This window comes from Anaerostipes sp., assembly GCF_018381315.1.
In the GTDB taxonomy this organism is placed as follows: domain Bacteria; phylum Bacillota; class Clostridia; order Lachnospirales; family Lachnospiraceae; genus Anaerostipes.
In genome coordinates, this window is the sequence record NZ_JAGZSD010000013.1 from 1 (window position 1) to 87,497 (window position 87,497).

84 protein-coding genes, 1 pseudogene and 1 riboswitch are annotated in these 87,497 nt (G+C 43.7%); of the genes and pseudogenes, 74 read left to right on the forward strand and 11 right to left on the reverse strand.

What is annotated here, in order from left to right; translation table 11 throughout:
- Positions 1-211: 211 nt before the first annotated feature.
- The 4 genes from ileS (at position 212) to KH180_RS10735 (ending at position 5,552) form a co-directional block, all read left to right on the forward strand.
- Entirely contained in the window at positions 212-3,322 is a 3,111-nt protein-coding gene (ileS, locus tag KH180_RS10720; RefSeq protein ID WP_290760117.1) for an isoleucine--tRNA ligase, read from the forward strand.
- Between the two features lie 131 nt (positions 3,323-3,453).
- A complete protein-coding gene (locus KH180_RS10725) occupies positions 3,454-4,392 on the forward strand; it encodes a SpoIID/LytB domain-containing protein (protein WP_290760119.1) in 939 nt (312 codons plus the stop codon).
- A 44-nt stretch (positions 4,393-4,436) separates the two neighbouring features.
- Positions 4,437-5,123, forward strand: a complete 687-nt coding sequence (locus tag KH180_RS10730; protein ID WP_290760121.1) for a M23 family metallopeptidase — start codon at positions 4,437-4,439, stop codon at positions 5,121-5,123.
- A gap of 180 nt (positions 5,124-5,303) precedes the next feature.
- Positions 5,304-5,552: a GIY-YIG nuclease family protein gene (locus KH180_RS10735; protein WP_290760123.1), complete on the forward strand. Its 249-nt coding sequence runs from the start codon at positions 5,304-5,306 to the stop codon at positions 5,550-5,552.
- 1 nt (position 5,553) lies between these two features.
- Here the strand turns inward: KH180_RS10735 and KH180_RS10740 are convergent, their stop codons facing one another.
- The 3 genes from KH180_RS10740 to trhA form a co-directional block, all read right to left on the reverse strand.
- Positions 5,554-6,423 (reverse strand): hypothetical protein, encoded by an 870-nt coding sequence (locus tag KH180_RS10740; protein ID WP_290760125.1) that lies wholly within the window; start codon positions 6,421-6,423, stop codon positions 5,554-5,556.
- A 176-nt stretch (positions 6,424-6,599) separates the two neighbouring features.
- The gene (locus KH180_RS10745) at positions 6,600-7,436 is read right to left on the reverse strand and encodes a hypothetical protein (RefSeq protein WP_290760126.1); all 837 of its coding nucleotides are present in this window, start codon (positions 7,434-7,436) and stop codon (positions 6,600-6,602) included.
- A 165-nt stretch (positions 7,437-7,601) separates the two neighbouring features.
- A complete protein-coding gene (gene trhA / locus KH180_RS10750; protein ID WP_290760128.1) occupies positions 7,602-8,246 on the reverse strand; it encodes a PAQR family membrane homeostasis protein TrhA in 645 nt (214 codons plus the stop codon).
- 211 nt (positions 8,247-8,457) lie between these two features.
- Here trhA and KH180_RS10755 point away from each other — a divergent pair, with 211 nt between their 5' ends.
- The 6 genes from KH180_RS10755 (at position 8,458) to KH180_RS10780 (ending at position 13,969) form a co-directional block, all read left to right on the forward strand.
- Positions 8,458-8,832 carry a DUF134 domain-containing protein gene (locus KH180_RS10755; protein ID WP_290760130.1) on the forward strand — a complete coding sequence of 125 codons (375 nt, stop codon included), beginning with the start codon at positions 8,458-8,460 and terminating at the stop codon, positions 8,830-8,832.
- Positions 8,810-9,199: a NifB/NifX family molybdenum-iron cluster-binding protein gene (locus KH180_RS10760; RefSeq protein ID WP_290760132.1), complete on the forward strand. Its 390-nt coding sequence runs from the start codon at positions 8,810-8,812 to the stop codon at positions 9,197-9,199. Before KH180_RS10755 ends, KH180_RS10760 begins: the two co-directional genes overlap by 23 nt.
- 143 nt (positions 9,200-9,342) lie before the next feature.
- Positions 9,343-10,926 (forward strand): DEAD/DEAH box helicase, encoded by a 1,584-nt coding sequence (locus KH180_RS10765; RefSeq protein WP_290760134.1) that lies wholly within the window; start codon positions 9,343-9,345, stop codon positions 10,924-10,926.
- Positions 10,927-11,093: 167 nt separating this feature from the next.
- Positions 11,094-12,791 (forward strand): sensor domain-containing diguanylate cyclase, encoded by a 1,698-nt coding sequence (locus tag KH180_RS10770; RefSeq protein ID WP_290760136.1) that lies wholly within the window; start codon positions 11,094-11,096, stop codon positions 12,789-12,791.
- 115 nt (positions 12,792-12,906) lie between these two features.
- Positions 12,907-13,314: a Fur family transcriptional regulator gene (locus KH180_RS10775; protein WP_290760138.1), complete on the forward strand. Its 408-nt coding sequence runs from the start codon at positions 12,907-12,909 to the stop codon at positions 13,312-13,314.
- A 112-nt stretch (positions 13,315-13,426) separates the two neighbouring features.
- Positions 13,427-13,969 carry an NADH peroxidase gene (locus KH180_RS10780; RefSeq protein WP_290760140.1) on the forward strand — a complete coding sequence of 181 codons (543 nt, stop codon included), beginning with the start codon at positions 13,427-13,429 and terminating at the stop codon, positions 13,967-13,969.
- 91 nt (positions 13,970-14,060) lie between these two features.
- Here the strand turns inward: KH180_RS10780 and KH180_RS10785 are convergent, their stop codons facing one another.
- The 4 genes from KH180_RS10785 to KH180_RS10800 are packed head-to-tail and all read right to left on the reverse strand — an operon-like array spanning position 14,061 to position 18,213.
- Entirely contained in the window at positions 14,061-14,948 is an 888-nt protein-coding gene (locus tag KH180_RS10785; protein WP_290760142.1) for a DUF4340 domain-containing protein, read from the reverse strand.
- A 13-nt stretch (positions 14,949-14,961) separates the two neighbouring features.
- Positions 14,962-16,374, reverse strand: coding sequence for a GldG family protein (locus KH180_RS10790; protein WP_290760144.1), 1,413 nt, complete (start codon positions 16,372-16,374; stop codon positions 14,962-14,964).
- An 11-nt stretch (positions 16,375-16,385) separates the two neighbouring features.
- Positions 16,386-17,252 carry an ABC transporter permease gene (locus KH180_RS10795; RefSeq protein ID WP_290760146.1) on the reverse strand — a complete coding sequence of 289 codons (867 nt, stop codon included), beginning with the start codon at positions 17,250-17,252 and terminating at the stop codon, positions 16,386-16,388.
- Positions 17,236-18,213, reverse strand: a complete 978-nt coding sequence (locus KH180_RS10800; protein WP_290760148.1) for an ABC transporter ATP-binding protein — start codon at positions 18,211-18,213, stop codon at positions 17,236-17,238. Before KH180_RS10800 ends, KH180_RS10795 begins: the two co-directional genes overlap by 17 nt.
- Before the next feature lie 193 nt (positions 18,214-18,406).
- On the opposite strand from KH180_RS10800, the gene KH180_RS10805 reads away from it, so the two are divergent.
- From KH180_RS10805 to KH180_RS10855, 11 genes and pseudogenes are all read left to right on the forward strand, one after another.
- On the forward strand, positions 18,407-19,666 hold the full coding sequence (locus tag KH180_RS10805) for a zinc-binding dehydrogenase (RefSeq protein WP_290760150.1): 1,260 nt from the start codon (positions 18,407-18,409) through the stop codon (positions 19,664-19,666).
- 155 nt (positions 19,667-19,821) lie between these two features.
- Positions 19,822-20,055 carry an acyl carrier protein gene (gene acpP / locus KH180_RS10810; RefSeq protein ID WP_006568462.1) on the forward strand — a complete coding sequence of 78 codons (234 nt, stop codon included), beginning with the start codon at positions 19,822-19,824 and terminating at the stop codon, positions 20,053-20,055.
- A 101-nt stretch (positions 20,056-20,156) separates the two neighbouring features.
- The gene (gene fabD / locus KH180_RS10815; protein ID WP_290760157.1) at positions 20,157-21,083 is read left to right on the forward strand and encodes an ACP S-malonyltransferase; all 927 of its coding nucleotides are present in this window, start codon (positions 20,157-20,159) and stop codon (positions 21,081-21,083) included.
- Positions 21,077-21,817, forward strand: a complete 741-nt coding sequence (fabG, locus tag KH180_RS10820) for a 3-oxoacyl-[acyl-carrier-protein] reductase (RefSeq protein ID WP_290760159.1) — start codon at positions 21,077-21,079, stop codon at positions 21,815-21,817. Before fabD ends, fabG begins: the two co-directional genes overlap by 7 nt.
- Positions 21,818-21,828: 11 nt before the next feature.
- Positions 21,829-23,073: a beta-ketoacyl-ACP synthase II gene (gene fabF, locus KH180_RS10825; RefSeq protein ID WP_290760160.1), complete on the forward strand. Its 1,245-nt coding sequence runs from the start codon at positions 21,829-21,831 to the stop codon at positions 23,071-23,073.
- Positions 23,074-23,085: 12 nt separating this feature from the next.
- A complete protein-coding gene (accB, locus tag KH180_RS10830; protein ID WP_290760162.1) occupies positions 23,086-23,532 on the forward strand; it encodes an acetyl-CoA carboxylase biotin carboxyl carrier protein in 447 nt (148 codons plus the stop codon).
- 14 nt (positions 23,533-23,546) lie between these two features.
- The gene (fabZ, locus tag KH180_RS10835) at positions 23,547-23,969 is read left to right on the forward strand and encodes a 3-hydroxyacyl-ACP dehydratase FabZ (RefSeq protein WP_290760164.1); all 423 of its coding nucleotides are present in this window, start codon (positions 23,547-23,549) and stop codon (positions 23,967-23,969) included.
- A gap of 13 nt (positions 23,970-23,982) precedes the next feature.
- Entirely contained in the window at positions 23,983-25,365 is a 1,383-nt protein-coding gene (locus KH180_RS10840; protein ID WP_290760166.1) for an acetyl-CoA carboxylase biotin carboxylase subunit, read from the forward strand.
- A pseudogene (locus tag KH180_RS16865) lies at positions 25,359-27,024 on the forward strand (acetyl-CoA carboxylase carboxyltransferase subunit alpha). Before KH180_RS10840 ends, KH180_RS16865 begins: the two are co-directional and overlap by 7 nt.
- A gap of 23 nt (positions 27,025-27,047) precedes the next feature.
- Positions 27,048-28,109 (forward strand): NAD(P)H-dependent flavin oxidoreductase, encoded by a 1,062-nt coding sequence (locus tag KH180_RS10850; RefSeq protein WP_290760168.1) that lies wholly within the window; start codon positions 27,048-27,050, stop codon positions 28,107-28,109.
- The gene (locus tag KH180_RS10855; RefSeq protein ID WP_290760170.1) at positions 28,106-29,416 is read left to right on the forward strand and encodes a DUF6056 family protein; all 1,311 of its coding nucleotides are present in this window, start codon (positions 28,106-28,108) and stop codon (positions 29,414-29,416) included. Before KH180_RS10850 ends, KH180_RS10855 begins: the two co-directional genes overlap by 4 nt.
- A 74-nt stretch (positions 29,417-29,490) precedes the next feature.
- Here KH180_RS10855 and KH180_RS10860 read toward each other — a convergent pair whose 3' ends face one another.
- Entirely contained in the window at positions 29,491-30,252 is a 762-nt protein-coding gene (locus tag KH180_RS10860; RefSeq protein ID WP_290760172.1) for a DeoR/GlpR family DNA-binding transcription regulator, read from the reverse strand.
- Between the two features lie 238 nt (positions 30,253-30,490).
- Between KH180_RS10860 and hxlB the strand changes: the two genes are divergently transcribed.
- The 6 genes from hxlB to KH180_RS10890 all read left to right on the forward strand — a co-directional run bounded on the left by hxlB (position 30,491) and on the right by KH180_RS10890 (position 35,704).
- Complete coding sequence (gene hxlB, locus KH180_RS10865; protein ID WP_290760174.1) at positions 30,491-31,054, forward strand: 6-phospho-3-hexuloisomerase; 564 nt, start codon at positions 30,491-30,493, stop codon at positions 31,052-31,054.
- Between the two features lie 23 nt (positions 31,055-31,077).
- On the forward strand, positions 31,078-32,073 hold the full coding sequence (locus KH180_RS10870) for a dihydroxyacetone kinase subunit DhaK (RefSeq protein WP_290760176.1): 996 nt from the start codon (positions 31,078-31,080) through the stop codon (positions 32,071-32,073).
- Positions 32,074-32,113: 40 nt separating this feature from the next.
- Positions 32,114-32,740, forward strand: coding sequence for a 3-hexulose-6-phosphate synthase (gene hxlA / locus KH180_RS10875; protein ID WP_290760178.1), 627 nt, complete (start codon positions 32,114-32,116; stop codon positions 32,738-32,740).
- A 26-nt stretch (positions 32,741-32,766) separates the two neighbouring features.
- Complete coding sequence (gene dhaL / locus KH180_RS10880) at positions 32,767-33,408, forward strand: dihydroxyacetone kinase subunit DhaL (RefSeq protein ID WP_290760180.1); 642 nt, start codon at positions 32,767-32,769, stop codon at positions 33,406-33,408.
- Between the two features lie 195 nt (positions 33,409-33,603).
- The gene (locus KH180_RS10885; protein WP_290760182.1) at positions 33,604-34,731 is read left to right on the forward strand and encodes a hypothetical protein; all 1,128 of its coding nucleotides are present in this window, start codon (positions 33,604-33,606) and stop codon (positions 34,729-34,731) included.
- 28 nt (positions 34,732-34,759) lie between these two features.
- A complete protein-coding gene (locus KH180_RS10890) occupies positions 34,760-35,704 on the forward strand; it encodes an aldo/keto reductase (protein WP_290760184.1) in 945 nt (314 codons plus the stop codon).
- 123 nt (positions 35,705-35,827) lie between these two features.
- Here KH180_RS10890 and KH180_RS10895 read toward each other — a convergent pair whose 3' ends face one another.
- On the reverse strand, positions 35,828-36,556 hold the full coding sequence (locus tag KH180_RS10895; protein WP_290760186.1) for a fibronectin type III domain-containing protein: 729 nt from the start codon (positions 36,554-36,556) through the stop codon (positions 35,828-35,830).
- A gap of 30 nt (positions 36,557-36,586) precedes the next feature.
- Positions 36,587-37,405: a DUF5050 domain-containing protein gene (locus KH180_RS10900; protein ID WP_290760188.1), complete on the reverse strand. Its 819-nt coding sequence runs from the start codon at positions 37,403-37,405 to the stop codon at positions 36,587-36,589.
- 242 nt (positions 37,406-37,647) lie between these two features.
- Here KH180_RS10900 and KH180_RS10905 point away from each other — a divergent pair, with 242 nt between their 5' ends.
- From KH180_RS10905 to KH180_RS11085, 37 genes are all read left to right on the forward strand, one after another.
- Positions 37,648-38,037, forward strand: coding sequence for an HI0074 family nucleotidyltransferase substrate-binding subunit (locus tag KH180_RS10905; protein ID WP_290760190.1), 390 nt, complete (start codon positions 37,648-37,650; stop codon positions 38,035-38,037).
- Between the two features lie 350 nt (positions 38,038-38,387).
- Positions 38,388-38,708, forward strand: a complete 321-nt coding sequence (gene rpsJ, locus KH180_RS10910) for a 30S ribosomal protein S10 (protein WP_009289945.1) — start codon at positions 38,388-38,390, stop codon at positions 38,706-38,708.
- Positions 38,709-38,826: 118 nt separating this feature from the next.
- Complete coding sequence (rplC, locus tag KH180_RS10915; RefSeq protein ID WP_290760193.1) at positions 38,827-39,456, forward strand: 50S ribosomal protein L3; 630 nt, start codon at positions 38,827-38,829, stop codon at positions 39,454-39,456.
- A gap of 23 nt (positions 39,457-39,479) precedes the next feature.
- Positions 39,480-40,100 (forward strand): 50S ribosomal protein L4, encoded by a 621-nt coding sequence (rplD, locus tag KH180_RS10920; protein WP_290760195.1) that lies wholly within the window; start codon positions 39,480-39,482, stop codon positions 40,098-40,100.
- Entirely contained in the window at positions 40,100-40,399 is a 300-nt protein-coding gene (gene rplW, locus KH180_RS10925) for a 50S ribosomal protein L23 (protein WP_137329862.1), read from the forward strand. Before rplD ends, rplW begins: the two co-directional genes overlap by 1 nt.
- Positions 40,400-40,581: 182 nt before the next feature.
- Positions 40,582-41,424, forward strand: a complete 843-nt coding sequence (rplB, locus tag KH180_RS10930) for a 50S ribosomal protein L2 (RefSeq protein ID WP_290760199.1) — start codon at positions 40,582-40,584, stop codon at positions 41,422-41,424.
- Between the two features lie 16 nt (positions 41,425-41,440).
- Positions 41,441-41,722 carry a 30S ribosomal protein S19 gene (gene rpsS, locus KH180_RS10935; protein ID WP_137329860.1) on the forward strand — a complete coding sequence of 94 codons (282 nt, stop codon included), beginning with the start codon at positions 41,441-41,443 and terminating at the stop codon, positions 41,720-41,722.
- 33 nt (positions 41,723-41,755) lie between these two features.
- A complete protein-coding gene (rplV, locus tag KH180_RS10940) occupies positions 41,756-42,145 on the forward strand; it encodes a 50S ribosomal protein L22 (protein ID WP_137329859.1) in 390 nt (129 codons plus the stop codon).
- Between the two features lie 12 nt (positions 42,146-42,157).
- Positions 42,158-42,814 carry a 30S ribosomal protein S3 gene (rpsC, locus tag KH180_RS10945; protein WP_137329858.1) on the forward strand — a complete coding sequence of 219 codons (657 nt, stop codon included), beginning with the start codon at positions 42,158-42,160 and terminating at the stop codon, positions 42,812-42,814.
- On the forward strand, positions 42,814-43,251 hold the full coding sequence (rplP, locus tag KH180_RS10950) for a 50S ribosomal protein L16 (protein ID WP_006568492.1): 438 nt from the start codon (positions 42,814-42,816) through the stop codon (positions 43,249-43,251). Before rpsC ends, rplP begins: the two co-directional genes overlap by 1 nt.
- Positions 43,241-43,444, forward strand: a complete 204-nt coding sequence (gene rpmC / locus KH180_RS10955; protein ID WP_006568493.1) for a 50S ribosomal protein L29 — start codon at positions 43,241-43,243, stop codon at positions 43,442-43,444. The genes rplP and rpmC overlap by 11 nt, the downstream gene beginning before the upstream one ends.
- 20 nt (positions 43,445-43,464) lie before the next feature.
- The gene (rpsQ, locus tag KH180_RS10960; protein WP_290760205.1) at positions 43,465-43,719 is read left to right on the forward strand and encodes a 30S ribosomal protein S17; all 255 of its coding nucleotides are present in this window, start codon (positions 43,465-43,467) and stop codon (positions 43,717-43,719) included.
- A gap of 29 nt (positions 43,720-43,748) precedes the next feature.
- Entirely contained in the window at positions 43,749-44,117 is a 369-nt protein-coding gene (gene rplN, locus KH180_RS10965) for a 50S ribosomal protein L14 (RefSeq protein ID WP_137329857.1), read from the forward strand.
- A 12-nt stretch (positions 44,118-44,129) separates the two neighbouring features.
- The gene (rplX, locus tag KH180_RS10970; protein ID WP_290760207.1) at positions 44,130-44,441 is read left to right on the forward strand and encodes a 50S ribosomal protein L24; all 312 of its coding nucleotides are present in this window, start codon (positions 44,130-44,132) and stop codon (positions 44,439-44,441) included.
- A gap of 23 nt (positions 44,442-44,464) precedes the next feature.
- Positions 44,465-45,004 carry a 50S ribosomal protein L5 gene (rplE, locus tag KH180_RS10975; protein WP_290760209.1) on the forward strand — a complete coding sequence of 180 codons (540 nt, stop codon included), beginning with the start codon at positions 44,465-44,467 and terminating at the stop codon, positions 45,002-45,004.
- A gap of 14 nt (positions 45,005-45,018) precedes the next feature.
- Positions 45,019-45,204: a type Z 30S ribosomal protein S14 gene (locus KH180_RS10980; RefSeq protein WP_006568498.1), complete on the forward strand. Its 186-nt coding sequence runs from the start codon at positions 45,019-45,021 to the stop codon at positions 45,202-45,204.
- A 23-nt stretch (positions 45,205-45,227) separates the two neighbouring features.
- A complete protein-coding gene (rpsH, locus tag KH180_RS10985; protein ID WP_290760210.1) occupies positions 45,228-45,629 on the forward strand; it encodes a 30S ribosomal protein S8 in 402 nt (133 codons plus the stop codon).
- A 259-nt stretch (positions 45,630-45,888) separates the two neighbouring features.
- Positions 45,889-46,431 (forward strand): 50S ribosomal protein L6, encoded by a 543-nt coding sequence (gene rplF, locus KH180_RS10990; protein WP_290760211.1) that lies wholly within the window; start codon positions 45,889-45,891, stop codon positions 46,429-46,431.
- Positions 46,432-46,445: 14 nt separating this feature from the next.
- Positions 46,446-46,814 carry a 50S ribosomal protein L18 gene (rplR, locus tag KH180_RS10995; RefSeq protein ID WP_290760212.1) on the forward strand — a complete coding sequence of 123 codons (369 nt, stop codon included), beginning with the start codon at positions 46,446-46,448 and terminating at the stop codon, positions 46,812-46,814.
- A 14-nt stretch (positions 46,815-46,828) separates the two neighbouring features.
- Positions 46,829-47,338: a 30S ribosomal protein S5 gene (gene rpsE / locus KH180_RS11000; RefSeq protein WP_006568502.1), complete on the forward strand. Its 510-nt coding sequence runs from the start codon at positions 46,829-46,831 to the stop codon at positions 47,336-47,338.
- 13 nt (positions 47,339-47,351) lie between these two features.
- Complete coding sequence (gene rpmD, locus KH180_RS11005; RefSeq protein WP_009289941.1) at positions 47,352-47,534, forward strand: 50S ribosomal protein L30; 183 nt, start codon at positions 47,352-47,354, stop codon at positions 47,532-47,534.
- Between the two features lie 23 nt (positions 47,535-47,557).
- Positions 47,558-48,001, forward strand: a complete 444-nt coding sequence (gene rplO, locus KH180_RS11010) for a 50S ribosomal protein L15 (RefSeq protein WP_290760213.1) — start codon at positions 47,558-47,560, stop codon at positions 47,999-48,001.
- A gap of 1 nt (position 48,002) precedes the next feature.
- Entirely contained in the window at positions 48,003-49,319 is a 1,317-nt protein-coding gene (gene secY / locus KH180_RS11015) for a preprotein translocase subunit SecY (protein ID WP_290760214.1), read from the forward strand.
- A gap of 66 nt (positions 49,320-49,385) precedes the next feature.
- A complete protein-coding gene (locus KH180_RS11020) occupies positions 49,386-50,030 on the forward strand; it encodes an adenylate kinase (RefSeq protein WP_290760215.1) in 645 nt (214 codons plus the stop codon).
- A 7-nt stretch (positions 50,031-50,037) separates the two neighbouring features.
- Complete coding sequence (gene map / locus KH180_RS11025; protein ID WP_290760216.1) at positions 50,038-50,793, forward strand: type I methionyl aminopeptidase; 756 nt, start codon at positions 50,038-50,040, stop codon at positions 50,791-50,793.
- 18 nt (positions 50,794-50,811) lie between these two features.
- Positions 50,812-51,030, forward strand: coding sequence for a translation initiation factor IF-1 (infA, locus tag KH180_RS11030; protein WP_006568508.1), 219 nt, complete (start codon positions 50,812-50,814; stop codon positions 51,028-51,030).
- A gap of 71 nt (positions 51,031-51,101) precedes the next feature.
- A complete protein-coding gene (rpmJ, locus tag KH180_RS11035; RefSeq protein WP_024729360.1) occupies positions 51,102-51,215 on the forward strand; it encodes a 50S ribosomal protein L36 in 114 nt (37 codons plus the stop codon).
- Between the two features lie 247 nt (positions 51,216-51,462).
- A complete protein-coding gene (gene rpsM / locus KH180_RS11040; RefSeq protein ID WP_137329848.1) occupies positions 51,463-51,831 on the forward strand; it encodes a 30S ribosomal protein S13 in 369 nt (122 codons plus the stop codon).
- 134 nt (positions 51,832-51,965) lie between these two features.
- The gene (gene rpsK / locus KH180_RS11045; RefSeq protein ID WP_006568510.1) at positions 51,966-52,358 is read left to right on the forward strand and encodes a 30S ribosomal protein S11; all 393 of its coding nucleotides are present in this window, start codon (positions 51,966-51,968) and stop codon (positions 52,356-52,358) included.
- A gap of 18 nt (positions 52,359-52,376) precedes the next feature.
- The gene (rpsD, locus tag KH180_RS11050) at positions 52,377-52,970 is read left to right on the forward strand and encodes a 30S ribosomal protein S4 (protein ID WP_290760223.1); all 594 of its coding nucleotides are present in this window, start codon (positions 52,377-52,379) and stop codon (positions 52,968-52,970) included.
- A 45-nt stretch (positions 52,971-53,015) separates the two neighbouring features.
- Positions 53,016-53,972, forward strand: coding sequence for a DNA-directed RNA polymerase subunit alpha (locus tag KH180_RS11055; protein ID WP_137329845.1), 957 nt, complete (start codon positions 53,016-53,018; stop codon positions 53,970-53,972).
- Positions 53,973-54,046: 74 nt separating this feature from the next.
- Positions 54,047-54,583 (forward strand): bL17 family ribosomal protein, encoded by a 537-nt coding sequence (locus KH180_RS11060; RefSeq protein WP_290760226.1) that lies wholly within the window; start codon positions 54,047-54,049, stop codon positions 54,581-54,583.
- Positions 54,584-54,830: 247 nt separating this feature from the next.
- Positions 54,831-55,571 carry a response regulator transcription factor gene (locus KH180_RS11065; RefSeq protein ID WP_290760228.1) on the forward strand — a complete coding sequence of 247 codons (741 nt, stop codon included), beginning with the start codon at positions 54,831-54,833 and terminating at the stop codon, positions 55,569-55,571.
- Positions 55,572-55,575: 4 nt separating this feature from the next.
- Complete coding sequence (locus KH180_RS11070) at positions 55,576-56,946, forward strand: sensor histidine kinase (protein WP_290760230.1); 1,371 nt, start codon at positions 55,576-55,578, stop codon at positions 56,944-56,946.
- A 180-nt stretch (positions 56,947-57,126) separates the two neighbouring features.
- Positions 57,127-64,947 (forward strand): hypothetical protein, encoded by a 7,821-nt coding sequence (locus tag KH180_RS11075; protein ID WP_290760232.1) that lies wholly within the window; start codon positions 57,127-57,129, stop codon positions 64,945-64,947.
- Between the two features lie 3 nt (positions 64,948-64,950).
- Positions 64,951-72,987: an Ig-like domain repeat protein gene (locus KH180_RS11080; protein ID WP_290760234.1), complete on the forward strand. Its 8,037-nt coding sequence runs from the start codon at positions 64,951-64,953 to the stop codon at positions 72,985-72,987.
- 23 nt (positions 72,988-73,010) lie between these two features.
- Positions 73,011-73,220 (forward strand): hypothetical protein, encoded by a 210-nt coding sequence (locus tag KH180_RS11085; RefSeq protein WP_290760236.1) that lies wholly within the window; start codon positions 73,011-73,013, stop codon positions 73,218-73,220.
- 77 nt (positions 73,221-73,297) lie between these two features.
- Here the strand turns inward: KH180_RS11085 and KH180_RS11090 are convergent, their stop codons facing one another.
- Positions 73,298-75,988, reverse strand: a complete 2,691-nt coding sequence (locus tag KH180_RS11090) for a hypothetical protein (RefSeq protein WP_290760238.1) — start codon at positions 75,986-75,988, stop codon at positions 73,298-73,300.
- A gap of 210 nt (positions 75,989-76,198) precedes the next feature.
- A riboswitch (cyclic di-GMP riboswitch) is annotated at positions 76,199-76,285 on the reverse strand.
- 125 nt (positions 76,286-76,410) lie between these two features.
- Here KH180_RS11090 and KH180_RS11095 point away from each other — a divergent pair.
- The 10 genes from KH180_RS11095 (at position 76,411) to KH180_RS11140 (ending at position 87,043) form a co-directional block, all read left to right on the forward strand.
- Positions 76,411-77,262: an energy-coupling factor transporter ATPase gene (locus KH180_RS11095; RefSeq protein ID WP_290760240.1), complete on the forward strand. Its 852-nt coding sequence runs from the start codon at positions 76,411-76,413 to the stop codon at positions 77,260-77,262.
- Positions 77,247-78,110 (forward strand): energy-coupling factor transporter ATPase, encoded by an 864-nt coding sequence (locus KH180_RS11100; RefSeq protein ID WP_290760242.1) that lies wholly within the window; start codon positions 77,247-77,249, stop codon positions 78,108-78,110. Before KH180_RS11095 ends, KH180_RS11100 begins: the two co-directional genes overlap by 16 nt.
- On the forward strand, positions 78,103-78,915 hold the full coding sequence (locus KH180_RS11105; protein WP_290760244.1) for an energy-coupling factor transporter transmembrane component T family protein: 813 nt from the start codon (positions 78,103-78,105) through the stop codon (positions 78,913-78,915). The genes KH180_RS11100 and KH180_RS11105 overlap by 8 nt, the downstream gene beginning before the upstream one ends.
- A 14-nt stretch (positions 78,916-78,929) precedes the next feature.
- Positions 78,930-79,688, forward strand: coding sequence for a tRNA pseudouridine(38-40) synthase TruA (gene truA, locus KH180_RS11110; protein ID WP_290760246.1), 759 nt, complete (start codon positions 78,930-78,932; stop codon positions 79,686-79,688).
- A complete protein-coding gene (locus tag KH180_RS11115) occupies positions 79,689-80,381 on the forward strand; it encodes an anaerobic ribonucleoside-triphosphate reductase activating protein (RefSeq protein WP_290760248.1) in 693 nt (230 codons plus the stop codon).
- Positions 80,382-80,488: 107 nt separating this feature from the next.
- A complete protein-coding gene (locus tag KH180_RS11120) occupies positions 80,489-82,873 on the forward strand; it encodes a ribonucleoside triphosphate reductase (RefSeq protein ID WP_290760250.1) in 2,385 nt (794 codons plus the stop codon).
- Between the two features lie 177 nt (positions 82,874-83,050).
- A complete protein-coding gene (gene rplM, locus KH180_RS11125; RefSeq protein WP_006568523.1) occupies positions 83,051-83,485 on the forward strand; it encodes a 50S ribosomal protein L13 in 435 nt (144 codons plus the stop codon).
- 16 nt (positions 83,486-83,501) lie between these two features.
- Complete coding sequence (rpsI, locus tag KH180_RS11130; protein ID WP_006568524.1) at positions 83,502-83,894, forward strand: 30S ribosomal protein S9; 393 nt, start codon at positions 83,502-83,504, stop codon at positions 83,892-83,894.
- 159 nt (positions 83,895-84,053) lie between these two features.
- Positions 84,054-84,329, forward strand: coding sequence for a hypothetical protein (locus KH180_RS11135; protein WP_290760255.1), 276 nt, complete (start codon positions 84,054-84,056; stop codon positions 84,327-84,329).
- A 95-nt stretch (positions 84,330-84,424) separates the two neighbouring features.
- Positions 84,425-87,043, forward strand: a complete 2,619-nt coding sequence (locus tag KH180_RS11140; RefSeq protein WP_290760257.1) for an InlB B-repeat-containing protein — start codon at positions 84,425-84,427, stop codon at positions 87,041-87,043.
- Positions 87,044-87,497 lie beyond the last annotated feature (454 nt).

The following is an 87,497-nucleotide window of genomic DNA, read 5'->3' on the forward strand; positions in this document are numbered from 1 at the left end:
TGAAATAAAAAACGCTCCGCGAGGATCGCACTGCGGCGATAAGGAATCATGTCGCCAAAGCGACCCGCCGCAGGCGGAGAATCCCGCAAGCGGGATTCTTTCTTGTTCCATAGGAAAGTTCTCCGAACCTCCCTATGGAATAAAAAGCACTCCGTGCAGGATGCGCACAAATGTATATGGAAATCATTAATAATAAAAGGAGAAATAAGCGATGTACAAGAAAGTATCTTCTGACTTGAATTTTGTTGACCGCGAGAAACAGACCGTAGAGTTCTGGAAAGAACATAAGATTTTTGAAAAGAGTATTGAAGAGAGAAAAGGGGATGACACCTATACATTTTATGACGGACCTCCTACTGCAAACGGAAAGCCGCATATTGGCCATGTCCTGACACGTGTCATCAAAGATATGATTCCGCGCTATCAGACTATGAAAGGCCATAAGATCATCCGTAAGGCCGGGTGGGATACCCATGGCCTGCCGGTGGAGCTTGAAGTGGAGAAGAAGCTGGGTCTGGACGGAAAAGAACAGATTGAGGAGTACGGTCTGGCACCGTTTATCAAAGAGTGTAAGGAAAGTGTCTGGAAGTACAAGGGCATGTGGGAAGATTTCTCAGGTGTTGTAGGCTTCTGGGCTGATATGGATGATCCGTATGTAACTTACCACAACAACTATATCGAGTCTGTGTGGTGGGCATTAAAACAAATCTGGGATAAAGGACTTCTTTATAAAGGATATAAAATCGTTCCTTACTGCCCTCGCTGCGGAACGCCTCTTTCCTCCCATGAAGTAGCACAGGGATATAAAGATGTCAAAGAAAAATCAGCCATCGCAAGATTTAAAGTAAAAGGGGAAGATGCCTTTATTCTGGCATGGACCACAACACCGTGGACCCTTCCTTCCAACGTGGCACTTTGTGTGAACCCGAATGAGACCTATGTGAAAGTAGAAAACGACGGATATACGTATTATCTGGCAGAAGCACTTTGTGACAGCGTTCTTGAAGGTGAATACAAAGTACTGGAGACTTACAAGGGAACTGACCTGGAGCATAAGGAATATGAGCCGCTGTTCCCGTTTGTCACACCAAAAGAAAAAGCTTACTATGTTACCTGCGACACATATGTAACTCTCACAGACGGTACCGGAGTGGTACACATCGCCCCTGCATTCGGTGAGGACGATGCCCAGGTAGGAAGAAAATACGGCCTGCCGTTTGTACAGCTGGTAGATGAAAAAGGAGAGATGACAAAAGAAACTCCCTGGGCAGGAACCTTCTGCAAGGATGCAGACAAACTGATCCTGAAGGATCTTGAAGAAAGAGGACTTTTATTTGCCGCTCTTGATTTTGAGCACAGCTATCCTCACTGCTGGAGATGTGATACTCCGCTGATCTACTATGCAAGAGAATCCTGGTTTATCAAGATGACGGATGTGAAAGACCAGCTGATTAAAAACAACAATACCGTCAACTGGATTCCGGAGAGCATCGGAAAAGGACGTTTCGGAGACTGGCTGGAAAATGTCCAGGACTGGGGAATTTCTAGAAATCGTTACTGGGGAACACCGCTGAATGTGTGGGAATGTGAGTGCGGTCATCAGCATGCCATCGGTTCTATTGAAGAATTAAAGAGTATGTCTGACAACTGTCCGGATGATATTGAACTTCACCGCCCGTACATTGACGATGTGACTGTCAAGTGTCCGGAGTGCGGAAAGGAAATGCACCGGGTGGAAGAGGTTATTGACTGCTGGTTTGATTCAGGATCTATGCCGTTTGCACAGTGGCACTATCCGTTTGAAAACAAAGAGATCTTTGAGGAAAACTTCCCGGCAGACTTTATCTCCGAGGCGGTGGACCAGACAAGAGGCTGGTTCTATTCCCTCTTAGCGATCTCCACACTGCTGTTTGACAAGGCACCTTACAAAAATGTTATCGTGCTGGGCCATGTCCAGGATGAAAACGGACAAAAGATGTCCAAGTCCAAAGGTAATGCAGTAGACCCTATGGAGGCTTTAAAAGAACACGGGGCAGACGCAATCCGCTGGTATTTCTATACAAACAGTGCTCCGTGGCTTCCGAACAGATTCCATTCCAAGGCTGTGACAGAAGGTCAGAGAAAGTTTATGGGTACTCTTTGGAACACTTACGCATTCTATGTTTTATACGCAGAGATTGACCAGTTTGACCCGACAAAATACAGTCTGGATTATGGCAAGCTTCCGGTCATGGACCGCTGGCTTTTATCCAAATTAAATTCTCTGGTCAAGGATGTGGATGAAAATCTTGGTGCCTACAGAATCCCAGAAGCCGCAAGGGCTCTCCAGGATTTTGTCGATGAGATGAGCAACTGGTACGTGAGACGCTGCCGTGAAAGGTTCTGGGCAAAAGGGATGGAACAGGATAAGATCAATGCCTATATGACGCTTTATACAGCACTGACAACGGTCTGCAAGGCTGCAGCTCCGATGATCCCGTTCATGACAGAAGAAATTTACCAGAACCTTGTAAAAAGTGTGGACAGCGAAGCTCCTGAGAGCATCCATCTGTGTGACTTCCCAGCTGTGGATGAAAGTATGTATGACAAAGAGCTGGAAGAAAACATGGATGCTGTTCTGAAAATCGTTGTCCTGGGACGCGCATGCAGAAACAGTGCCGGTATCAAGAACCGCCAGCCGATCGGAAAGATGTATGTGAAAGCTCCGGCCGAACTCCCGGAATTTTATCAGGAAATTATCCGCGAAGAGCTGAATGTTAAGGTAATTGAGTTTACAGATGATGTTTCAAACTTTACCACCTATAACTTCAAGCCTCAGCTGAAGACGGTGGGACCGAAATATGGAAAGCTGTTAAACGGAATCCGTACACATCTGACAGAACTGGACGGAAATAAGGCTAAAGCAGAGCTGGATTCCAAAGGAATGCTTGCGTTTACTGTGGACGGTATGCCTGTAGAACTTTCAGAGGAAGACCTGCTCATCGAAATGGTGAAACAGGAAGGCTTTGTGACAGAGGCAGACAATGAATTTACGGCTGTACTAGACACAAATCTGACAGAAGAGCTTCTGGAAGAAGGGTTTATCCGCGAGATCATCAGCAAAGTACAGTCTATGAGAAAAGAAGCAGGATTTGAAGTTATGGATAAGATCACGATCTCTTATGAAGGAAATGAAAAAGTAAGCGGTCTGATTTCCAAAAATGAAGATGCCATCATGAACGATGTTCTGGCCACAGGCATTGTTTCAGGAAAAGCAGCAGGCTTCACGAAAGATTGGAATATCAACGGGGAAAAAGTAACTCTCGGAGTAGAGAAAAACTAAAGATTACCTGTCTTAAAAAAGGGAGATACGCAGTTTTTGTGTATCTCTCTTTCCGTTTATCATAAAATAATAAGGTATACTTCCTGCTTGTCCTGAATAAAATAATAAGACGGACAGGAAGGGGGATTTTGATGAGAAATAAATTGTCCTACCTTTTCTTTTTGCTGTTTCTGTTCTGCAGTGTCCCATATCTGCTGACAGTGGTGCTTTCAGGAAAAGAAGATGCAAAGCCTGTGGACTTTCAGACCCACAGCAGCGGCTACACAGTGACGGTGAACAAAAAGGCCATGGATTTAGAAACGTATCTGCTTGGTGTCCTGCCGACACAGATTTCTATGGATAATGAAAAGGAAACTTTAAAAGCTCAGGCTGTAATCCTGAGAACAGATATTATGCGGAGAATGGACGGCAAAAAAGATGTCAGCCAGGATTCTCTGCCATATAAATATGAAGAAGACAAGATTTTGAAAGAAAAGCTGGGAGAGCGAAAATATAAAATAACGGATCAGTCAAGAAAGCAGGCGGTGGGTGAGACAACCGGGGAAGTGATCACCTGTCAGGGAAAGTACATACAGCCGTATTTTCACGGCATCAGCGTTGGAACAACTCTGAGTGCCAAAGAGTGGTTCGGGAAAGATATTTCTTATCTTCAGGAAAAAGACAGCTTAAAGGATGTGGAATCTCCGGAGTATATGACCGGTATCCCAGTGACCTACAAACAGGTAGTTACGCAGCTTGAAAAAGAAAAAAAAATTAAGCTGACGGTGGAAGAAGCTAAAAAGTCCATCAGAGTCAAAGAAAAAACAGGAAACGGATATGTAAAGCAAGTGCAGATCGGAAAGTATGTCATGTCCGGGGAAGCTTGGGCCAAATGCTTTCAGCTGAACTCCACGAACTTTTACCTGGAACCGTATGACGGAAAACTGCGTATGGTAGCTCTGGGAAAAGGACTTGGACTTGGCATGTCCCAGTACGGTGCCAATGAGCTTGCAAAGGACGGAAAAAGCTATAAAAAAATATTAAAATATTATTACACAGGAATTCAGATAACAAAATTGTCCGATCAGTGAATAAAGCCTCAGAATTCGGTAAAACTATCCCTGAGGTGATGAAAATGAAAGGACATAACCGGGACGTCTCTTCCCCATTAAAGAAATACTATGCGGTGATGCTGGTAGGACTGGCCCTTTTTATCGGGATCATGACATATTACAGCATAGAATTTAAAAATAAAAGAGACTTAGCAAAACAGCAGGTAGACTTGAACAAGGATTCTGTCGGTGTCAACAACGGAGCTACCGAGGGAACAACAGAAGCAACTACAACAGAAGCGACAGAGGCAGAGACTGAGAAAACCACAGAGACTATGAGCCAGAATACGGTTTCATATGATGGTAAAACAAAACTTGCCTGGCCGTTGACAGGAAATGTTCTGATGCCTTACAGTGTGGATTCCACAATTTATTTTGAATCCCTGGATCAGTACCGGGTAAACAAAGGAATCATGATTGAGGCAAAAGAGGGAATGGCAGTCAAAGCTCCGAAAAATGCAAAAGTAGAAGAGATACGCAAGACAGAGGAATTCGGTCAGACAGTGCTCCTGGACTTAGGAGGCGGATATACAGCTCTTTACGGACAGCTGAAAAATCTGGCTGTGAAAGAAGGAGATACGGTCACAAAGAACCAAATTCTCGGCAAAGTAGCGGCTCCTACTGACTGTTTCACACTGGAAGGTGCAAATGTGTACCTGCAGATGGAAAAAGACAAGAAGACAATTAATCCAACCAGTTATTTAGAATAGTGGAACAAAGATCTGAAAATATCGTATACTATATAAGAAGCAAAAATAACAGTCAATGTTTTTTCTACTTTACTTTGCTTTTTAGAGTATCTTACTTTTCACATCTTTGGCTGCTGTAGAAGAAAGGCTGCCGTTTCGGCAGCTTTTTCTTCGAATAAAATACGAAGGGATAATATACAAATGAAGTGCTATACATATGTTTTAAAGTGCAGTGACGGAAGTCTCTACACAGGATGGACCAATGATTTGAACAAACGCCTTAAGGCCCACAATGAGGGGAAAGGCGCCAAGTACACAAGAGGCCGGACACCGGCAGATCTTGTGTACTTGGAGGAATTTGATACAAAAGAGGCGGCAATGAAAAGAGAAGCCGCCATTAAAAAAATGAGCCGGGCAGAAAAGCTGAAACTGCCCGGCATGAAAGTGTAAGTTATATACGGATATATAAACATCGGAAATATACATTAAAAGTGGTAGTTGAAGTTCCATTATGAAGCCAATAGTGTACGGTTGTACCATAACAATAATAGTTATAAACAGGAATTAATCTATTTCCAGCAGTAATTTGAACTACTGCAATCATTTTATAGCCTGAAACAGATGGCATTACATATGTTTTGTCTCCGGAGTAACCGTTTGTAGCAACCGTGATACTTGTATTTGCTTCTCTAATAATACAATAATCTTTTAAGCGGTTTGTATTCTCTGTGACTTTTGAATTTAACAAGTTAAAATCTGTTTGATTTGTTTTTTGTGAAACTTCTGTTTTAATATTATTTAAGTCAGTATTTAATATATTCATATTACTATTTATTTCACTGATAGCATCTGTGTGTTTCTGATAAGCCTCAATATTCACCAATCCGTTAGAATTTAGAACAACTTCAAACGGTACGGTATTTGATGTACTGAAATAAAAATCCAATGTAACTGAATAGCCCGGACTTTCAGCTTCCGAAGGAATATGTTTTGCCTGAGATGCCTGTGAAATACAAAACAAAATTTCCCCTTCATCCGGATCTTTTGCAAAAAAACCAACCTGCCATAAGTCATAACTTTCTTTTAAACCTATGTTCTCAAGAAGAACCGGAAGAACCGTTTTATCGTCTTCTGTTCTGGAGGGCTGAAGAGTAATATCGTATCCGCCCTCGGTAACGTCAGTCTGCTGGCGAAGATCTACAATTGGAACCTTTTTTGCTCCTGTTGTAACTCTTGTAATATTTAATGTCTGCCCCTGAAGCAGTTTTGCCTGCAAAGCTTTTCCCTGATCTGTCAATACTGTGTTTTCCCAAATATCCATACCTTTACCTCCTGGTTTTGTATACCGAATAAAAGTCAATGATAATATGTGACAAAAATAACAGTTACTTTAAAAATTATCAGATCATGATCTCTATAAAGAATATAACATAATGACCATGGGCAATGTGGGCAAGTTCTGTTCTGGGCGTTTGGTTAAATTCTGATTTTTGATTTTTACTCAACAATATATGTAAATGATCCATAAATCCAAGAGCCGGCAGAATATTTTCCAGACATCGGCTGGATTTTAACTGTTCCATCTATATCAATTACACAATAGAAACTTAGTCCACCTGAATAACCATTAAATACTCTACTTACTACTTTCGGACGAAACTCTTCTGGTATTGTACATATAGTTCCATTTGTGTATTGTTCAATATTTTGTGCAAATTCTGCTCTTAACACCAAAGATACTGTACAACCGCTTTTTTCTATAAATGCAGTACCAGTTAAAGACGTAGTGGTACATGATACTTTTTTATATTCTAAAGACGAATTTATCCCATCAATTTTGCCATTCACCTTATGAATTGCATCTGTATGCGCCTGATAAGCCTCAATATTTACCAGCCCGTTAGAATTTAAAACAACTTCAAACGGTACTGTATTAGATGTGCTGAAACAAAAATCCCATGTAACAGAATACCCGGGGCTTTCAGCTTCCGAAGGAATATGTTTTGCCTGAGATGCCTGTGAAATACAAAACAAAATTTCTTCTTCATCCGGATCTTCCGCAAAAAATCCGACCTGCCACAAGTCATGGCTTTCTTTTAAACCTGTGTTCTCAAGCAGAACCGGAAGAATTGTTTGCTCACCTTCTGTTCTGGAGGGCTGAAGAGTAATATCATATCCACCCTCAGTGATGTCAGTCTGCTGGCGAAGATCTACAACAGGGACCTTCTTAGTTCCCGTCGTAACTCTTGTGATTTTTAATGTCTGCCCCTGAAGCAGCTTTGCCTGAAGCGCTTTTCCCTGGTCTGTTAATACTGTGTTTTCCCAAATATTCATTTCTTTCTCCTTTGTAAAAATTGATTTGTTTCGTGCAGAAATGAATATAGCATGATGACCATGGGCAATGTGGGCAAGTTAGTTTTGGGAAGAACATAAAAAAGAAACACAAATTTCTTGTGTTTCTTTTTTATGTCTTAAGATATGCTGGATTCAAACAAAATGTTAAATAAAGAACATCATGATCAAGTGGCATGCGCTTCCGCCCATGACAAACAGATGGAAGATTTCGTGGAGTCCAAAATTTTTCCAATGGTTTTCAAACCAGGAAAGCTTCAGGGCATAGATAATGCCTCCTACAGTGTAAATAATACCGCCGGCAAGAAGCAGGCCGAAGCATAGAGCAGTCAGTTTGTGGAACAGCGGAGCGATGGCTACCACACAAAACCAGCCCATGGCAATGTACATAACGGATGATACCCATTTGGGACAAGTCACCCAGAACATTTTAAAAATAATTCCCAGGATGGCGATGATCCAGATAGCGGTAAGAAGCCCATATCCGATCCTGCCTCCTAATACAATGGTGCAGATCGGTGTGTAGGAGCCTGCAATCAGGATAAAGATCATGGCATGATCCAGTTTTTTTAATACTTTCATCACATGCTCCGAAGAAGTAATGGAGTGATAGGTTGTGCTGGCTGCATACAGCCCTGCCATACTCAGTACAAAAATTGTCAGAGAGACAATGCGCACACGGTCATGAGTGGGGATGCTGATGATGATCAAGGGAATCCCTGCAAGGATGGACAAAACCATTCCGATAAAATGTGTGATGGCGCTTCCGGGATCTTTAAGTCTAAACTTCATAATGTAAACCTCCGATATAAACTTGGGTCATAAATATATTATATGTAGTAATCAAAACTATATTCGATGTATTTATATACTACTACTACCCAGGACCCATTTCAAGGAAATTTTCCATATTTATAAAATGTTAAGATTTTATTTGACATATGTCATTAATGTGGTATCATTATAAATGACATATGTCAGAAAACAGTGAAGGAGAGAACAGATGCCAAGACCCAGAAAATGCAGGCGAATCTGCGCAATGCCGGAAAATCAGGGGTTTGAGCCGCTGGGAGGACGGGGAAACTGCTGCGGGAGCAGGATTGTAATGAGCATTGATGAATATGAAGCCATCCGTCTCATTGATTGGGAAAAACTTACGCAGGAGCAGTGTGCAGTGCAGATGGGGATAGCCAGGACAACAGTTACAGGCATTTATGAATCTGCCAGGACGAAACTTGCCGACGCTCTCGTTCATGGAAAAAGTTTAAAGATTCAGGGCGGAGACTATACCCTGTGTTCTGAAAATAGAAATGAATGCAGCAGACGCTGCTGTAAAAAAGAAAAGGAGAAAGAAAATGAAAATAGCAGTAACTTATGAAAATGGAGAAGTTTTTCAGCATTTTGGCCACACAGAGCAGTTTAAGATCTATGAAACTGCAGACGGAGAAGTAAAGAACAGTGAGGTTGTTTCTACTATGGGAAGCGGACATGGAGCGTTAGCCGGATTCTTAAAAGAACACGGCGCAGATACGCTGATCTGCGGAGGTATTGGACAAGGGGCACAGGATGCTCTGAAAGAAGCAGGGATCACATTTTTTGGAGGCGTTTGCGGAAGTGCAGACCAGGCAGTGGAAGATCTGCTGAAAGATCAGCTTTCCTATGACGCAAATGTTATGTGCAGCCATCACGATGAAGAAGACCATCATCATGGGAGCTGCGGGGAACACGGCTGCGGCCGTCATTAATTGTCGAGAGACTGACGCACAGTCTTCTTGACGCACAACAGGAAAATATGTTATAGTGGATAACGTTGTTGCTCTGGACTGTCAGCATGCCTGACAACCCAGAGCATTATTTTTGATTGAAAGAGAAAGATACAGAGGAATTTATGGACGCAGTAAGATTTGATGAATTGAACATTGACGATAAAATTTTAAAAGCAGTACAAGAGATGGGATTTGAAGCAGCCTCTCCGATTCAGGGAGCAGCGATCCCTGTAGTGCTGGAGGGAAGAGATATTGTAGGGCAGGCGCAGACCGGAACAGGAAAAACAGCCGCTTTCGGTATTCCGCTTTTAGAGAAGCTGGATCCGAAGCTGAAAAAGCCTCAGGCAATGATTTTATGCCCGACAAGGGAACTGGCGATTCAGGTGGCAGATGAGCTTCGGAGACTGGCGAAATTTATGCACGGAGCAAAGGTGCTTCCAATTTACGGTGGACAGAATATCACCAACCAGATCCGTTCGTTAAAAACAGGAGCAAATATTATAGTAGGAACTCCGGGCCGGATTATGGATCATATGCGCCGCCACACTTTGAAATTAGAAGATTTAAAGATGATCGTTCTGGACGAAGCGGATGAGATGCTCAACATGGGATTCAGGGAAGACATTGAAAGTATTTTGGTAGAAGTACCTGAAGAACGTCAGACATTGTTATTCTCTGCAACCATGCCGAAGGCGATCCTGGATATTACAAAAAAATACCAGAAGGATTCTAAACTTATCAAGGTTGTACGCAAAGAGCTGACAGTGCCGAACATCGAGCAGTTTTATTATGAAGTAAGACCAAAACAAAAAGTAGAAGTACTCTGCCGCCTGCTGGATATGCATTCTCCAAAACTCTCCGTAGTGTTCTGCAACACAAAACGTATGGTGGACGAAGTGGCCGGGGAACTGAAAGGCCGGGGATATTTTGCAGAAGGACTCCACGGAGACTTAAAGCAGAGCCAGAGAGACCGTGTCATGAAAAGCTTCAGAGGCGGCCGCGTGGATATTCTTGTGGCAACTGATGTGGCTGCAAGAGGGATTGATGTAGACGATGTAGATGCAGTCTTTAATTATGATCTCCCGCAGGACGATGAGTTTTATGTACACAGAATCGGACGGACAGGAAGAGCCGGAAGAGCAGGAAAAGCATTTACCTTTGTGGCAGGGAAAGAAATTTATAAGCTGAGAGATGTACAGCGTTACTGCAAGACAAAGATCAAGGCAAGACCGATTCCAAGCTTAAACGATGTCCAGGCGACCAGAGCCGAAAAGAGCCTGGAAGAGATTACAGGACTGATCGAAGAAAATAACCTTGATAAATATGTAGATATGCTGGATGAATTTATCAACGAGACCGATTACACTGCTTTGGAGATCGCTGCTGCATTTTTGAAAAAGCAGATTTCTGAAAATGAAGAGGAAGTCCGTCAGGGAGATGATTTTGGAGATACCGGAGCTGAAGAAGGAATGGTAAGATTATTCATCAACATTGGTAAGAAAAAAGGTGTCCGCCCGGGCGATATCCTTGGAGCCATTGCAGGAGAATCCAGCATTTCCGGAGATCTGGTGGGAGCTATTGATGTCCATGATCAGTATACATTTGTAGAAGTTCCGAAAGAAGTTGCAAAAGATGTACTGTACGGTATGAGCCATGCCAAGATTAAAGGGAAAAGTGTCAGCATGGAACCGGCTAACCGGAAGTAGATGTAAGAATAAAATAGAGATTTTAAAATGCGGCCGATCGACTGGCCGCATTTTTTTGCATAGGAAATGCTTTGCCTTAATTGTATCGTAAAAATATTAGTTGTATAATGATTTCAATAAATTAGGGGATTTTTGCTGGAAGGAACATTCGTATGGGGAGGTATACCATGTTATCTTTAGAAGAATATTGTTATATGTTTGAGTCAGCTGCCTGCGGTATCTGCCGTGTGCTGCTGGATGAAAATTTTACACTGTTATATGCAAATCCATTTTATTATCATATTTATGGTTATACTCCGGAAAATGCACATTCATTGGGGTTTGACAATGCAAGACACGTCATTGAAGATGATATTTTTGAGGAAATTCACACAATCATCATGGAACATATCAGAAAAAATGACAGGCACTTTGAGGTTGAATACCACGGTCTGCATCGGTCAGGAAGTTCTCTTTGGCTCCTTGTACGCTGTACATATGATCCTGCACAGCCAGACAGCATGATCTGTGTGGTCATGGATATTGCGGAGCATAAGCGCCTGGAGGATGAACTCCGCATGAGAATAGAAGAAAGCCGGCTGGCTTTTAAATTGACAGGCAGGATCACCTATTTTTTTGATATAAAAGAACGCCGTCTTGAAGTCCCGGAGGAGGCTGCCATTGAATTTGACATGCCCCGGACAGTCTGTGATATGCCGGACGGCCTTGCAGCCTGCGGCATAATAGAAGAAGACAGTCTGGACAGGTTCTATGAGTTTTACTCTTTGATGTTCCATGGGGTTCCAGAGGGATCCTCTGAAATAAAAAAAAGAAGAAAAGACGGAACTGTGGGCTGGTATGCAGCGAAATATATTATGATTTATGACAGTGACCATCAGCCCAAGCGTGCGATTATATCTTGTGAAGACATTACGGAGCAGAAAGAAAAAGAGCTGATTTATCATAAATGGGCTCAGTACTTCAAATCGCAGGAAGGAAAAACCATTGGATATTATGAATATGACTTAAGTCTTGACCGGCAGATTGAAGGGGTAGGGGATATCCCGCCTGATTATATGAAAGATTTAAAAAAGTATACGGAAACCGTGCTTTATATTGCAGAACACTTTGTCTATGAATATGACAGGGAACGTTTTTATCGTTTTTTTGACAGAAACCGGCTGCTGACTCTGTTTTATGATAATCAAAAGGAAGTTTCTATTGAGTATCGGAGAGTCGGACAAAATTCCGTCTATTGGGTACGGGCCAGCATCCAAATGATGAATGATCCTCAGACAGATCATGTAAAAATGTTTATGATGACAATCAATATTGATGAAGAAAAGAGAAAGAAGATTCGCCTGCAGAAGATGGTGGAGATCGACGAGATGACGGGGCTGCTGAAAAGAGAAACATTTGTCCGCAGGGTAAATGATATTTTAGGGATTAATGATTATATTATGCGCCATGCATTTATCCTGTTGGATATCGATGAGTTTAAACAGCATAATGATCAATGGGGGCATCAATATGGAGATCAAGTCATACGGGACACAGCTGCAATATTAAAATCATCCCTGAGGAAGAACGATCTCTGCGGAAGATTGGGCGGTGATGAGTTTATCATATTCCTGAATGGGATTCCGTCACAGAGAGAGGTTATGCCAAGGATTGCTGAAATATGTGAAAAGCTGTCAAGGGAGATTGAAGACAGGGGGAAGGTATCCTGCAGTCTTGGTGTAGCATTTTATCCGCAGGACGGCACAGATTTTCAGCAGCTTTACCAAAATGCAGACATAGCTTTATATAAGGCCAAGCAGTCAGGACGTTCAACCTATAAGATTTTTAAAGAAGACAGCAGCAGCAATTATGATTTAAAAGAGTAATACAAATCTGCGGTTTTGCTTTCTGTTCATTTTGTATAGGAATTCTCTTGACAATAGATATAGGGTATTTTATACTAAAAACAGTAACAATTATTATTATGAGAGGAGGACGCCTATGCAGCCTGCAACTAAAAAAAGCAAGCAGAGGGATGCCATTATAAGGTTTCTAATGAGCAGAAAAGATCATCCGACTGCGGATACAATTTATGTTAATATAAAAGAAGAGTTTCCGAACATCAGCTTAGGTACGGTTTACCGCAACCTGGCGCTGCTGTCAAGCCGCGGTGATATTTTAAAGCTCAGTTATGACGGCGGGGCAGACAGGTATGACGCCAACATCGATCCGCACTATCATTTTATATGTAAGGAGTGCGGGGAAGTGATTGATCTTGAGATGGACCCGATTGATCATGTGAATACGATCGCAAGTGCCCACTTTCAGGGTCGTGTAGACGAAAATGTCACTTACTTCCGCGGAATCTGTGAAAAATGTTTAAAAAAAGATATTGACAATACAAAATAGCGGTGTTATTATTAAAACAACAAGAAAACAGTAACAGTTACTATTATCTGATCTGGCTTTCTTGAATATAGTAGAAACAGTAAAATGAATAAATTAAAAGGAGATGTAAACTATGAAAAAATGGGTTTGTACAGTATGCGGTTATGTTCATGAAGGAGATACTCCACCAGAAAAATGTCCAACATGCGGAGTTCCTGCAGAGAAGTTTAAAGAGCAGACAGGAGACAGAGAATGGGCAGCAGAGCATGTAGTCGGAGTGGCACAGGGAGCCAGTGAAGACATCATGGCAGACTTAAGAGCAAACTTTGAGGGAGAATGCTCAGAAGTAGGTATGTACCTTGCAATGAGCCGTGTAGCACATAGAGAAGGATATCCGGAGATCGGATTATACTGGGAAAAAGCAGCATTAGAAGAGGCAGAGCATGCAGCAAAATTCGCTGAACTGCTTGGAGAAGTGCTGACAGACAGCACAAAGAAAAACCTTGAGATGAGAGTCGATGCAGAAAATGGAGCAACTGCAGGTAAGTTTGACCTTGCTAAGAGAGCAAAAGCAGCAAACCTGGACGCAATCCATGACACTGTACATGAAATGGCAAGAGACGAAGCACGCCATGGAAAAGCTTTCGAAGGCTTATTAAAAAGATATTTCGGTTAAGAATAAATTTAAAAGGAGACTGCAGATGTGCAGTCTCCTTTTTTAGATGCATAGAAAAAGCTTGCCGCATGTAATAAAAAGCCTTCCGGGGTCAGGGATTGAGGATATTTTTCACTACATCTGCATCACTTAAATAGACCATTTTTGATCCTTTCAGCTGTACATAGTAGTTTTCTTTATCTTTATCCCTGGAGCCAATATAGAGAGTGAGATGTTTTGTTTTCTTTGTATCCGTATTCTTATAGGTGATATCTACAGATATCCGGGATTTACTGTCAAGCCCGTATTTGGAAAGCTCATCGTCTTTGACCGAATAGTTCTGGCAGTCCCCAAAAGTGAACACTCCAAGGCCTCCGGCAATGCTGTCCATATCATTTTTAGATTTGGGTGTGTAAATCTTCTTCTTATCCTTGTCTGTCACCACGACTTTTTTCAGGTTTCCGCTGCTTAAAGAGGGAAAGGTGTCTGTCTTCATCATATCCTGCAGGGAGTAAGATAAGTTGGAGAGAAGATCAGCGGATACAGTATATATTTCTGATTTATCATCCAGAGTCAGATAGTAGTAATCTCCAGATGCATTTCCAATATAATAAGTCGTTTCTGTTCCGGATGTATCTTTGACCTTAACCGTATATACAGGGTTTTCCAGTCCATAGTCTTTCAGGCTGTCTCCATTTTCCAGTTTCCGGACTGCCTTTATCTTTTGAAATTGGGATGCCAGAGAGGCAATGTAACTCTGCTCTAATGGGTATTCCCTGTCTTTTTTATAATACCAGATCCCGTTTTTCTTAATAAAGGATAAATCCTGGCCATTGCTGTAGGAAATGGATGTAACAGACTTCATGTTTTTCACAATCAGCTGATCAGAGGAACTTTTTTCAGCAGACTGCCTTTTCTGGTACAAGGTGATGCCGGCATACAGGGCCAGAAGCCCTGTAAATACCAGAATCAGAATGATAAATGTTCTTTTCTGTCTCATATAAGTCCCTCCCTTACCTTCTTCTGCGCCGGAACCAGACAATAAAGCCTCCGGCAATGACAATGAAAGGAATCACAAAAATGATTAAGATACTGAAAATGCCTGGGTGAGCAATGGTATTGTAGGTTACCTGAAGGCTCTTAGGCGAGATGGAAATATTATCTGCGCTGTCCAGATTTGCTGTGACAGAATTCATAAATAGTGTCAGATTTTCAAGGGTGGAAAAGGACTCCGTAACTTGTTCGTCAACAAGCATGCTGCTGCCGAAGACAGTCAGCCGGCTTTCTTTCTTTTGTTTCTTGCCGCTGCTGTTTTTGACCGTGACCGGCTCCGTGGCAGAAGCACCCAGTATGTAGGTTCCCTGAGTCTGTTTCTTTTCTGTGACCGCACAGCCGCTGTCAGATGTGGTCATAAAGGACTCCAGGCTGATTGTGTCACGGGCCGGATCTGTCTGAGTCATTCCCTTTGAATTGATCATGAGCACAGAGTTGGAGGAAATACCGGAGGCCATATTATCACTTACGGATAAATTCGGTATGAGATAATAATAATTTCCCTGATAGCAGCGCTCAGCGTCTGCAATATACCCGCTGGCAACCTTCATTCCGTAGTCGTTCAGCAGCCCGTTAAGCTGGGACATCTTTTTATCTGTATAGGCAAGAAGAGTCATAACCTTACCGCCCTTTTTTAAATAAGAAGACAGTACTTTAACCTCATCTTTGGTAAGATCGCTGGTCGGTCCGTTGAGGATCAGAAGATCACAGTCTTCAGGGATGGAAGAGGCCGTCAGGAGATTCAGTTCTGCCGCAGAGATTCTGGATTTTTCCATCAGGCTGGTGACGGAAGCCGAAAGAGCAGTTTCACCGTGTCCGGCAGTATAATAAGCTTTGTATTCTTTTGTGCTGGTAACATAATTCACGGCACTGGTCAGCTGTCCGTCCCCGTCAAACTGGGCTGCTGAACCTAAAGTATTATAATAAGAAGATTCTGCAACTAAGATATCGTCGAAAGAGATTGAAGTCTGACGGCCGGTTTTTTTGCAGGATACGGCGATACTGTTTTTTTCCGTATCATATTTTGTCAGTGCAGAAGGATGCAGCACAGGATCGATCCACTCAACTTTGATATGGCCGGACAGAGAAGCATATTTGCTGATGAAAGTTTTAATGCGGTCATCTGTGCTGCTTTTTTCTGCAATCACATAAAAAGTTACGTCATAGTCCAGATTTTTTAAAAGCTTCTGGCTTTGTGATGAGATATCATAGATATTGGTATCGCTGATATCAATTTGTCTGATTTTCTGCGGCAGCTGGCCCACAAGAAGATTGAACAGGATGATAATACCGATGACAACCGCAGTAACGGCAATACTGTAGGAGCCCCTTCTGGAATCCTTTGTCTGAAATAATTTTTTTAGTTTTTCCACTTCATCTCCTCCTAACTCCATCGTCTCTTCTGAAATGTCTGTATGGTCAAGTAAATAAAAAGAATGATGATGGAGAGATAATACAAAAGTCCTCCGATATCAAAAATATAATTCTGGGCAAAATTATAGAAAACGTCAGTAAGAACCAAATGCTCCAGAATGTCGTGAATCAGATTTTCAAAGAGAGAAGGTTTTATGAAATATACTGCTATGGCAGTGATGACTCCTGCGGCCTCCACAGTTCCGGCAATCACCTGATTTTTTGTTATGTGATAAATCAGGCCTGCGGCCAGTGACAATACAATAATGAGGATAATGACACCGCTGAGTGCACCGGTCGGAACATAGTTCAGAAGATTATCCAGCATATACAGGAAAAATAAAACTCCGCATGTGCTGATGGCAGCAATGACCGGACTTTCTGTGAGAGAGGACAGAAACATCCCAATCCCGATGAAAACACATCCCAGAAGATAAAAAGCCAGGATTGATGAATAATCAACCAGAAGATGGGCATTTCCCTGAAATTTAATAATCAGGGGAAACAGGCAGTAGACCAGGCACGGAATGGCAAATACCGTAATCATGGCAAAATATTTGCCCAGAATAATCTTCAACAGAGGAACTGGTGAAGTCAGCAGCAGCTGATCTGTTTTATTTTTTCTTTCCTCTGCAAAGCATTTCATAGACAGAACCGGAATTGTAATCAGAACCGCAAAGATAACTCCTGAGAGAGAATAAGCGAAAAATGGGTACCCGCTGGATAAGTTATATACCATAAAATAGATGCCCCCGATGATAATAAGAAATGCTGCGAAGGCACATCCGATCATAGAGGTAAAATAGGCACGGAGTTCCCTTTTATAAACTGCTTTCATCTTCATTTTCTCCTTCCTTATCTTCACTGACATTATCGGTTAATTCCAGGAATATATCCTCCAAAGTTGTCTTGGAGATATAAATCCGTGTGACCGGGATCTGTTCTTTGGCAAAGGCCATAGAAATGTTCTGGCAGATCTCCTTGCTGTCCCCGGATATCTCCAGTGTCAAATCACAGGAGTCGTCCGAGTGGCCTTTCCAGGAAATGTTTTGTATGCCTGAGACAGTGTCCAGTACGGATTGTATACAGGACGGGTCTGACATAACTGTGAGTTCTACAGTATCTTTTCCGTGGGACATATGTTCCAGCTGGGCAGGGGTTCCCTCGGCGGCCAGCTGACCTTTTGAAATAATGAGTACATAATCACAGATTTCCTGTACTTCCGCCAGAATATGGGAACTTAAAATAACGGTATGGTCTTTGGATAATGTGCGGATCAGCTGCCGGATCTCAATGATCTGTTTTGGATCCAGACCCACGGTAGGTTCATCCAGAATAATGATATCAGGAAAACCAAGCACCGCAGCGGCAAGACCGGTTCTCTGGCGGTATCCTTTGGACAGGTTCCGGATCAGCCGGTGTGAGACTTCATCGAGACGGATCATGCTGCACACTTGATTTATTTCTGCCTCCCTGTCTTTTTTTGGTATGTTTTTTAATTCAGAGACAAAGCTTAAGTATTCCCGGACAGTCATATCCGGATAAAGAGGCGGTATTTCCGGAAGATATCCCACCGATTTTTTAGCCTTTTCCGGTTCCTCCAGAATGCCGCATCCGTTTATGAGAATCTCCCCGCTGTCGGCACCGATGTATCCGGTCATAATGTTCATCGTGGTCGATTTCCCGGCACCGTTCGGACCGAGAAAACCATAAATCTGACCTTTCTCAATGGTAAATGACAAATCATTTAATGCCAGATGACTGCCATATTTCTTTGTAAGATGTTTCACTTCTATCAATTTGTTACCTCCTTTTGTTTCGCTCTATATAGGATAAAGGAGAAACCTAAACAGAATGTGATGAAAGTTTGATTATTTTGTGTTTACTGTTTCTCTAAGGTCTTTCACAAGTCTTTTTTTTTATTTCTGTTTCTGGTATAATTCTAGGAAATAATTTCTATATGACCTGCATTGAGTAAAAGGGGCGATGACTATGAAAGTAAAAGGCGTCAGACTTTACGGGGTAAAGGACATCAGGATGGAAGAGTTTGAACTTCCTGCGATCAAAGAGGATGAGATTCTGCTGAAGATTTTGTGCAACGGAATTGCCATGTCCACATTGAAAGAGATCACACTTGCGCAGAGGCATCTGCGGGTACCAAAAAATATACGGAAGTATCCTATATTGATCGGACATGAGTTTGCCGGAGTCATTGAACAGGTGGGAGACAAGTGGAAGAATCAGTATCATCCGGGAGACAAGTATGTAGTCGTTCCCGAGATTCCGGGACAGATTGAGTCTCCGGGATATTCTTATGAGTATTTCGGAGGGGCAGCTACCTATTGTATTGTGCCGGGAAACGTAATTGAGAAGGAATGTCTTCTGAAATTTGAAGGGGAGAGCTTTTATGAGGCCACGGTGGCACAGGCGCTGTACAGTATTGTCGGGAGTTTTCATTCCAACTACCACAGCAAGCCGGGTTCCCATGAACATATTTCCGGTATAAAAGAGGGCGGCAATACGGTCATTCTGGGAGGCTGCGGACCTATGGGGCTGATGGCTGTCCGCTATGTTATGACGATGGAGAAGAAGCCGAAACGGCTGGTTGTGACAGATACAGACGAGGAGAGAATCGCCAGGGCAAGAAAGCTGATCCCGGTGCAGGAGGCACAGAGAAACGGCGTGGAGCTTTATTATATAAATCCGTCTATGATGGTGGACCCTGCCTCTGCACTTCTGGCACTGACCAATGAAAAGGGCTATGATGATGTGTTTGTCTATGCCCCGCCCAAAAATGTGGCGGAAACCGGAAACAGGATCATGGCGATGGACGGCTGCATGAACATTTACGCGGCTACAGCAGACAAAAAGTACCGGGCTGGGATGAATATTTACGGCAGCCATTATCTGAAAACCAAGCTGATCGGATCCTCCGGGGGACTTAAATCAGATATGGAAGAGGCACTGCAGCTGCTCCGTGACAAAAAGATCAATGCTGCCATGAATATTACACATATCGGCGGCCTTGACGCAGTGGTGGACACCACACTGTATTTAAAGAAGATGCCGGGGGAGAAAAAGATCATTTACACACATATCTCTATGCCGCTGACAGCGATTGAAGACTTCAGGAAGCTGGGCAGAGAGAATCCGCTGTTTGAACGTCTGGCGGATGCATGCGATGAAGCCGGGGGATTTTGGAATAAGAAAGCAGAAGATATCCTGCTTGGCTGCTGGCCGGCGAAGGATTAGAAAAACGGATTTTTTCACCGTTATTTCCTAATAACTTCCTTGCATATTTGTATGTGAGTTAGTATAATATAGGAGTGAATTTACTTGACAAGTTCGGGTATAAGTAGTTATACTTTGATAATCAAACTATTATGAGGTATGAAGGAGATTAAATTATGTTAGAGAAAATGAAGGAAATCATTGCAGAACAGTTAAGCGTTGATGAAAGTGAAATTGCGTTAGAGACATCTTTCAAAGATGATTTAGGAGCTGACTCCCTGGACTTATTTGAATTGGTTATGGCATTAGAAGAAGAGTACGATGTAGAGATTCCGTCTGACGACCTGACAGAGCTGAACACTGTTGAAGATGTAATCAACTACTTAAAGAATAAAGGCGTAGAAGACTAAGATTGACAAAATATTGGCTTATAACTGATTTTTTGAGGTTATAAGTCAATTTTTTAGAAACAGATATTTTGAAACTCAAAGTAATTGACGAGGTGATAACGATGGGTAAAATTGTTTTTATGTTTCCGGGGCAGGGAGCACAGTATGTCGGAATGGGACAAGAGTTCTATGACTCTTTTGAACACAGCAGAGAAGTATTTGAAAAAGCGAATGAAGTGTTGGACATTGATGTGAAAGCATTGTGCTTCGAGGAAAATGAAGACATCAATATTACAGAATATACACAGGCCGCTATGGTGACAGCCAGTGTTGCCATCCTGAGAGAGATCGAGGCTATGGGTATAAAGGCAGATATGACAGCAGGTTTAAGTCTCGGGGAATATTGTGCTCTTGTTGCAGGCAAAGTCATGAACTTTGAGGATGCAGTCAAAGTTGTGCGCCAGAGAGGAATTTTGATGCAGGATACCGTGCCTGCCGGAGAAGGAGCAATGGCGGCTGTTCTGGGCATGAAAAAAGAAGAGATCGAGGCTGTGCTTCCTCAGGTGGACGGAATTGTCTCCATTGCCAATTATAATTGTCCGGGCCAGATTGTGATCTCCGGAGAGGCAGAGGCGGTAGCTTCAGCAGCAGAAGCCCTGAAAGAAGCGGGTGCCAAAAGAGTGCTTCCGTTAAAGGTCAGCGGTCCGTTCCACTCTGCTATGCTGAAGCCGGCCGGAGAGAAGCTGCTGGAAGTTTTGAAGGATGTGGACGTTCAGGACCCGCAGATTCCTTACATATCAAACACAACTGCAGAATTTGTTACTTCCAGGGACCAGGTAAAGGACCTGCTGGGAAAACAGGTTTATTCTTCTGTACGATGGGAACAATCTATAGAGAAAATGATAGAAGCCGGAGCAGATACGTTTATTGAGATCGGTCCTGGAAAAACCTTATCCGGATTCATGAGAAAGATCAACCGGAAGATGAAGGTGATCAATATAGAGAAAAAAGAAGATTTGAAAAAGCTTGAGGAGGTCTTGTCATGTTAGAAGGAAAAGTAGCGGTTGTCACGGGTGCAAGCCGTGGAATCGGACGTGAAGTGGCGCTGACACTTGCGGGATATGGTGCAAAGGTTATTGTCAACTACTGCGGGTCGAAGGAAAAAGCCGAAGAAGTTGTGGCTCAGATCACTGCAGACGGAGGAGAAGCCAAGGCATATCAGGGTGATGTTTCAGATTTCGGCACAGCCAAGGAAATGATGGCTTCTGTGAAAAAGGAATTTGGATCCATAGATATTTTGGTAAACAATGCAGGCATCACAAAGGATAATCTCGCTATGAAAATGAGCGAGGAGGAGTTCGACCAGGTGATCAATGTGAATCTGAAAGGAACATTTAACTGTATGAAGCATGTGGCGAGGATCATGCTCAAACAGAAATCCGGGCATATCATCAACATGTCTTCAGTCTCAGGAGTGATCGGCAACGCAGGACAGATGAATTACTGTGCCTCAAAGGCAGGAGTGATCGGAATGACCAAATCTCTTGCCAGAGAGCTTGGATCCAGAGGGATTACGGTTAATGCAGTGGCACCTGGATACATAGATACAGAGATGACGGATGTGCTTCCGGAGGATGTAAAAAAAGGCATCATTGATACAATCCCATTAAAAAGAGTGGGAAGTACAAAGGACATTGCGGAGACGGTAGCATTTTTAGCATCTGACAAGGCGTCCTACATTACTGGACAGACAATCAGTGTAGACGGCGGAATGGGAATGTAAAGGAGAGCAGTATGAAAAATTTAAAGAGAGTTGTAGTAACCGGCATGGGCGCTATTACTCCGATCGGAAATAGCGTAGAAGAGTTCTGGGACGGCATTAAAAACCAAAAGATCGGATTTGGCCCGATTACCCATTTCGATGCCAGTGAATACAAAACTCATCTGGCAGCAGAAGTAAAAGACTTTAAAGCAAAAGACTACATGGATCCGCGCTCTGCAAGGAGAATGGAACTGTTCTCCCAGTACGCTGTAGCTGCGGCAAAGGAGGCTATCGAGGATTCCGGTCTTGATCTGGAAAAAGAGGATACCGCAAGGATTGGTGTTTCTGTGGGCTCCGGAACAGGAAGCCTGCAGATCGTAGAGAAAAGCACAGAAGTCATCCGTACAAAAGGACCGAACAGGGTGAAACCTCTGGTAGTTCCGATGATGATTTCCAATATGGCAGCCGGAAATGTATCTCTGGCCTTTGGTTTAAGAGGCAAGAGCATCAACGTGGTTACAGCATGTGCAACAGGAACCCAGTCCATAGGTGAAGCTTACCGGTCTATCCAGTGCGGAGAAGCAGATGTGATGGTGGCAGGAGGAACAGAGGCCTGCATTACACCCGTAGCGGTGGCAGGATTTGCTTCCCTGACAGCTCTGAGCGGATCAGAAGATCCGGAGCGTGCATCTATTCCGTTTGACAAGGAAAGAGACGGCTTCATCATCGGAGAAGGAGCCGGAGTCGTAGTGCTGGAGACATTGGAGCATGCAAAGGCAAGGGGTGCAAACATCCTTGCAGAGGTAGTCGGATACGGTGCGACAAGCGACGCATTCCATATCACATCCCCGGCAGAGGACGGTGAAGGAGCTGCGCGTGCGATGCAGTTTGCCATCGACGAAGCAGAGATCAGTCCCGAGGAAGTGGATTACATCAACGCTCACGGAACGAGCACACCGGCCAACGATAAATTTGAAACAAAAGCCATCAAGACAACCTTCGGCGGACACGCCGGGGACTTAAAGATCAGTTCCACGAAATCTATGATCGGACACGGACTTGGAGCAGCGGGTGCTATTGAATTTATTACCTGTGTGAAGTCTGTCATGGAAGACTATATCCATCCGACCGTCGGACTGAAAGTGCCGGATGAAGAATGTGATCTGGACTATACATTAGAACCTGTCACAGACCGTACAGTCAATTATGCTCTGAGCAATTCACTGGGATTCGGCGGGCATAATGCAACACTTCTGATCAAAAAGTTCGCAGAATAGGGAGGATAAGTTATGAAATTAGAGGAAATGAAAGAACTGATCCAGGCATTATCAGATTCAAATGTCGATAAATTTGAATATAAAGACGATGATTTCTCAGTGAAGCTGTCAAAGAATAAGGCAGAAGTGATAGCAGCACCAGCACCTGCCGCACCGCCGGCACCTGCAGCTGCCGTTTTAGGGCAGGCAGCCCCTGAGCCTGTTTCTTCAAATGATGAAGCGGAAGGAAATGCAGTGACCGCACCTTTGGTTGGAACTTTCTATTCAGCACCGTCAGAAGGAGCTGAGCCGTTTGTACAGGTAGGCGATACAGTGAAAAAGGGCCAGATCGTTGGAATCGTTGAAGCGATGAAGCTGATGAATGAGGTGGAGAGTGAGTTTGACGGAACTGTAGTCAGCATCCCGGTAAACAACGGGGATATTGTAGAATACGGAGAACCGCTGGTCATCATCCGGTAAGAAAGGGGTAGCATATGCTGAATATTAAAGAAATCATGGATATCATTCCGCACAGAAGTCCTTTTCTTCTGGTCGACCGCATAGAGGAAATGGAAGTCGGAAAGAGGGCAGTCGGGAAAAAATGTGTAACTTATAATGAACCTTTTTTTGCAGGACATTTTCCTCAGGAGCCGGTAATGCCGGGTGTGCTTATCATTGAAGCGCTTGCACAGGTTGGTGCAGTCTGCTGTCTTTCTGCGGAGGAGAACAAAGGCAAAATCGGGTTCCTGGGCGGAGTAAACAAAGCAAAATTCCGCGGCAAAGTTGTACCAGGAGATGTGCTTACCCTGGAAATTGAGATGATCAAGGTGAAAGGACCGGTAGGTGTCGGAAAAGGAACCGCAACGGTGGACGGTAAAGTAGTCGCGTCCGGAGAAATCACATTCATGATCGGCTAGGAGGAAGCGTCTTATGTTTAAGAAGATTTTAATTGCAAACAGAGGAGAAATTGCGGTACGCATTATCCGGGCCTTACGTGAGATGGATATATTATCTGTGGCGATCTGTTCCGAAGCGGATAAGGATGCCCTTCATGCACAGCTGGCAGATGAGACTGTGTGCATCGGCCCTGCGCCTGCAAAGGACAGCTATCTGGATATGGAGCGTGTTATCGGGGCTGCCATGGCAGTGGGAGCAGATGCGATTCATCCGGGGTTCGGATTTTTATCAGAAAACAGCAAGTTTGTGCGCATGTGTGAAAAATGCAATATTTCATTCATCGGACCTTCTGCTGATATTATTGACAAAATGGGAGATAAGTCCGCAGCCAGAAAGACGATGATGGAGGCGGATGTGCCTGTTGTGCCGGGTACTAAGGATGCGGTTTATGAGGCTTTGGAAGGCAGAAAGATCGCCGATGAGATGGGGTATCCTGTCATGATCAAGGCTTCCGCCGGTGGCGGTGGCAAGGGAATGAGAATCTGCGAAGCTTCCGAAGAGTTTGAACATACATTTGAAACAGCAAAGAGAGAAGCAGAAAATGCTTTCGGCGACGGTACTATGTATATTGAAAAATATATCCGGGACCCGAGACATATCGAATTTCAGATCTTGGCAGACAAATACGGCAACGTGATTCATCTGGGGGAGAGGGATTGTTCCATTCAGAGACGCCACCAGAAGCTGATTGAGGAATCACCGTCACCTGCGATCAGCAAAGAACTCAGAGAGAAGATGGGAGCCATTGCGGTAAAGGCCGCAAAAGCAGCCGGATACTACAGTGCCGGAACCATTGAATTTTTGAAGGATCAGGACGGAAACTTCTATTTTATCGAGATGAATACTAGAATTCAGGTAGAGCATCCGGTAACGGAGTGGGTAACCGGCATTGATCTGATACGGGAGCAGATCCGTATTGCAGCGGGAAGGCATCTGACTTATCAGCAGAAGGATATCCACATTACGGGACACGCCATTGAGGTGAGAGTCAATGCAGAGGATACAGAACATGATTTCCGCCCAAGTCCCGGAGTAGTCACGAACGTTCATTTTCCGGGAGGAAAAGGTGTGCGTATTGACTCTGCCCTGTTTACCGGATACGAGATCCCTCCGTTTTATGATTCCATGGTTGCCAAGCTGATTGTCTATGATAAAAACAGGAAGCTGGCCTTAAGGAAGCTCAGGAATGCTTTGGGTGAGCTGGTGCTGGAAGGTATTAAGACCAACATTGATTATCAGTATGATATTATCAACCACCAGGATTTCATTGACGGAAATGTGGATACTGGATTTATTGAGAGGTTCCAGAAGGAACGGGAAGAAGAGAAAGAAAGCCAAGGTGAAGCATCATGTTAAAAGAAATGTTTAAGAAAAGAACATTGACACCTCAGGAGAAAAAACAGGCGGAACGGGTAAAAAAAGCCAAAGATACCCTGCTTGAGTACCAGGCGCCGGAAGGACTGTTCCAAAAATGCAGTGACTGCGGAAAGCCGGTCTATAATGAAGATATTATTGAAAACTATTATATCTGCCCCCACTGCGGAAACTATTTCAGAATCCGCCCGAGAACCAGGGTTGCCATGGTTCTGGACCGCAATACCTTTGAGGAATGGGATACCGGGCTTACCACATCGGATCCTCTGGAGTTTCCCGGCTATTTAAAGAAGCTGGAGCACCAGAAGTCTGTGACAAATCTGGAAGAGGCAGTGATTACGGGAAAAGGAAAGATTGCCGGAATTGAAGTGGCAATCGCTGTCATGAGCGCTGATTTTATGATGGGCAGCATGGGCCAGGTTGTCGGTGAAAAGATAACAAGGGCTATTGAGAGAGCGACTGAGAAACGTATCCCGATCATCATTTTTACATGTTCCGGAGGAGCAAGAATGCAGGAGGGGATCATTTCCCTGATGCAGATGGAAAAGACGTCTGCAGCTTTAAGAAGGCATGATCAGGCAGGACTTTTGTACATCAGTGTATTGACGGATCCGACTACCGGCGGAGTGACTGCAAGCTTTGCGATGCTTGGTGACGTGATTCTGGCGGAACCCGGGGCACTGGTCGGATTTGCAGGACCGCGTGTCATTGAACAGACCATCGGACAGAAGCTTCCGGACGGTTTCCAGAGATCAGAATTTTTGCTGGAACATGGATTTGCAGACAAGATTGTAGAGCGGAAAAACCTGCGGAAAGTGCTTGCCACCATTATAAGGAGTTGTTGTTATGAGTCATAATAATTTAACACCATGGGAGAGAGTTGAGATCTCCAGGTCAGCGGAGCGGCCGACCAGCCTGGATTATATCACAACGATCTTTGACCGTTATATGTCTCTGCATGGGGACCGTCTGTTCGGTGATGACGGAGCGATTGTCGGAGGGCTGGCATCCATAGGCGGTATGCCGGTCACAGTGGTTGGCCAGCAGAAAGGCCGTTCTACAAAAGAAAATATTAAGAGGAATTTTGGAATGCCTTCTCCGGAAGGCTACAGAAAGGCTATGCGCCTTATGCGCCAGGCAGAAAAGTTTCACCGTCCTATCATCTGTTTTGTGGACACACCGGGAGCTTTTTGCGGAATTGAAGCTGAAGAGGGCGGAATCGGGGAGGCTATTGCCAGAAATCTCTATGAAATGTCATCCTTAAAAGTACCGATTCTCTCTATTATGATCGGGGAAGGCGGCAGCGGCGGTGCCATCGCCATGGCTGTCGGCAATGAAGTGTGGAGTATGGAAAATTCTACTTACTCTGTGCTTTCTCCCGAAGGGTTTGCCAGCATCCTGTGGAAGGATGGAAGCAGAGCATCTGAGGCCGCAAAGGTGATGAAGATTACGGCAGCGGATTTAAAAGAGCTGGGTGTCATAGAGAGAGTGATAAAAGAGCCGGAACCTGCCTGTATTGACAATATCATCGAACTGTCAGAGGAAATGAGGGAAATGATCACTGATTTCCTGAACCGATATAAGAAAAAAACACCGGATGAAATTGTGGAAGAGAGATACCAGCGCTTTAGAAAAATGTAATTGAAAGAAAGACCACGGAGGTAATGGAAGTGAAACCATTGAAAATCGGGGATTTAGTTGCAAAAATCCCTATTATACAGGGAGGAATGGGCGTAGGTGTCAGTTTGAGTTCCCTTGCAGGTGCAGTTGCAAAAGAGGGCGGCATCGGAGTGCTGTCAGCAGCTCAGATTGGATATGATGAGCCTGATTTTGAAAAGGATCCTGAGGGAGCCAATATGCGGGCCATGAAAAAACATATTAAAAAGGCGAGAGAGATCGCTCCCGACGGAATCATTGGCATTAACATTATGGTGGCTACCAGACTGTATGCCAACTATGTAAAGGAAGCCATAGCAAACGGTATTGATCTGATCATCTCAGGAGCAGGACTGCCTACAGAGCTGCCGGCTCTGGCAAAAGGGAGCAAGACAAAGCTTGTGCCGATTGTGTCCCCCAAAAAGTCAGCGAGGGTGATCCTGAAGATGTGGGATAAAAAGCACCAGACGGCACCGGATGCGCTGCTGATTGAAGGGCCGAAGGCCGGAGGACATCTTGGGTTTAAGTACGAAGAGCTGGTAAGCGATGAGACTTATGAAAATTATGACAGCACGATCCAGGAGATCATCGACATGGTAAAGCCTTATGAAGAGAAATATCAGAAGGAAATCCCCGTCATTGTAGCCGGAGGCATTTCTTCCAAAGAAGATATGGACCGCTGTCTCTCCCTGGGAGCTTCCGGAGTGCAGATTGCTACTCCTTTTGTCACTACCGAAGAATGTGACGCGGATATCAAGTTCAAAGAGGCGTATATCAACTGTAAAAAAGAAGATATCACAATCGTTAAAAGTCCCGTAGGAATGCCGGGACGGGCCATAAAAAATAAATTCATGGAGATTGTCCAGAAGGAAGGCAGAATCAAGCCCAACCACTGCTTTAACTGTATGTCTGCCTGCAATCCTGCGGAGACAGTTTATTGTATTACAGAACGGCTGATCGAAGCTGTAAAAGGAAACATTGACGACGGATTGATCTTCTGCGGCGCTGATGCATGGAAGTGCAGCAAGATCACCACTGTGAAAGACGTTATCGGAAGCTATTTAAGATGAGAAGAGAGAGAGAGAAAGAGAAACGGTATCTTTGGATCTTTATAGGCATTGCAGTCCTCATTCACCTGATTCTTCAGAGTGATTTCGGGGACGACCTGATTTTCGGGGCACAGCTGGAGCACAAGGCTGTTCTGCCATGGTTAATCCACAGATATCACAGTCTGTCTTCCAGATTCCTGGTGGAGATCTCCATGGCAGCGGCACTGAAGGTACCGGTTTTGCTCTGGAAGGCAGCGGATACTGTTATCTGCATCCTGCTCGGCGCAGGACTGAACTATCTGCTGGACAACAAGGGGAAAAATGCAGTCTTTACCGCGGCACTGTTATGTGTATATCCGTTTATGCATATGGGCTCTGCCGGATGGAGAGTTACTACAGCCAATTACCTCTGGCCTCTGGCAGCAGGGATCGGCTGTCTTGTGCTGTTCAAAAAATTTACAGAGAATGAAAAGCTGTCAGTGGCTGAATATATTCTTTATATAGCCGGCCTGCTCTATGCGGCCAATCTGGAACAGATGGCCATTGTGCTTGCAGGCTGCCTCTGCCTGCTGATCATATGTTACAGGGATCATAAAAAAGCGGCAGCTCTTTTGATTGCAGGGCTTTTATCGGTCATTGGAAATCTGGTATTCATTTTGAGCAATCCGGGGAATTCTGTCCGGGTGGCAAAAGAAATCCACGATAAAATGCCGGAATTTATACAGCTTACATTTGTTGATAAGCTGAGACTCGGGTTTGTGTCGATCTTTCAGCATTTCACCGTTGTCCCGAACTTTATCCTGTTTATTTTCTGTCTTTTACTGATCCTTCTGGCAGCGGACAGAAAGTTCCGGGGATGGAAGTTTGCTGCGGCATGGGTTCCTATGGGGCTGAATATTATCTACAGTTTATATTTTCTGGCAGATATCATCAGAAAACGGTCAGTGGAATATACAGAACCCAGGGTGCTTCCCGAAAATGCCGGACAGTGGGCGTTTCAGATTGCCATGGGAGCCGCCTTTTTGATATTTATCATCTGTGTGATCTTTGTCTGTGTAGAAGGGCTGAGGGACAGCAGGGACCGGCTGCTTGTGATCTCCGGATTTTTGATCGGAGGGGCAACCAGAATGGCCTTGGCATTCACTCCGACCATGTTTGCATCTAGTACAAGAACTTATCTGTTTTTATATATGGCATTTATAATCGGATCGGCTGTCATATATAAAAGAATCCAAAAAGTCCGTTTTCAGTGGATGCTGAATGCGGCAGTTGTATTTGGAATACTCATGAATCTGGGAGGCATTGTCATGCTCCAGATGAAATATTAAAATTTATCATCAAATAAAAAATGCCGCCGAAGGTCTTTTGTCAGACCTTCGGCGGTATTTTTGTGGATGTAATGTCATACCAGGACTACATCCGTCATTTCCTGTATATTGCGGAGTACATCCTCCGGGATTTCTTTGTCTATGATCAGATGGTCAATATCATGCCAGCTTGTGTACTGGATCAGAGAGGATGCCTGTGCCTTAGAGCTGTCTGCCAGCACTACATTGGTTCTGGCGTTTGGTATAATGGCCTGTTTGGTCTGGGCGTCCTGAAAATCTGATACAGCCGGCCCCTTGTGCTGTTCAAAACCGTTCGTGCCGAGAAATGCAATATCAACCTTCAGGGAGTTGATCAGGCTGGTGGCCTGGAATCCCTCTGCGGCCATGCTGTTCGGATTCAGCATGCCGCCGGTTAGAATCACTTTATTGTTGCTGTGGACCAGCGCATAGGCAGCCTCAAGTGAAGTAGTAACGATCGTATAGCCGGATTTCTTGCTCAGCATTCCTGCCAGACAGAAAATAGTGCTGCCGGAGTCCAGGAAGATTACATTGCCGTCCTCAATAAACTCCATGGCCCGTTCGCACAGCTTTTCTTTTAACGGAACTTTCTCCCTTACTCTGGACTCCCACGGCAGGGGCTTAAGCTCATAGACGGACGTGGCACCGCCATGACTCTTCTTTACCGCGCCTATTTCATTTAAATGAAGCAGATCCCGCCGGATGGTTTCTCTGGATACCTGGAACTGCTTGGCCAGCTGGCTGATCTTTACACTTCCATTGCTGTTCAGCAGCCGTATGATTTCTTTGTGGCGTTCTGCCGCGATTAATTTGCCCATGATGGTCTCCTTTGTAGATAAAACTATAAAAAGATTTCAATCTAAATTATTTTAGAAATAGTTTACATCATTTTGATGTTTAAGTCAAATATATACAGCACAAAAAACAGCAAAACTGCAAAAAAAGCAAAAAATGATGTTGACATTATTGGGTTATAAAACTATAATGAAAGCATAAAGCAACAAAACGCCACAATATAAAAACATATTGCCACATGTCAAGGAAAAGGAGATAATCATGGAAGCAGTCAATTTAAAGATAATCACGGATGAACTGTCAAAGTTTTCTGGAATGGTAAAAGAAGAAGAAATCCAGGGTTTGGCAGATGAAGTTAAGAAAGCGAATAAAATCTTCCTGGCAGGCGCAGGACGTTCAGGACTGGCAGCCAGAGGCTTTACCAACCGTTTATTACATATGGGATTTGACGTGCATTTTGTAGGTGAGATTTCCTGCCCGCCGATCAAAGAGGGCGATCTGATCATACTCGGATCTGGTTCAGGTACGACACAGAGCCTCATTGTTATGGGAGAAAAGGCTAAGAAGGTCGGAGCAAGAATCGCCACAGTTACCATGTTTCCGACACACACTATCGGACAGATGGCAGATGTTATCGTGACAGTACCCGGATCTACACCAAAGAAAGCAGAAGGGGAAAAGAACCTGGCAGAATCTAACCAGCCTATGGGAAATCTGTTTGAGCAGATGAGCTGGCTGACCTATGACAGTATCATCATGAACCTTATGAGTGATTTGGGGCAGACAAGCGAAGAAATGATAGAAAGACATACAAACTTAGAATAAGAAGCCAAACAGGAGGAAGAGAATTGCAGAGATTTGTAAATAATCCGGATTACGTTGTTGAAGATATGCTGAAAGGCTTTTTGAAAGCCCACGATGACCTGATTGTGAAAAATGATAAAAATGACAGGGTGGTTCAGTATAAAAACGCACCGGTAGAAGGTAAAGTAGGATTGGTTACCGGAGGAGGCAGCGGCCACGAGCCGGCATTCCTTGGATATGTGGGAGAAAATATGATGGATGCGGTGGCAGTAGGAGAAGTATTTTCCTCTCCTTCTGCACAGGCTTTCTATGATGCCTTTATGGCAGCAGATTCCGGAAAAGGCGTAGCCTGCCTGTTCGGAAATTATGCCGGTGACAATATGAATGTAAAAATGGCTGTCCGCAAGGCAAAGAAGCAGGGAGTCACTGTAAAATATGTAACGGCTACTGATGATGTGGCATCTTCACCAAAAGAAACAAAGGAAAAACGCCATGGAATCGCCGGAGGTGTTTTCATGTGGAAAACTGCCGGAGCAAAGGCAGCTATGGGAGCAGACCTGGATGAGGTGATAGCCATCGCTCAAAAAGCAGTCGATCACACGAGAAGTATCTGTGTGGGGCTGGGGCCATGTGCAATACCAGCAGTAGGACATCCGAATTTTGAAATCAAAGAAGGGGACATGGAATTCGGTATCGGTCATCATGGAGAGCCGGGGATTAATGTCCAGAAGTTAAAGCCAGCCAAAGAGATCGCCAGGGATATGGCTAAGGCTGTCATTGATGATCTGGAGCCTGAGAACAAAGATGAAGTGGCAGTACTCTTATCAGGACTTGGTGCCACGCCGATTATGGAACTGTATGTGCTTTATGATGAGATTGAAGCATATCTCAAAGAGCAGGGACTTTCCATTTATAAGGTGCTGATCGGAGATTATGTGACTTCACTGGACATGAACGGAGCCGCGCTTACAGTTATGAAACTGGACGAAGAATTAAAAGAACTGCTGGATTATGATGCGAAAGCGCCAGGTTTAAAATAAACTTAAAAATCAGGAATATATTTAGGAAAGGAATTTTGTTATGAAATTACAGTTAGCGTTAGATGAGATGCCGTTAGTAGATGCCTTAAGATTTGCAGATAAGGTTGCAGAGCATGTTGATATTATTGAAATCGGAACACCGTTTGTTATGGATGAAGGTATGCGCGGAGTCCGTGAATTCCACCGCTTCTTCCCGGATAAAGAAATCCTTGCGGATTTAAAGATTATGGACGGCGGATATTTAGAAGCAAGCTATGCTTATGAGGCGGGAGCAGCTTATGCAACCATCCTCGGAGTGTCTGATAACCTGACCATTGAAGGAGCTTTAAAGGCAGCCAGAGACTATGAAAGAAAGCTTGTTGTGGATATGATCTGTGTAGAAGATCTTCCGGCAAGAATTGCAAAGATGGAAGAGATCGGCGTGGATATTTTAGCAGTTCACACAGGAGCCGACCAGCAGGCTGCAGGAAGAGAGCCGATCCAGGATCTTCAGGTGATGACAGAGCATGCTAAAAAATCTCAGATCGCTGTTGCAGGCGGAATCAACAGTAAGACAATTGATAAATATGTTGCATTAAAGCCTGAAATTATTATTGTAGGATCTGCAATCGGCCATGCAGATGATCCGGTAGCAGAAGCAAAAGCAATCAAAGATGCAATGCTGTAAAATACTTAAATAGAGAGGTGAGAACAATGGCTAGTTTTAAAAATGCAGATGCAGGGATGATCGTAGACCAGCTGATTAAAGTCATTCAGGAGCAGAGAAATTATCTGAGTGAGATTGACGGACAGATTGGGGACGGAGACCACGGTATTAATATGAACAAAGGTTTTACCATGTGTGAGGAGAAGTTAAGCGGAAAGACTTATAATCTGAGTGAAGCTTTATCCATCCTTGGGGAGACTCTTCTAGATGATATCGGCGGTTCTATGGGACCTTTATATGGTATGCTGTTTGATGAAATGGCCATGGCCTGTGAAGATGCAGATGACATAGATGCAGAAGTATTTGGAGAGATGCTGACCAACGCAGTGGAAGGGATCCAGGAAATCAGTCCTGCCAAGGTTGGGGATAAATCTTTGATTGATACGCTGGTTCCTGCAAAGGAAGCCTTTGTTACAGCAAAAGAAGAAGGAAAAGAGTTTGTGCAGTGCCTGGAAGCAATGAATGAGGCTGCCGAAAAGGGATGGCAGTCCACAAAAGATCTTGTGGCCAAAATCGGGCGGGCAAGCCGCCTGGGTGAACGCTCCAGAGGAGTTTTGGATGCCGGAGCTACAAGCTGTTATTTCATTGTAACAGGTATCGGCAAAGCAGCCATTGGACTGCTGAAATAAATTAGTCTGAGATATACAATGTGAGAGATTGAGGGATTTCTTATTCAGGAAAGGCTGTCATGCCGGTGTGAAGCCGGCGGACAGCCTTTTTGCTGTAAAAGGAGTTGTTTTTTGAACTGGCAGAGAAAAAGTGAGGTGATCCATGATATAATAAAGAAAGAAGCTATGGGTTAGGATAAATTGGAGGTGCTGCATATGAAAAGTTGGAGAAAACGATGGGCAGCCTGCCTGTTAGCATGTTTAATAGCGGCAGGGGCAGCCGGCACAGTACAGACTGTGGCAGCAGATGACGAGATACAGTATAATCTTCCGGAGATTGACGTGGAAGGTTTTCCGGACTGGCAGATGGCCAATGCAGTGACAGATGAGTTCGCTCCTGTGTACCAGCCGTCCTATCAGACAAATGAAAGAATGGTAAAATTGACAGTGAAGGATAACGGGCTGCTGAACATAGAGCTGTCCTCATGGGATGAGGATGAGACGGTTCCTCAGGCATCTGTATATGACGGCAGCAAAAAATTACTGAGAAAAACGTGGAGCCAATATGGATCCCAATACTATAGGAAAACTTATGTGAAGGCCGGAGATGTTTTTTATGTAAAGGTACCCCAGAGTAAGAGATCTTTCCGGATTCAGGCGGCCGTCCTGAGAAATGCAGTTTCAGTTAAAAAAGGACCTGATCCGGTGACTGTTTTAGGTGAAGGAAAGAAATGTACCCGGACATTCCGGCTCAAAAAGAAAAGTGTTGTGACGTTTGAGTATGAAAGTCTGGTTAAGGGAGAAGGAACTGTCTCCGGATACATCCAAAAAAAATCAGGGAAGGCCTGGAAGAAAACCGGGGCATCTATGAAGGCTTCTGCAAAGACAAAAGAATTTACATATGGGCTCAGAAAAGGAACTTACCGCATTGTGTTTAAGATGCCGAAGACTCAGGCAGTTATGTTTGGATATGATACAGCAGTATCTTTTTATAATGGAAAGTACGGGCTGAAAAAGTCAAAGGCCAAAGATTTGAAAAAAATACTGGGAAATAAGGCATATACAGCAGATCAAATGTTTACGAAGGAAGCAAAAAAAAGCAGATGGTATCGGTTTAAAAAGAATACAAAACAAACAAAGAATTTAATTTTAGAAGTAAAAGGAAACAGCGGAAAAGTAAGATTTACTATTTACAAAGCGGGAAGAAAAAAGGCTTGGAAAAAAGTAAGCCTGATGAATGATGCTAAGAAATATAAGCTGCCAAAAGGAAAACAAACCTACTATATTAAGGTCAGCAAAAAGGGAAGCAAGACCAACGGCTGGTACGAAATAACTGCAGAGTAGGGGAATTTAAGAATAAGGAGGAAACCGGATGATACCTAAAAGGACATTGAGCAACGGAGTTGAGATGCCGTATCTCGGATTTGGGACATGGAAGCTTAAGGGAGAAGAGTGCTCCCGGATGGTGAAGTATGCACTGGATACAGGCTATACAGCGATTGACACGGCACAGGTTTATTTAAATGAAGAAGCGGTAGGAGAGGGGATACGCCGCTCCGGTAAGAAAAGAGAAGATTTTTTTGTTACTTCTAAGGTGAGAAACCGTTTTCAGGGCTATGACAACACCTTGTATGCGGTGGAAGCATCCCTGAAAAGGTTTGGACTGAACCAGCTGGATTTGTTTTTGGTCCACTGGCCCGGAGAGGATATGTATGTCCCTACATGGAAAGCACTGGTCCGTATGTATGAGGAAGGTTTGCTCCGTGCAGTGGGAGTCAGCAATTTTTATCCGGAACATCTGGAGGCCTGCGCTCAGGAGACCGGGGTTATGCCGATGGTGGACCAGATTGAAATGCATCCTTATTTTCAGCCGTATGAGATCGTTGAGTACTGCAGCAGCCATGACATCTTTCCAGTTGCATGGAGTCCGCTCATGGCAGGCGGGGAGAGCAGGAAGGATGCAAAAACAGCGAAACCGGGTGAGACAGAGATCCAGTTAAAAACCCCCATGGAAGATCCTGTAATTGTTCAGATTGCCCGGAATCATGAAAAGACGCCGGCACAGGTAATTCTGCACTGGCTTGTGCAGAATGGATTCGGAGTGATACCCAAATCCTCAAATGAGGGCCGGATTAAACAGAACATGGATATTTTTGATTTTGAGCTTTCAGGGGAAGAGATGGAGCAGATGCACACCCTTACAAAGAGGCAGATCCGGGTTGGGGACGATCCCAGGACCTACCGCTTTCCGCTGCTAAATGAGATGATTGCAGCAGGAAAAGAGCCGGAGAGAGACAGATTCGGAAATTACCTATGACATTTAACAGGAGGAGGCATCCAACGAGAGTTTTTCTTTTGTGCCTTTAGTAGTTCTTAGAATGTTTCGGTCTAATCAACAAGAAGGACAGGTTGTATCCTGTCCTTCTTGTTTTAAATAGTTCTATTTTATTATTTTTTTCTTTTTGACCCCGCTCCATTTTGAATAAACTTTTGTTTTGTCCAATGTAATTGTATATGTACGAACTCTGACATAGTACTTTTTTGATTTTTTTAATTTGCTGAATGTTTTGCTTGTTATTGTATTTTTTTTGGCTGTATATGATTTTTTGTTTTTTGAGAACTTTGAATTTGTGGCGATCTGAACCTGATAGCCGGACACTGCTGATTTTTTTGTCCATGTTACTTTTAATTTTTTCTTTGCTTTATTAGAAAGCTTTTTAACAGATGAAGCCGGGAATCCCTTATAGGAAGGTTTCAACTTAAATGTTGTAGTTTTATAAGTTCCCATCATTCCATCGGCAACTATATAGTACCTGCCCTTTTTCAGGTTCGCTGCAATTACAGAATGTGATTTATCAACTAGTTTTTTATAAAGGAGTTTTCCGGAGCTGTTGTAGACTTTTAAAATCAGAGAACGTATTTCGCTGTCCGGATTGCTGAGAGTGATATTAATTTTAACAGTGCCCGGTTTTTTTAATGTTACATTATACCGATACATATCTTCTGTTGTATTAATTGTTCCTGTATAAGTATGGCCAAATGTAACTTGCTGCGGCGGGGCGGAATAACTTTCGGCAGAGACATTTGCCGGAGAGATAAGGAAAAGGCTTCCTATGACAGCGGCCAGTGCAGCGATTGCTAAATTAATTTTCAGGCTTCTTTTTTTCATATATGATAACCTCGCTTTCGTTTTTGAAATTTATTTGAATTTATAATATTTTTCTTTATAATTTTGGTCCAGATAGTGCATACCTTTTGATGAAATATTCCAGCTGCATATTATTTTAATGTTTTTAGCGAGATATTTCTTTTTGGAACCATCTCGTTTACACTGCAGGACATCCACAAGAAATCCTTTTTTCAAAGTTTTTTTGTAATTAGAGTAATACAGAGTTTTTCCGCGGACTGTATAGTTTGCACATTTGGAAATAGTTTTAACTTTATCATTATTTACAGTAAGAACGCGTAAGGGCTGTCCGCCGTATGCATCTCCTGAATAAGGGTCCAGATAAAGATAGTTTCCAGAACGTGTAGTAGAGGTCACATTTGCTGCTAATTTTTTTGTCTTTTTTGTCTTAATATTTACAACTTTGAGAGTACCCGGATCCAATTCGGTAACAAAATATATTTTATTGCCATACCCGTATTCAAGATTTATGTAAGGAGCATCCTTTTTTAGTTTCCCTTTCACAATCTTTTTTTTCTTTGAACCGTTTATATTTGCGGAATATATATAATAATGATTTCCTTTGGTAACAGAATAGTATATTTTTTTCTTGTTGGACAGAATCACGGTGTTGCTGTTTTTGCCTGCGATCTTTACTTTCTTCTTTCCTTTTATACTGTAAAGCCCGGTTTTATAATGCCATCTTATTCTGTAGGCCCCGATCTTGGTTCCTTTTGACGTGTAAGTATTATATTGTTTATATGTCGATGCGGCAGCATAGGCCGGGACAGGGACAATTCCGATTAGAAGAACACATGTAAGCGTTATGAGCAGCATTTTTTTCGTTTTCATAATGACAGACCACCTTCCCTTATTTCTTATTATTATACAATATTTTATAAATTTAACCAAGATGTTTATCAGGCAGTATGATTGCTGGCTGTTATTGGAGACAAATTGCATTCCCCCACTATATATGCTACATTTATAAAAAAGAATGTAAATAGGAATAGAATGCATGGATATAATGAAAAGAAGTGATATTGATCTGGCGGTGTATGGCGGGGATACGATTGAGGAAGGGATCGTGATCTATGAAAAAGTTTGAAAACTTCTGTAAAGCAATGGACAATCTGGAAGACATCTATAAGTATGAAGAACCTTATGATAATGTTGTTCTTATTGGGCTGGTAGCGCTGTATGAAATATGCTTTGAGCAGTCGTGGAAAGCAATGAAAGAAGTTTTATATGAAAATGGAATAAAAGAAGCGGCTGCGGGCTCACCCCGAAGTATTATAAAACTGGCTTACAGTGTAAAACTGATAGAAGATCAAGAAGTCTGGCTGGACGCCCTGGTATCACGCAATAATGTTGCACATGCATACAACCAGGCCATTGCCATGGATATCGTAAAGAATACAAAAGAACGGTATGCTGGTATGTTCCGGGAGCTGAGAGATGAGATTCGGACAAACTGGATCTGACAAAGAATCGTGTTTCTTCTATATAATATACTGAATTTGTTGTTTTCCGAAAAAAACATAAAAATACCTTGCAATAGAGCAGAAGATAAGATATAATCAAATCGTTGTGACCTTGATAGCGGTGAAGCGAGAGGTTGCTGTACCGGCAAAAGCCGGCGCAGGTTTTCCGTGGAGCGAATGTCAAGTTGTTAAAACTGGCGACAAGTCACTGTACGAATATTACAATCTATTTTTATTATTTAAAGATAGAGACGCAGTGTGTAAATCTTACGATACACACGGAGGAGTGTACAGTCACCACTTGTCGTGCTACAAGAAATTTATAGTGCGAAAAGGAGGCGGCTTTTTTTATGGCAGCAAGTCAAGTAATGAGAATTACATTAAAAGCGTATGATCATCAATTAATCGATGCATCAGCAAAGAGTATCATCGAAACAGTTAAGAAAACAGGATCTAAGGTGAGCGGACCGGTTCCGATGCCGACGAAGAAGGAAGTAGTTACCATCATCCGTGCCGTACACAAGTACAAAGATTCCAGAGAGCAGTTCGAGCAGAGAACTCACAAGAGATTGATTGATATCATCACACCAACACAGAAGACAGTCGATGCGTTATCTAAATTAGAAGTACCGGCTGGTGTTTACATCGATATCAAGATGAAAACAAAATAGGAAGTTATCCCGCAGGGTTATGAACAAATAAGGAATCCCCTTAAGCTTTCATAGCGTCTAGGATGATTTTAACGTCAAGCGTTATAATCCGCTGTAGATTAAATAGGAGGAAATATCAATGAAAAAAGCGATTTTAACAACAAAAGTCGGAATGACTCAGATCTTTAATGAAGACGGAGTTTTAACGCCGGTTACTGTACTGCAGGCTGGGCCTTGTGTCGTTACTCAGGTAAAGACAGAAGAAAATGATGGCTACGAAGCAGTTCAGGTTGGATTTGCAGACAAGAAAGAAAAGGCTGCAAACAAACCGGAAAAGGGACACTTCGAAAAAGCAGGTGTTACACCGAAAAAATTCGTTAGAGAATTTAAATTTGAAAATGCTTCTGAATACACAGTAGGTCAGGAAATCAAAGCTGACATTTTTGAAGCAGGAGATAAAATCGATGCAACTGCAACATCCAAAGGTAAAGGATATGCAGGCGGTATCAAACGTCACGGTTTAAGTACTGGTCCTAAGACACATGGTTCTAAGTATCACCGTCATGCAGGTTCCAATGGTATGGCTTCTGACCCAAGCAAAGTTTTCAAAGGAAAGAAAATGCCTGGTCAGATGGGTGCTGAAAGAGTTACCATTCAGAATCTGGAAATTGTAAAGGTTGATGCAGAAAACAACATTATTTTGGTAAAAGGTGCTGTACCAGGGCCTAAGAAATCTTTAGTAATGTTAAAAGAATCAGTGAAGGCGTAGGCCTAGGGAAGGAGGACAAACAGATGGCAGAAGTATCTGTGTTAAACATGGAAGGAAATGAAGTTGAGAAATTAAATCTTAACGACAGCATCTTCGGTGTTGAAATAAATGAGCATTTAGTGCATTTGGCAGTTGTAAGCCAGTTAGCAAATAACCGTCAGGGTACACAGAGCGCGAAGACACGTTCAGAAGTACGCGGCGGCGGAAGAAAACCTTGGAGACAGAAAGGTACCGGTCATGCAAGACAGGGATCTATCAGAGCTCCGCAGTGGACAGGCGGAGGAGTTGTATTTGCTCCGAAACCAAGAGAATACTCTAAGAAGTTAAACAAGAAGGAAAGAAGACTGGCTCTGAAATCCGCTTTAACATCAAGAGTAAATGAAAATAAGTTCATCGTAGTAGATGAGTTCAAATTTGACGATGTAAAGACAAAGAATGTTGCAAACATGTTAAACAACTTAAATGTAAAAAAAGCATTGGTTGTCATGGGAGATAAGAACGATAACTTAATCTTATCCGCAAGAAACATTCCTGGAGTAAAAACTGCTCTTACAAGCACAATCAACGTGTATGATATCTTAAAGTATGATACAGTTGTTGTTTCTAAAGAAGCGGTAGCAAATATCGAGGAGGTGTACGCATAATGGCAGACATCAAATATTATGACGTTATTTTAAAGCCGATTGTAACTGAAAAAAGTATGAATGCAATGGCAGAGAAAAAATACACTTTCTTAGTTCATCCATCTGCAACAAAATCTCAGATTAAAGAAGCAGTGGAAAAAATGTTCGAAGGAACAAAGGTTGCAAAAGTCAACACAATGAACTACGACGGAAAGACAAAGAGACGTGGAATGACTTTTGGTAAGACCGCTAAGACAAAGAAAGCGATCGTACAGTTAACAGAAGAAAGCGCAGATATCGAGATCTTCGAGGGGTTATAGGCATTGAGCACTTAGAGAATGCAAGCAGAAGCGCAGCATGAACTTAGTGCGAAAGCCGTTACCGAGACTCAGCGAAACCGAGCTTGGGCGAAAGTTGAGCGCTAGTCGAGTGTAACTCCCTTATTACAGAAGCTATACGCAACAAAAGCGTGATATTAAATTGGAATTGAAAGGAGAAAGACATGGGAATCAAGACATATAACCCATATACACCTTCCAGAAGACATATGACCGGGTTAGATTTTACAGAAGTTACAAAGACTACTCCTGAAAAATCTCTGACAACTTCCTTAAAGAAGACAGCCGGCCGTAATAATCAGGGTAAAATTACAGTAAGACACCGCGGAGGCGGAGTCAGAAGAAAATATAGAATCATCGACTTCAAGAGAAGAAAAGATGGTATTCCGGCAACAGTAACAGCCATTGAATACGATCCGAACAGAACAGCCAACATCGCATTATTAACATATGCAGATGGTGAAAAAGCTTATATCATTGCTCCGAACAAATTAGCTGTAGGCGCTACAGTTATGAACGGTCCGGATGCTGAAATCAAAGTTGGAAACTGCTTACCTCTGGCAAACATTCCGGTTGGTACAGAAATCCACAATATTGAGATGTATCCTGGAAAAGGCGGACAGTTAGTTCGTTCTGCAGGTAACTCCGCTCAGCTTATGGCGAAAGAAGGAAAGTATGCAACCCTTCGTCTTCCGTCAGGCGAGATGAGAATGGTGCCTGTTGTGTGCAGAGCTACCATCGGCCAGGTTGGAAACATCGAACATGACCTCGTAAACATCGGTAAAGCGGGACGTAAACGCCATATGGGATTCCGTCCTACAGTCCGCGGTTCTGTTATGAACCCTAATGACCATCCTCACGGTGGTGGTGAAGGTAAGACTGGAATCGGCCGTCCGGGTCCATGTACACCTTGGGGTAAACCGGCACTTGGTTTGAAGACACGTAAGAAACATAAACAGTCTAACAAGATGATCATTAGAAGAAGAGACGGTAAAAACGTTAAATAGTTTAAGGAGGTAACTTATGGCTCGCTCACTGAAAAAAGGACCATTTGCGGATGCAAGCTTATTAAAAAAAGTTGATGCAATGAACGAAGCTGGAGACAAAAATGTTATTAAGACATGGTCCCGCCGTTCCACAATTTTCCCTTCCTTTGTAGGGCATACAATTGCTGTACATGACGGAAGAAAGCATGTGCCTGTATATGTAACAGAGGATATGGTCGGACACAAGCTCGGAGAGTTTGTTGCGACAAGAACATTCCGTGGTCATACAAAAGCAGAGAAAAAATCAGGAATTAGATAATCGATAGAGGAATGGAAGGAGGTTTCACAATCCATGGCTAAGAAATACAGCAGATCTCAGTACAAAAAAGAAAGAAATGCACAAAAAGATACGAGACCTAGCGCTACCTTATCCAACGCCAGAGTATCAGTTACAAAGGCATGTTTCGTATTGGATGCGATCAGAGGAAAGAGCGTTCAGGAAGCACTTGGTATCTTATTATATAACCCAAGATACGCATCAAGTTTAATTGAAAAATTATTAAAGTCTGCAATTGCCAATGCAGAAAATAATAATGGAATGAATCCGGAAGACCTTTATGTTGCAGAATGTTATGCAAACAAAGGACCAACAATGAAAAGAGTTAAACCTCGGGCACAGGGAAGGGCATACAGAATCGAACACCGTATGAGCCATATTACTGTTGTGCTTGACGAAAGATAGAAGGAGGCAATAATGGGACAGAAAGTTAATCCTCATGGTTTAAGAGTTGGTATTATCAAAGACTGGGATTCCAGATGGTATGCAGAAAGCGATTTTGCAGATAACCTGGTTGAAGATGATAAGATCAGAAAATATGTGAAGAAAAAATTATACAATGCCGGAATTTCCAGAATCGAAATCGAAAGAGCTTCCGACAGAGTAAAATTAATCGTCTATACAGCAAAACCTGGAGTAGTAATCGGAAAAGGCGGATCTGCCATTGAAGAGCTTAAGAAAGAACTTCAGAAGATGACAGACAAGAAGCTGCTGATCGACGTAAAAGAAGTAAAAAGACCGGACAAAGACGCACAGTTAGTTGCAGAAAATATCGCACAGCAGTTAGAGAACCGTATCTCTTTCAGAAGAGCTATGAAATCCTGCATGCAGAGAACGATGAGATCCGGAGCACAGGGAATCAAAACATCCGTATCCGGACGTTTAGGCGGAGCTGATATGGCCCGTACAGAATTCTACAGCGAGGGAACAATTCCTCTGCAGACACTCCGTGCAGACATCGATTATGGATTTGCTGAAGCAGACACAACTTATGGTAAAGTCGGAGTTAAGACTTGGATCTACCATGGTGAAGTTCTTCCGACGAAAGAAAAGCAGGAAGGGGGAAATAAATAATGTTAATGCCTAAGAGAGTAAAACGCCGTAAACAGTTCCGCGGAAGCATGCGCGGAAAAGCAACACGCGGTAATAAAATCACTTACGGAGAATTCGGTATTGTGGCAACAGAGCCGGCTTGGATCAGATCCAACCAGATCGAGGCAGCCCGTGTCGCTATGACCCGTTACATCAAACGTGGTGGTAAAGTATGGATTAAGATTTTCCCTGATAAGCCAGTGACAGCACAGCCTGCTGAAACTCGAATGGGTAAAGGTAAAGGTAACTTGGAATACTGGGTAGCAGTTGTAAAACCGGGACGTGTTATGTTTGAGATTTCTGGTGTAAGCGAAGAAGTCGCAAGAGAAGCTTTACGTCTTGCTGTTCATAAACTACCTGTTAAGTGTAAAATTGTTTCTCGTGAAGCTTTAGAAGGCGGTGACAACAGTGAAAACTAAAGAATTTGTAAAAGAGTTAAATAATAAATCTATCGATGAATTAAACAAAGAGCTAGTAGCTGCGAAAAAAGAATTATTCAACTTAAGATTCCAGAATGCAACAAATCAACTTGAGAACACAAGCAGAATCAAAGAAGTTAGAAGAAACATCGCTCGTATCCAGGGAGCGATTACAGCAAAGGCTAACGCTTAAATCGAAAGGAGGAATTTGTTGTGGAAAGAAATTTAAGAAAAACCCGTATGGGTAAAGTTGTAAGTGACAAAATGGATAAGACAATCGTAGTTGCAATCGAAGATAATGTAAAACATCCATTATATAAGAAAATCGTAAAGAGAACTTACAAGTTAAAAGCTCATGACGAAAATAATGAATGCCGTATCGGAGACAGAGTTAAAGTTATGGAAACAAGACCTCTTTCTAAGGATAAGAGATGGAGACTTGTGGAAGTAGTCGAAAAAGCGAAATAGGATTGTTCCATTAGGAAAGGAGAAACAGCATGATTCAACAGGAGTCAAGACTTAGAGTGGCTGACAACACTGGAGCAAAAGAAATCCTTTGCATCAGAGTGTTAGGTGGATCCACTAGAAGATATGCTAACATCGGCGATGTTATTGTAGCTACGGTCAAAGATGCAACACCAGGTGGCGTTGTAAAAAAAGGTGATGTAGTAAGAGCCGTTGTTGTTCGTACGAAAAAAGGTGCCCGCCGTAAAGACGGATCTTATATTAGATTTGATGAGAACGCTGCAGTTATTATCAAAGAGGATATGAACCCGAGAGGAACTCGTATCTTTGGACCAGTGGCAAGAGAGCTCAGAGACAAAAAATTCATGAAGATTGTTTCATTAGCACCAGAAGTATTATAAGGAGGAAACACTGTGTCAGGAATTAGAATTAAAAAAGGCGATCTTGTAAAAGTCATCGCTGGAAAAGATAAGGGTAAAGAAGGCAAAGTTGTTGCAATCGACCACAAGAAGAATACTGTTATCGTTGAAGGTGCTAATATGCTTACAAAACATACAAAACCTAGCGTACAGAACCAGCAGGGCGGAATTGTGACAGAGGAAGGCCCGATCCATGTTTCCAACGTGATGTTCGTGCATAACGGAAAAGCTACAAAGATCGGTTACAAAGTAGAAGATGGTAAAAAAGTCCGTGTTGCCAAGGCAAGCGGAGAAGTGATTGATTAATAAAGAGAGGAGGTTTCGGACAGTTGAGTAGATTAAAAGAACAGTATACCAATGAAGTCATGGATGCCATGATGAAGAAATTCGGATATAAAAATATTATGCAGGTACCAAAGCTCGAGAAAATCGTTATCAACATGGGCGTTGGTGAAGCAAAAGAAAACAAAAAGCTTTTAGATGCTGCTGTTGCAGATCTTGAAATGATCTCTGGACAGAAAGCAATCGTGACCAAAGCAAGAAAATCTGTTGCAAACTTTAAATTAAGAGAAGGAATGCCGATTGGATGTAAGGTTACATTAAGAGGCGAAAGAATGTATGAGTTTGCTGATCGTCTGATCAACCTGGCACTGCCTCGTGTACGTGACTTCAGAGGTGTAAGCCAGAACTCTTTTGATGGAAGAGGAAACTACGCATTAGGAATCAAAGAACAGTTAATTTTCCCGGAAATCGAATACGATAAAGTGGATAAAGTCAGAGGTATGGATGTTATTTTCGTTACAACAGCCAACACAGACGAAGAAGCTCGTGAATTATTAACCTTATTTGGTATGCCGTTTAAGAAATAGTTAGGAGGGTTCCCATGGCTAGAAAGTCAATGGTATTAAAGCAACAGAGAAAACAAAAGTTTTCAACAAGAGAATATAGCCGTTGTAGGATTTGTGGACGTCCACATGCTTACTTAAGAAAATACGGAATCTGCAGAATCTGCTTCCGTGAGTTAGCGTACAAAGGACAGATTCCAGGCGTGAAAAAGGCCAGCTGGTAAGAATAGGGAAGGAGGAACAAACAATGACAATGAGCGATCCGATTGCAGATATGCTTACAAGAATCCGTAATGCAAACACTGCGAAACATGATACCGTAGAAATTCCTGCTTCTAAGATGAAGGTTGCAATTGCTGAAATCCTTTTAAAAGAAGGTTTCATCAAATCTTTCGACATCAAAGAAGAAGGTGCATATAACAACATCGTCGTTACATTAAAGTACGGACAGGACAAAAATGAAAAGATCATCACAGGTCTTAAGAGAATCTCTAAGCCGGGACTTCGTGTATATGCAAACTCAGAAGAACTTCCTAAAGTATTAGGCGGACTTGGAGTAGCGATTATTTCAACAAACAAAGGTGTTCTTACAGACAAAGAAGCAAGAAAAGAACACGTAGGCGGAGAAGTACTTGCGTTTGTATGGTAGGCATTGAGCACTTAGCGAAGCCGAGTGCAAGCGAGAGCTGAGGTTAGTGCGAAAGCCGTTCGGAGGAACTTAATGAGGGCGAGCCGCAGGCGAAGGCCGAATTTAGTGAACCGAACTTCCTTACAAAAGGCTTGCGCTAGCTTCAAACAAATTTTTAACTTGAATTTAAATTATTTTAAATCTATATACTTTATAATAAAACGAATTCTGAAAACAGAAAGGACGCATAGTCCTTTCCGACAATTTAAGGAGGTAACCTATGTCTCGTATAGGTAGATTACCAATCGATGTCCCTCAGGGAGTTGAGGTTAAGATTGAAGAAGGAAACAAAGTGACTGTAAAAGGTCCTAAAGGAACACTGGAAAAGAATCTTCCGGTGGAAATGGAAATTAAATTAGAAGACAACCAGATCGTGGTATCCAGACCGAATGACTTAAAGAAGATGAAATCCTTACACGGATTGACAAGATCTTTGATCGCCAACATGGTGACTGGAGTGTCTCAGGGATATGAAAAGAAGCTTGAAATCAACGGTGTTGGTTACAGAGCTTCCAAAAAAGGAAAAGAGATCACTTTTAACCTTGGTTTTTCACATCCGGTAGCAATGACAGATCCAGAAGGAATCGAAACTGAAATGGATGGTCAGAATATCATTATCGTTAAAGGTATTGATAAAGAAAAAGTTGGACAATACGCTGCGGAAATCAGAGAATTAAGAAAACCTGAACCTTACAAAGGCAAAGGTATTAAGTATGCTGATGAAGTTATCAGACGTAAAGTCGGTAAGACTGGTGCGAAGTAAAGGAGTGAGATAGGATGATTAAAAAACAGTCAAGAAGCAAAGTTCGTGTGAAAAAACATTTAAAGCTTCGTAATCATATTAGCGGAACAGCGGAAAAACCGCGTTTAAGCGTATTCAGAAGCAATAATCATATGTACGCTCAGATCATTGATGACACCGTTGGAAATACTTTGGTATCAGCATCCACTTTACAGAAAGACGTAAAAGCTGAATTAGAGAAGACTGACGATGTGGCAGCGGCAGCTCACTTAGGAAAAGTGATTGCTGAGAGAGCAGCTGCAAAAGGCATCTCCACCGTTGTTTTTGACAGAGGCGGATTTATTTATCAGGGAAAAATTAAAGCATTAGCAGACGCAGCACGTGAAGCTGGTCTTAAATTCTAACAGGAGGAAATCAAATGAAGCGTACAATGATCGACCCTAGCCAGTTAGAGCTGGAAGAAAAAGTTGTATCTATCAAACGTGTTACCAAGGTAGTAAAAGGTGGACGTAATTTCAGATTCGCAGCATTAGTTGTCGTTGGAGACAAGAACGGACACGTTGGTGCAGGATTAGGAAAAGCAATGGAAATTCCAGAAGCGATCCGCAAAGGAAGAGAAGCGGCTGCTAAGAAATTAGTAGAAGTACCGATTGACGAAAAAGGAAGTACACCACATGATTTCACAGGTAAATTCGGAAGTGCATCTGTATTATTAAAGACATCTCCGGAAGGTACAGGAATCATCGCAGGAGGTCCTTCCCGTGACGTATTGGAGCTTGCAGGATACAAAAATATCCGTTCCAAGTCTTTAGGTTCCAACAACAAGCAGAATGTTGTTTTGGCAACGATCGAAGGCTTAAAGAATTTAAAAACTCCAGAAGAAGTAGCAAAGCTTCGCGGAAAATCTGTAGAAGAGCTCTTAGGTTAGGAGGAACATTAAAATGGCAGATAAATTAAAAATTACTTTAGTAAAATCTACAATCGGTGCCATTCCAAAGCATAGAAAGACAGTGGAAGCTTTAGGACTTAAAAAGTTAAACAAGACTGTCGAAATGCCGGATAACGCAAGTGTCAGAGGAATGATTCATCAGGTTCAGCATTTAGTAAAAGTAGAAGAAATTTAATTGTAGATTAGGAGGTGCGAAGGATGGAATTATCAAACTTACGCCCTGCAGACGGATCTAAGCACAGCGATAACTTCAGAAGAGGTCGCGGACATGGTTCAGGAAATGGAAAAACTGCAGGTAAAGGACATAAAGGACAGAAAGCCCGTTCCGGCGGCGGAGTAAGACCGGGATTTGAAGGCGGACAGATGCCTTTATACAGACGTATTCCAAAGAGAGGCTTCACTTGCATTAACTCAAAACAGATCATTGGAATCAACGTATCAGCATTAGAAAGATTTGAAGACGGAGCAGAGGTTTCTGTAGAAACTTTAATGGAAGCAGGAATCGTTTCTAATCCGAAAGATGGAGTTAAAATTTTAGGCAGTGGAGAACTGACAAAGAAACTTACAGTAAAAGCAAATGCTTTCAGTGCAGGGGCAAAAGAAAAGATCGAAGCTCTTGGAGGAAAAGCCGAGGTGATTTAGTATGGCGAATGCATTGACAAATGCGTTTAAAAACAAAGAACTAAGGAAAAAGCTTGCGTTCACGGTGCTCGTTCTGATCGTCGTGCGCTTCGGGTCACAACTGCCGATTCCAGGAATCGATACTGCCCAGGTGACTGCTTATTTGAAGAGTACTTTAGGAGATTCATTCAATCTCCTGAACTCTTTCACCGGCGGATCCTTTTTGCAGATGTCAGTATTTGCTTTGAGTGTTACGCCTTATATTACATCTTCCATCATCATGCAGCTGATGACAATCGCCATCCCTGCATTAGAAGAAATGCAGAAGGACGGCGAAGATGGAAGAAAGAAAATTGCTAAGATCACGAGATACGTGACGGTTGTGCTGGGGCTTATTGAGTCTGCGGGCATGACGATCGGATTCAGCCGCAGCGGTGCGCTGGGTCCTGAACACACCAACTTTACCATTGTGACGATGATTATTGCCCTGACAGCAGGTGCTATCCTTGTCATGTGGCTCGGTGAACGTATCACGGAAAATGGTATTGGAAACGGTATTTCAATCATCCTGTTAATCAACATTGTATCAGGAATGCCGAAAGATTTTTATGCACTCTATAATCAGTTCATGAAAGGAAAACAGATCGGGCCGGCACTTATTGCAGGCTGTGTGATTGCGGCTGTTATGCTGTTCACTGTTGTGTTTGTTATCATCCTTTCAGATGCTGAGCGTCATATTCCGGTGCAGTATTCTAAGAAAGTTCAGGGAAGGAAAATGGTCGGCGGCCAGTCAAGCCATATCCCGCTGAAGGTGAATACAGCCGGAGTTATCCCTATTATCTTTGCTTCATCCATCATGCAGTTCCCGCTGATCATTCAGCAGCTGTTTAAGTATGAGAGCAATGGATTCATGGGAAAAGTTCTGCACAGTTTAAGTTCATCTACATGGTTTGATGCAAATCATCCGAAGAGGTCCTTAGGACTGTTGGTTTACATTGTTCTTGTTGTTATTTTTGCTTATTTCTATACATCGATTACATTTAATCCGTTGGAAATTTCAAATAACATGAAGAAACAGGGAGGTTTCGTACCGGGAATCCGTCCGGGCAAACCGACAGTGGATTATTTGAACAAGATCTTAAAATATATTATTTTTATAGGTGCAGCTGGATTAACGATTGTAGCAGTCATTCCGTTTTTCTTTAACGGTGTATTTAGTGCACAGGTTTCTTTTGGAGGAACTTCCATCATTATCGTGGTTGGAGTTATATTAGAGACTATCAAGCAGATTAAATCTCAATTGTTAGTGCAAAACTATACTGGTTTTTTAAATGACTAAATGTGCGATAAGCTGTAGGAATTCTACAGCTTATTTGTGCATTACATAATGTAAGGAGGATTCATTATGAAGATTATTATGTTGGGGGCTCCAGGAGCAGGAAAAGGAACTCAGGCTAAGCAGATTGCTGAGCAGTACAGTATTCCGCATATCTCAACCGGAGATATTTTCAGGGCCAATATTAAAAACGGAACAGAACTCGGCAAAAAAGCCAAAGAATACATGGACCAGGGACTGCTGGTTCCGGATGAGCTTGTAGTCGATCTTGTGGTTGACAGGATTGAAAAGGATGACTGCGGGAAAGGCTTCATTTTAGATGGATTCCCGAGGACAATTCCTCAGGCAGAAGCATTGGATTCAGCCCTTGCTGCAAAAGATATGAAAATTGATTTTGCACTGGATATCGAGGTGCCGGATGAAAACATCATCGACCGGATGTCCGGAAGACGTTCCTGCAAGGAATGCGGTGCTATCTTCCACGTAAAATATAATCCTCCGAAAACAGAAGGAATTTGTGATTTATGCAGCGGTGAGCTGATCCTCCGAGATGATGACAAAGAAGAGACAGTAAAGAAAAGGCTCAATGTATACCATGAGCAGACTGCACCGCTTATTTCCCACTATAAGGAAGCAGGCAGCCTCCATGTGATTGACGGCACAAGACACATCGATGTAGTATTTGATGAGATTAAAAGTATTTTAGAGGCATAAGATTAAGATGGCAGTGACGATCAAATCAAAAAGAGAAATCGAATTAATGAGAGAAGCCGGAAAGATCTTAGAGGAGACTCATGACCGTCTGGCTGAGATTATCAGACCGGGAATTTCTACTTTAGAGATTGACCAGTTCGGGGAAAAGATCATAAGGGAATACGGGTGTATTCCTTCTTTTCTGAATTATAACGGTTATCCCGCATCCATCTGTGTATCCGTCAATGACGAGGTGGTCCATGGAATTCCCAGAAAGGACCGGATCTTACAGGACGGAGATATTGTCAGTCTGGATGCAGGGGTCATCCATCAGGGATACCACTCTGATGCCGCACGGACTTACGGTGTCGGAGAAATCTCGGATGAAGCAGCCCGCCTGATCCGGGTCACAAAGGAAAGCTTCTTTGAAGGTATGAAGTTTGCCAAAGAAGGGAATCATTTATTTGACATTTCCGAGGCAATCCAAAGACACATCGAGAGAAACGGCTATTCCGTGGTAAGAGATCTGGTGGGCCATGGGATCGGAACACATCTCCATGAGGACCCGCAGATCCCGAACTTTAAAGGCCGGAGAAAAGGCATGAAGCTCAGAGCCGGGATGACACTGGCGGTTGAGCCGATGGTCAATGCTGGGACCTGGGAAGTCGAATGGCTTTCTGATGACTGGACTGTAGTGACGGCAGACGGAAGCCTTGCCGCCCACTATGAAAACACAATTTTAATTACCGAAGATGGTTACGAATTATTATCATTATCAAAGTAGAAAAAGGAGTCGGAAAAAATGGCGAAGTCAGAAGCAATTGAAGTAGAAGGAATTGTATTGGAAAAACTGCCGAACGCAATGTTCAAGGTAGAGATCGAGGGAGGACATGTGATTTTAGCACATATCAGCGGAAAGCTCAGAATGAATTACATCAAAATCCTTCCTGGTGACAAGGTAACTCTTGCACTTTCTCCGTATGATCTGTCAAAAGGAAGAATTATTTGGAGAGATAAATAAGAAAAGCCTTGAAAATTAAATAACATGATGATATAATTGAATCCGAACGTTTTGGGAAAGGAGAATTACAAGTGAAAGTTAGAGCATCTGTAAAACCTATGTGTGAAAAATGCAAGGTAATTAGAAGAAAAGGATCTGTCAGAGTCATCTGTGAGAATCCGAAGCACAAACAGAGACAGGGATAATTACTATGTTAAGATAGCAAAGATTCCTATCTTTGTTCTTTGTGTGTGTTTATATTACTGTATCCAAGGTACCATACAGTAATACTTTTTTTAGGCGGCTGCAGTATGGAACGCAGTTTTCATACTGATATTTATATAGATAAAATCGTAGTCAGGCTAGAGACATATATATCATTTCACCGTACGCGGATATATGGATTGCCCCTGAATAACATTAGAATGAATAATTTTTGGAGGAAGAAAAAACATGGCTCGTATTTCAGGTGTTGATTTACCAAGAGAAAAACGTGTGGAGATTGGACTTACCTATATTTATGGAATCGGTCTTACAAGCTCTAAGCGTATTTTATCAGAAGCAAATGTAAACCCGGATACTCGTGTACGTGATTTGACAGATGATGAAGTTCGCAGAATCAGCGAAGTAGTCTCTGAGTCACAGACAGTAGAGGGAGATTTAAGAAGAGAAATCGCTCTTAATATTAAGCGGTTAAAAGAAATAGGATCTTACAGAGGAAAACGCCATAGACAGGGACTGCCTTGCCGTGGACAGAAGACAAAGACAAATGCCAGAACATGTAAAGGTCCTAAGAAAACTGTTGCAAACAAGAAGAAATAACAGCAGAGTTATTGAACATCAAGTGTTTGATGACATACTTTGGACAGGAACACATGACACGCCCCGTTGGGTTGTCAGGTTTTCTGGCTGTTTAGTGGATATGGTTTAGTTTAAAGAAAGGTAAAGAGTTAATTATGGCTAAAGTTACAAAAAAAGCGGCTAAAAAGCGTGTGAAAAAGAATGTTCAGCACGGACAGGCACACATTCAGTCATCTTTTAATAATACAATCGTTACATTAACTGATGCTCAGGGAAATGCTCTTTCTTGGGCCAGCGCAGGTGGATTAGGATTCAGAGGATCCAAGAAATCTACTCCTTATGCGGCACAGATGGCTGCTGAGACAGCAACAAAAGCAGCATTAGTACACGGTTTAAAAACAGTGGACGTTATGGTAAAAGGACCGGGATCAGGAAGAGAAGCAGCAATTCGTGCTTTATCAGCAGCTGGTCTGGAAGTTACAAGCATTAAAGATGTAACACCGGTACCTCACAACGGATGTCGCCCACCAAAACGCAGAAGAGTTTAATTAGGAGGAATTTGAAAGATGGCAATAGATAGAACTCCAGTCTTAAAAAGATGTAGATCCTTAGGCCTCGATCCTGTATTTTTAGGAATCGACAAAAAGTCTAACAGAACCTCAACAAGAGGAAACAGAAAAAAGAGTGAATACGGACTTCAGCTTCGTGAAAAACAGAAAGCAAAGTTCATCTACGGTGTTTTAGAGAAACCGTTTAGAAATTACTATGCAAAAGCTGAAAAAATGAAAGGTCAGACAGGTGTTAACCTTATGACACTTCTGGAGCTGAGACTTGACAATGTATTATTCCGTCTTGGATTCGGAAGAACAAGAAAAGAATGCAGACAGATCGTTGACCACAAGCATGTGCTTGTAAACGGCAAAACTGTCAACATTCCATCTTACAGAGTATCTGTAGGTGATGTGATCGAGATCAAAGAAAATCACAAGACTTCTCCTAGATACAAAGAAATTTTGGAAGTGACCGGCGGAAGAATGGTACCTTCTTGGTTAGAAGCAAACCAGGAAGCGTTAAGCGGAACTGTAAAAGAAATTCCTACAAGAGAAGAAATCGACGTTCCTGTAAATGAGACTCTGATCGTCGAGTTATATTCTAAGTAATCGTAATAACCCTCAACAAATTCCTAACCCAGAAGGAGGGCTTAAATGTTTGAATTTGAAAAGCCAAATATTGAGATTAGTGAGATTTCTGAAGATAACCGCTTTGGGCGTTTTGTAGTCGAGCCGTTAGTGCGCGGCTACGGAACGACGCTCGGGAACTCTTTGAGAAGAATCATGCTCTCATCCCTGCCCGGTGCTGCAGTCAGTGCTGTAAAGATCAAGGGTGTGCTGCATGAGTTCAGTTCTGTCCCGGGAGTGAAAGAGGATGTCCCTGAGATTATCATGAATATCAAATCCCTGGCGATTAAGAATAACAGTTCAACAGACGAACCAAAACAGGCCTTTATTGAATGCTCTGGAAGCGGTGTCGTAACTGCCGGTGACATCAAGGCTGACAGTGATATCGAGATCTTAAATCCTGATATGGTCATCGCTACATTAAGCGGAGATGATGCACATCTGGATATGGAACTTACGATCACAAAGGGCCGTGGTTATGTGGGTGCTGACAAAGCAGACAAGGACGGCAACTCTATTGATGAGATCGCAGTAGATGCGATTTATACTCCGGTAGAGCGTGTGAACTTAAAGGTTGAAAACACCCGTGTAGGACAGGTGACAGATTATGATAAGCTTACTTTGGATGTCTTTACAAACGGAACACTTTCACCGGATGAGGCGGTCAGCCTGGCTGCAAAAGTATTGTGCGAACACCTGAACCTCTTTGTAGATCTCTCCGAAAATGCCAAGACTGCAGAAGTTATGGTAGAGAAGGAAGATGATGAAAAAGAGAAGGTTCTGGAGATGAGCATTGACGAACTGGAACTGTCCGTTCGTTCTTATAACTGCCTGAAGAGAGCAGGTATCAATACAGTAGAAGAACTGACCAACAAGACTTCAGAAGATATGATGAAGGTCCGCAATCTTGGACGCAAGTCATTGGAAGAAGTTTTAGCAAAATTAAATGAACTTGGATTGGCATTAAATTCAGGTGACGAATAAAAAGATACGAAAAAGACCCGCCTAGGCTGAAGGTATGAAGTAGGCATGGCGAAAAATCACAGGAGGTCATTACAATGGCAAAGTATAGAAAATTAGGAAGAACATCTTCTCAGAGAAAAGCATTATTGCGTTCACAGGTAACAGATCTTTTATATAGAGGAAAAATCGTTACAACTGAGGCAAAAGCAAAAGAGATCCGCAAGATCGCTGAAAAGCTGATTGCTATGGCAGTCAGAGAAAAAGATAACTTTGAGACAGTTACTGTTGATGCTAAAGTGGCAAAGAAAGACAGCGACGGAAAACGTGTCAAAGAAGTTGTAGACGGAAAGAAAGTTACTGTATATGAGACAGTAAAGAAAGAAATCACAAAGGATATGCCTTCCCGTCTTCATGCTAGAAGACAGATGTTAAAGGTGTTATATCCGGTGAAGGAAGTTCCGACAGAGCTTGCCGGTAAGAAAGCCAATACAAAGAACATTGATCTTACAGAAAAATTATTCAATGAATATGCACCGAAGTATGCCGACAGAAATGGTGGGTATACAAGAATCGTCAAGATCGCACAGCGTAAAGGTGACGGTGCTTTAGAAGTACTGATCGAGTTAGTATAATAAGAGCCATTCAAACAATAGGCAATCATCAATTTACTGGTGATTGCCTATTGTTTTATACATTTGGCAGTCTGAAGGAGCAGGAGTTTATTCCTGCTCTTTTTTGTTCGAATACTGGCGATTGTACACAGCATATGCGACTGAGTGGTATATAAATTTAACTGAGTGGTTATTATATAGACTATCATTTCTTTTATAATTAAGACCTAAAAGAAGAAAAATTGACAGTACAAAGGGGTTGAATACATTGAACATATTGCCGCGTATCGCAGTATGTGAGGACGATAAAAGTGATATTTTACAGTTCAAGGACAGTTTTGATAAAGCAATTAACAAGTTTTTAATGAAATGCAGTGTTGAATATTTTTTTAACGGAGATAAGCTGCTGGCAGCTGTCAGGAATGGAAAAATATACGACCTGATTATTTTAGATATTATAATGGATGAATTGGATGGGATTGAGACGGCAAGGTGTATCCAAGAACTTTTGCCGGATGCAGAAATCGCATTCTTTTCTTCATGCCGTGATTTTGGGCCAGAGGCATTTTCCATGAATGCGCTCCACTATCAACTGAAACCTGTTACTGCCAGAAAAATAGAAGAACTGCTGCTTCGTTATTCTGAAAAGAAAAAAAATCCTATCAGCTTTTTGACGATACAGGCAGGAGAACGAATCTATAAATTTCCAATTCACAGGATCCAGAAGCTGCAGAGCAGCAACAAAGGGGTTGATGTGTACATAAGCGGACAGAAAGAACCTCAGTGGATCCCTGTTCCCTTAATAAAAGTGCAGGATCAGCTTAAGGATAAGAGACTTTTAAATATTTCACGGGGACTGATCGTGAACCTGGATTTTATTTTATGCATTGATAAAGAATTATGTAAGTTTAAAGACGGAACATCCTCGCTGATCAGCAGGAAGATCCGCCGGGAAGTGAGGAAAGCATATAATGATTATTTGTTTGGAGATATAGAAAAGGGGAACTGAACACATGATAATAATATATTTTATGATTCAGATTATAGGATTCCTTTTACAGGCGCTTCCTGCCGCCTTCTTATGTCTGTACGCCTTTTATGATTCGGAATGGCATCTGTCAAAGAAGAAAACATATATAGGAGGCTTTAGTATCTTTCTTGCAGGAGCCGTCATATTCGCAGGCATGGAGATGTTATCTTATATGAAAAGCGGCTGGGACATACAGTGGATTGGAAATATATCAATGAGTGTATGCATTGTTTTATTTGGAAGTTTCTTTTTTTGGAACATCTGTGAAGAAGGACATAAGCAATTCTTTATACTGATGCTTCTTACCCATTACAGTGCCATTGAATACTCTGTCTCGACTGTTTTGACCAGCAGTTTTAAATTTCCAGTACATCATTCCATTGCTGATCATATGGTATATTCCGAATATACGATTGCCATCTATGCCGTTTTGTTTTTGGTGACATTTCCAATCATGTGTTTTTTCATTAATTATATCCGGAAGCACATACTCTACAGGATGAACAGCAGAGAAGTGAAACGCGGCTGTTATTATGGAGGAACCGCGCTGGTTCTTTATTGTATCAGCATGATTGTACTGAGCACAAGAGTGTATTCCCAGTTCCGGCTTATGGAGATCATATGTTTTCTCCTCACCCTGATTTTTACTGACATAACAATCTATTTTATTTATTTTGAGGAGATCAGGCTGGCCAAAGAGAAATATCAGTTAGAAGAACAGCTCAGAACTTTTGATGGGAGTTATAAAAAAATCACTGCCGGGATCGAGGAAGCAAGAAGGGCAAGACATGATATCAGGCATCATTTAAATACAATCAGCATGTTGAACAGGGAGAGAAGATACGAGGAACTGGATGAGTATCTGAAAAGTTATACGGTCAGCTTTCATAAGCTTGAGGACAAGCAGATATGCGGCTACGCGACCGTTGACGGAATATTGAAATATTACATAGACAAGGCTGACAAGAAGGGGATCGCTGTAAAAACAGATTTATCAACGATCAAGGAAAGCTATAATTTTGACATTATGGATTTAACTGTTCTTTTGGGAAACCTGATGGAAAATGCTATTGAATCATGTGAGCACCTGGACAGTGGAGAATCTTATATCAGCATTACGATGAAAAAAGTAAATGTTTCTCTGCTGATACAGGTAGAAAACAGCTGTGATCAGAAAGCAGAAGAGATTTCTGATTTTATGGATGAAAGCTATTTCAGCTCCACAAAGCATACGAGACTGAAGGGGATCGGTCTGAAAAGTATGAGGCTGATTGCAGAAAAATACGGGGGAAGTGCAGAGTTCAAGAGAAAGGGAGGGGTATTTACATCAAGATTTGTGCTGAATATTCCGTAATATAAAAGCCTGCCTTCCCAATGGAGGGAAAATATGCCTGAGTGGCACGGCTTGAAGGATACTTTTGACTTAAAATTAAATATATACTCACAAAGGCACCCATAAAACAAAAGGTGCCTTTTGGCGATAGCTTTTGTACTAAAAAACAAGGATCAAAATTATGATAGGGGAGAGTTGGTCATGAAATTGAAAGGGGAAACTAAGTCTGTAAGCATAAAAAAGGCCGCAATGCGCTTTACCAGCTGGGTATTAACGGCTTCCATGCTGGGAGTCATGCTGCCGGGATCTATCTCAGAGAAAACTGTTTATGCGGATACAACGATCACAGAGGCCGGAAAAACCTACGGAACCGGAACTTATGTAATCAATGCCGGCACTTATACGGCACCGGCAGGTAAAAGCGGAATAGCAGTCAATCCCGGCGCCAGTGTTACGTTAAAGGTGAATGGAAATGTAACGATCAGAGGGGGCAATGCCAGCGGAAGAACCGGCGCCGGAGCCGGCATAGAAGTTCCCGGAGATGCGACTTTGATCATCCGCGGAAGCGGCAGTCTTACCCTGCAGGGAGGCAGTGCGGCAGGAGGAGCAGACGGAAGCAAAGGCAATGACGGGGACAAGAGCAATGAAACCCGCGGAGGTCTCGGAGCATTCGGCGGAGTCGGAGGCGGCGGAGCCGGAGCAGGCCTTGGAGGCAAGGGAGGAAATGGCGGAACAACAGGAGCAAATCCCGGAGATTCCGGTAATAAAGGAAGCGGAGGCGGATCAGGCGGCACGATATATGCACTGGGAGATGTCACAATCACCGCTTCCGGAGGAAGCGGAAGCAGCTACGGCGGAGCCGGAGGTGAGAGTGGAAATGCGGCACAAAAAGATGGTCCTACTGCCTTAAAAGACGACCTTGGCTGGGGCGGCGGAGGCGGCGGAGGCGGCGGTGGAGCCGGATATCCAGCAGCAGCAGTCGGCGGCGGAGGTGCCGGAGGAGGTGCCGGAGGCAATGGAGGTACCGGAGGATTTGACAAGAATGGAAATGCAGCCGATGTTCATGCAGGCGGAGGCGGAGGCGGCTGCGGCGGCCGGGGATACGCAAACGGAGCCGGGGGCCTCGGAGGAAAGAGACCACAGCACGGCGGAGAAGGGGAAGCAGGCGGGCCGGATGCAGACGGCAATTTTACCGGAGGTAACGGAGGTTCCGGAGACGGCAGCAGCGGGCCGGGTAAAAAGGGCGGAGACGGCGGAAGCGCTTCTTCCGGAGGCAACGCAGGTTATTATTATAAAAGTACCCACAATTCATACAGCGGAAACCTGGGAGGCGGCAGCGGATATGGGGGCGGAAGCGGAGGCACCTACCGCACAGCCTATGATGTAAGAGATGCCTCTGTCACGATGAGTCCAAGCTCTTTTACCTATGACGGTACTGCCAAAAATCCGGTTCCTGCTATTAAGCATGGGTCAACCACGATAGACAACAGTAAATACACAGTTAAAACAGAAAATAATGTAAATGCCGGCAATGGGCTGATGACGATTACGGGTGCGGAGAAGTTCGGGGAGACGTTCATTACAACGGGAGAGATTGAGAAAACTTTTGCCATAGCCCGGGCCAATTTTACACCTGGCATCACATTTAATAAAACATCTATTACATATGGAGAGAATTTTACGGCTTCCCTGACCAATAATCCGGGAAAAGGAGCTGTTACCTGGTCTGTGATTAGCGGTACAGCGAATATTGTAAAAAATGATGATGTGGGAATGTCGGTAACCGTCACTCCGACCAGTGCAAAACCAGTGCAGCTGAAAGCAGTCACTGCGCAGACGACAAACTATAATTCCTGTACGGAAAACAGTACATCCGTCACTGTGAATCCAAAGAATGTGTCAGATATAACGGTAGAAGCGATTGCAACCCAGACGTTTACAGGCGATGGGATCACACCTGAACCAGTGGTAAAAGACGGGAGCAAAACATTAGTAAAAGATACGGACTATACAGTCGGGTATGCCAATAATACTGACAGTACAAGCAAAAGCGGGAAGCGGGCAGAGGTAAAGATTACAGGGAAGGGAAATTACACAGGAAGCAGAACGGATTACTTTACGATCGCCAAGGCAAAGCTGAGCGATGCCGCGATCACAAAAAAAGCACCGGATCTGGTGTATAATGGGGCAGCTCAGTTATCTGATCCCACACTGGTATTTAACGGACATGAATTAAAAAAGGATGAGGATTATGAGATCAACAGCGGAACAAACAATATCAATGTGGCATCCGATGGTTCTTATGCCTCTGAGACTCTGACGGGTCTTGGGAATTTCCAGGGAGATGTGGCTGATATAAAGTTTAAGATAACACCGGATACAATCTCCGATGCTGATAATGATGTTCAGATCACAAAGCTTCCGGCCAATGTAGTATTTAATGGAAAAACGCAGGAAGACAGTGAACCGGAACTAAAATATAAAGGGAAGCTGCTGACAAAAGGAAAGGATTATAACCTTATATATGACCATGATACAACAAAAGAAGTGGGAACGGCGGATATCACAATTCAGGGTATTGGAAACTTTAAGGATACCAGACCTGCTTCCTATAAGATAACACCTGCAACTTTGACTGTAACAGCAGATTCCGGCCAGAAGAAGTACTACGGTACCACGGACCCGGACGTATATACTTACAGCTACAGCGGTGATTTTGAAGGATTTAAGCCTATATTTGCCGGGGCATTGGTACGGGATGAGGGAGAGATTCTGGGAGCTTATCCGATTCGTCAAGGCTCGCTGAAACTGGATGCCGATGAGTACGTCAATCACAACTATACATTAAAATACGTAGAAGATTCTTTTCAGATTGAGGTTTATGACGGATCTGATGCAGACGCCCATACGGAAGGTACAAAGACAGACCATGACTGGTATACTTCTGTAGCCAGGATTACAGCACCGGAAGGATATAAAGTCAGCTTAAATGACGGACTTCTGAATAATACATGGACAGAATTTGTAACCTATCCTGACGGGGACTATGCAAAAGACGGTGTGACTTATTATTTGAAGCGTGATATAGATGATGCGGTAAGTTCAGCAAAAAACATTAAATATAAACAAGATACAAAGATGCCGACCGGGTCTGTCATCATTGATACAGATGCATGGACGGAACTTTTAAATAATATTTCTTTTGGATTGTTTTTCAACAAACCTGTAGAGGCACACATTTATGGAGCTGACACACTGAGCGGTGTCCAAAGTGTAGCTTATATAGAAAGCGGGAAAGAACTGACCTTTGATGAACTTGAGGAGATTCCGGATAAAGAGGACAAAACTGAAGATACACAGGTGTGGTGGGAAGAAAGCAAGACTGCTACGGTAGAAAAAGACCACGGAATCATTTATACAAAAGTGAAAGATATGGCGGGAAATGTGTCTTACCGTTCCACAGAAGGTATCGTCTATGATACGGATAAACCGATTCTTACGGCCGGCTATGAGCTGGACGGGAAATGGACAAAAGAAGAAAATCCTGTTATTAAGGGAAATGTAAAAGATGAACTTTCCGGGCTGAAAGAAAGATATGTTACCTATACCATGGACGGACATGAACCGCAGGTTATCAACACAGATGCCGACGGCAACTTTATAATCGAGCATCTCCCGGACGGAAATTATAATCTGACAATCAGCGCCAGGGATAAAGCCGGCAATGATGCCGATCCGGTTGTTTTCCGGGTAATGAAAGACACAGTAAAACCTAAGCTGGAACTTCTGGGTGACACAGTCACGATCCGTCCCAAGCAGACGATTACATTTAAACCTGCTACAGGATGTTCCGGGGCTTCAAAAGTAGAGATCTATGTCCCTGGCAAAGACGGAGAAGACGGGACATGGAGGGAAGTTGAAGATGGCCTGGCGGACGGGTATACAGCTACAGAAAATGATGTGGCTTACAGGTTCCGTGTTCATGACGCAGCAGGAGGAATATCCGAACCTGAGGAAATGAAGTTTACAAATATTGATTCCGTGGCGCCTGAGATAAAAACATGGGCTTATGCAGATCAGGATGAAGAAAAACAATATGAAGAAAACTCTTGGACAAACCGGAATATTACGGCAGCGTTCCGCAACACAAAAAATAATATGGGAACGAGTCTTTATGAGTGGAAACTGGATGACGGAGTTTACCAGAAGATTTTGCCAAAGGATCAAATATGCCGGATTCCTGAGATGACCCTGGAAGGGGAGCATAAGATCACAATGAGAATTACAAGCGAAGGCGGTCTGAAGAGCGAAGAAGCCGTTTTAAGAATAAGAAAGGATGATACCTCTCCGAAAGCCCAGGTTCAGGTAAAGGACAGTATCAGCAATGAGATTCTTCACACAATCACCTTTGGTCAAATGTTCAGGGAACGCCAGAAAGCAGAAGTTTCTGCAGAAGATGTCATAAGCAGCGGTACATCCAGCGGAGTTAAAAAGGTAGAATATTTTATTCTGCAAAGTGAGAAAGACCAAAAGCTTGTCAGCTATCCTACAACGGCTGAAGAGCTGGAGGAGATGGCAGCAGGAAAATGGACGGAAGCTTCCAGCTGTATGATTGATCCGGACAGGACCTATGTCGTATATGCAAAAGCTACAGACCTGAGCGGAAACATCGGGTATGCCGGAAGCAACGGACTGATGCTTGATGCCTCCGGGCCGGCGGTAGATATCAACTATGATTATGATGGAAAATGGACCTATAATGCAGTGATCAGCGGAACCATAGATGATAACTTGTCCGGAACCGGGAATTTATCTTATCAGATTGATGACGGAGAAGCGAAATCCTTAGACTGTTCAGGAAACAGCTTCAGTATCGGGAATTTTCCGTTGGGAAAACATACCGTGAAGTTTCAAGCCGAAGATATGGCAGGCAATACAACGATGAGTGATGAAATCCGGGTATGGCAGGATGAAGATATGCCGGAAATCCAGGTTCAGGGAAAAGATGAAGTGAAACCATATAATATGGTGGACATTGATGCGGAACACTCCGGTGAATCCGGAATCGGAAAAATTCTGGTGAGATTGGAAGACGGAGAATGGGAAGATATTTCCGAGACATACCAGGACGGCTACAAAGCCAGACAGAACGGAACTTATACATTCCGTGTTGTGAGCGGGGCCGGGAAATATGCGGAAGCTAAGATCAGTTTCAGTCATATTTTTGTAGACGAACTCATACCGGTGATTGAGGCAGTGGATAAGGACGGCAGAAAAATTGAGAATAACGGCTGGACAAACAATGAAGTCAGCATCAAAATGCACAATGATCCGGCGAATGTAGAAGGTCTGAAATACTATTACCGGACAAGCAAAGATGGAGAATGGAAGCTGTCTGATGCAGCAGACAAGGGAGTTCTGACACTGACGGCAAAAGATCCCGGTGACTATTATTATGAATTTAAAGCGGCCCTCTCAGATGACTCAGAGGAATCAAAGCCGGCTGTTTTTCAGCTGCATATTGATCAAAAGAAGCCGGACGGAGAAATTCAAATAGAGAATCATTCTTCCGGCGGATGGAGAGAATTTCTGAATATGGTAACGTTCGGAAACTTCTTCAGGGAAGAAAAGCGTTTTGTTATCACAGCCAAGGATGAGGACAGCGGTGTTGATGAGAGCGGAATCAGCTATTTTGTCAGGGAGAGCAAAGAAAATGAAAGTATGGATGATACTCCTGTTCTGTCCAGTAATATCGAAGAGTTTGTAAAGGGCCGGTGGACCAATAAGACATCGGGAACCTTGTCTTTGGGGCACGCATATATTATTTATGCAAAGATTCAGGACAGAGCCGGAAACATCAAATATATTTCCAGCGACGGAATCATTGTTGATGATATCAAACCTGAAGTCAGCACTTCACATGACAGTGAAAAATGGATCACAGACAAAAATGAAAAAGTGAAGATTAATGTAAGGGATCCGCTGGCCGGATTTGATCTCAGCCAGACTGCTGTCAGCTATCAAATAGGTGAGGCAGACGCAAAAGCTGTGTCTTCTTTGGAAGACGGAGGATTTACGATCGCCGCAGATGAATTTAAAGAGGGAGAAAATATCGTAAAGATACAGGCAGAAGATCAGGCAGGCAACCGGGCTCAGGAACTTTCTTTTGTAGTGAAGAAGGATACAAAGAAGCCGGATCTGTCCGTAGAACCTGAAAACTTATCCGGAGTTGCTGCGCAGAACATACTGACAATAGAACCGGATGCAGGAACCTCGGGAGTGAAAAAGGTTGAGATTCTTTATCCTGAAGCCGATATGTGGCGCGATATTACCGATGAGTATCAGACAGGATTCCCGGTAAGGCTTAACGGAACCTATAAAGTGCGTTTTACAAACGGAGCAGGAAAGGAGACTTATCAGAATGTGGCAGTGTCTAATCTGGATTCCCTCCAGCCGGTTGTGTCTGTAAATGCAGTGGATGAAGAAGAAAATCCATATCTCTCCGATGTCTGGACAACAGAGGATATTGCGGTATCTTTCAGCAATAAGTCCAACAATGAAGGCGATACCAAATATGCATATAAGTTAGGCAAAGATGCAGCTTATCAGGAAATTAAGCCGGATAACAAAGGAATATGCACATTGAAAGTCGATCAGGAAGGAATAACAGAGATATATTTCAGGATCACCAGCCGAACCGGAGTAGAAAATGATGAGACAAAGTTCATTGTAAAAAAGGATACCAAAGGTCCTAAACTGGATGTCTCTATGCTTGAGGGATGGACAAACAGACAGACAGTGAGTATACAGGCAGAGGATGAAGGATGCGGATTAGCACCTGCAAATGCGTATTCCTTTGACGGCGGAAGTACATGGGTAAATTCACCGGACAAGGAATTTGTAAAGAGCACACAGCTTACAGTCATGGCAAAAGATGCGTTGGGAAATATCAGCAGTAAAAATGTATCAGTTAAGATGGATGATATGGAGCCGGTGATTGATCAGGCAAAACAAAATATTGACGACTGGGCAGAATCGAAAGCGGTAATAGCAGTGATTGACGATCCTGTGGACAGTGACGGCCTTTCTGTAGCCAGTGACATTAAAATGGCTTTTGTAACATCAAAGAATCCATATAAAAATGGAAAGATTGCCAAGACCTCTCCCGGACTTTCGGATTATACGATGTCCAAGGTGAAAGGAAATACATGGAAGACTGTGAATGATATTAAAGAAACGTTGGGGATTGAGAATGATGATAACTATTGGATCGTTGCCGCTGACAATGCAGGAAATATAAGTGCGACATCTCTTCTTGTGAACAAGATTCTCGAGGAGGAAGAAGACCCTAAGACAAATCAGGAAGGACCTTCAGGCAGCAATGGAGGAGAATCAGCGGGACAGGAAGGAGGAGGCAGCCAAAACGGCGGCTCCTCCGGCGCTAATCAATCCAATGGTAATCAATCAAACGGAAGTCAATCCGGCGGCAATCAATCCAATGGGCAGAACAGCGGTCATTCAAAAGACGATATGAAAAAGCCGGAGAATTCTTCAGCGAAGCAGAAAAATGACAAAATAAAAGAAACATCCTTGAAAAAAGAATTGGAAGAAAACTTAAAAAAAGCGAAAACAGAGAAGGAAAAGAAAAAAGCATATCTTAATTATCTGGAAAAGCTGATGAAGAGCGGGACTTTAAATGAGAAGGAACGCAAGGTTGTACAATCTGCTATTGACGAGCTGAAATCGCCTGAGAACGATAAGAAAAAGCTGAAAGAAATTCAGGAATTACTGGACAGCGGAGAACTCAGCAGTGAAGAAGGACTAAAACAGCTTCAGGATATGGATTCGCTTTTAAGCAAAGAAGAGGCTTCAGGAAAAGAGAAGGAACATTTCGGAGGCTTTATGACCGCTGTGGGTATCATAGCTTTGATTTCTGCAGCAGGAGCAGCAGGTTTTGCAGTCAGAACCAGAAAGAAATACAAAGAGGTTCAGAAGAAAACCTCAAAAAAAGGGAGTGAATAGGTTATGAGGGGAGCGAGAAGATTACAAAAAGGGAGCGTAAAAAGAACAGCGGCAGCCGTAATGGCTCTGATACTTCTTGCTGTACAGGCCCTGCCCGGAGAGCATTTGAGTGCAGCGGCAGACAGTAAGGACACGAAGGATCTTCCTGTTCAGGTACTTACAGGAGAAGGTCCTTATGAACTTACAAGGACAGATGTGTTATACAAAATTAACGGCAGCCGGACGGTAAACGGCAGCAATGATTCCGGGGCCATTGAAATTAAAGGATCAGGCAACTATTATCTGGAAGTGACCGGTACTGTGAATCTGAATGGGGCAAATGCTTCAGGAGCAATCGGAGCTACGGCCGGTATTCATCTTCCGAAAGGAGCGGTGCTGACTATCTCAGGGACGGGAACCGTCAACGCCGTCGGGGGCAATGCTACCAACGGTGAGGACGGAGAGAAGGGAGAGGCAGGAGGATTAATTGATTCACCACCTGGAGGAAGAGGAGGTTTCGGAGGCGGCGGAGCCGCTGCCGGAATCGGAGGTAACGGAGGCTTTGGAGGAAAAGGAGGCAACAGTGGGCAGCATGCGCCTGCTGCTGATCCCAAAAACAATGGGGAAAGCAGCGGAGCTTTATACTTAAAAGGAACGGTTAAGATCCATGCCAAAGGAGGTTCCGGAGGAAACGGAGGCTCCGGAGGCAGAGGGGGAGGAGGCTTAATAGTAATTTCGGGGATTATAAATGCCGGATGGTCAGGAGCCGGAGGCGGCGGAGGCGGCGGAGGCGGTTATCCTGCTGCCGGGATCGGCGGAGGCGGCGCTGGCGGAAGCGGAGGCGGTGGAGCCGGTGCTGGAGATTCAAACGCTGAGAGTATCTTTACCTGTACCCGTTTTGCTGTCTACGGTGGAAGCGGAGGCGGAGGCGGAGTTGGATACGGAAACGGCGGAGGCGGATCCGGAGGGAAAAATGCCTATGTTTATCAGTTACCTATGCCGTCCATATATGATCCGACTCAGTCTGGCCCGGGAGGCGCAGGTGCTACTGCCGGAAATAAAGCAGGCGACGGAGCAGAGACACATATCAAAGGGGATGTCATCTATGGGAATGATTTCAGCGGAGGAAAAGGATACGGCGCAGATGGAACAACCCCGGGAAAGGGAGGGGCAAAAGGCTCAAGTCGTCCCGGAGGAAATGGATCAGCTGCCGGAACCGCCGGAAATGGAGGAACGTTTATATACTATACGATGAACACCGTCTATTCCGGAGCACGGCAGCTGACCAATGGCGTATCAGCCAATGCAGAAAATATTGGTTCCGGAGGCGGAACCGAAGGCGGATACGGAACCAGCCAGGTGAAGATGTACACCATAGACGATGTGAATGCCACGGTGGATCCCAAAACCAGAGAATATGACGGAAATCCTTTGATACCGAAGGTGAAGGTGGTCGGAAAGGATGGCAAAGACATTGGGTCTGACGCATATAATCTGAAATGGCCATCGGATTTTCTGAACGTAGGAAAATATGAGGTTGGACTGGAGGGAAAAGGAAGTCCGAATTTCAGTAATTATCTGGAGGGAAGTACTACATTAAATTACGAAGTAACCAAGGGAAGTTTTAAACCGGTAATCTCCCTGTCAACTTCCAAGGTGAGCATAGGTTCTGAGATGACGGCAACACTGCTGAATAACGAAGGCCACGGGGAAGTTACATGGACTGTGGACGAAGGCAGTGACCGTGTAGAACTGAGCAGCACCCACGGAGACAGCATTCAGATCAAAGCAAAGGAAAAAGGAAAGTTTAAGATTCATGTAAGCGTCGCAGAAACTGCAAACTATAAGGCTGCTCTCAGTGATCCAAAAGAAGCGGAAGTGACGCCGGAGGGAGTGGATAATTTCCAGCTTTCCGGGATTAAAGACAAGCCTTATACGGGAAAAGAAATTATGCAGGACGATCTTGTGGTTAAGATGAAAGAAAAAACACTTACACTCGGCAAAGACTATAAAGTCGAATATGACAATAATGTCGAGCGGGGCGAGGCTGCGATGAAAATCATAGGGATTAATGACTATGACGGGGAGATTACGACCTGCTTCTACATTAACAGGGCGGACATTAAGGACGCGGCTGTCACAAAACCGGGCAACCTTACATTTACCGGAGAAGAACAGACGAGCAGGCCGTCAGTAACCTTCAACGGGAAGCTTTTGAAGGAGGATGTTGATTACACAGTAAATTATGATGAAATGATCAGCGGCCATGTGACAGTAACCATTGTCGGAAAAGGAAATTTCACTGGGACCAAAGAGACATCCTATGAAATTCTTCCGGCGGATATCAATACGCTGGATGAGTACAAGATTGAGCAAATCCCAAAAGTCATCTATACCGGAAAACAGCAGAAACCGGATGTGAGGGTTTCTTATAAGGGTAAGAATCTGACGGAGGGAACGGATTATAAGGTAGAATACCAGCAAAATGTAAATGCCGGTACTGCAGCAGCCAAAATAACAGGAACAGGAAATTACAAAGGAAGCAAATCCGCAGCCTTTGAGATAGAAAAGGCCGTTCTTACGGTCAATCCGGACAGCGGGCAGTGGAAATATGCAGGCGGCAGCGACGGTGAAATTACATTTACCTACAGTGGAAATCTCAATGGGGATCATCCGGAATTTGACCCGGATACCCGGCTTGAAAGGGCAGAGGGAGAAGATCTCGGAACTTATGAGATCACTCTTGGCACACTTTCATTAAAGAGCGGGGGAATCAACGATAACTATACACTGGCTATGGGGGACAGGACTACCTATGAGATCCGGGCGTTCAACACAGAGGCGGAAGCAGCTATTGACGGTCATATGGGACTGGACGGATGGTATAACAAAGAAAAGATCAAGATCAAGGCACCGGATGGTTATCTGATTTCTTTTAACAGTGATCCTGCCGGAGCATGGTCTGAATATGTCGTTCCCACTGACGGAGATTATTCTGACGGTATGCCGTATTATTTAAAGAAGGCAGATACCGGGTATGTATCACAGAGCAAAACGATCAAGTTTAAACAGGATACAGAAAACCCGGTATCCCGTATTGAAGTCAATCAGGCAAAATCATGGACAGGACTGTATGAATTCCCGAAGTTTAAAACCTATTTCAGTGCGAAAACCCCGGTACAGGTCAGTGTCTATGGAGATGATGATCTGAGCCAGATAGGAGAGGTACAGTGGTATGCATCCAGAGAAATCCTCGGCAGGGATGAACTTGAGGACCTTTCATCATCTGACTGGAATAACAATACAGATTTTGTTTTAGATCAGGATGAGAAGTACATCATCTATACAAAGGTTGTTGATAAGGCAGGGAATATTGATTTCGGGCGGAGTGATGGATTTGTCATTGACAGTATCGATCCGGTGATTACGTACCGTTATCCGAAAGAAGGAGTCTGGACAAGTGAAACACAGCCGGAGTTTCAGGTAAAAGCAGTGGATGACAATTCAGGTCTGAAGGACCGGTATGTGGATTATGACATTGAAGGGAAAATACAGCTCCTGGAATTAGATGAGAATGACAGTGCAGAAATCAAAAATATGCCCGACGGAGATTATTATGTAAAGCTGAATGCTCAGGATAATTCAGGAAATAAGGCTGAGGTTCCTGTCCATGTCATGAAAGATACGGTAAAGCCTTCTATAAAAGTAAGCGGAAATATTGAAGAGTATGCTACTGAGCAGGAGGTTAAAATTAATCCGGCGGTCGGAGCATCGGGAGTGGAAAAAGTTTATATGCAGTTTGCAGAAAAAACAGATGACTTTGATCCGGACGGCGAGTGGGAAGATATTACGGATGACTATAAGGATGACCAGATCTATGTGGCTCACAAAAATGGAACATATTATTTCAAAGTAAAGAGTGTGGTAGGCCTCAGCTCTGATACGACAAGCATTTCATTTACAAGGATCGACAAGACCAGACCGGTTGTATCCATAGAAAGTACAAAGGCGGATAAGTCACAGTTTAACGACAATGACTGGACAAACCGGCAGGTGAAAATAAAGGTCAGAAATCATGCGAAGAATCTTGGAACCAGCGTATATGAGTATCGTTTAAACGGACAGGAATGGAAAAAAGCTGAACCGGAAGATGATATTGTAAACTTGAGTATGGAAAAACAGGGACAGCATACCTATGAATTCAGAATCACAAGCAATGCCGGAGTAGTAAGTGATATACAGACATTTCATGTTAATATTGACAAAGTACTTCCGACCGGTTCAATTTCTATTGATGAGAACCGCTGGACAGAATTCTTAAATGCTGTGACGGGAAAACTGTTTTTTGGAAAGACGGTGGACGTTTCCGTCAGTGCATCTGACACGGAAAGTGGGGTAGAGAAAACAGAATATTTTGAGACAGAAGGTACCAAAACAGAATTATATGCTGCTCTTCCAAAAACACAGGAAGAACTGGAAGCTTATGTAAGCAGCCGGGGAGGCTGGAAGACGGGGGATTCTTTCTCGATTGCGGCAAATAATAAACATAATGTCATATACGCCAAAATAACGGACAAGGCCGGAAATACAGGCTATGTGAGCAGTGAAGGTTTTGCGCTGGATACAGAGAAGCCGGAGATTGCTGCAGATGTAAAAGGAGCCTTTGATTTTGGAAAATTGGGTCAGTGGATTACCGAGCAGGACGGGGCAGTAGAAATAGCAGTCAATGATTCTTTGTCCGGTGTCGGCAAAGTATCCTATAAGATCGGAGATCAAGAAGAGGTTACGGTCGATTCTAAAAATTCTTTTTTGATTGACGGCCTGAAGGAAGGCAGCTATGATCTTACGATCAGAGCCTCTGACAACGCCGGTAATGAGGCGTCAAAGACCATTGCACTCAATGTGGATCAGACAACGCCGGAGGTGAAGCTTGCAAAAGGAAATCCGGATGACTATGCGGCTTATCAGAATATCCTCATAGAACCGGTAACCGGACCTTCCGGAATCCGTAAAGTGGAAGTGCAGTTCGTGCCCGAAGAAGAGCAGTTCAGCCATAAGAATTGGCGGGATGTCACTGATTCCTATCGAAGCGGTGACCGGATCATAAGAAAAGGCACATATTACGCACAGGTGATGAATCAGCTTGGAGAATATTCAGATACACAAAAGTGGGTCTTTGACCGGATTGAATTTATAGAACCTAAGATTCATGCATGGACTGAAAACGGCGACGGGAAAAAGGTTTCAGAAGATACTTGGATCGGCGCAGACGGAAGCATTAAATTTGAAAATGATCCATCGAATGTGCAGAATTTTACCTATGAATATGCAGTGAACGGCGGCGGATGGGAAAATGCGTCTTCTGTGGAAAATGGCACTGCATCTGTGCAGGCATCCTCTCTTCCGGAAGGAAGCAGTGAGATCAAGATGCGGGTAGGAAATGAAGATGCAGACGGACAAAGGGTATACTCAGAAACAACCCTTCAGGTAAAAACTGACCGAACGAAACCATCAGCTTCACTGGTACTGGGAACAAAGGATGCAGATGATCAGCTGGAACAGGAGGACTTAAGATCAAACTCTTTTGTAGAGAACAATAAAATACAGGAATTTTACGGAACAGAAAAATCTGTTTTCTTAGATAAGGTTTCTGATGGAACATCTGCAAAGGACAGTGGTGTTGATACCATATCTTACTACATATTACGAAGCGGTTCCGGTGAATATCTGCAGGATTATCCTGGAACAGAGGCAGAGATAGAAGAGTTTGTGAACAAACGCTGGACTACCATGTCGGCTGAAGCATGGGAGGATATTCTGGGAAATGGGAAAGACACAGGATTCTTAAGAGAACTTGCGCTGAACCGGTCTTACATTATATATGCCAAGATCAAGGATAAAGCGGGAAATGTTTCCTACATTTCCACCAAAGGGTTTGCTCTGGACAATCAAAAACCAACGGTCATCACCGACTATAAAGAAGGAGTCTGGATCACTGATAATACTCATAAAGTAAAGATTCAGCTAAAAGACAGCCTGGGAGGAATGGGGGCCGGATGGTATAAAATTAACGGAAATAAATACGAAGTACAAAATGATCAGGTGAAGGATAAAATGTACTTCGAGATCCCTGCAGATAAACTGGAAGAGGGAGGTTCCAACGTCATCGAGATCGGCGCTTCCAATGTTATTGGTACAGAAGCAGACCCTGTCACACTGGAAGTCAAAAAGGATACAAAGAAGCCGGCAATTATACTCAAAGGAGATACGAAAACCTATGCTCTGGCACAGAATATTACAATCGAACCGGAAACAGGTGCTTCAGGACTGCTGAAAGTGGAAGCTAAAAAGGATGACGGTGCATGGCAGGATATTACCCAAGTGTATAAAAACGGGTATATGGCAGAAAAGAACGGAGTATATTCTTTCCGGGCGACAAATGGCGCAAAACAGGCATCAGCCGTGACAAGCATCATTTTTGACCGGATAGAGAGTGATCCTCCGGTAGTCCGATTAGATGCAGAGTCCAATTTTGAGGACAAGGATGCCATAAAATATGAAGAAGGCAGCTGGACCAACAAAGATGTAGAGATGAACGTACGCAACATGCAGCAGAACTATGGCTTATCCACGTTTGAATACAGTACGGACAGCCGAAGGACGTGGAATTACCTCGGAACAAGTGATGACAGTGACGCTGCCCTTACAATCAAAGAGACAAATCCAGGTATTCATTCTTACAACTTCCGGATCAAGAGCCAGTTGGGACTGGAATCCAATATCAGGGACATCAATGTAAAAATTGATAAACAGAAACCAGTGCCTTTAAAGGCAGAAGAAACCGGAGGCTGGACGAACCGTGAAAGCCAGCTGGTAATCAAAGCAGATGACGATCTTTCAGGCTTTGGCACCGCTTCCTACTCTTTTGACGGAGGAAAGACATTCAGCGATTCACCGAAAGCCGCTTTCGATAAGAATCAGGAAGTGAAAATTGTGATACGGGATCAGGCGGGCAATGAGACAGAAACTGAGGCAGAAATTGAATATGTAGACCGGCTGGAACCGGGGATCAGTAAAGCAGCTCAGGACAGCAGCGATTGGAAAAAGAGCAAGAAGGTAAGTGCAACAATCAAAGATGCTGCGGCAACACAGGAGGACGGAAGCAGCGGAGTCGCGTATGTTTTCCTCACATCGCACAATCCGTATAAAGGAAATAAACTGGCAAGGACGGAACCTTATTCTGATGACATTGTAATGAGGGCAGCAGCGGGATCAGATACATATGTGACTTCTAAGGGAATTACAGATTACATAGATAATACGGATAATGATAATTACTGGGTCGTTGCTAAGGATGAAGCGGGAAATGCTGCGGCTACCTCACTTTGTGTCAATAAGATTGACGGAGTAAAAAAACCGGAACAGGGAGGCAATCAAAAGCCAAGTACGCCGGATAAGCCAAATAAACCGGACGGATCACCGAATAAACCGGGGAATAAGCCAGGCGGCAGTGCAAACGGCGGAGATAAGCCTGACGGAGGAAACAGCGGCGGTTCAGCCGGCAGCCGGCCTAGTGCAAATGGAGGCCAGGGAAGCAACGGCGGAAAACCTTCTTACGAAAATGGAGGCCAGGCAGCAGAATCGAAGAACCCGGAAAAGCGGAAAAATGAACTGACAGATCTTCTGGATCAGGTAGATGAACTGCTGAAAGATAAAAAATTATCCTCAAAAGAAAAAGCGAAGCTGTTAAAGCAGAAAAAAGAATTGCTTTCAAAACTTTTGAAAACGATCACAGAGGAAGATGTACCGAATTCCAAAGAAAAGTTAAGAAAGAATATCCTTTTGATTGACAGCCTGCTTGCAAGAGATGACCTGACGGCAGAACAGAGAAAAGCATTGGAAAACAAGAAAGCAATCCTGGAGAGAAAATACAGCCAGCTGGGAGGGGCAGACCAGGAGTATCTTTATCTTGGATTTCTGATATTCAGTATCATGATTTTGGGAGGATCCATGTATTTCATCTGTTATTACAGGAAAAAAAGGAAGGAACTGTTGATTTGACCACAGAAGAAAGGAGATTATAATTGGAAAAAACAAAAATAGTAAATATCCTTTATTTCTCAGGAATTATCATTCTTCCCTATGGGTTCATTCTGCTGATGGGAATGCTTGAGAAAGCGGGAATCATATCTTCCAGATACAGTTTCATGATTGTGCTTTTGGCATTGGCAATCATGGCCGTGATGGGAATACTTGCAGTGAGAAACTATAAAAAAACAAAAAGAGAAGCGTAGAATCGGTTTTTAAAATTTAAACCCCCGGCTCAAACCATGAAACCATGTTTGAGCCAGGGGTTTTGTACATAGTGTTTCTATTTTATCTGTCTTTTTATTAAGAAGCCGGCACAGATCAGGCTTCCTGATAAAATCAGAAGGAGGGAAGGCATGCCGCGGTTTGCATCTGACGTGGAAGCAGGGCTTCCAAGAGAGCCTGGGCGGCTGCCTTTGGAACTGGATTTGTGGCTGTTGCTTTTAGCGGAAGCATTTCCCGTCACAGGTCTTTTCCTGACAGCAGTTTGTCTGCCGCCGGAAGTCCGGTCATCTGTGCTGGCGGGAGTGTTTTCGGATCCGGCTGCGGAAGAAGCAGCGGAGGAATTCAATGGATCTTTATATACAAGAGTATAGACAGAGAAACGGTCAGTTTCTATTGTTACTTTATCCGGTTCAGTGCTTAAATTGTTCAGGACTTCTGCTGTACTGCTTCCGTCATCCTCCTGATGAATACGGATCACCTGGAACTGCCTGCCTTCCTTCTGAAACTCCTCAGGTACCTGAAAGGTGATCTTTAATGGAGAATCCAGCACAGGAATTTTTTCAGGGGCGCCATCCGTTACTTTCAGAAGATTAATGTCAAGGATGGAGGCCTGATGTGTCTGAGTGCGGTCCATCTGTTCCTTCAGAAGCTTTTGAATGTCTGCAGGAGGAGCTGTTACCGGTTCAGATTTGAGCACAATCTCCACAGTGCTTCCGTCTGCAATTTTCTGTTTGTCGTCAGCTGTAAGAAACTTATCTGTATCCGTATTTTCCAATGTTATTGCAGGAGCCCTGGAAGGCTGTTCCACAGCAATGGAGCCGGAAGCTGTGCCGAAGGATGCAATACTCCAGGAAGATAAATCTGAGGACTGTTTGTATGCCAGTTTTCCGTTTTTCAGTTTAAACCAGTCTGCATCTGGATTGCTGCCCGTGTAAGTCACGATAGTATCCCCCACAGCTAATCCTGAGGTTTTGAGTGTTGTCGGAACAGTATCGGACTTAGGCTCAAAGGATGCAAGGGTGATAGGATGACTGATGGAAAGTGAGTCAAAGTGGGCGATTTCATCAAACGCAGATATGCTGTCTTTGAGTATAAGTTCGGAAACCGTTTCCGAAGAGAGTGCATGCCCTTTCAGCAGAAGTCCGCCCCATAGTAATTCAGTCTGGCTGTTGGAAACGGAGATTGTACTCTGTGAAGGTTCTGCCAGGCTTTTGGAGCTTTCATCATCAACTTCTCCGGCTGCAATATAATCACCATAGTACATAGTGTCTTTGTATTCACTCCCCTTTACATTATCCAGGGTAAGAGAAGTTTTTGCTGATTTGGCAGAACCCCCTCCTGCGGATTCTCCGCCGCCTACGATAGTGCCTACAATTTCACTGTCCCTGTAAACCGAAGAGCAGGAGCCTTTCACATCTGCGCTGGAGCCCTGTCCTGATGCTGATCCGCCGGTGTGGAAAGCAGCCGCTACAGGATTGCCCCATTGTTCTCCCACCGGAGATACAGAATTGATTACATTCAGGGAAACAGAACCGTTTACATCTGCAGAGCCTCCGCCGGATGCAGTGCCTCCGGCAGTTACATAGCCGTATATATTGGAACAGCCGGTCAGATTGGCAGTGACATTGCCGGAAACATCAGCACAGGCGCCGCCGCCTGCATCACCGGCACCGTGGAAGATCATCACTTCATTGCCGTTTCCGGCAAAGGAAGATGTTATGGAACCGCATTTTGCATGGGCGCCGGATCCGCTGGCATAGCCTCCGGAATACACTTCCCGGATGTCGACACTTCTCATGGTACAGGAAACAGAACCTGCCACATCTGCAGATGCTTTGCCGTCTCCGGATGATGTGGCAGAGCCGCCTCCCCGCAGAGAATAAGTCCTGCCCGTAACGCTGATACTGACAGATCCTGCATTTGCCGATGCATTATAGGAGCCGGTGGTATACGCATAACCGCCTCCGTATAAATTGCCGTGGTTGCCGGACGGAACAGACGCAATATCAACAGTGACGGCTCCGGATACATTGGCGCTGGCATTGCCCTTGGATGCACTGGCATAACCTCCGCCATAGACTTTGGACACATTTACAGTACCTGTAACTTTTATGGAGACATTTCCTGTCAGATCAGAAGCTCCGGTGCCGTCAGAATATCCTCCCCCGTATATTTGGGATACCTGTACATTCTGTATGTCAATATTTACATTACCTTTTGTGGGTTTGTTCTTTCCGCCGCCGTAGACTGTAAAACTGCCTGTAACTGGGGTATCGGACAGTCGGGTATTGCCGGAAGCGTCAAAAACATAAGCCTTGCCGTCAGAATCTTTTTTGATGACGATGGATGTACCCTGAGCATAAAGCGTGCTGCCTTCGATCAATATCCCGGGATCTTCAGATGCTGCCTTTTTTGTTTTCTGCACCTTGGCAGTCTCTGTCTTAGGGTCCGCTGCTGTCGGAGAAGTTGTATCCTTCTTAAGCTCTGTTGAAGTCTGTTTTTCAGGAATGTCAGAACTGTCCTGTTGGTCTTTTTCAGTCTGAGGTGCCAAAATCTCAGTCTGATCCTGAGAATCTGGCAGCTTTTCCTGCTCTGATGCTGTCACAGTCTCAGCTGAGGCTGTATCTTTTAGGACCTCCCCGTTTTCCGGTGTTTCATCAGCTGCATAGCTGATGTTTCCCAGTGTTGCCAGGCCAAATATAAGAAATGCTGCAGTGATCCAGGCAGCAGGCCGTTTTAAGCGTTTCATAATGATCTCCCCCCTTAAATACTTACGCGTTGGTTTCGTTGAAGTTTTGTTCCGAATCTTTGTAATGAAAAAACTCCGGCAGTAATCTGCCGGAGTCAATTTTATCCACATAATGTGCAACGTAAGCTAAACTGCACAAAAAAGAGTGCAGTAAAAAATCCATTGTCAGGACAGTACAATAACGTACAAAACAATGTCCTGCAGGTAAAATGGAGCAACCGGCTGCCATACCACAATACATGGTTTAGGCCCTTGGCTTTGCGTCACCGGATTTCCCCGGTTTTGCCCAATTATAAAGGCCGCATTCTGCGGTACTTGTTTATATATTCAGTATATGATTCAGGCACATGAATGTCAATGAATACCTATTGTTTCCAGTGCATTTTATTGATATAATGGAGCATATGTCAAAGGAGAAACCAATGTCAATATTACAGATCAAGGATTTAATTCATCAATATATAACATATGGGGAGAAGGAAGAAGAAAACCAGACAGTCAACGCTGTGGACGGAGTGGATCTGTCTGTAGAAAAGGGCGAATTCATTGCGATTCTGGGACACAACGGGTCCGGCAAATCTTCTCTTGCAAAGCATATCAACGGACTGCTTCAGCCTACATCCGGCACTGTGTATTTAAAAGGCATGGATACGAGAGATCCCAAGCAGATTCTGAAGATACGTCAAAGTGCAGGCATCGTATTCCAGAATCCGGATAACCAGATCGTCGGCTCTGTGGTGGAGGAGGACGTGGCCTTCGGTCCGGAAAATATCGGCGTGCCTACAAGAGATATATGGAAGCGTGTAGCCAGGGCACTGGAGGGTGTCGGGATGACAGCCTACAAAAGTGCCAGTCCCAATCATCTGTCAGGGGGACAGAAGCAGCGTGTGGCCATTGCCGGTATCATGGCTATGGAGCCGGAGTGTATTATTTTGGACGAGCCTACTGCAATGCTGGATCCGAAGGGTAGACGGGATGTACTTTCGCTGGCCCGGGAGCTGAATCAAGAAAAAGAAATCACGATTATTCTGATCACTCATGATATGGAGGAGGTCCTGATGGCGGACAAGGTCTTTGTCATGGATCAGGGAAAGATTGTTATGAGCGGAACACCAAAGGAAGTCTTTGCCCATGTAAAAGAGCTGAAAGAATGCGGACTGGAAGTTCCGTTTGCCTCAGAGCTTGCCTATGAGCTGAGAAAAGAAGGGATCAGGCTTTCTGATACGATAACGACAAGGGAAGAACTGGTGGAAGAGTTATGTCAATTAGTTTAGAAAAAGTAAGTTATATATACGAAGATAATTCTGATATAAAAAAGCCTGCGCTGATCGATGTGGATTTAGAGATCGGCGAGGGAGAGTTTATCGGTATTATCGGCCATACCGGATCCGGAAAGTCAACTCTGATCCAGCATCTGAACGGGCTGATGGAACCTACAAAGGGGCATGTTTATTTTGAGGGTAAGAATATCCATGACCAGAATTATGATCTTAAGAGCCTCCGGGGAAAAGTAGGTCTCTGTTTTCAGTATCCGGAACACCAGCTGTTTGAGACGACCATACTGGAGGATGTCTGCTTCGGGCCTGCAAACTTCGGCGCTTCCAAAGAAGAGGCATTAAAGGCTGCAAAAGAAGCCCTTACCGATGTGGGAGTGCCCGAGGAGCTGTTTGAGAAGTCTCCTTTTGAACTGTCGGGAGGACAGAAAAGGAGGGTTGCCATCGCCGGAATCCTCGCTATGAAGCCAAAGTATTTTATACTGGATGAGCCCACTGCAGGGCTGGACCCGGAAGGCAGGGTACATCTGTTAAACCTTCTGAAGCGTTTGAATCAGGAGCAGGGGATCACGATTATCCTTGTGTCTCACAGCATGGAAGACATCGCTTCCTATGTGGACCGGCTGATTGTCATGAACCGGGGCCGTCTGGAGTTTGACGGTGAGAGGGAAGAAGTTTTCTCTCATCAGAAGGACTTGGAGCAGATGGGGCTGTCCGTTCCGTTTTTCCGTTATCTGGCCAACGATCTGAAGGAAAAGGGATTTCCTTTGGAGGGAGAGGTTCTGACTCTGGATGATGCCAAAACGGCAATCTTAAAAACATTAAAGAAGGAACAAACATATGATTAAAGATATTACCATAGGACAATATTACAGATCAGATTCTATTCTTCACCGGCTGGACCCGCGGGTGAAGCTTCTGGGAACGTTAATATACGTCGTTACGCTGTTTTTTTCAAAATCTCCGTTGACCTATGCGGCTTCCATGCTGTTTCTGGCGTTAATGATCGGAATATCCACAGTGCCGGTTTCTTTTATTGTCAGAGGGCTGAAGGCAGTGGGTGTTATTCTGTTGTTTTCGGTGGTAATCAATATATTTTTTATCCCGGGAGAAGCTATTGTACATTTCGGTGTAATTAAGATCACAAAGGAAGGGGTTGTGACCGCGGTCTATCTCGGCACAAGGCTGGTGATGCTGGTGCTGGGCACGTCACTCATGACCTTCACTACCACGCCTAATGAGCTGACGGACGGTTTGGAAAAGTCTCTGGGCTTTTTAAATATAATCAAAGTTCCGGTACATGAGATTGCCATGATGATGTCCATTGCCCTGAGGTTTATACCGATCCTTACCGAGGAACTGGACAAGATCATGAAAGCTCAGACTGCCAGAGGAGTTGATTTTAAAAACGGAAGCTTTCTGCACCGGATGAAAAGCATGGTGCCTATCGTGGTACCTCTTTTTGTGGCGGCGGTGAGACGGGCAAATGACCTTGCCATGGCAATGGAATCCAGATGTTATCACGGCGGAGAAGGAAGGACAAAGATGAAGCCTTTAAAATACCGTTCAAGGGATTTGGCAGCATATCTGTTTCTGGCATTATTTTTGGCACTGATGATTTATCTGGGATTTTTCTGCCCTGTCGGCAGATAGGCGAGAGGTGACCGATGAAACGGATTAAATTAGTAGTGGCGTACGACGGAACCAATTACTGCGGCTGGCAGATACAGCCGAAGGATAAAACCATTGAGGGAGTTCTCAACGAAAAACTCAGCAGCCTTTTAAATGAGCAGATTACGGTGATCGGGGCAAGCCGCACGGATTCCGGTGTTCATGCGCTCGGCAACGTGGCAGTGTTTGACTCCGGGACAAAGATTGCGGGAGACCGGATTGCCAGAGCACTGAACCAAAGACTTCCCGATGACATTGTCATTCAGTCATCGGAGGAAGTACCCGATGATTTTCATCCCAGATATCAAGACACAAGAAAAACCTATGAGTATACGATTTACAATGCAGCATTTGACAACCCGGTCACTGCAAGGCATCATCACTTTGTCTATGTGCCTCTGGACTTTGGGCGCATGCGCGAGGCTTCACAGTATTTTTTGGGAGAACATGATTTTATCAGCTTTTCTACCACAGGAAGTCCTACCAAAACCACTGTGCGGACTATTTATGAGTGCGAAGTGAGACAGGATGGCCCATATATCACTATGAGGGTGACAGGGAACGGTTTTCTTTACAATATGGTGCGTATGATGGCAGGCACTCTGATCTCCATCGGACGGGGACGGAGAGGGACAGAGTGGATCACAGAATTATTCCGGAATCCTAAAAGAGGAAAGGCAGGCCCCAACGCTCCGGCCAAAGGACTTACTTTGATAAAGATACGTTATATGGATCAGGAGAGGGAAGTGGATTAAATGAAGATTATGGGACTGCAAAAGTCAACGCTGCTGGATTATCCAAGAAAAGTCGCCTGCACGGTATTTACCGGCGGGTGTAATTTTTTATGTCCGTTTTGCCACAATGCGGAACTGATCTGCCCTTCGGAAGATGAGAGCGGTATTTCGCGGGCCCAGCTTCATGCATTTCTTAAGAAGCGGAAAAATATCCTGGACGGAGTGTGTATCTCCGGCGGAGAACCGCTGATCCACAGTGAACTTGCAGAGCTGATCAGAGAGATCAAAGAACTTGGTTATCTGGTAAAGCTGGACACCAACGGAAGTTTTCCTGAGAAGCTGAAAGAGCTTGCAGGAGAAGGACTGTTGGATTATGTGGCTATGGATATTAAGAACTCTAAATATAAATATGCCCGGACAGCAGGCATGGAAGCGCTTGATATAAGACAAATAGAAGAAAGTGTCAGGTTCCTGATGGAAGGAAGTCTCCCTTTTGAATTCCGCACTACAGTGGTGAGACAGCTGCACACAAAGGAGGATATGCTGGAGATCGGAGCGTGGATAGCCGGAAAGGAACCATATTTTCTTCAGACATTTGAGCCTTCTCATACCGTGCCGGCACAGGGGTTTACGGCTTATGAAAGAGAAGAGATGGCAGAGCTGGCCGGCCTTTTAAGGGAGCAGCTTCCAAATGTAGAATTAAGGGGGATATAACAATATATTGTGTGTGAAGGCGGCGGATTGCACAATATATTGACTTTGTGTTATAAGGTGTTATAATTTTATGTATGAATAAATAGAAAGAATGGGGTGTAAGTGTCATGTATTATGTAATAAAGAGAGACGGAACGAAGGCAGAGTTTGACATCCAGAAGATATCAACTGCGGTCACAAGGGCATTTGAAGCCAAAGAAAAACAGTACCATCCCAGCGTGATTGATCTGCTGGCTTTAAAGGTCACTGCGGATTTTGAGCCAAAGGTAAAGAACGGCGTGATTGCGGTGGAGGATATTCAGGACAGCGTGGAATCCGTATTGATTCAGGCGGGCTATGCGGATGTTGCCAAGGGATATATTCTATACAGAAAACAGAGGGAAAAGATCAGAAACATGAAGTCCACGATCTTAGACTATAAAGAACTGGTGGACAGCTATGTGAAGGCAAGTGACTGGCGTGTCAAGGAAAATTCTACGGTAACTTACTCTGTGGGAGGCCTGATCCTGAGCAACAGCGGTGCAATCACAGCCAATTACTGGCTGTCTGAGATTTACGATGATGAGATTGCAGATGCCCACAGAAATGCTGACATTCATATCCATGATCTTTCTATGCTGACCGGATACTGTGCAGGCTGGTCTTTAAAACAGCTGATCCAGGAAGGGCTTGGAGGCGTCCGGGGCAAGATCACTTCCGCTCCGGCGAAGCATCTTTCAACGCTCTGTAATCAGATGGTGAACTTTCTTGGTATTATGCAGAATGAATGGGCCGGAGCCCAGGCATTTTCATCCTTTGATACCTATCTGGCACCGTTTGTTAAGGCAGACGGCTTATCCTACTATGAAGTAAAAAAATGTGTGCAGTCCTTTATTTTCGGCGTTAATATCCCCAGCCGCTGGGGAACCCAGGCACCGTTTTCTAACATTACCCTGGACTGGACCGTGCCGGATGATCTGGCTGAACTGCCGGCTATTGTGGGCGGAAAAGAGATGGATTTTAAGTATAAAGACTGCAAAAAAGAAATGGATATGGTCAACAAAGCATTTATCGAGGTTATGATCGAGGGGGATGCCGAAGGACGCGGCTTCCAATATCCCATTCCGACTTATTCCATCACAAGGGATTTTGACTGGTCTGACACAGAGAATAACCGTCTGCTGTTTGAAATGACGGCAAAATACGGCACTCCGTATTTCTCTAATTATATCAACAGTGAAATGCAGCCAAGCGATGTGCGCAGTATGTGCTGCCGTCTCCGGCTGGATCTGAGAGAGTTGAGAAAGAAGGCCGGAGGATTTTTCGGAAGCGGCGAGAGTACCGGTTCTGTGGGGGTAGTAACATTAAATCTTCCTAAAATCGCATATCTGTCTGCGGATAAGCAGGAATTTTATCACAGGCTGGACCATCTGATGGATGTGGCTGCCAGATCCTTAAAGATCAAGAGAACCATCATTACCAAATTATTTAATGAGGGACTCTATCCTTATACAAAACGTTATTTAGATTCCTTCGGCAATCATTTTTCTACTATTGGTCTGATCGGAATGAATGAAGCAGGACTCAATGCAAAATGGATAAAAGCAGATCTGACAGAAGAAAAAGCACAGGAATTTGCAAAAGAGGTATTAAATCATATGAGAAGCCGGCTGTCAGACTATCAGGAGGAATACGGCGACCTCTATAACCTGGAAGCAACTCCTGCCGAATCAACTACATACCGTCTGGCAAAGCATGACAAAGCAGCTTATCCTGATATCATTACAGCCTCCGAAGATGAAGAAACACCATATTATACCAACAGTTCTCATCTCCCGGTGGGATATACGGACGATGTCTTTGATGCTCTGGATATTCAGGATGAATTACAGACATTATATACATCAGGGACTGTATTCCATACATTCCTCGGAGAAAAGCTTCCGGATTGGAAAGCGGCAGCAGCTCTGGTGAAAAAGATTGCAGAAAACTATCGTCTTCCTTATTATACAATTTCACCGACCTATTCTGTGTGCAGGAATCATGGCTATCTGAACGGCGAAGTTTATGAATGTCCGGAATGCGGGGAAAAGACCGAGGTATACAGCAGGATCACCGGTTATTACCGTCCTGTACAGAATTGGAACGACGGAAAACAGCAGGAATATAAAGAGAGAAAGCTGTATGACGCAGAGCATTCCAGCCTGAAGGCATGCAGGACTCCAAAAAAGGATGTAAGTATTGCTTCAGAGAAAGAGAAGAAAATAGAGGAAGCAGAGAGGGCACTTTTGTTTACCACAAAGACCTGTCCTAACTGCCGGATGGCAGGAGAAGTGCTGAAAGATTCCCGGATTCCGTTTGAGATCGTGGATGCGGAGGAACACCAGGAGCTGGTGCAGGAATACGGTATTATGCAGGCTCCGTCCCTGGTCGTACTGCGGGGAGATGAGTTTGAGACACACTGCAATGTTTCCAATATTAAAAAATATGCAGAGCAGAATCACTGCGGCTGACCAGAGAACCGGCGTGTCTGATTTGTTTGATATTTTTTGGATAAAATTTATTGACACACCCCGGTCAGTGTTATATAATATGAAAATGTGACATAAAAGAAAATGCTTACCCCAATGCCCCGGAGGGAGTATTTTATATAGAAGACACATTGATTGAGAAATTTAGGAGGAAGAACCATGAAGAGCTTTATGGCAAGCCCATCAACAATTGAAAGAGAATGGTATGTAGTTGACGCCACAGGACATACATTAGGACGTTTAGCATCAGAGATCGCAAAAGTTTTAAGAGGTAAGAATAAGCCGACTTATACTCCTCATATTGATACAGGCGATAACGTGATCGTTGTGAATGCAGATAAGATCCAGGTAACTGGAAAGAAATTAGACCAGAAGATCTACTACAATCACTCTGATTATGTAGGCGGAATGAAAGAAACTACTTTAAAAGAAAAAATGGCGAAAAAACCTGAAGATGTTATTTATCTTGCAGTAAAAGGTATGCTTCCAAAAGGTCCTTTGGGAAGAGCAATGATTAAGAAACTTCACGTATATGCAGGTGCAGAGCACAACAACCAGGCTCAGCAGCCAAAAGCATTAGAGATCAAGTATTAAGAAGGAGGACGATTAAGTGGCTACAGCAAAATATTACGGAACTGGTAGAAGAAAAAGCAGTATCGCTAGAGTATATTTAGTACCAGGAACAGGAAAGATCACAATCAATAAAAGAGATATCGACGAATATTTAGGATTAGAGACATTAAAAGTAGTCGTACGCCAGCCATTGGTTGCTACAGACACTCTTGGAAAATATGATGTATTAGTTAATGTAATCGGCGGTGGATTTACAGGCCAGGCAGGAGCAATCCGCCATGGTATTTCCAGAGCTTTATTACAGGTTGACGGAGACTTCCGCCCGGTATTAAAGAAAGCAGGATACTTAACAAGAGATCCTCGTATGAAAGAAAGAAAGAAACCAGGTTTACGTTCTGCACGTCGTGCACCTCAGTTCTCCAAACGTTAATCGGAAAATATCAGAAATTACAAGGCACTTTTCAGTGGAAATCACTGGGAAGTGCCTTTTTTATGCTCTGACAGACTAACTATTTTTGAGACTGTTCCACCTGAATAATATAGCAATATATCAAAACTTTTAAGAAGTATAATATGGAGGGATCACAGGATGAAGAAGAGAAAAATATGGCTCGCTGTTATTCTGGCAGCGATGCTGGCTGTGGGACAAGGAATTATTTCGGCAGCACCTGCAGAAAGTGCGGAAACAGAAATACCTGAGGCTGCTGCAGAAACAGTGCAGGAAGAGACAGACGAGACAGAGGCAACAGCGGAGACCACAGAAACATCAGAGAGTAAAAAACAGACAAATACGGAAAAGGAAACTAAAATTCAGCCAGCAAAAGAATTGCTAAAAATTGGGGGGGGGATCGTAAAAAGAGCCTAACCCTCAAAAAAGCTGACAACGGTCAGAGCAGGCTGGATATCAGTAAGGGAGATATCAGGATTACTTCAGGAGGAGCCACTTTAAACGGAACTGCAGTGGAAGACTCTCTGAATGAGAAGGGATACTGGATTACCGGTACAACCAAGACTTATAATCTGGTGGTGGAACCGGGGGTTACAACGGCTATTACCCTGGATAATGTAGATATTACAGTTGATATTAAAAAACTGGATTGTATTAATGTATCTCACGCCAACGTTGTCCTTACATTGGTGGGAAAAAATCATTTGTATAGTCAGGCAGGAGGAGCCGGTATATATGAAAATGGGAATGCATTAACAAAAGACGGGATGGATGGTTCCCTGACTCTTCAGTGTGAAGAAGCAGATAACAAAGGCCACCGCTGTGATGAAAACTGCGGGACACTGCTTGCAAACGGAGATACTACGAAAAGGCATGCGGGAGCAATCGGAGGTACGTATAGGGTGGCTATTAATCCTGACACAAAGCCGATAGAAACAGGGTTTGTGAATTTTACGATTAAAGGAGGAAACATCGAAGCCTTTGGAGGGAGCCATTGTCCAGGAATAGGAGCAGCCTGCCGGGCACAGGAAAAAGGCGGGTACACAAAAAATATTGAGATATCCGGCGGAAATGTAAAAGCCATTGGGACAGAGTATGGATCTGGTATTGGATCCGGTATGGGTACTAAAGTAGACGGTATTAAGATCACGGGAGGAACCGTGACGGCAACAGGAGGTCAGTATGCACCGGGTATAGGTGCATCGGCCACTGGGGCAAGTTTTGTTTCTTTTCAGACACAGGAGACCCAAAATGTAGTTATTAGCGGAGGCGATACGGTAGTGACGGCCATCGGAGACTCCGGCACAAATATGCCGGGCATCGGATCCGGCGGAGGAAACAGCAAAGTCACCAATGTCACTGCGTCTCCGGATACTGGATATCAAGGCTATATTCAGGACGGAACCTCTCTTTCAGATTATACATTTATGGATGGAACTCCATTTTCAAAGGAGACAGATATCAAAGTCGGAAGATTTTATACAAAGGTTTATTTTGGACCGTTCCGGGATGCCAACGATATTGATAAGACAAGCAAAGAACAGATCGGTGCCAACCATCTGATCAGCAAAAGCGGAGGAGAACCGTTTACGGAGGAACAGCTGAAGCAGCTGACCAAAGTGACGGGAAAACAGGAGTCCGGTGAATATTTCCCGAGCAGTCAGCTGAGCATAGCAGACCAAAAGCAGCTGGATGCGATTAATGAGGCAAAGATGAAAGGACAGATCGGGGATTTTCCTCTCACCTATACAACGGAGAACGGAACAAAAGCAACAGTCACCATCTCCTTAAGAACTGACGGTACGGATGCAGCCAAGATGGATCCTGAGAAACCCACTTCAATGATCGGGGCAAATGATTTCCGTGAGGAGACAGGCGGTGATCCGTTTGGGGAAGAGGAAATAAAAAAGCTGGGAGAGTTAAAGGGAAAGGATCCCGACGGGAACAATATTCCTCTGGGAAATTATCTTTTAAATACAGAACAGTATCAGAAGATCAATGATGCAAAGACCGCAGGAAAAGTGGGAGTTTTTCCGCTGACCTACGAGACTGCGGACGGGAAAAAAGCAGTGATCAATGTAACTCTGGTCAAATATGACCAGGCAGCAGAAAACCCGGATAATGGGGAAATACTAAAAGGAAAAGATGTTATCAGCAAGACTGGAGGGTCAGCTTTTGAAGAAGAACAGCTCAAGGCGCTGACAAATCCACAGATTTTGGATGCCGATGGAAACAAGCTGCCAAAAGAGCAGATCAGTATTGCGGACAGCAGCCAGGTGCAGAAGATCAATGAAGCAAAGACGTCAGGCAGTACCGGAGAGTTTCCTCTGACTTTGAAAACAGACGGCGGAACAGAAGTGACAGTTACCGTATTCCTTAAAGATGAAGGAAGTGACGGCGCAAAGTACGATCCGCAGGATCCGGATCCCTCCATAGGAGCCGATGATGCGGAGCATGAAACTGGCGGAAATCCATTTTCGGAGGAAGAGATCATAAAACTGTGTAAAGCACTGGGTAAGAACAGCAATGGAGATACCATTGATATTTTTGCGGACAAAACTCAGCTGCAAAATCTGAATGCAGCCAAACAGGCAGCCAAGACCGGTGTATTTTCTATGACGTTTTCCATGGAAGACGGGACAAAGGTCCAGGTCAAAGTAACACTGACAGGAAAACATAAAGTGAACTTTGATCCAAACGGCGGAGATTATACACCGGAGATACAGACTCCGGAAGGAGGAAGCACTCTTGTCCGTCCAAAAGAACCTAAGAAAGATGGGTATGATTTTGTCGGATGGTTTTATACAGATGAAAATGGAAAAGAAAGAGAGTGGGATTTTAAAGATCCAGTCAACCAGAATATGACGCTGAAAGCAAAGTGGAAAAAAACGGACAATCATACATCCTCTGAGCAGAAAAATCAGGGAGGAGACAGCGGAAGGTCCGGTGACAAGGAATCAGGTACGAAGAATCTACCGGGTTGGGACTACAGCAAAAGAGGCGGCAGCAGTTCCGATGGAAAACTTGCCAAAACTTCAGATACAAAGCCTTTGTATGCCATGATGGGACTCTCTGCGGCGGCTCTTTTAGGTATTTTATTTGCTGCAAAGAAAAAAAGAATTCACAGGTGAATGAATGTGTAACCTCTGTTTTTGGCTGCTGCCGGTAAAAGATACTGACAGCAGCCAAAAAAATAGAACATCAGACTGTTGACAATATTAGAGGCAGAGAATATAATAAACAAAAATAAGTAAATGAAATGAGGTGTCTTTTTGTTACGGGTTTCTTTAGTGAGCATTGCGGAAAAATAAAATATTGATCAGGGATGGCAGGCATTAGGATGCCGGTCTGTCTTTTATCGGTCTGTTTTATACAGGCTGATCTGATGTATTCGCCTTACAAACCCGTTTCATACGCTTCTATATAGATTGAAAGAAATGTTGAGACATAGCTGTAATGCTGTGTTTTTTTATTTCATAGGAAAGAGCGTCCCATGAAATAAAAAACGCTCCGCGAGGATCGCACTGCGGCAATAAGGAATCATGTCGCCAAAGCGACCCGCCGCAGGCGGAGAATCCCGCAAGC

Excerpts from the sequence above, each read along its gene's own strand:
- KH180_RS11055 (WP_137329845.1), top strand. The coding sequence starts at position 53,016 with ATGTTTGAATTTGAAAAGCCAAATATTGAGATTAGTGAGATTTCTGAA.
- KH180_RS10730 (WP_290760121.1), top strand. The coding sequence starts at position 4,437 with ATGAAAGGACATAACCGGGACGTCTCTTCCCCATTAAAGAAATACTAT.
- KH180_RS10775 (WP_290760138.1), top strand. The coding sequence starts at position 12,907 with ATGCAGCCTGCAACTAAAAAAAGCAAGCAGAGGGATGCCATTATAAGG.
- KH180_RS11070 (WP_290760230.1), top strand. The coding sequence starts at position 55,576 with ATGATAATAATATATTTTATGATTCAGATTATAGGATTCCTTTTACAG.
- rplD (WP_290760195.1), top strand. The coding sequence starts at position 39,480 with ATGGCAGAAGTATCTGTGTTAAACATGGAAGGAAATGAAGTTGAGAAA.
- ileS (WP_290760117.1), top strand. The coding sequence starts at position 212 with ATGTACAAGAAAGTATCTTCTGACTTGAATTTTGTTGACCGCGAGAAA.
- KH180_RS10795 (WP_290760146.1), bottom strand. The coding sequence starts at position 17,252 with ATGAAAGCAGTTTATAAAAGGGAACTCCGTGCCTATTTTACCTCTATG.
- KH180_RS11020 (WP_290760215.1), top strand. The coding sequence starts at position 49,386 with ATGAAGATTATTATGTTGGGGGCTCCAGGAGCAGGAAAAGGAACTCAG.
- KH180_RS10755 (WP_290760130.1), top strand. The coding sequence starts at position 8,458 with ATGCCAAGACCCAGAAAATGCAGGCGAATCTGCGCAATGCCGGAAAAT.
- rplP (WP_006568492.1), top strand. The coding sequence starts at position 42,814 with ATGTTAATGCCTAAGAGAGTAAAACGCCGTAAACAGTTCCGCGGAAGC.
- KH180_RS11060 (WP_290760226.1), top strand. The coding sequence starts at position 54,047 with ATGGCAAAGTATAGAAAATTAGGAAGAACATCTTCTCAGAGAAAAGCA.
- rpsK (WP_006568510.1), top strand. The coding sequence starts at position 51,966 with ATGGCTAAAGTTACAAAAAAAGCGGCTAAAAAGCGTGTGAAAAAGAAT.
- rplV (WP_137329859.1), top strand. The coding sequence starts at position 41,756 with ATGGCTAAGAAATACAGCAGATCTCAGTACAAAAAAGAAAGAAATGCA.
- rplR (WP_290760212.1), top strand. The coding sequence starts at position 46,446 with ATGATTAAAAAACAGTCAAGAAGCAAAGTTCGTGTGAAAAAACATTTA.
- KH180_RS11100 (WP_290760242.1), top strand. The coding sequence starts at position 77,247 with ATGTCAATTAGTTTAGAAAAAGTAAGTTATATATACGAAGATAATTCT.
- KH180_RS10855 (WP_290760170.1), top strand. The coding sequence starts at position 28,106 with ATGAGAAGAGAGAGAGAGAAAGAGAAACGGTATCTTTGGATCTTTATA.
- KH180_RS10725 (WP_290760119.1), top strand. The coding sequence starts at position 3,454 with ATGAGAAATAAATTGTCCTACCTTTTCTTTTTGCTGTTTCTGTTCTGC.
- rplM (WP_006568523.1), top strand. The coding sequence starts at position 83,051 with ATGAAGAGCTTTATGGCAAGCCCATCAACAATTGAAAGAGAATGGTAT.
- KH180_RS11120 (WP_290760250.1), top strand. The coding sequence starts at position 80,489 with ATGTATTATGTAATAAAGAGAGACGGAACGAAGGCAGAGTTTGACATC.
- KH180_RS11135 (WP_290760255.1), top strand. The coding sequence starts at position 84,054 with ATGAAGAAGAGAAAAATATGGCTCGCTGTTATTCTGGCAGCGATGCTG.
- rpsC (WP_137329858.1), top strand. The coding sequence starts at position 42,158 with ATGGGACAGAAAGTTAATCCTCATGGTTTAAGAGTTGGTATTATCAAA.
- dhaL (WP_290760180.1), top strand. The coding sequence starts at position 32,767 with ATGGCTAGTTTTAAAAATGCAGATGCAGGGATGATCGTAGACCAGCTG.
- rpsS (WP_137329860.1), top strand. The coding sequence starts at position 41,441 with ATGGCTCGCTCACTGAAAAAAGGACCATTTGCGGATGCAAGCTTATTA.
- KH180_RS10735 (WP_290760123.1), top strand. The coding sequence starts at position 5,304 with ATGAAGTGCTATACATATGTTTTAAAGTGCAGTGACGGAAGTCTCTAC.
- KH180_RS10900 (WP_290760188.1), bottom strand. The coding sequence starts at position 37,405 with ATGAAAACGAAAAAAATGCTGCTCATAACGCTTACATGTGTTCTTCTA.
- rpsJ (WP_009289945.1), top strand. The coding sequence starts at position 38,388 with ATGGCAGCAAGTCAAGTAATGAGAATTACATTAAAAGCGTATGATCAT.
- truA (WP_290760246.1), top strand. The coding sequence starts at position 78,930 with ATGAAACGGATTAAATTAGTAGTGGCGTACGACGGAACCAATTACTGC.
- rpsH (WP_290760210.1), top strand. The coding sequence starts at position 45,228 with ATGACAATGAGCGATCCGATTGCAGATATGCTTACAAGAATCCGTAAT.
- KH180_RS10905 (WP_290760190.1), top strand. The coding sequence starts at position 37,648 with ATGAAAAAGTTTGAAAACTTCTGTAAAGCAATGGACAATCTGGAAGAC.
- infA (WP_006568508.1), top strand. The coding sequence starts at position 50,812 with ATGGCGAAGTCAGAAGCAATTGAAGTAGAAGGAATTGTATTGGAAAAA.
- KH180_RS10765 (WP_290760134.1), top strand. The coding sequence starts at position 9,343 with ATGGACGCAGTAAGATTTGATGAATTGAACATTGACGATAAAATTTTA.
- accB (WP_290760162.1), top strand. The coding sequence starts at position 23,086 with ATGAAATTAGAGGAAATGAAAGAACTGATCCAGGCATTATCAGATTCA.
- KH180_RS11080 (WP_290760234.1), top strand. The coding sequence starts at position 64,951 with ATGAGGGGAGCGAGAAGATTACAAAAAGGGAGCGTAAAAAGAACAGCG.
- KH180_RS10885 (WP_290760182.1), top strand. The coding sequence starts at position 33,604 with ATGAAAAGTTGGAGAAAACGATGGGCAGCCTGCCTGTTAGCATGTTTA.
- rpsM (WP_137329848.1), top strand. The coding sequence starts at position 51,463 with ATGGCTCGTATTTCAGGTGTTGATTTACCAAGAGAAAAACGTGTGGAG.
- KH180_RS11105 (WP_290760244.1), top strand. The coding sequence starts at position 78,103 with ATGATTAAAGATATTACCATAGGACAATATTACAGATCAGATTCTATT.
- KH180_RS10770 (WP_290760136.1), top strand. The coding sequence starts at position 11,094 with ATGTTATCTTTAGAAGAATATTGTTATATGTTTGAGTCAGCTGCCTGC.
- KH180_RS10860 (WP_290760172.1), bottom strand. The coding sequence starts at position 30,252 with ATGGGCAAATTAATCGCGGCAGAACGCCACAAAGAAATCATACGGCTG.
- fabG (WP_290760159.1), top strand. The coding sequence starts at position 21,077 with ATGTTAGAAGGAAAAGTAGCGGTTGTCACGGGTGCAAGCCGTGGAATC.
- hxlA (WP_290760178.1), top strand. The coding sequence starts at position 32,114 with ATGAAATTACAGTTAGCGTTAGATGAGATGCCGTTAGTAGATGCCTTA.
- KH180_RS10890 (WP_290760184.1), top strand. The coding sequence starts at position 34,760 with ATGATACCTAAAAGGACATTGAGCAACGGAGTTGAGATGCCGTATCTC.
- KH180_RS11095 (WP_290760240.1), top strand. The coding sequence starts at position 76,411 with ATGTCAATATTACAGATCAAGGATTTAATTCATCAATATATAACATAT.
- KH180_RS11075 (WP_290760232.1), top strand. The coding sequence starts at position 57,127 with ATGAAATTGAAAGGGGAAACTAAGTCTGTAAGCATAAAAAAGGCCGCA.
- trhA (WP_290760128.1), bottom strand. The coding sequence starts at position 8,246 with ATGAAGTTTAGACTTAAAGATCCCGGAAGCGCCATCACACATTTTATC.
- rpmD (WP_009289941.1), top strand. The coding sequence starts at position 47,352 with ATGGCAGATAAATTAAAAATTACTTTAGTAAAATCTACAATCGGTGCC.
- KH180_RS10840 (WP_290760166.1), top strand. The coding sequence starts at position 23,983 with ATGTTTAAGAAGATTTTAATTGCAAACAGAGGAGAAATTGCGGTACGC.
- rplC (WP_290760193.1), top strand. The coding sequence starts at position 38,827 with ATGAAAAAAGCGATTTTAACAACAAAAGTCGGAATGACTCAGATCTTT.
- KH180_RS11090 (WP_290760238.1), bottom strand. The coding sequence starts at position 75,988 with ATGAAACGCTTAAAACGGCCTGCTGCCTGGATCACTGCAGCATTTCTT.
- KH180_RS10850 (WP_290760168.1), top strand. The coding sequence starts at position 27,048 with ATGGAAGTGAAACCATTGAAAATCGGGGATTTAGTTGCAAAAATCCCT.
- fabZ (WP_290760164.1), top strand. The coding sequence starts at position 23,547 with ATGCTGAATATTAAAGAAATCATGGATATCATTCCGCACAGAAGTCCT.
- KH180_RS10780 (WP_290760140.1), top strand. The coding sequence starts at position 13,427 with ATGAAAAAATGGGTTTGTACAGTATGCGGTTATGTTCATGAAGGAGAT.
- rpsD (WP_290760223.1), top strand. The coding sequence starts at position 52,377 with ATGGCAATAGATAGAACTCCAGTCTTAAAAAGATGTAGATCCTTAGGC.
- acpP (WP_006568462.1), top strand. The coding sequence starts at position 19,822 with ATGTTAGAGAAAATGAAGGAAATCATTGCAGAACAGTTAAGCGTTGAT.
- rplW (WP_137329862.1), top strand. The coding sequence starts at position 40,100 with ATGGCAGACATCAAATATTATGACGTTATTTTAAAGCCGATTGTAACT.
- hxlB (WP_290760174.1), top strand. The coding sequence starts at position 30,491 with ATGGAAGCAGTCAATTTAAAGATAATCACGGATGAACTGTCAAAGTTT.
- rplF (WP_290760211.1), top strand. The coding sequence starts at position 45,889 with ATGTCTCGTATAGGTAGATTACCAATCGATGTCCCTCAGGGAGTTGAG.
- KH180_RS10980 (WP_006568498.1), top strand. The coding sequence starts at position 45,019 with ATGGCTAGAAAGTCAATGGTATTAAAGCAACAGAGAAAACAAAAGTTT.
- KH180_RS10745 (WP_290760126.1), bottom strand. The coding sequence starts at position 7,436 with ATGAATATTTGGGAAAACACAGTATTAACAGACCAGGGAAAAGCGCTT.
- KH180_RS10805 (WP_290760150.1), top strand. The coding sequence starts at position 18,407 with ATGAAAGTAAAAGGCGTCAGACTTTACGGGGTAAAGGACATCAGGATG.
- fabD (WP_290760157.1), top strand. The coding sequence starts at position 20,157 with ATGGGTAAAATTGTTTTTATGTTTCCGGGGCAGGGAGCACAGTATGTC.
- secY (WP_290760214.1), top strand. The coding sequence starts at position 48,003 with ATGGCGAATGCATTGACAAATGCGTTTAAAAACAAAGAACTAAGGAAA.
- KH180_RS10740 (WP_290760125.1), bottom strand. The coding sequence starts at position 6,423 with ATGGATATTTGGGAAAACACAGTATTGACAGATCAGGGAAAAGCTTTG.
- rpsE (WP_006568502.1), top strand. The coding sequence starts at position 46,829 with ATGAAGCGTACAATGATCGACCCTAGCCAGTTAGAGCTGGAAGAAAAA.
- rplN (WP_137329857.1), top strand. The coding sequence starts at position 43,749 with ATGATTCAACAGGAGTCAAGACTTAGAGTGGCTGACAACACTGGAGCA.
- KH180_RS10760 (WP_290760132.1), top strand. The coding sequence starts at position 8,810 with ATGAAAATAGCAGTAACTTATGAAAATGGAGAAGTTTTTCAGCATTTT.
- rplO (WP_290760213.1), top strand. The coding sequence starts at position 47,558 with ATGGAATTATCAAACTTACGCCCTGCAGACGGATCTAAGCACAGCGAT.
- rplB (WP_290760199.1), top strand. The coding sequence starts at position 40,582 with ATGGGAATCAAGACATATAACCCATATACACCTTCCAGAAGACATATG.
- fabF (WP_290760160.1), top strand. The coding sequence starts at position 21,829 with ATGAAAAATTTAAAGAGAGTTGTAGTAACCGGCATGGGCGCTATTACT.
- KH180_RS10895 (WP_290760186.1), bottom strand. The coding sequence starts at position 36,556 with ATGAAAAAAAGAAGCCTGAAAATTAATTTAGCAATCGCTGCACTGGCC.
- KH180_RS11115 (WP_290760248.1), top strand. The coding sequence starts at position 79,689 with ATGAAGATTATGGGACTGCAAAAGTCAACGCTGCTGGATTATCCAAGA.
- KH180_RS10785 (WP_290760142.1), bottom strand. The coding sequence starts at position 14,948 with ATGAGACAGAAAAGAACATTTATCATTCTGATTCTGGTATTTACAGGG.
- map (WP_290760216.1), top strand. The coding sequence starts at position 50,038 with ATGGCAGTGACGATCAAATCAAAAAGAGAAATCGAATTAATGAGAGAA.